Source organism: Streptomyces xanthophaeus (assembly GCF_000725805.1).
In the GTDB taxonomy this organism is placed as follows: domain Bacteria; phylum Actinomycetota; class Actinomycetes; order Streptomycetales; family Streptomycetaceae; genus Streptomyces; species Streptomyces xanthophaeus.
This window is the reverse complement of the sequence record NZ_JOFT01000009.1, coordinates 1-115343: the sequence shown is the minus strand read 5'-3', so window position 1 is coordinate 115343 and position 115343 is coordinate 1. Positions and strand designations below refer to the sequence as shown.

The following is a 115343-nucleotide window of genomic DNA, read 5'->3' as shown; positions in this document are numbered from 1 at the left end:
TGAGCAGCGGTGGCTCCCAGAGGGCGAAGACCACCTCGCCGCGCGGGGAGGCGTCGTCGGTGATCTCCGTCACGGGCACCCCGGTCAGCCGGGACGCGGCCGCCGCCGGGTCGCTGGCGGTGGCGGAGGCCAGCAGGAAGACGGGTTCGGAGCCGTAGCGGGCGCACAGCCGCCGCAGCCGGCGCAGGACCTGCGCCACGTGGGAGCCGAATACTCCCCGGTAGGTGTGGCACTCGTCGATCACCACGTAGCGCAGGGACCGCAGGAAGGAGGACCAGCGCGGGTGGGCCGGCAGGATCCCGCGGTGCAGCATGTCGGGGTTGGTCAGGACGTAATTGGCGTACTGGCGCACCCATTCGCGTTCTTCTACCGGCGTGTCCCCGTCGTAGACCGCGGGGCGGACGGCATTGCCGAGCGGGGCGGCCAGCTCGCGTACGGCGCGCCGCTGGTCGGCGGCCAGGGCCTTGGTGGGGGCCAGGTACAGGGCGGTGGCGCCGCGCCCGTTCGGGGCCTCGGCGCCGTCCGCGAGGGCGGAGAGCAGCGGCGCGAGGTAGGCCAGGGACTTGCCCGAGGCGGTGCCGGTGGCCACGACCACGGACTCGCCGTCCAGGGCGAGCTCGGCGGCCGCGGACTGGTGTTCCCACGGATGGTCGATCCCGGCGTTCTGGATCGCGGCCACGACATCCGTTCGGATGCGGTCGGGCCAGACTGCATGACGACCCGCCCGAGGGGGCAAGTGCTCCGTATGGGTGATGCGCGCAGCCCGGGAAGACCCCCCTGCCAAGCGGTCCAGGACCGTGCCGGGGGTGGGTCTGGCGTCCGCGGGTGCCGTGGGCCGACCGGGGCGGTGAGTATTGGCCATTGGAACCGAGTGTGTCACTGGCGTGCGGGACAATGGTCCCAAGGCGTCGTGCGCGCCTGCCGGTAAGTGATTGAATGCCATCGCGGCAGCCAATCCCTCGCCTACCTTCGGGTGGGGAGGCCCCTGGGGGGCGCCGCTCGATAGCAAGGTGCTGGAGGATCCGTGGACCTGTCCCTGTCGACTCGCACTGTCGGCGACCGTACGGTCGTAGAGGTCGGTGGCGAGATTGATGTGTATACCGCGCCCAAGCTGCGCGAGCAGTTGGTCGAGTTGGTGAACGACGGCAGCTACCACCTGGTTGTCGACATGGAGCGAGTGGACTTCCTCGACTCCACCGGACTCGGTGTGCTCGTGGGAGGCCTCAAGCGCGTCCGCGCGCACGAGGGTTCGCTGCGACTGGTGTGCAACCAGGAGCGCATCCTGAAGATCTTCCGCATCACCGGTCTGACCAAGGTGTTCCCGATCCACACCACCGTGGAAGACGCCGTCAACGCCACCGACTGACGGCTCCAGGCGGCAAGGAGCCGGCAAGCAGAGCGGGGGTACCGGGCCACGGGTGGCCCGGGCCCCTGTCAAGGCACGCCCGTAGTCCGAGGGGGACGCGCATGGCCACCGTTGAACTGCGCTTCAGCGCCCAGCCCGAACACGTCCGGACGGCCCGCCTGGTCGCGGCCGCCGTGGCGCGGCGGGCGGGCGTGGAGGAAGCCGTCCTCGACGAGGTTCGCCTCGCCGTGGGCGAGGCCTGCTCGCGCGCCGTCGGACTCCATCGCAGCAACGGGCTGACCGCGCCGGTCCGGGTCGTGCTGACCGAGGAGGAGAAGGTGTTCTCCATCGAGGTCGGCGACGAGGTCCCCGGACCGGCCGGCGGTCCCGTCGATGCCGTGGCGGGCATCGATGCCGTCCTGGACCCGGACATCGAGGGCGAGGACGAGATGGGCCTCGCCGTGATCAGCGGGCTCGTCGACGACGTCGAGGTGACCGCCGGGGAATCGGGCGGAACCATCCGGATGAGCTGGCCGGTGGCCGGGGCCGCGGATCTTCCGTAGATCCACGGCTCCCGCATTCCGTCGTATCTTCCGATCTTAATCAAGGCCCTGCTGAGCAGGGCCTTTTTCATGCCCCTAGATCAATGATCAGGCGTCAATGCCTTTGCCCCATTACTTCTTTCGAGGGTAATGGAGTGACGCGATCTATTGCTGAGGAGCAAGAGCAGGCCAATTCCGTTTCCCGCCCACTGTTTTGATCAGGGTGCGCTCCCTACAATCCGTCCACATCTTGAGCTCATCACGTCAAGGAGGACGAATGACGGGGCTCTTCACCCCTCTCGCGCCGGATCGCACCACGGATCTGGCAGCCGCAGTACTCACCGATGACAATCGGCTCATCGTGATCGTCATTGCGGCAGTGGCACTTGCCGCACTCGTCGTCGCGCAGATCCTGGTCCGCCAGGTCCTCGCCGCCGACGAGGGAACCGACAGCATGAAGGAGATCGCCGCAGCCGTTCAGGAAGGTGCCAACGCCTACCTCGGCCGGCAGCTGCGCACCCTCGCGGTCTTCGCCGTCGTGGTCTTCTTCCTGCTCTTCCTGCTCCCCGCCGACGACTGGTCGCAGCGGGCGGGACGGTCCGCCTTCTTCCTCGTGGGCGCCCTCTTCTCGGCGGCCACCGGCTACATCGGCATGCGCCTCGCGGTCCGCGCCAACGTCCGCGTCGCCGCCGCCGCGCGCGAGGCCACCCCCGCCGAGGGGGAGCCCGCCAAGGACCTGACCGACGTCTCCCACAAGGCGATGAAGATCGCCTTCCGCACGGGTGGCGTCGTCGGCATGTTCACCGTCGGCCTCGGCCTCCTCGGCGCCTCCTGCGTCGTGCTGGTCTACGCCGCCGACGCCCCCAAGGTCCTGGAGGGCTTCGGCCTCGGGGCCGCGCTGATCGCGATGTTCATGCGTGTCGGAGGCGGCATCTTCACCAAGGCCGCCGACGTCGGCGCCGACCTGGTCGGCAAGGTCGAGCAGGGCATTCCGGAGGACGACCCGCGCAATGCCGCGACCATCGCCGACAACGTGGGCGACAACGTCGGCGACTGCGCGGGAATGGCAGCCGACCTCTTCGAGTCCTACGCCGTCACCCTGGTGGCCGCACTCATCCTCGGCAAGGCCGCCTTCGGCGACCTCGGCCTCGCCTTCCCGCTGATCGTGCCCGCCATCGGCGTGATCACGGCCATGATCGGCATCTTCGCGGTCTCCCCGCGCCGCAGCGACCGCAGCGGGATGACCGCCATCAACCGCGGATTCTTCATCTCCGCCGTGATCTCCCTGGTGCTCGTCGCCATCGCGGTCTACGCGTACCTGCCGGGCACCTACAAGGAGCTCGTCGGCGTCGAGGACGCCGCGATCGCGAACCACCCCGGTGACCCGCGGATCCTGGCCGTCGTCGCCGTCGCCATCGGCATCGTCCTCGCGGCCCTGATCCAGCAGCTGACCGGCTACTTCACCGAGACCAACCGCCGTCCCGTCCGCGACATCGGCAAGTCCTCCCTGACCGGAGCCGCCACCGTCGTCCTCGCCGGGATCTCCGTGGGCCTGGAGTCCGCCGTCTACACGGCGCTGCTCATCGGCCTCGGCGTCTACGGGGCCTTCCTGCTCGGCGGCACGTCGATCATGCTGGCCCTCTTCGCGGTGGCACTGGCCGGCACCGGTCTGCTCACCACGGTCGGCGTCATCGTCGCCATGGACACCTTCGGACCGGTCTCCGACAACGCCCAGGGCATCGCCGAGATGTCCGGCGACGTCGAAGGCGCCGGCGCGCAGGTCCTGACCGACCTGGACGCCGTGGGCAACACCACGAAGGCCATCACGAAGGGCATCGCCATCGCCACGGCCGTGCTCGCCGCGGCCGCGCTCTTCGGCTCGTACAACGACGCCATCGCCACCGCGGTCAAGGAAGTCGGCGCCAAGGCCGGGGAGATGAACCTCAGCCTGGACATCGCACAGCCCAACAACCTGGTCGGGCTGATCCTGGGCGCGGCCGTCGTGTTCCTGTTCTCCGGTCTGGCCATCAACGCGGTCTCCCGCTCCGCGGGCGCCGTGGTCTACGAGGTGCGCCGTCAGTTCCGCGAGCACCCCGGGATCATGGACTACACGGAGAAGCCCGAGTACGGGCGCGTCGTCGACATCTGCACCAAGGACGCGCTGCGCGAGCTCGCCACGCCCGGCCTGCTCGCCGTCCTCACCCCGATCGCGGTGGGCTTCTCGCTCGGTGTCGGCGCCCTCGGCTCCTTCCTGGCCGGGGCCATCGGTACGGGCACCCTGATGGCCGTCTTCCTCGCCAACTCCGGCGGCGCGTGGGACAACGCGAAGAAGCTCGTCGAGGACGGCCACCACGGCGGCAAGGGCAGCGAGGCCCACGCCGCGGTCGTCATCGGGGACACGGTCGGCGACCCGTTCAAGGACACCGCAGGCCCGGCCATCAACCCGCTGCTGAAGGTCATGAACCTGGTGGCGCTGCTGATCGCCCCGGCCGTCGTGCAGTTCAGCTACGGCGACGACACCAGCCCGACCGTACGCGCGGTGGTCGCGGTCCTCGCGATCGGCGTCATCATCGGCGCGGTGTACATCTCCAAGCGCCGCGGCATCGCGGTCGGTGACGAGAGCGAAGGCGGAGCCGCCGAGCGGGTGGCCCAGTCGGCCGACCCCGCGACGGTCTCCTGACCCCGGTCCGACCGGGGCGCGGGGCGGGGCCGGGCAGGGCCGGCCGTACGCCCGAACGGCGGACGGGCGGCGCGTACTGACGCGCCGTCCGTCCGCCTTTGTACGTCGCCGGAGGGCAGGCGTGTATCTTCCGGGCCGAGAGCCTTCGAAGGGACCAATCCGGTGAACAAGAAGCTTGCGGCCGCGTTGTCGGGCGGTGCGGTGCTGATGCTCGTCCTGTCCGGCTGCGGCGGGGACGACGGCGACAAGAAGGCCGACGCCTGGGCCAAGAAGGTCTGCGACCAGTGGCAGCCCGAACTCAAGAAGATCGAAACGGCCAACGGCGAGATCAAGCGCGTGGCGTCGGAGAGCAGCAAGCCCGAGGAGGTCCAGCAGACCGACTCGGCGGCCTTCGGGACCATGTCCGAGTCGTACAAGACGATGGGGACCGCCCTGCAGAGCGCGGGAGTTCCGCCGGTCAAGAACGGCGAGGCGACCCAGGCCGAGGCGGTCAAGGGCTTCGAGGCGACCTCCAAGGGCTACGCCGACCTGAAGACCAAGATGGACGGTCTCGACCCCAAGGACCAGACCAAGTTCGCCGAGGGCCTCAAGGAGGTCGCGGGCGGCCTCGAAGCGGCGTCGGCGGGCGGCAAGCAGGCCCTCGCGCAGCTCAAGGCGGGCGGTCTGGAGTCGGCGATGAACGGCCAGAAGGGCTGCCAGGTGACGGCCGGCTCCGCGTCGCCGAAGTAACCGGGCAACAGGACACGCCGGACAGGGCGGTCGGGGTCCCGCACGGGGCCGCGGCCGCCCTGTGGCGCGCCGGGGCGGCCGCGGCGGCGCCGGGGCGCCTGCGCCGGTGTCCGCGCCGATCTCCGTGCCGGTGCCGCGCGGCGCACGGATCGGCGGCGCCAGCGGACACAATGGACGGGTGAGTACCACCAGCCTTCCCTCGCCCGCCCATGCCGCCGGACTCCGCGAAGCCCTGCTCGCCGCAGGCTTCACCGCAGACGGGCTGCTCGACCTGCTCGGCGCGCCCGCCTACGCCGCCCTGGCCCGCAGCGAGACCGTCCCCGCCCTGCGCGCCACGCGCGGAGACGGCCCGCTCGCGGCCCTGGTCCGGCTGTTCCTGCTCCAGCAGCCCGTGCCGTACGTGCACGCGAAGGCCGCACTGCCCGTCGACGTGGCGCTGGCCGACGGCTGGCTGCGGCGCGAGGGCGACGAGCTGCGCGCCACCGTCGACGTGCGCCCGTACGGCGGTCCCGACGGCGACGACTGGTTCATCGTGTCCGACCTCGGCTGCGCCGTCGGCGGGGCCGGCGGGATCGGCAGCCGTGAGGAGGCCGTGGTCCTCGGGGTCGGCGGGGCGTCCACGACGCTCGCCGGGATCACCGTGCGCATCCCGGTGGACTCCGCCCTCGACGTGGGGGCCGGGTCGGGCATCCAGGCGCTGCACGCGGCCCAGCACGCCACCCGGGTCACCGCCACCGACGTCAACCCGCGGGCCCTGGAGTTCACCCGGCTGACGCTGGCGCTGTCCGGGGCGCCGGAGGCCGAGCTGCTCGTCGGGTCGCTCTTCGAGCCCGTGGGCGAGGCGACGTACGACCTGATCGTGTCGAACCCGCCGTTCGTGATCTCCCCCGGCGCCCGCCTCACGTACCGGGACGGCGGGATGGGCGGCGACGACCTGTGCCGGAGCCTGGTCCAGCAGGCCGGTGCGCGGCTCAACCCGGGCGGGTACGCGCAGTTCCTCGGCAACTGGCAGCACGTGGAGGGCGAGGACTGGCGCGACCGGCTCCGCTCCTGGGTGCCGCGCGGCTGCGACGCGTGGATCGTGCAGCGTGACGTGCAGGACGTGACGCAGTATGCAGAGCTGTGGCTGCGGGACGCGGGCGACCACCGCGCCGACCCCGCCGAGTACGCCCGGCGGTACGAGGACTGGCTGGACGAGTTCGAGGCCAGCGGCACCAAGTCCGTCGGCTTCGGATGGATCACCTTGCGCCGGACGGACGCGGCCGAGCCCTCGATCGTGATCGAGGAATGGCCCCACTCGGTCGAGCAGCCGCTCGGCGAGACGGTCCTGGCGCACTTCGCCCGCCAGGACTACCTGCGCGAACACGATGACGCGGCCCTCCTGGAGGAGTACTTCCTGCTCAGTGCAGAGGTGGTCCAGGAACAGGTCGGCGCGCCCGGTGCGGAGGACCCGGAGCACGTCGTGCTGCGGCAGAACCGCGGGATGCGGCGCGCCACGAAGGTCGACACGGTCGGCGCGGGCTTCGCCGGAGTGTGTGACGGCTCACTCAGTGCGGGCCGGATCCTGGACGCCATCGCACATCTGGTGCAGGAGGATCCGGTCGTTCTGCGCGACCGGACCCCGGAGTCGATCCGGTTGCTGATCGAGCAGGGCTTCCTGGAGCCCGCCACGCCCGCCACGCCCGGGCGGCCGGCCGGTTCGCAGGACGGTCCGCAGGACGGCCGGTAGGCCCGGTCCGGGGGGCGGCCGGGCTTCGCCGCGGAGCCCGGGAGCCTGCCGAATCCATGATGTAACCCCGAGTTCGGCTCGCGTATCCCCACGGCTGGCATGCTCCTGCCCAGCCGGGTCCGGGGGGATCCGGCTGGGCGGCTCAGGGGTAAAGGGGAACGGCATGGAAACGGGCCCGGCGATCTTCTCGGCGACCGTGTTCCTGCTGTTCGGAGCCGCTCTGCTGGCCTGGACGGGGGCGTGCGTCGGCCGCCGCGCGCCGGTGGCCGAGGACGTGCGCCCCGCCGTGGCCGTACCGCTGGCACTGCTGGCCGGCGGCGGCGCGCTGGCCCTCGGCGTGTGGTGCCTCGCACAGCTGTGACGCGCCGGGCCGAAGGGGCCTGGATCCGGCTGGAAACCGCACGTGGGAACGGGTGCGCGGAGGCGGCCGGGGGCGGGGCCAGACGGCCCTTCGGCCACCCTGCCCGGTGATCGGTAACGGTCCGGCGCGGCATCCGGGCGGCAGAAACGGCACTTGTCGGGTTACCGTTCGAGTGGCCGTTGCGGGCTTGTGCCGTTTGACACGGGGGCGGGTTGTACCGTCACACTCCGCAGCGTCGCCGTATCGCGACCGAGTGCCGACCGGAGAGAAGAGCCAAGTTGTCCCCGACTAGCGAGACCGCAAAGGGCGGCCGCCGACTCGTCATCGTCGAGTCCCCTGCCAAGGCGAAGACGATCAAGGGCTACCTCGGCCCCGGATACGTCGTCGAGGCGAGCGTCGGGCACATCCGCGACCTCCCGAACGGCGCGGCCGAGGTCCCCGACAAGTACACCGGCGAGGTCCGCCGTCTCGGCGTGGACGTCGAGCACGACTTCGCGCCGATCTACGTGGTGAACGCTGACAAGAAGGCCCAGGTCCGCAAGCTCAAGGAGCTGCTGGCCGAGTCCGACGAACTCTTCCTCGCCACCGATGAGGACCGCGAGGGCGAAGCCATCGCGTGGCACCTGCAGGAAGTCCTCAAGCCCAAGGTCCCCGTCCACCGGATGGTCTTCCACGAGATCACCAAGGACGCGATCCGCGACGCCGTCGCCAACCCGCGCGAGCTCAACCAGCGCATGGTCGACGCCCAGGAGACCCGCCGCATCCTCGACCGCCTGTACGGCTACGAGGTCTCGCCGGTCCTGTGGAAGAAGGTCATGCCGCGGCTGTCCGCCGGGCGCGTCCAGTCGGTGGCCACCCGCCTCGTCGTCGAGCGGGAGCGCGAGCGCATCGCCTTCCGCAGCGCCGAGTACTGGGACCTGACCGGAACCTTCTCCACCGGCCGCGCCGGTGACGCCTCCGACCCGTCCACGCTGGTCGCCCGCCTGAACACGGTGGACGGCAAGCGCGTCGCACAGGGCCGTGACTTCGGTTCGACCGGGCAGCTCAAGAGCGAGGTGCTGCACCTCGACGAGGCGAACGCCCGGGCCCTGGCCGCCGCGCTCGAAGGCGCGTCCTTCGCGGTCCGGTCGGTCGAGTCCAAGCCGTACCGCCGCTCCCCGTACGCCCCGTTCCGTACGACGACGCTCCAGCAGGAGGCCTCGCGCAAGCTCGGCTTCGGTGCGAAGGCGACCATGCAGGTGGCCCAGAAGCTGTACGAGAACGGCTTCATCACCTATATGCGTACGGACTCCACGACCCTGTCCGAGACCGCCGTGACGGCGGCCCGGGCGCAGGTCACGCAGCTGTACGGCGCCGACTACCTGCCGGAGAAGCCGCGCGTCTACGCGGGCAAGGTCAAGAACGCCCAGGAGGCGCACGAGGCGATCCGCCCCTCGGGTGATCGTTTCCGCACCCCGGCCGAGACCGGGCTGACCGGCGACCAGTTCCGTCTCTACGAGCTGATCTGGAAGCGGACCGTCGCCTCCCAGATGAAGGACGCGGTCGGCAACTCCGTCACCGTGAAGATCGGCGGGCGTGCCGCGGACGGCCGGGACGCGGAATTCTCCGCCTCCGGCAAGACGATCACCTTCCACGGCTTCATGAAGGCCTACGTCGAGGGCGCGGACGACCCGAACGCGGAGCTCGACGACCGCGAGAAGCGCCTGCCGCAGGTCGCGGAGGGCGACGCGCTCGCCGCCGAGGAGATCACGGCGGACGGGCACTCGACCAAGCCGCCGGCCCGTTACACCGAGGCCTCGCTGGTCAAGGAGCTCGAAGAGCGCGAGATCGGCCGCCCGTCGACGTACGCGTCGATCATCGGCACGATCCTCGACCGCGGCTACGTCTTCAAGAAGGGCACGGCGCTCGTGCCGTCCTTCCTGTCGTTCGCCGTGGTCAACCTGCTGGAGACGCACTTCGGCCGGCTCGTCGACTACGACTTCACCGCGAAGATGGAGGACGACCTCGACCGCATCGCGCGGGGCGAGGCCCAGTCCGTGCCGTGGCTGAAGCGCTTCTACTTCGGCTCGGAGGACGCCACCGAGGTCGTACCGGCCGACGGTGACCACCTCGGCGGTCTGAAGGAGCTGGTCACGGACCTGGGCGCGATCGACGCCCGGGAGATCTCCTCCTTCCCGGTCGGCGACGGCGTCGTCCTGCGCGTCGGCCGCTACGGGCCGTACGTGGAGCGCGGCGAGAAGGACTCCGAGGGCCACCAGCGGGCCGACGTGCCCGACGACATGGCTCCGGACGAGCTGACGGTCGCCTACGCGGAGGAACTGTTCGCGAAGCCGAGCGGCGAGTTCGAGCTCGGCAAGGACCCCGTCAGCGGGAACGAGATCGTCGCGAAGGACGGCCGCTACGGCCCCTACGTCACCGAGATCCTCCCCGAGGGCACCCCGAAGACGGGCAAGAACGCGGTCAAGCCGCGGACGGCCTCGCTCTTCCAGTCGATGAGCCTCGACACGGTCACCCTCGACGAAGCGCTCAAGCTGATGTCGCTGCCGCGCGTGGTCGGCGCCGACGCGGAGGGCGTGGAGATCACGGCCCAGAACGGCCGCTACGGCCCGTACCTGAAGAAGGGCACGGACTCGCGGTCCCTGGAGACCGAGGACCAGCTCTTCTCGATCACGCTGGACGAGGCCCTGGCGATCTACGCGCAGCCCAAGCAGCGCGGCCGGGCCGCGGCCAAGCCGCCGCTGAAGGAGCTGGGCACCGACCCGGTCAGCGAGAAGCCGGTGGTGGTCAAGGACGGCCGCTTCGGGCCGTACGTGACGGACGGCGAGACGAACGCGACGCTGCGGCGGGACGACGACGTCGAGACGATCACGCCCGAGCGCGGCTACGAGCTGCTCGCGGAGAAGCGTGCGAAGGGCCCGGCCAAGAAGACGGCGAAGAAGGCCCCCGCCAAGAAGGCCCCGGCGAAGAAGGCGACGGCGACGAAGACCGCCGCCGCGAAGAAGACGACGGCGGCCAAGAAGACGACCGCCAAGAAGACGGTGGCGAAGAAGACCACCGCCAAGAAGGCGGTCGCCGCCCCCGCGGACGAGTAGTCCGGGACCGGTACCCGGGACCGCTCACCGGGACCTGTCCCGGACGTGCAGTCGCTGCGAGAGCCCCGTGCCCTGGCACGGGGCTCTCGTGCGTCCGGCGTCCGGCGGTGTCCGGCGGTCGGTGTCCGGCGCGTCCGGCGTGCGGCGGTCGGCGTGCGGCCGCCTCGGGGGCGGTCGCGCCGGAAGGTGGGTCCGGGGTCACACCGGGCCTTGTCCACAGGCCTCCGCAGCGGCCAGGCGCAGCGGATAGGCTGGGCGGATGACGCGAGCCGAGCAGCCAACGGTCGTGACCGCCCCGGCGAACCCCACCTACGACGAAGCCCTAGCCGCGGATTCCCGCGAGCGTGCGGTGCGCGCACTGCTGCGCACCCCAGGGCTGCGCCGTCTGTGGAGCGCCCAACTGGTGAGCGGCATCGGCGATGCCCTGGCCCTGCTGGTGCTGGTGCTGCTGGCCTACCAGGCGGCCGTGTCCGAAGCGGCCTTCGGCGGCGGCTACCGCGGCGCGGCCTTCGCCGTCGCCGTCGTCTTCGGGGTACGGATCCTCGCCACCCTGGTCTTCGGCGCGGTCCTCCTCGGCCCGCTCGCGGCGCTGCTCGCCCCCGGCGGCAAGCTGGACCGGCGCTGGACGATGGTCGGCGCCGACGGCATCCGCCTCGGCCTGTTCGTCGTCGCCCCGCTCTGGCTCGACTGGATCCCGGACCACGCGCTGACCGCGTTGCTGGCCACCGTCTTCGTCTCCGGCGCCGCCGAACGGCTGTGGAGCCTGGCCAAGGACAGCGCGGCCCCCGCCCTGCTGCCCACCCCGCCGCCGGAAGGGGCGACCGTACGGCCGCTCCCGGACCACCTCGACGCGCTGCGCCGGCTGACCCTGCGGACCTCCTTCGCCGCGCTGCCCGCCGCCGCGGCCGCGCTGCTCGCCGCGACCCTGGTGGGCAAGGCACTCGGCCTCGGCGTCGGCTGGTTCGCCGACAACCAGGCCGCCCTCGGCTCGTACGTCGCAGCCGGACTCTTCGCGGCCTCCGTCTCGCTGCTGCTCCCGCTGGTCCTGCCGGGTACGAAGACCCCGCGCCCGCGTTCCCCGCTGGAGGGCCTGCGGGCACCGAAGGCGGGCGACCGCCCTGACAAGGGCCGGACCGGCGCCGTCCCGCTCTTCGTGCTGACCTGCGCGGCGGTCGCCGGGGCGGTGTCCTGCGCCGCCGCCGTCTGCGTACTGCACGCCTTCGACCTGGGCGGCGGCCCGGCCTCCTTCGCGCTGATGGTGCTCGGGCTGGTCGGCGGCACCGCCGTCGGGATCCGCGCCACCCAGGCCGGCAAGGTGCTGCCCGCGCTGTCGCGGCGCCGCCTGCTGGCCCTGGCCACGGCGGTCACCGGCCTCGCCCTGCTGCTGACCGGGCTGGTCCCCGACACCGCGACCGTGCTGTTCCTGACGCTGCTCGCGGGCACCGCCGCGGGTGTCGCGGCCAACACCGGCCACACCCTGCTGGACCTGGAGACCGAGGAGTTCCGCCGGGCCCGGGTCACCGAGCACCTGCAGGCCGTCGTCCGGGTCGCCGTGGCCGTCGGGGCCGTCGCCGGCCCGGTGCTGGCCGCCCTGATCGGCCCGCACCGGCTGACCGGCGCCGAGGTCGTCTTCTCGCACGGGGGCGCGGCCTTCACGCTGATGCTGGCCGGTGCCCTGCTGCTGCCCGTCGCCGTGGTGGTGCTCGCCAAGGCCGACGACCGCAGCGGCGTACCCCTGCGGCGCGACCTGCGCGAGGCCCTGCGGGGCGGCGAGCCGCTCCAGGCGGCGTCCGCCACCGGCTTCTTCATCGCCCTGGAGGGCGGCGACGGAGCGGGCAAGTCCACCCAGGTGGAGGCGCTGGCCGACTGGATACGGGGCAAGGGCCACGAGGTCGTCGTCACGCGCGAGCCGGGGGCCACCCCGGTGGGCAAGCGGCTGCGCTCGATCCTGCTGGACGTCTCCTCGGCCGGGCTGTCGAACCGCGCCGAGGCCCTGCTGTACGCCGCGGACCGGGCGGAACACGTCGACACGGTGGTCCGGCCCGCCCTGGAGCGCGGCGCCGTGGTCATCTCGGACCGCTACATCGACTCCTCTGTGGCCTACCAGGGCGCCGGGCGCGACCTCTCCCCGACCGAGATCGCCCGGATCTCGCGCTGGGCGACCGACGGGCTCGTCCCGAACCTGACCGTGCTGCTCGACGTCTCGCCGGAGGCGGCGCGGGAGCGGTTCACGGAGGCCCCGGACCGGCTGGAGTCGGAGCCGGCCGAGTTCCACCAGCGGGTGCGGGCCGGATTCCTGACGCTGGCCGCGTCCGACCCCGGCCGCTACCTGGTCGTCGACGCCGGCCAGGACCCGGAATCGGTCACCACCGTCGTCCGCCACCGCCTGGACCGCATGCTCCCGCTCTCCGAGGCCGAGGTCGCCGCGCAGATCGAGGCCCGGCGGATCGCTGAGGAGGAGGCCCGGCTGCGTGCCGAGGCCGAGGCGGCGCGCAAGGCGGAGGAGGCGCGGCTGCGCGCCGAGGAAGAGGCCCGGCTGGCGCGCGAGGCCGAGGAAGCCCGGATCAAGGCCGAGGCGGAGGCCGCGGAGGAGCGGCTGCGCGCCGAGGAGGAGGCCAGGGCCAGGGCCGAGGCCGAGCGGCTGCGTGCCGAGGCCGAGGAACGGGCACGGGCGGCCGAGGCGGAGCGGCTGCGCCGGCAGGCCGAGGAGGAGGCCCGGCTGCGTGCCGAGGCCGAGGAGCGCCGGCTGGAGAAGCAGCGGCGCGCCGAGGAGGCCCTGCTGAAGGCCGAGGAGGCACGGCGGCTCGCCGAGGCCGCCGCGGCCGAGGTGGCGGCGAAGACGGCTGCTGCCGCGGCTGCCGCTGCTGCTGCGGCCCCGGCTCCCGCGGCGGCCCCGGCCCCGGCGGCCCCGGCCCCGGCGACCCCGGCCCCCGAGGCGCCGTCCCGGCCCGAGGTCCGCATGCGCAAGGACCCGCACCCCGACGACGCCGTCACCGTGGAGACCCCGCAGGTCAAGCGGACCGTACGGCCGGACGACGTCACCCAGACGGTCCCGGTGCCCAAGACGCCCCAGGCCTCCGCCGAGGAGACCGCGGTGCTGCCGCCCGTCCGGGACACCGAGCAGACGGCGGTGCTGCCGCCCGTCCGGCCGTCCGCCGCGCCGGACCGGTCCGCCGGCCGGGGACCGGCCTCGGCGACGCGGCCCACGGCCCGGCGCCCCGAGGAGAACCCGGCCGACCGGGTCCCGCCCGGCATCTTCCGGGACACCGACAACGACCGGACCCGCGAACTCCCCGCGCTCGACGAGGAAGGCCGGCCCCGCCGGCCGCGTTCCGACTGGGCCGAGGAGACCCCGCTGGACGATCTGCCGACACTGGCCGACGAACTGCTGGGCCGCCGCCGGGACGACGAGGCCGCAGACGGCGACGGCGACGACGAGGGCCGCGGGCCGCGCCGCCGCTGACCGGCGGGAATTGTCGGTGGCACGCGCCACACTTGAGCAGGACCGGGACAGCGACAGCGGAAGGCGGTGGGCAGGATGCCCGTGTGGGACGACCTGGTGGGCCAGGAGAAGGTCCAGACCCAGCTGGCCGCCGCCGCCCGGGACGCCGACGGACTGGTCACGGCGATCACGGCGGGGACCTCGCCGCCCGCCGCGTCCAAGATGACCCACGCCTGGCTGTTCACCGGACCGCCCGGATCCGGGCGGTCCACCGCCGCGCGCGCCTTCGCGGCCGCCCTGCAGTGCACCAGCCCCGACCGCGCCCTCGGCGGTGAACCGGGCTGCGGATTCTGCGAGGGCTGCCACACCACCTTGATCGGCACCCACTCCGACGTGGAGATCGTCCGCACCGACCTGCTGTCGATCGGTGTGAAGGAGACCCGCGACCTGGTCCGCCGGGCGCAGCTCTCCCCGGCGGTCGGCCGCTGGCAGGTCATCGTCCTGGAGGACGCCGACCGGCTCACCGAAGGCGCCGGGAACGTCCTCCTCAAGGCGGTGGAGGAACCGGCCCCGCGGACGGTGTGGCTGCTGTGCGCGCCCTCCCTGGAGGACGTGCTGCCCACGATCCGCTCCCGCTGCCGGCACCTGACCCTGCGCACCCCGTCCGTCCGGGCCGTCGCCGAGGTGCTGGTCCGCCGGGACGGCATCGAGCCGGCCGTCGCCGAGGCGGCCGCCAGGGCCACCCAGGGGCACATCGGCCGCGCCCGCCGCCTCGCCACCGACGAGGCCGCCCGTTCCCGCCGGGCCTCCGTGCTGAAGCTGCCGCTGCGCGTCGACGACGTGGGCGGCTGCCTCAAGGCCGCGCAGGAGCTGGTCGACGCCGCCGCCGAGGACGCCAAGCAGGTCGCGGAGGAGGTCGACGGCAAGGAGACCGAGGAGCTGAGGGCCGCGCTCGGCGCCGCCGCGGGAACCGGCGGCCGGATGCCGCGCGGCACCGCGGGCGTGATGAAGGAGCTGGAGGACCGGCAGAAGCGCCGCCGCACCAGGACCCAGCGCGACAGCCTCGACCTGGCGCTGACCGATCTCACCGGCTTCTACCGGGACGTGCTGGCCCTCCAGCTCGGTTCGGCGGTGGCCATCGCCAACGAGGAGATGCGCCCGGACCTGGACCGGATCGCCCGTGCCTCGGGCCCCGAGCGGACCCTGCGCCGCATCGAGGCGATCATCGCCTGCCGCCAGGCCCTGGACCGCAACGTTGCGCCCCTCCTCGCGGTCGAGGCCATGACGATGTCGCTGCGCGCGGGCTGACCGCCGGGGGCCGTCCATGCCGGTTGACCGGCTCACCCGTACGGGCGGACCCGCCGCCGGGCCCCGGACGGGGGCCGGGCCGGGCGCGATCCCTGCCCTGCCGGGCCGGACCGTACGCGGCGTGCTGCCGGTCGGCCCGCTTCCCCCGCCGCCGCCGCCCGGGCAGGCCGTAGGCTCGTCGGATGGACACCAGTCGCGTGCTGCGTACCACCGGGACCGTGATCGCAGCCGCAGGGCTGCTGCTCTCCGGGTGCAGTTCGGGCGGTTCCGGCGGCGGGCTCACGGCCGCGGCGTCCTCCCGCGCGCAGGCCGAGCCGAGCGCCGTACCGGAGGCCCTGGAGCCGTACTACGCGCAGAAGCTGAACTGGCGCGACTGCGGTGTCCCCGGCTTCCAGTGCACCACCATGAAGGCCCCGCTGGACTACGCGAACCCGGGTGCGGGCCAGGACGTGGACATCGCGGTGTCCCGCCGCCAGGCCACCGGCCCGGGCAAGAAGCTCGGCTCGCTGCTGGTCAACCCGGGCGGCCCGGGCGGTTCGGGCATCGGGTACCTCCAGGCGTACGCGGGCATCGGCTATCCCGCGCCCGTCCGGGCCCGCTACGACATGGTCTCCTTCGACCCGCGCGGGGTGTCCCGCAGCACCCCCGTCGAGTGTCTGAGCGGCCCGGCCATGGACCGCTACACGCAGGTGGACCAGACGCCTGACGACGCGGCCGAGCGGGCGCTGCTGGTGGCGGCGTTCAAGGAGTTCGCGGCGGCCTGCCAGGCGCACTCCTCGCGGATCCTGCCGCACGTGTCCACCGTCGACGCCGCCCGGGACATGGACATGCTCCGCGCGGTGCTGGGCGACGAGAAGCTCTCCTACGTGGGGGCCTCGTACGGCACGTTCCTCGGGGCGACCTACGCGGACCTCTTCCCGGGCCGGGTCGGGCGGCTGGTCCTGGACGGTGCGATGGACCCCTCCCGTCCGGCGCTCGACCTGAACCGGGACCAGACGGCGGGCTTCGAGACGGCCTTCACCTCCTTCGCCAAGGACTGCGCGAAGCAGGCCGGCTGTCCGCTCGGCAAGGGCAGCCCGAAGGAGGTGGCCGCGCAGCTGAAGGAGTTCTTCCGCAAGGTCGACGCCCAGCCCGTGCCGACCGGCGACCCCGACCGCCCGCTGGGGGAGGCCCTGGCGACGACCGGGGTGATCGCGGCGCTGTACGACGAGAGCGCCTGGCCGCAGCTGCGCGAGGCGCTCACCTCGGCCATGGACGGCGACGGGGCCGGCCTGCTGGGCCTCGCCGACAGCTACTACGAGCGCGAGCCGGACGGCAAGTACGCCAACCTCATGTACGCGAACGCCGCCGTCAACTGCCTGGACCAGCCCCCGGCCTTCAGCGGCCCCGACGCGGTCGACAAGGCCCTGCCGTCCTTCGAGAAGGCCTCCCCGGTCTTCGGCGCGGGCCTCGCCTGGGCCTCGCTGAACTGCGCGTACTGGCCGGTGAAGGCCTCGGGGACGGCGCAGGAGCTGCTCGCGGAGGGCGCCCCGCCGATCGTGGTGGTGGGCACCACGCGCGACCCGGCGACCCCGTACAAGTGGGCGAAGGCCCTGGCCGGGCAGCTCGACTCCGGGGTCCTGCTCACCTACGACGGCGACGGCCACACGGCGTACGGCCGCGGCAGCGACTGCATCGACACCTCGATCAACCGCTACCTGCTGGAGGGCAAGGCTCCGGCGGACGGCAAGAAGTGCTGAGGCCGGGGCCGGTGCGCCCCGGCGGCCCCGCGCCGACAACCCGGTTCGGGGCACCCCTTCGCACCCTGTAGACTTGGCGCCGCTGCTGATGAGCACTCCTCTTCGAGGAAATACTTGTCTGACCAGCGGTGCCGCCTTAGCTCAGTTGGCCAGAGCAACGCACTCGTAATGCGTAGGTCTCGGGTTCGAATCCCGAAGGCGGCTCGGATCAGCCCCAGGACTCACTCGCCGTGACCTGGGGCTTTTTCATGCCCGCGGGGCGGCGGCGGGCTCGTGAGGGTGTTCGTCGAACTGTCGTATCCTTCGGTCACTCTCGGTCGGGCCCATGAAGGAGCGCATGGTGATTCGGGTCGCCGTCGTGGACGACGAGCAACTGGTCCGATCCGGGCTCCAGTTGATCCTTGGGTCCGCCGGGGACATCGAAGTGGTCGTCGGCTGTGGTGGGGGCGAGGCCCTGGAGGCCGTGCGGGTCCACCGTCCCGATGTGCTGCTGCTCGACATCCGGATGCCCGATGTGGATGGTCTGACCGTTCTGCGGCAGGTCGCTGCCCTGCCGTCGGCTCCGGTGGTCGCGATGCTGACCACCTTCGGAGCGGGCGAGTACATGGACGAGACCCTGCGGGCGGGGGCGGCCGGTTTACTCATGAAGAACACCGCGCCCGAGCAGTTGGTCCATGCGGTACGGGTGCTGGCGACGGGCGGAAAGATCCTCGCGCCGGAGGCCGCGGAGGCGGTCATCCGGGGGTACCTCGCCTCCGGCCGGGAAGGTGACGCGGCGCGGCGGGTGGAGTGCCTGACCGAGCGCGAGCGCCAGGTGCTGGCCCTGGTCGGCGAGGGGCTCTCCAACCGGGACATCGCCCGGCGGCTCTCCCTCTCCCACGGGACCGTCAAGGACCACGTCAGCTCGCTGCTGGCGAAGCTCGGCGGGCTCAACCGCGTCCAGGCCGCGGTCGTCGCGGACCGCGCGGGCATGATCGACATCCCGGGGGACCTGCCGTGACCCGTCGGTGCCTGCGGCGGGCCGCGGCCGCCGCGCTGCCCGTGGGCGTCGCCGTCGTCGATGGCATCGTTGTCAACGGGCCGGGGCCGGGGCCCGGCCTGTGGGTCGCGCTCGGGGCGGCCGCCGCGCTGCTCCTGCGTACGCGCCTGCCCGAGCTGGCCCTGGTCGCGGGGCTGCCCGGGCTGTACCTCGGCTACATCGCCTTCGCTCCGCTGATCGCCCTGTACTGCCTCGCGGACCGGCGCCGCAGCTCGGTCGTCGCGGGCGCGGGCGCGGTGGTGGTCGCCCTCGCGCAGTTCCTCCACTACCCGGTCGACGGCGCCACGGAGCTCGCCCTGGACCGCGAGACGCTGCTGGCGGCGCTGGACTCCTGCGTGCTGGGCGCGGGCTCCGTCCTCCTGGGCCGGTCCGCGCGGCTGCGCCGCGACCGGCTGCGGGAGGTCACCGAGAGCCGGGAACGCGAGCACCGGCTGCTCGCCGAGCGGACGCTGGCCACCGAGCGGGCCCGGCTGGCCCGCGAGATGCACGACGTGGTCGCCCACAAGGTCGGCCTGATCGGCCTGCAGGCGGGGGCGCTGGAGGTGAGCGGTCCCGACGCCGCCGCGGTCCGGGAGGGCGCGGGGGTCATCCGCGAGCTCTCGGTGCGGACCATCACCGAGCTCCAGCACATGGTGGGGGTGCTGCGCGCGGCCGGGGGCGCCGGCGCCGAGCTCGCCCCGCAGCCGCGCCTGGCCGACATACCGGCGCTGACCCGGGACAGCGGTCTCCAGGTCAGCCTCGACGCCCCGGGTGCGCCCGGCGGCTGGCCCGAGGCCGTGGAGCGGGCCGCGTACCGCACGGTCCAGGAGGCGCTGACCAACGTCAGCAAGCACGCGCCGGGGGCCGAGGTGCACGTCCGCATCCGGCCCGTCGACGGCAGGTTGCGCGTGGAGATCCGGAATACGGCGTCCGACGGTTCGTGTGTCCCTGTCGATCTGCCCGGAGGCGGGCACGGTCTGGTGGGTCTGCGGGAGCGGGCGCAGCTTCTCGGGGGCACGTTCCGTTCCGGGACCGTGCACGGGGGCGGTTTCCTGGTCCGGGCCGATTTCCCCGTCTGACGGGAATTCGGAAGGTACGGAAAGCGAGATGTTCTCCTCCGACAGGAGGAGATTCCTCCGCTTCGACCCCCGCCGCTCGGCGGGGGTCCTACCCCCACGGATGGCTGGCAGTTACCTGCATTTGCCTTTGAGTGCTCTGTCAGTTGCAGCCGTTAACCTGCGAAAGCTAGGATCGCGACGCGTGTTGAACGGGGCTGCCGCAAGGCTGCACACGGGGGAAGTGGGAAATCGATGGTTCGCCGTCAAATAGTTGAGGAATCAACAGTTCGGGCCGACTGTATAGCCGTCGGACTCATTGTCGCCAGAATGTCCCTGAGGAGACGACTCACCCGGCTTTTCGCCGGGAGCGGCTGGAATGCGGTGGAGGTCGAAGACATCCACGCCATTGCGCCCTGCGACGTCCTGGTCGTGGACATCGACCGGCTCGAAGAGGTACAGGACCCGACGCCCGTTGCCGCACTGACCTACGGCACGGACGTCCGCCACCTGGGAGACGTCAGGGCCGACGTACGGGCGATCGTCGACCTCGACGATCTGGACGAGGCCTTCCTGGAAGCCGTGCAGGAAGTGGCCGCAGGGCATGGCTGGATTTCGCCCACGCTGGTACGGCCCTTGCTGCGGGGCCCGCACGCCGGAGCGGCCGCTCACGCCGGCGCACAGTCCGCTGCGCAGACCACCGCACGGACGGCGGCGCACCCGGCCGCACAGGCGGTGGCGCACACGCCGTTGCGTGTGCGCCACCGCGATCCGGTGCTCACCGCCCGCGAGTCCGAGGTCGTCTCCCTGGTGAGTCAGGGAATGAACAACGGGGAAATCGCCGGAGCTCTCTACATTGCAGAAAGCACGGTGAAATTCCACATGTCGAACATTTTGCAGAAGACCGGGTTCCGGGACCGGAGCCAGCTCGCGGCCCGCATGCCCGGGCGCCTGCCCGCTGCCCGCTGAGAAAGAACAGAAGGAGCCCATGATGGCGAACAAGAAGGAAACCCTGCGCTGGACCCCGGTCGGCATTCTGCTGGTCTTTGCGCTCGTCGCGCCGCTTTTCGGGGACAACCCCACCGGAATCATCATTCCGCTGCTGCTCGCCATGGTTCTGGCGAGCGTCAACCTCATGATGAAGAAGAGCGAGCGGGCCGGCAACGGGGGCTGACCGGCTGCCCCGCGGAGCGCTAAACGGAACGCCGGGCCGCCCCTCCCTTGCACGGCAAGGCGGGGGCGGCCCGGCGTTCCGCTTACGGCCGGATCAAGCCACTTCGTAGCGCGCGAACCGCAGGCCGCCCAGCGCCCCGACGGCCACCGCGTACAGCGCGAGCACCAAGAAGCCCAGTGCCTGCGTCGCGTCCTGCGCATCGGCCGCAGCCGTCATGATCGTGCCGCCGCCGGCGATGTCGCCCGCTCCGCCCGGCAGCAGGTTGCCCAGTCCCGGGTGGCCCATCGCGGAGGACATGATCCGCAGCGTCGGCTCCACGAACTGGGTCATCAGCAGGATGCCGACGATGGCCACGACCTGGTTGCGCACCAGCGCGCCCACGCCGACACCGATCGCGCCCCACAGCGTCATCACGACGACGCTGCCGCCGAGGGCGCCGAGCACCGCGGGGTCCGCGAGGTGCGCCTGCTTGCCGTGGCCCGCCAGCAGGGCGGCCGTGACCAGGGCGCTCGCCGCCACCGCCACGGCCCCGTAGACGAAGGCCGCGGCGAGGCCGATGACGGCCTTGGCGCCGTACACCCGGATCCGGCGGGGCTCGGACAGCAGCGTGGCCGTGATCGTCCGGGAGCTGTACTCCTGGGTGACCATGACGACCCCGATGGCCAGCGGGAAGACGTAGCCGATCGCGACCGAGAGGTTGTACGCGGGGACCACGTCCTGCGCCGAGTCGAAACTCAGCGGGCTCCTGGGGGCGTTCAGGCCACCGAAGACGACCAGGGCCGTGAGGCCCGCGCTGCCCGCGACCATGCACAGGAGCAGGATCCACCACAGCTTGGTGGTGGTGAGCTTGCGCAGCTCCGACCGCAGGTGGGTGGCCATGCCCGTGCTCATACCGTTGCTCCGTTCCTGGCGTGCGTCAGACGCATGAAGGCCGACTCCAGACGTCCGTCCGTCTCCAGCAGTCCGCTCAGCGGCTCGCTGCACAGCAGCCGCCCGTGGTGCATGAGCAGCACGTCGTCGACGGTCTGCTCCATCTCGCCGAGCAGATGGCTGGAGAGCAGCACCGTCCTGCCCGATGCGGCGAAGCCGCGCAGGAACTCCCGCAGCCACAGCATCCCTTCGGGGTCGAGGCCGTTGCTGGGCTCGTCCAGGATCAGCAGCTCCGGGTCGCCGAGGAGCGCCGCGGCGAGGGCGAGCCGCTGCTTCATGCCGGTCGAGTAGCCGCCGACCGGGCGGTCCGCGGCCCCTTCCAGGCCTACGTCCGCCAGCAGCCGGCCGATCCGCCCGGCGTCGCAGCCCGCGGCCTGCGCGTAGCAGCTCAGGTGGTTGCGTCCGGTGCGGCCGCCGACGAACGCCGCGCCGTCCAGGGCGACTCCGACCCTGCGGGTGGGGGCGGACAGTTCCCGGTAGGGGCGTCCCCAGAGGTGCGCCGTGCCCTCGGTGGGGCGGGTCAGCCCGAGCAGCATCCGCAGGGTCGTGGTCTTCCCGGCGCCGTTGGGGCCGAGGAAACCGGTGATCCGCCCGCGCGCCACGTCGAACGAGACGCCGTCCACGGCTCTGGTCCCCCGGAACTCCTTGCGCAGTCCCCGGACCGAGACCACGTACTTCTCTTCCTCCACCTGCTCCTCATCTCCTCGGTGGGACACGGTTCAGACCGCCTTCAGGTCGACCTGCGACCGGATCAGTTCGCGGTAGGGGCCGGGCTCCAGCATCAGTTCCCCGTGGCGTCCGGTCTGGACGACCCGGCCGTGCTCCAGGACGACCACGAGGTCCGCGTTGACGATCGTCGAGAGCCGGTGGGCGATGACGATCCGGGTGCATTCCAGGCGGTCCAGCGCGGCGGCGATCCTGGACTCGGTGACGGTGTCCAGTGCGCTCGTCGCCTCGTCGAGGACGAGCACCCGCGGACGGCGGACCAGGGCCCGGGCCAGGGCGATGCGCTGGCGCTGGCCGCCGGAGAGGCTGCCGCCCATCTCCCGCACCGGTGTGTGGTATCCGAGCGGCATCGCCGCGATGTCCTCGTGGACGTGGGCCTGGTGGGCGGCCTCGGCCACGGCCTCCATGGAGGCGTCGGGGACGCCGAAGCGGATGTTCTCCGCGATGCTGCGGTTGCTCAGCACGATGTCCTGCGGGACGTACGCGGCGCCCCGGTAGAACGTCTCGGCATCGATCTCGCCGAGGGACACGCCGTCGTAGGCCACGTCGCCGGACCCGAGCGGGTAGAGCCCCATGAGGAGCTTGCCGAGCGTGCTCTTGCCGGAGCCCGAACTCCCGACGATCGCGACCCGTTCGCCGGGCCTGACGTCGAAGGAGATGTCCTTGAGCGCGGGCGACTGGGCACCCGGGTAGGAGAACGTCACCTTCCGCAGCGAGACCGCGCCCCGCATCACGGCCGGCCGGTCGCCGAAGGCGCCCTTGGACTCCGGCTGGTGCAGGATGTCGCCGACCCGGGCGACCTGCGCGTTCGCCGTGATCAGCTGGGTGAAGGCGCCGGAGAGCGACATCACCATGCCCAGGCTGGTGGCCGTGAGCGTCTGCGCGGCCACCGCGGAGCCGAGGTCCAGCTTGCCGTGCAGGACCAGCCACAGCCCCACGGCGAGGACCAGCAGCGGCCCGAACACCTGGAACACGGAGTAGCCGCTGCTCGCCGCGCCCTGGAGGACGATCCGGCGCTGGGTCTGCTCCATGCCCGCCGAGTACACCTTCTTCCAGTCCTGGAAGAAGGTGTCCGTCATCCCGGAGACCTTCAGGGTCTCGATGGACGACAGCGCCTCCATCTGGATGGACGAGGACTTGGCGGTCTCGCTGATCTCCCGCTCGGTGATGCGCCGGATCGGACGGTAGGTGGAGACGGCGACCACGAGCATGACCAGGAAGACGGAGAAGGCTGCCGCGCCCAGTGTGAACGAGCGGTAGAACATGTAGCTGAAGATCGCGATCAGGCTGCCCAGGTCGAGGAGCACGACCGACATCTGGCTGGAGATCATGTCCCGTACGGACGCGATGCTGGACAGCCGGTAGTACAGCTCGCCCTGGGACCGGTTGGCGAAGTACTTGTACGGCAGGTCGAGCAGCCTCTTGAACGTCCTGCCCATCATCGCTTCGCCCAGGCCGCGGATCACCGCGGCCAGGCACACCGTCCGCAGCAGGGACAGGACGAAGAAGACCGCCATCGGGACCGTGAAGGCCACGAGGACCAGCGCGATCGGAGCCTTCTCCAGATAGCCCGCGTAGTCGTTGACCGCGTACTGCGTCGCGATCGGCATGAAGATCGTGAACGAGTAGAGCAGCAGCGACATCAAGAACGCCTGGACCAGTGGCCGCCGGGCCCCGCTCAGCGAGCGCAGGAACTCCCGCCACACGCTGGGTTCGCGGTGGCGCACCGGCTGGTGGTCGGCGGTGGGCGTCGCCTCCAGGGCGAGACCCGAGTAGTGCTCCTCGAATTCCGCGATCTCGTACTTGCGCCGCCCGTTGCCGGGGTCGACGACGACGACGTGGCGGTCGGTGACCTCCTCCACGACCACGACGTGGCTGTCGTCCCAGTACGCGATCAGCGGCATGGCCAGCTGGCCGAGGCGGTTCGCACCGGCCTTGAAGGCCCGGACCTGGAAGCCGCGGCCGCGCAGGATCGTCGCGATCTCCTTGATCGTGAGCCCGTCACGGCCCACCTCGTGCTCGCGCCGCAGCGCGGCGACCGAGTCGCGCGAACCGTGTGCGGACAGCACCATCGCGATGCAGCACAGGCCGCATTCGGACTGGGCGAACTGCTGGACCTCCCGGACCCTGCGGGCCCTGCGGGTGCGCATGGCCATCAGCGGCCTCCGAGACTGACGGGAAGGGTGGCTCCGGGGTGGTCCAGCATCAGGCGGGCGTGGTGCCAGCCGGACAGGCCGAGGAAGAAGGAGGGCAGGTGCGGCTCGGTGCCGATGCCGCAGGTCCAGCCGCCGTCCGCGTGGCGGCCGAGGAAGGCGGTGTGGAGGGCGGCCGCCTCGTCGCGCAGCTCCGGCCACGCGAAGCGGTCGGCCAGCGTGCACAGGACGGCGATACGGCCGGCCGCGCCGTGGCAGAAGCTGATGTCGTCGCCGAGGTCCCCGCCGACGACCCGCTCCACCTCGGGGGCGAGGGCGCCGCGGATCCGGGAGGCCGGCTCGCCGAGCGCGGTGAGGAGCTCACCGGCCGCAAGGGCCACGCCCGCGTACCCCTTGCACCAGCCGCTCCCGCTCGCCCGGTCGCGCAGGCTGTCGTCCTGCCAGCGCTGGCGCAGGTAGGCGTCGGCGAACCGCTCCAGGTGCCCGCGGGCTCCGCTGCCGCCGTCGAGTCCCTTGGCGACCATGGCGCTCATGGCGGCGATCCGCCCGAACCGGCCGTGGGACAGGCCCAGTTCGCCGGAGTGGCTTTCGGGGTCGCCGTCCACCGCGACCAGCCGCCGCAGCAGCAGCTCGGGGGCCACGCCCGTCAGCTCGGGGGCGCCGTGCTCCAGGTGGGCGGCGAGGTGGACGAGGTGGCCGCCGTATCCGTTGAGGTAGTCGAAGTCGGCCGCCGTGAGGGCGTCCACGTCGAGCGGCTGCGGTACGGGACGGGGTGCGGGGCCGGCGACGAACGGAGCTGCGGGCGTGCGGATCCGGCGGATCTCCCAGTCCGTGACCAGGTCGGACAGGATCCCGGTGAACGGGGACATCGACAGCGGGGTCCCGTCCGGTGCGATCACGGGATGCATCGCCGCCCGGGAGGCGGCCTCCATGTCCACACCGAGCGGGGAGACCCCGGTCAGTGCCTCCACCTGCGCGAGGTGCAGGAGCAGGCCGCCGCCGTCGTAGAGCGGGGCGTTGACGCCGCCCAGCCGCAGCCCGTCGCCCTGCAGGCGCGGCAGCAGCCAGGTCGGCGCGGACGCCTCGCCGACGACGAGGTCGCGGAGCGAGCGGTGGAAGGCTCCGGCGTCGGCCAGATCGGGGAACGCCGTGCGGTGGGAGGTGCGGCGGACGTCCCAGACGTCGTCCGCGGAGCCGGCCAGCGCGTAGCGCACGTAGGTCAGATCGCGCTCCGGCGGGCGGGCGAAGAAGGAGCGGACCGCGGCGAGCGCGGACTGGCGGGGCGTGGTGCCCGAGGTGGTGCGCATCTCCTCGGCGCCGAAAGCGCCGTTACCCCGCAGCAGGCCGGAGTCGCAGTCCACCGTGAAGAAGGGCACGTCCAGGTCGAGCAGGGCGGCCACCTCCTCCCGGTGCACGGCGTCCGCCGAGTCCGTGGCGGCGCCCCGGTACTGCTTGGGCAGATTGCCGAGGAGCTCGGCCCGGGCCGCGGAGCTCTCCAGGTGCACGGGGTGGGTCGAGGCCTCCAGGAAGCGCGCGTACACGTACGTGGGGCGGACGACCTGGCGGACCGCCCAGTCGTGGGAGTCCCGCACGGCGGCTTCGATGGGCTCCCGGTGGGTCTCCAGCAGGGCGCGGGCCTCCGAGTACCCGGCGGTGATGTCGTCCACCCAGTTGCGGGGGTCCAGGGGCTCGCCGGCGACCGTGGCCATGTTGGAGCCGTGCTCCACGACGACGGGGCTGCGGTCGAAGCGGATGTCGTCCGTGCCCGCGTCCACGATCATGTAGGACTGCAGCTGCTCGGAGGTCCCCGCCTGCACGCAGCCGATCCCCGAGATGTCGACGTCCAGCTTCGCGCCCGCGTAACGGGCCGGGAAGAGAAGGGTGTTGAGCACCGAGTGCTCGACGTCCAGATTGAGCGAGACCTGCGCGGAGGCGCCGTTCTCCGGTATGCCGTTGGGCAGGGAGACGAGGGTCTCGGTGTCGATGACCACGGGCCCGCCGGGCACGGCGATGATGTTCTCGTGGTGCAGATCGGTCGCGCCGATCATGCTGAGCAGCGCGGCGGCCCGGCCGAAACGGCGGAAGTACGCGCCGCCCGCGGCGGTGTCGTCGAGGTCCGTCCGCTCGATGAACTCCTGCCACACGTGCGTGGGCCGGACGATCGACCGCGGGTGCAGCGGGCCGAAGAACTCCCCGTCCGCGTCGAGCATCGCACGCAGCGTGGAGAGCAGCTGCTGGCAGTTGTCCTGCTGCGGCTTGTACACGGCGCGGGTGCCGTCGTCCCAGGTCACCAGGCAGACGGTGCGGCCGCCACGGTGGGAGTCGCCGAGGCCGGGGGTGACGGAGTCGATGCGTCCGCGCATCCCCAGGAGGCGCGTCAGCTCCGGCCGGTCCGCGGCGGCGGCGCTCAGGACCTCGGTGGCGGTCCGTGCCGCGCGGGCGGTGACCAGCTTCAGGAGCCGGTCCAGTTCGGGGAAGCGGGCGAGCACCTCGCCGCGGCCCTGCTCCCCTGCGACCCGGGCGTGGAACGCCTCGTAGCCGCCGCCTTCCGCGTGGAAGGAGGCGATCAGGGTCCGGACCCCGGTCTCGATGCAGCGCCCCATGAGCGAACGCAGCACGGACTCGGCGACGGCCTCGATGTCGACGGCGTCGTGCGGGGCGGCCCCGCCCTCAGCGGCGGCGTCCTGCGCGGCGGTGTCCTGCGCAAACCTGGCGATGTGCTGCGCGCAGTCCCTCAGGTACGGGGTGTAGAAGGCGCCGAATACGTCGGCCCGCTCCTCGGTGATGCGCTTCACCAGCTCTTCGAGGGATGCGTCGCTCAGGTACACGGTCTGCTCTCGGGTCGGGGTGGGTGGTGGGATGCTGAGGGTGGGCGGGCGCCCCGGAAGTACCAGTTCCGGGGCGCCCGTACCGTGCCGGATCAGCCGGTCAGCAGCGCTTGGTGCAACCGCTCGTCGGGCAGCCGCCCTGCAGCGCGGCGCTGCCGCCGACGATGACGGTGGAGATGGCGGTGGCCGGGATGATGGTGGGCGTGAAGCCCGCCGCCAGCGCGTCCGGGGCGTCGGCGAGCTCGATCAGCTCGTCGGCGGAGACGTAACCGGTGGCGTCGTTCATGGCGATGTTGCCCATGACGGTTCCTTTCCTTCGGTGGTGCTCTTCTTGGCAAGGCTCGGACGAGCCTCGATCGGGGTGCGCTACGAGAAGCGCAGGAGGGAGGGGTAGACCTCCGGGTCCAGGTGGTGGAGGACGGACCAGGCGAGTCCGGCTTCACCGACCATGAGGCTGTTGGAGTACGCGTACTTGGTGTCGGACCGCTGCTCGTACCGCTCGACGACCTCGCCGAACAGGCGCGGGTACAGGTCGTCGACGCCTTCGCCGAACAGTCCGGGGAGCTTGCGCTCGCCGAGGGCCACGACCTCCGCGCTGGCGAGGTCGCCGTGGCAGTACGTCGGGTTGTTGCCGAAGCCGCGGCTCAGGGTGAGCTCCGCGAGCCGGGCCATGACGTCCGCGGGCACCGCGCCGGGCGCGTGGTCGGCGACGGTGAGGGCGCCGAGCAGCATCCCGGGCGCGCCGTGGCACCAGCCGTACGAGCGCTCCGGCTCGCCCCACACGCGCGGCCAGTCGCGGTCGCTCGCGTCGTACGCGTCGAGCACCGCGCCGACGATCCGCAGGCCCAGCTCGCGCACCTGGGGATCGGCGAACCGGGTGCCGTAGCCGACCAGTACGGGACCGATGCCCATCGCGCCGTGCGCGTAGCCGGTGTACGGGGTCACGCGGGCGCCGGAGGCGTCGTCCAGGCCGAGGCCGGGGCCGCCGAGCGCCCGTACCTGGGCGGCGGCCACGGTCCGTACGGCCTGGCCGACGGCCGCCTGCTGCGCCGGGTCCGTCGTGCGGTCGAAGAGGGACAGGCAGACGGTCAGGGCGCCGGCCATCCCGCTGAGGTAGTCGGTGCCGACCTCGGCCCCGGAGCAGCGGGCGAGTTCCCGGGCCAGCTCGCCCAGGCGGGCGCCGTCGGGTTCGTCCAGGAGCTCGCGGGCCACGGCGACGGCGTACGCGGTGCCGGCCATGCCGGTCATGCCGCCGACGGAGACGCCCTGTTCGGCGAGGAGCCCCCCGCGCAGCTGCTCCTCGACCGGGTCCAGGACCCGGCGGGCGCCGTCGGCGAAGTCACGCCGTCCGGTCTCGCGCGCCAGGCCGGCCAGGACGAGGGCGGGGCCGGGGCTGCCGCCGTACAGGTCGTAGCCGAGGGTGCCGGGGCTCCACTGGCTCTGCGAGTCGGTGGTGACCTGCGGGGCGATCCAGGTGGCGGGGTGGCGGGGGTCGGTGCTGCGGACGAGGGTCGCCAGCAGCCGGTCGCCGATCCGCTCGGCCTCCCGTACGAGCCGGGCCCGGTCGACGGTCCGGGCGGGCCGGCCGGCGGGGCGGACGGGCACGAAGCCGGTCTTCTCCCGCTCGGTGGGCAGCTTGTTGACGAAGGAGTAGTCGATCAGCCGCAGTTCGCGGGCGATGACGTCCTCGTCGAGGCCGTGGATCCGGGCCCGTACGGTCTCCAGCGGCGGCTCGGCCAGCGCGTCCGCCCGGACCACCCGGCCGTGGGCGTACAGGGCGCACCCCCGTGCCGAGTAGGAGAAGTAGGGGACGTCCCCCTCGGCCATCTGCCGGACTTCCTCGTCGGCGATGTCGGGGCAGTCGTCGGTGCGCAGCACGACGCGGTTCAGCACGGCGGCCCGGACCAGCGGGTCGGCCATGGCGCTCGGGTGGGTCGCCATCCGCAGCAGCTGAGTGTAGAAGATCGTGGCCTGGTTGACGTGCCGGAACTCCACGTCGCCGAGGAACTCCTCGACGGCGCCCATGACCTCGTCCGGGCGGGCCGCCGCGTACTCCAGCACCCGGCGGAACTCGGCCTTGATGACGTCGCGCTGGGCGGTCACCGCCAGCTGGGTGGCGCGCTGCACCGCGAGGTTGGCGTTGGCCGCGGTGGTCTCCGTGGTGACCATGCCGATGAACATGTCGTCGCGGCCGCCGTTCTGGAGGCTGAGCGACTTGTACGGGGCGCGCTGGCCGGTGTCGTAGCCGATCGCGCCGATGTCCATGCCGTGGTCGTCGTCCCCGGCGCGGACGACGAGCGGCAGCAGACCCGAGCCGATGATCGACTCGCGGAGCGCGAGCGCACCGAGGGAGGAGGCGGCGCCGTCGTCGTACGCCTCGGGGGCGCGCAGCCGCGGCGACAGCAGGGTCTCGGTGTCGATGACGACCGGCCCGGCGGCGCAGGACACCACGTTCTCGAAGTGGATGTCGGTGGCCTTGAGCAGGAAGAGGATGCCCGCGACGGTGCCGATGCGGGCGAAGTAGTCCTTCTGCTCCCCGTCGTACTCCTGCGTCGGGATGAACTCGACGAAGCCGCCGTGCGCGGTGGGGACGACGGCGACGGTCGGCAGGTCGGTGCCGAGCCGCTCGTTCATCCAGGAGACGAAGGAGCTGTAGCCCGCCTCGGCGTCGATGGGGTGCGGCTTGTAGAGGACGCGGCTGCCGTCGGTGAAGACGACCTGCGCGACGGACTTGCCGCCGTTGTGGGTGTCGCCCTCGCCGAGGGAGAACCGCTCGACCTCGGGCGCGGGGCCGCCGCCGGGCAGCAGTGCGCTCAACCGGGTGTGGTGGGCGGCGACTTCGCCGAGCAGGCCGAGGACGTACCGTGCGGAGGCCTCCACCCGGCAGTCGACCAGGTGGAAGAGGTGCGGGTAGGCGGCGAGCAGGGCGTCGTGTCCGGCGTCGCTGTTGGTCCAGCGGCGGAAGGCGGCGTACCGCTCCTGCGGGGTGGAGCCGTCGAGGAGGCCGGCGGCGCGGCGCTCGTGGAGCTCCTCGACCAGGGTCCGGATCATCAGCCGCGAGGCGAGGCCCGTCTGGTTGACGACGAAGTCGTCGACGACGGTGTTCGTGGCCGCCAGGACGGGGGACGCCTCGACGGCTTCGCGGACGAGGTCCGCCCAGGGCCGTACGAAGTGCGTGAAGTAGTCGTGGAACAGGCCGGCCGAGTCGAGGGCCGGGTCGTAGTCGGCGGGGCGACCGGGCCGCCGCTTCTCGCCCTGGGCGCCGTCAGCGGCATGGGCGTCGCGCAGCCGGTCGGCGACGCGCTCCATGAGCTCGGGGGAGGTCAGCTCCGGAAGGTACGTCCGCAGCGCGTCGGAGACTGCGTCGGGCGTGCCGTGTGAATCGTCGTGATTCTTCATGAATGCTGGGTCCAGGGCGGGGAGATGAGGTGACGCCGGGAGGTTGGTCCCGGCGCCATTTCGGTCACTTGCAGTTGTTCTGGCACTCAGCGGTGGCAGTGCAGAAGTTGCCGTTGTTCCCCAGGACGTAGCTGGCGCCGTAGCAGCTCAGGGAGGACATGACCGTGCCCCAGCCCTGACCGGCGGCGCTGACGGCGTCGAGGTTCTGGTCGGTGATCTCTTCGAGGATGCCGACGTTCGGGTTCGCCATGTGGCTCACACCTTTCGTGCATGGACGACGGGGCTCGCGCCCTGCCGATCCGTACTGATCTTGACCCCCTGAACGCTAGGGACCGCCGCCCCCGGACACCCCCGCCCAGGGGCGGGTTCCACCCCGCACGGAGAACCTGTCCTCGGGGCGGGGTTGGGGGGGGGCTTCGTGCGGGGCGGGGCGCGCAGAAGAGGACCCCGGTCCGGTGACCTGGGCCCTCCCGACTGCATCGCGGCCCGCGGGCCGCACGGTCAGCCCGAGTGGGCCCGGCGGCGTGCGAGGTGGCTCCGGCAGGCCCAGCGTGCGAGGGCGCCGACGCCGAGGGACACGAGGATCGCGCCCCAGTCGATGACGTGCGGGAGCCCGGGGAAGAAGGCGAAGAAGGCGAACGAGGCGGCGGCGCCGAGGAGGAAGGCGGCGAGGCCTGCGCGACGGATCCGGGCCTGGCGGACGGGGTCTCGGGGAGCGGGCTCGGTGCTCATGCGCGGCTCACTTCGTGATGTGGTGGCACTGGGCGGCCCGGCGGACACCGTTCACGTGGATGTGGGCGCAGGCCTTGCCGTAACGGGGCAGCTTCTGCGGGGCGTTGTCCCGCATCGGGTTGATCTTGCACTCGGTGTGCGTCTTGCCGCGGGAGGTGCGGTAGGTCTTGTTGTCGGTGTCCGCATAGGTGAAGTCGATGCGCCAGTTGCAGAAGCCGGCGTTGAGCGCTCCGACGAATCCGCAGTCCACGCCTGCGTTCTGGTAGGTGATGGTCTTGCCTCCGCCCCGGATGACATGAGTGAACATGCAGCCCGTCGGGACCTTCATCGTGACGCCTCCGACCTGGTAGTCGAAGGTGGCCACGGGCGTCGAGCCGATGGCGGTGGCATGCGCCTGCGGGGGCGATAAGACGCTCAGACCGGCCGTCGCGGCGAGAGCGGTGATGATCCTGGCTGGGCGGAGCTTGCCCATGGGTGACCCTTTCCGGCGGAGTGTGTCTGCTGTCCGATGACCGGAACTCCTGCTCGTCGGTGCGGGGTGCTGTGCCGGACGCCGGTCCACTACGAAGAGTGATCAACGGATTGGCATGCTGACTGCCCGTAACCACAATCCGCGGGCGTCCCGGCCAGGGGCGGGCCTGGAGGGGTACGGGCCTTGCGGTCGCTGGGGGGTGGGGGTGGGGCTACGTTGGGATGAGGTTCCGGCGGTGTGACGCGGTAGGAGGCCGGCCATGTCGACACGCTTGCGCAGGGCGGCGGTGGGGGCGGTCGTCGCGGGGCTGGTGATGGTGCCGCTGGGCGGCGTCGCGCCCGGGGCCCCCGCCGGGGAAGGGGCACTCAACGTGGCCGTCGCGGCACCGAAGGTGACGCCGACGCCGGGCGACGGGGAGTTCGCGCGGCTGACGCCCGAGGTGGCACGGCAGTTGGACGCGGCCGTGCAGAAGGTCATGACCGAGGCGAAGGTGCCCGGGGTGATGGTGTCCGTGTCGGCGCCGGGCCGGGGCGAGTACGAGCGCAGCTTCGGCGTGGCGGACGTGGCGACCGGCGCCCGCATGGAGCCCGACCTGTTCATGCGGATCGGCAGCGAGACGAAGACCTTCACCGTGACGGCCGTGCTGGAGCTCGTCGACGACGGCAAGCTGGGCCTGGACGACACGATCGGCACGTACGTCGCCGGAGTCCCCAACGGGGACAAGATCACCCTGCGCGAGCTCGCCGGGATGCGCAGCGGGCTGTTCAACTACTCCCAGGACGAGGACTTCTTCAAGGCGCTGACCAGCGACCCCCGCCGCCAGTTCACTCCGCAGCAACTGCTCGGTTACTCGTTCAAGCACCCGGTGAACTTCGCGCCCGGCGCGCAGTTCGAGTACTGCAACACCAACCTGATCCTGCTCGGCCTCGTCGTGGAGAAGGTGAGCGGCGTGCCGCTGGCCGAATTCATCGGCCGGGAGGTCGTCAAACCCGCCGGGCTGCGCAACACCGTCTTCCCCCTAGGCGCGGAGTTCCCCAGCCCGCACGCGCACGGCTACACGAACCAGACCGCCACCGGGAAGACCGAGGACGCCACCGACTGGAACCCGTCCTGGGGCTGGGCCGCAGGCGCGATGATCTCCGACCTCGCCGACCTGAGGACCTGGGCGAAGGTCCTCGCCACCGGCGAGCTCCTGACCCCGGCCACCCAGGCCCAGCGGCTGAAGACCACCCCGGCCGGCGATCTCCCCGACACCGGCTACGGCCTCGGCATCTTCGACGTCGACGGCTGGATCGGGCACAACGGCTCGCTGCCCGGCTACCAGTCGCTGACCGTGTACCTGCCCGGCTCGCAGGCCACGATGGTGGTCCTGCTCAACACCGACATCGCCTACAAGGGCGCCGAGCCCAGCTCGTTGTTCGGCGAGGCGATCACCAAGATCGTGAGCCCGGACCACATCTTCCGGCTGCCCGCCCAGCCCGTCACCGGCAGCCACTGACCCCCGGCCCCGCTCCTGTCGGCCCCGATCCTCCCCGCCCCCGCCCCCGGACCGCACAATGGTCCCGGCCCCCACGGGCGGACACGAGGAGAGACGCATGAACGGTCGGACGGCAGCGCAGGACGCGGGTACGGCGGCGGACCCCGGCTCCCCCGGGGTCGTGGTGCGCGTCGCAGGCGAGGCGGACGTCGAGACGGCGGCCGGGCTGTTCACCGGCTACCTCGGCTTCTACGGCGTGGACGTCGCCCCGGACCCGGACCGTCCGCGCGCCTTCCTCGCGGAGCGGATCGCGAAGGACGAGTCCCTGGTCCTGCTCGCCGACGTCCCGGAGGCGGGAACCGTCGGCTTCGCGCAGGTCTACCGCACCTTCTCCTCCCTCTCGATGCGGCCGATCTGGGTCCTGGGCGACCTGTACGTGGCCCCTGCCGGCCGCCGCACCGGCGCGGGCCGGGCGCTGCTGCGCGAGGTGCTGGACCGGGCCCGGGCGGCCGGAGTGGCCGGCGTACAGCTGGAGACGGCGTACGACAACGAGATCGCGCAGGGCCTGTACGAGGCGGAGGGCTTCGTCCGCGAAGGGTTCCACCTGTACTTCCACGAACTGGGCTGAGCAGCTTCGTCGGACGGGTGAAACATTCCCGTGCAGCCGTCGCGTCAATGGGGTGAGACGGACGCGAGGGGGAGCAGATGCGGCAGGGTCGCAGAGACGGGTACCGGGAGTTCGCGGCGGGACGGTCGGGGCACCTGTACCGGTCGGCCTGCCTGTTGGCGAGCGGGGACACCCACCTCGCGGAGGACCTGGTGCAGGAGACCCTGGGCCGGATGTACCTCGTCTGGGGCCGGATATCGCGCATCGACAATCCGGCGGCGTACGCGCAGACGGTGCTCGTACGCGCCTTCCTCACCCACCAGCGCCGCCGGTCCGCGGGGGAGCGCCCGGTCGGGGAGTTCCCCGACACGGGCGCGGCGGCCGGCGGCGCCGATCCGGCGCTGCGCCTGACGCTGATCGAGGCGTTGGGGCGGCTGGCGCCGAAGGACCGTGCGGTGCTGGTGCTGCGCTACTGGGAGGACCGCAGCGTCGAGGAGACCGCCGACGCGATGAACGTCAGCTCGGCGGCGGTCCGTACCCGCACGTCGCGGGCGCTCGCCCGGCTGCGCGAACAACTCGGCGGGAGCCTCGCCGAGTTCGCGGAGCTGTGAGTCAGCCCTCCGCGCCGCTCCGCGCCCCTGCGCTCCTCTGCGCCTGTTCCCGGTCCTCCGCTTCCGCCGTGTTGCCCGGTCCCTCTCCTCACCTCTGAACGGAAGGTCTGGTTCCCCATGCCCTTTGAAGATGAACTCGGCGAAGCCCTCCGGCGTGCGGGGGACGGTTTCACGGCCGACCGGCACGCCCTCGTGGACGCGGGCGAACGGCGCGGGCGCCGGCTGGTGGCCCGCCGCCGGGCCTCTGTGATCGGCGGATCGGTGCTCGCCCTGGCCGTGATCGGTACGGCCGGTGCCTGGACCACGGGGCTGCTCGGCGGCTCCGGACGGGCCGAAGTGGCGGCCCCGTCCGGCCTGTCGACGGCGCAGCCGGGCGGTGGGGCGTCCCGTGTCGGGACCGGGGCCGTCACCGCCGAGCAGCTGATCGCCGTCCTCAAGGAGCTGACGCCGGGCGGCCGGCTGACGACCGTCGAGGCGCGCGGAACCGGCGACGAACGCGGCCCGCACGTCGGCGGGGTCTTCGACGACGGCAAGGGGAAGGCGGCCATCGGGGTCAGCCTCACCCGGATCGACCCCGCCGGCCAGATGGCCACCGAGATGACGAAGTGCCCCGACGGCAAGCAGGTGGACCACGACGGCTGCACGTCCGAGGTCCTCGCGGACGGTTCCCGGCTGCTGCTCATCCAGGGCTACGAGTACCCCGACCGCCGGGAGCCCACCAAGGCCTGGCGGGCCACGCTGGCGACCCCGCACGGCTTCCTCGTGGACGCGTCCGAATGGAACGCACCGGCCGAGAAGGGCGCGCAGGTCAGCAGGACCGACCCGCCGCTGAGCATGGACCGGATGAAGGCGCTCGTCACCTCCGAGAAGTGGCGCCCCGCCCTGGACGACCTGCCGCCCGCCCCGACGGAGAACCAGCCCGGGACCCCGGAGCCCGGTTTCGACGCCAAGTCCGGGCTGGAGATCCTGGTGCGCAAGTACGGGGTCCCGACCGCGGACTCGGGCGGCGAGGGCGGCGACGCCCACGTCGTGCTCGACGACGGCAAGGGCGCCTCCCGGATCGAGCTGCGGATCCGGCAGTACGGCCCGGGCGAATCCCCCGGCAGCGAATTCGCCTCCGGGACCACCTCCGAGCCGAACGGGGTCATGGCGAAGGTGACCCAGGGGCCCGCCGACGCCAAGGGCGTGGTCGCCTGGCGCATCGACACCGTGCGGTCCAACGGCGTACGCATCACGGTGACGGGCTACAACTCCCTGGAGCGGGGCGGCCCGGCGACGCGTACGGCGCCGGTGCTGACCGTGCAGCAGCTCAAGGAGATCGCCCTGAGCCCGCGCTGGAAGGACAAGATGGGCCGCTGAGCCACAGTCATGTGTTTATTTCGCGTCCGCGTAGCACTCCACGACCGCCGTGCTGAACGGGAACCGGACCGGGGTGTCGCCGAAGGCGATCCGGCCGGCCCGGTCACCGGCGGCGCGGATCGCCTCGGCGACGGCCTCGGCCTCCTCGGCGGGGCAGTGCACGATCACCTCGTCGTGCTGGAAGAAGACCAGCTCGGCCCGCATTCCGGCGGTGGCCTGACGCAGGGCGGCGAGCAGCAGCAGCGTCCAGTCGGCGGCGCTCCCCTGGACGACGAAGTTGCGGGTGAACCGGCCGCGGGCCCGGGTGTCGGTCGAGGCGTAGCCCGGCGTCCAGGCCTCGTCCCGGTCCTGCGGGACACCGGCCTCGCCCCCGTCCTCGTCCTCGCCGCCGGCCCGGGCCGGCGGCGGGCAGGTGCGCCCCAGCCAGGTCCGTACGAGCCGCCCCTCCTCCCCGGCCCTGGCCGCCTCGTCCACGTACGCGACGGCGCGGGGGAAGCGGCGGCGCAGCGCGGCGAGGTTCTTCAGGCCGTCCCCGGAGGTCTGGCCGTAGACGGCGCCGAGCACGGCGATCTTGGCCTTCTCCCGGTCGCCGGAGAAGCCCTCGCGGGAGACGGCGGTGTAGAGGTCCCCGGGCCGCCCGGCCACCTCCATGAAGGCCGGGTCGCGGGAGATCGCGGCGAGCACGCGGGGCTCCATCTGGTCGGCGTCGGCGACGACGAGCCGCCAGCCCGGATCGGCGACGACGGCCCGGCGGATCACCTTGGGGATCTGCAGGGCCCCGCCGCCGTTGGTGACCCAGCGGCCGGTGAGGGTGCCGCCGGGGATGAACTCCGGGCGGAACCGGCCCTCGTGGACCCAGTCGGCGAGCCAGCTCCAGCCGTGGGCGGTGTAGATGCGGTAGAGCTTCTTGTACTCGATCAGGGGCTCGACGGCGGGGTGGTCGAGCTCCTGGATCTCCCAGCGCCGGGTGGACCTGAGCTTGATCCCCGCCTCGGCGAAGGCCTTGACGACATCGGCGGGCAGGTCGGGCCGCACCCGGCGCCCGAACGCGGCCGAGATCCGGTCCGCGAGCTCGGCCAGCCTGCGCGGCTCCCCGCCCCCGGCGTAGCGCTCGCCGAGCAGTTCGGTCAGCAGGGCGCGGTGCACGTCGGCCCGCCAGGGCAGGCCCGCACGGTTCATCTCCGCGGCCACCAGGAAGGCCGCGGACTCCGCGGCCATGAGCAGCCGCATCCGGTCGGGGTGGGCGGTGGCGTCGATCCGGCGCGTCTGGGCGGCGTGGACCGCGAGCAGCGCGTCCAGCGGGACCGGGGCGGGCTGCGGGTCGAACAGCGAGGACTGGGTGCCGGGCGAGGCCGCCCGCTGCGGCGGATCGGGCGGTACGGGGTCCCCGTTGAGCCGCGCCCACGCGGCCGCGGCGGACCGGGGCTCCCCGGAGCGGCCCTCGTGGGCGAGGAGCAGCAGCTCGGCGTCCTCGATGTCGTGGCACCGCTCGATCCGCACCCCGGCGGCCAGCAGCCGCGGGTACACGGCGGCGGTGGACCGCCACACCCACCGGGCTCCGGCGGGGGCGGCGCGCACCGCCTCGGCGGGGTCGCGCGCGAGCGTGCGCACCCCGTCCGCGGGGTCCACGGGCGCGGCGTGCCAGCGGCCGTCGCCGTCCTCGGCGAGGGCCCACCGGGGCGTGCGGTCGCTCATGGGTGCGAGTGTCCCACCGAGGTCTGACAGCACCGCTCCGCCGGGCCGTGGCACCGGTCCGTGGTGCCGGGCCGGGCCGGGCCGTGCCGTGGCGGCGGCCGCCGGTGCGCCGCCCGTTCAGGCCGGGAGGGCGGCCAGGTAGGCGGCGAGGGCGGGGCGGGGGGCGCGGCCCAGGAGACGCCGCAGGGTGCCGGCGTCCGGGGCGGCGAGGAAGCCCGCCGCGACGGCCGAGTACGTGGTGACCAGCATCGGGACCTGGTAGCCCACCGACCCCGGTCCCGACAGCCCGGCGCGGGTCCCGGCCAGCGAGCCCGGCGCGTACCGGGCGCCGGTGGCTGCGGCCAGCTCCGCCCCGCCCAGCGGTTCCTCGCCCACCAGCTCGTAGACCTGCCCGGCGTGCTCGTGCGGCGCGAGCACGACCCGTACGGCCACCTCGGCCAGGTCCTCCCGGGCCACCGCCGCGAGCCTGCCCCCGCCCAGCGGGGCGGTGATCAGCCCGTCCGGCCCGGGCGCGGCCAGCGCGGCGAGCAGTTCCGCGTACAGGCCGTTGCGCAGGACGGTCCAGGCCAGGGAGGACTCGCGCAGGCGGCGCTCGGTCCAGCGGTGCGCCAGCGCGTACGGCAGGTGGTCGCCCGCCGCCGAGAGGCTGGTGTAGACGACGTGCCCCACCCCGCCCCGTTCGGCGGCGGTGACCGCGGCACCGTGCCGGGCGATGACCTCGTCGTCCTCGCCGTATCCGGCGGAGACGAGCAGGAGCGTGTCCACTCCGGTGAAGTCGAGGGAGTCCGGATCGTCGAAGTCGACCCGGACCTGCCCGGGTCCGTCCGGGTCGCGGGTGCCGAAGCGCACGTCCGGCCGGTCCGCGAGCCGCTGCGCGATCAGGGAGCCGAGCGCGCCCGAGGTGCCGGTGATCAGGAGCATGGGAGGTCCTCCGTACGGTCGGGAAGGCCGGGACGACCGGCGGCGACAAGTGGTCGGTCCTCGTGGTCGTGCAGCTCGCCGCCGGGACGCACCGGTTCAGGGAGCTCCAGCGCGCCGTCGACGGGATCTCGCAGCGGATGCTCACCCTCACGGTCCGACGCCTGGAGCGGGACGGGCTGATCACCCGGACCGTGTACCCGACGGTCCCTCCGCAGGTCGAGTACGCGCTGACCGGCCTCGGCCACAGCCTGACGCTGCTGGTGCGGGGCCTCGCGGACTGGTCCCTCGCACACTGCCCCGAGATCGAGGCCGCCCGCCAGGAATGGGACGCGAAGGCGGACATGCCAAGCTGAGGGGTGTGAGAGACCTTGCCGAAACCGTCGACCGAGCCTTCGCCGCCGCCCTCTACGCCCAGGACGACACCGGGCTGGACACCGGGGCCTCGCTCCTCGCCGCCGAGCCCGCGCAGTGGGCCGGTGTGGGGCAGGAGCTGCTGGCCCGCGGGGCCGGGTACGCGCGGCAGGGCTGGGAGCGGGGCTGGCAGCCGGCCGACGTGCTGCGGCTGGTCCGCCGGGACCTGGGCGGGGCCTCCGCGGCGGGCGGCGCCGGTGGTTCCGGCGCCGAACGGCACCTGCGCATCACCGCGGACCTGATCGCGGCCGAGGGGCGCCGCTACGCCCGGCTCCCGGAGCGGTGGACGGACGCCGAGGTCTGGTGGGGCGCGGACACCGCGTACGCCGACCGGCTCGCGCAGCGCGAACGAACGGACCGGTTCACGCTGGCCACCGCCTTCCTGGAGGTGTTCCGGCTGCTGATCCGGCTGCCCTCGATCGAACCGGTCGGCCCGCTTCCGGGGGACCCCGCCGACCCGCTCGAACACGCCCACATCGAGCCGCGCATGCTGGGCCGCATCCGCGCCCTCCTCGCGAAGGCCGAGGCGACGACCTTCCCGGAGGAGGCGGAGGCGCTCAGCGCCAAGGCACAGGAACTGATGGCCCGGCACACCGTGGACGAGGCCCTGCTGGCCGTACGCGGAGGCGGCCCGGCCCGGGTGCCGGGGGCCTGCCGGATCGGCGTCGAGCCGCCGTACGAGGAGGCGAAGGCGGTGCTGCTGGACGCGGTGGCCACCGCCAACCGCTGCCGGGCGGTGTGGAACAGCGGCTTCGAGTTCTCCACGGTGGTCGGCTTCGAGAGCGACCTGGAGGCGGTGGAGCTGCTGTACACCTCGCTGCTCGTCCAGGGCACGGCGGCGATGACCCGCGCGGAGGCCGCGCAGCGCTCCGGCGGGCGCAAGCGGACCAAGACCTTCCGGCAGTCCTTCCTGCTGGCCTACGCCAGCCGCCTGGGGCACCGGCTCGCCGAGACGGCCGAGCACACGGCCACCGAGGCCCCCGACAACCTGCCCGCCCTGGTGGCCCGCGACGTCGCGGTCACCTCCCGGGCCGAGGAGATGTTCCCCAGGACCACGACCACCCGGCTGCGCGGCGCCACCGACCACGCGGGCTGGGAGGACGGCACGGCCGCCGCCGACCGCGCCCACATGGGCGGCCGCCGCAACTCCCTGCCGGGCTAGGCCGCCTCCCTGCCGGTCTAGGGGGTGTCGCGGGCGTCCTCGCTGCGCAGGGCCCGGGTCTCCGACTTCAGGATGCGCATCGAGCGGCCCAGCGAGCGGGCCATGTCGGGCAGCTTCTTCGAGCCGAAGACCAGCAGGCAGACGACCAGCAGGATGAGCAGGTGCCAGGGCTGGACGGCGTTGCGGAGCATGGGCGTTCCACCTTTCGGATGATGATCCGGCTTATGGAACAGCCGCGGGCGGGTGCAGGACAAATCTGAAGAAGTCCTGAAAACGGCTACGCTCGGCGCCATGAGCTGGCTCCGGGCGCTGAAGGACACCGCCCGATCGGGCATGAAGGTCGAGCGCACCCGTCCGGAATTCCTCGTCGCGCTGCGCGCCACGGCCGGTCTCGCCCTCGCCCTCTTCGGCGGACTCGCCCTGCTGGGGCCCGGGTCGGCGGCCAGCTGCGCCTTCGGCGCCTTCATGGCCGCCATCGCCACCTTCCAGCAGAGCTGGCGCCCGCGCCCCGTCCTCGCCCTCGCCTCCGGCCTGACCCTGGCCCTGTCCACCTTCGTCGGCTACCTCGTGGGCTCCTCCCACACGGTGCTGTTCCTGGCCCTGCTCGCCGTGTGGACCTTCGCCGCCGGCCTGCTGTGGGCGGCCGGCCCCACTGCGGGGATCATCGCCGCGAGCAACGTCGCGATCATGCTGGTCACCGTCACCCTGCCCACCTCCGTGGCCCAGGCCGCCGGGCACGCCGCGATGATCGCCGCGGGCGGGGTGCTCCAGGCGCTGCTCGTCGTACTGTTCCCCGTCCGCCGCTGGGGGGCCCAGCGCGACGCGCTGGCCGACGCCCTCGCCGCGGAGGCCGACTACGCCCGGCGGCTGCGCCACGACCACCTCGCGCCCTTCGACCCGCAGCCCCTGATGAAGGCCCGGGCCGCCGCCACCGTCACCCCGCGCCAGGCCCGGCGGCGGCCCGCCGAACTGCACGGGGCGCGGGGGCTGGCCGAGCGGATCAGGCCGGTGCTGGCCTCGCTCGCCGATCCGGCCGTGGGGGCGCCCGCCGAGGGCCCCGGCCGGGACCGTGTGCGGGAGGTGCTCGCCGCCGCGGCCTCGGTGCTGGACGCCGCCGCGCGGGCGATCCGGCACGGGCAGCCCGTACGCCTGCCCGCGCCGGAGCTGGCGGTCCTCAAGTCCCCCGACACGGCCGACCTGCTGACCGGTGCGCCGCTGCGGGCCGCGCGCCGGCTCGCCGCCCTGCTGGACGACGTACTGGAGACGGCCGAGCCCCGGTCGGGCCGCACCGCAGACCCGGGCGAATCGATGCTGCGGCCCACCCTGCCGGGGATGGTGCCGCTGGTCCTGAGGTCCGTACGGGCCGAACTGCACCCCGGGTCACCGGTGCTGCGGCACGCCGTGCGGCTCACCGTCGTGGCCTGTGCCGGTTACGTCATCGGCCACGCGCTGCCGTTCGGGCACGCCTACTGGGCCCCGATGGCATCGGTCATGATCATGCGCCCGGACTTCTCGCAGACCTACGCCCGGGCCGTCGCCCGGTTCGCCGGCACCCTCGTCGGCGTCGCCGTGGCCACCGCCGTCGTCCAGCTCGCCCAGCCCGGCACGTACCTGTCGGGCGTCCTCGCGGTCGTCAGCGCGGGCCTGATGTACCTGCTGATGCGCACCGGGTATGCCGTCGTACAGGGATGCGTCTCCGCCTACGTGGTCTTCCTGCTCGGCATGGGCGGGGTCCGCTGGGACCAGAGCGTGCCCGACCGGGTCGCCCTCACCCTGGTCGGCGGGGCGCTCGCGATGATCGCGTACGCCGTCTACCCGGCCTGGGAGACCCCGCGGCTGCGCACCCGCCTGGCCGACCTGGTCGCCGCCGACGGGCGGTACGCGGCCGCCGTGCTCGGCCAGTACGCCGATCCGGCCGGGGCCCGCCGGGCCGACGTGCGGGAGGCGCTGCTGGCCGCCCGCGACGCCCGGATCGCCTGGCAGGACGCACTCGGCCGGGCCGAGGGGGAACCGGTGCGCCACCGCGGGCTGTCCCACACTGCGGCGGAGGACGCCGGGGACGCGCTGCGCGCGCTGGCCCGGGCCGCCATGCTCCTGGAGGCGCACCTCCCGGAGCGGGACCGGCCCCCGGCCCCGGGGGCCGCCGGGCTCGCGCGGGCACTGGGCGCCGCGGCCGAGGAGGGGGCCAGGGAAGTGCGTGAGCGCCGGGTGCCGCAGTGGGACGAGGTCAGGGCCCTGCTGGCGGACGGGGAGGCCCTGGGGCCGGGTGTCCTGCGGGGGGCCGCGGAGCAGATTCTGGGTGCGCTGGACGAGGTGTCCGAGGCCCTTCGCCCCTGAGCGTGATCAGGGGGACACCCCGCGTGCACGTGCATCTGCCCATGCAGGCGCTTAGGAACACAGCTATGATCCGGTGCAGTTGACATCTGCACTATCGGGGGCTTCCTGTGGACCACGCGTACAACGGGATGGCAGCTGCAGAACTCGCTTCCTTGTATGGGCTGACCTGGCAGAAGAGCAGACACAGCAACTCGCAAGGCTCGTGTGTGGAGTTCGCCAAACTGCCGGGGGGCGACGTAGCCGTGCGCAACTCGCGGCACCCGGACGGCCCGGCGCTCGTCTACACGCCTGCCGAGATAGAGGCCATGCTGCTGGGCATCAAGGACGGCGAGTTCGATCACTTGATCGCCTGACGGAGCATCCGGAACGCCTGACGGAACAGCGCATCGGATCGAGCCATGCACGTGCACCGGCCGGGAATGATCCAAGAGATCATTCCCGGCCGGTGCGGTGCTTTCTGGCCTCCGGTCAGTCCTGGAGCAGGAAGAGCGCCCAGACAACCTTGCCGGTCAGCCGGCCCGCGAGCGGGTGCCAGCCCCAGCTGTCGCTGTACGAGTCGACCAGGAACAGCCCGCGGCCGGACTCCAGGTCGAAGTTCTCCTCCGTGCGCTCCGGCGAGAACGCCCCGCCGGGCCGGTCCTCACTGGGGTCGCGCACCGCGCACACCAGCCGGGTGCTCCACCGCATCAGGTGCAGCCGCACCGGCGGCTCCGCCTCCCCGCCCGCCCCCCGCGCGTCCTCGGGCAGGGCATGGCGGAGCGCATTGGTGACGAGCTCGGAGACGACCAGGGCCACATCGTCGAAACGGTCGTCCAGACCCCACTGGGACAGCGTCGACCTGCAGAAAGAGCGGGCGCCCCGCACCGCCTCGAACCGGGCGGGCAGAGCGCATGAGGCGGACCCGGAGACAGCCGTGGGGTCGACCGGGGGAAGCCCCTGCCGTAACGGCTCGAGCATGGTCGATCCATTCGTCCCCATGCGAGGCACTCCCGGGATTCGCGGACGAAGCGGCGGCTCCGGCCAAAGAGAACTGCGGGGTGGGTCCGGCTCCGGCGCGAAGAGCACGCAGGTGCGCGGCACCATCGTTCCGAATGCCGGAGCCGGATGCAAGGGCAGATGCACGTGCACGCGCCTGACGTGTCCACTCCCGTGATGGTTCTTGCTCATTTCTTCCTACGCATGCTGACGGACTTCTTTTCCCGGAGACGGGATTCCGTTACAGAACGAGTACGGGCCGATGCGTTTTGGTGGCAGACTCTGGCCCCTGGGGTACGGGGGCCCCGCGACGCGCACACCATTGCGATGGGGAGGGCAGTACTAGTGACCGCAGAAGCCAGCGGTTCTGTGGTGCGCCGCATCCTCCTGGGCTCACAGCTCAGGCGACTCCGAGAATCCCGCGGCATCACCCGTGAGGCGGCCGGCTACTCGATCCGCGCATCCGAATCGAAGATCAGCCGCTTGGAGTTGGGAAGGGTGAGCTTCAAGGCCAGAGACGTCGAGGACCTCCTCACGCTCTACGGGGTCACGGACACCTCCGAGCGCGAGTCCCTGCTGGGACTGGTGCGCGAGGCCAACGCGACCGGCTGGTGGCACAGTTACGGAGACGTGCTGCCCGGGTGGTTCCAGACGTACATCGGCCTTGAGGGCGCCGCCTCACTGATCCGGATCTACGAAGTCCAGTTCGTCCACGGCCTGTTGCAGACCGAGGCCTACGCCCACGCCGTCGTCAGCCGCGGCATGCCCGGCGCCACCGCGGCCGAGATCGACCGCCGGGTCGCGCTGCGCCTGGAGCGCCAGAAGGTCCTCGTCTCCGAGAGTGCCCCGGTCTTCCACGCCGTCCTCGACGAGGCTGCACTGCGCCGCCCTTACGGCGACCGGGACGTGATGCGGGGTCAGCTGGAACACCTCATCGAGGTCTCGCAGCGGCCCAACGTGCAGCTCCAGGTGATGCCCTTCTCCTTCGGCGGCCACGCGGGCGAGAGCGGAGCCTTCACCCTGCTGCGCTTCCCCGAGTCGGACCTCCAGGACATCGTCTATCTGGAACAGCTCACCAGTGCCCTCTACCTGGACAAGGACGAGGAAGTGGGGCAGTACGGCCGGGCCATGGAACGGCTCCAGGCGGACTGCCCCGACCCCGACCGGACCCGGGATCTTCTGCGGGGACTGCTCCAACTGTCTTGATTCGCACGTAGTATGACGTCTGATCAGTGCATGACGACCGATCGGTCTCCGGTGCAGCGCACGGGTGCGCGCTCGCAGTAAGGGATGGCATGTCCATATTCACCGACCTGGCTCACCAGTACATCGACGGCGAATGGCTGGCCGGCACCGGTTCGTGGGACATCATCGACGTCAACCCCTACAACGGGGAGAAGCTCGCCGCCATCACCGTGGCCACCGTCGAGCAGGTGGACCAGGCCTACCGCGCGGCCGAGCGGGCCCAGCGCGCATGGGCCGCCACCAGCCCGTACGTGAGACGCGCGGTCCTGGAACGCGCCCTGCGCCTCACCGAGGAGCGCGAGAAGGAGATCATCGAGGCGATGATCGACGAGCTCGGCGGGACCCGTCCCAAGGCCGAGTACGAGGTCCACCTCGCCCAGGAGTTCATCCGCGAGGCCATGCAGCTGGCGGTCCGCCCCGAAGGCCGGATCCTGGCCTCGCCCGTCGAGGGCAAGGAGAACCGGGTCCAGCGCCTCCCCGTCGGCGTGGTCACCGTGATCAGCCCCTTCAACTTCCCCCTCCTCGTCACCCTGAAGTCCGTCGCCCCCGCCCTGGCCCTCGGCAACGCCGTTGTGATCAAGCCGAACCAGAACGCCCCGGTCGTCGGCGGCGGCGTCATCGCCAAGGTCTTCGAGGACGCGGGTCTGCCGGCCGGCCTGCTGAACGTCCTGGTCACCGACATCGCCGAGATCGGCGACGCCCTCCTGACCCACCCCGTCCCCAAGGTGATCTCCTTCGCGGGCTCCGACCGCGTCGGCCGCCACGTGGGCGCGGTCGCCGCCCGCCACTTCAAGCGGACCGTCCTGGAGCTCAGCGGCAACAGCGCCCTGGTCGTCCTCGACGACGCCGACCTCGACTACGCGGTGGACGCGGCCGTCTTCAGCCGCTTCGTCTACCAGGGCCAGGTCTGCATGGCCGCCAACCGCATCCTGGTCGACGCCTCGGTCGCCGAGGAGTTCACCGAGAAGTTCACCGCCCGCGTGCGCGCCCTGAAGACCGGCGACCCGCACGACGCGAGCACGCACATCGGCCCGCTGATCAACTCCTTCCAGGCCGACGCGCTGACCGCGCTCGTGGACCGGGCCGTGGAGGAGGGCGCCCAGGCGCTCGTGAGGGGTTCTACGCGCGGCAACCTCGTCGAGCCGACCGTCCTGGCCGGCCTTCCCGAGGACTCCCCGCTGCTGGGCCAGGAGATCTTCGGTCCGGTGGCCCTGCTGGTGGTCTTCGACGGCGAGGACGAGGCCGTACGGCTGACCAACGCCACCCCCTACGGGCTCAGCGGGGCCGTGCACACCCGCGACGTGGAGCGCGGCGTCCGCTTCGCCCAGCGGATCGAGACGGGAATGATCCACGTCAACGACTCCACCATCGGCGACGAGCCGCTGGCTGCCTTCGGTGGCGAGAAGGCCTCGGGCCTGGGCCGGCTGAACGGCGAGGCCACGGTGGAAGCCTTCACCACCCAGAAGTGGATCTCCGTACAGCACGGGCGGTCGCGCTTCCCGTTCTAGGGGGTTCCCGTTCCGGGCGCTTCCTTTTCCGGGTCCGGGCCGTTCTAGACTCGGGCGGGCGTACGCGGCAGCCGCCCGGGGGAGAAGCAAGTTGAGCAACATACCGGAGACCGGCCGGACCCCTCGGGTCCAGAACCGGCTCGTCGTCATCCAGGTCGTCGTCTTCTCGCTGCTCCTGACCCTCGGCGGACGGCTCTGGTACCTACAGGTACGAAACGGCGAGGAATACACGGACGAGGCGAAGAACAACCACGTCCAGCAGGTGGTCCAGCCCGCGGTGCGCGGCTCGATCCTGGACGCGCGCGGGGTCCCGCTCGCCGACAACGCCACCCACCTCGTGGTCTCCGCGAGCCGCACCGAGCTGCTCACCATGAAGGACAAGGGCAAGTCCGTCCTCACCCGCCTCGCCGGGGTCCTGGGCATGGACCCCCAGGAGGTCGTCGACAAGGTGCGGCTCTGCGACGCGAAGACCCCGCAGCCGTGCTGGAACGGGTCCCCGTACCAGCCCATCCCGGTCAGCGACGAGGCCACCACCGAGCAGGCCCTGCACATCCGCGAGCACCCCGCCGACTTCCCGGGCATCACCGCGGAACCGACCGCCCTGCGGCGCTACGCGGGGCCCGACGGCGCCAACACCTCCCAGGTGCTCGGCTACCTCTCGCCGGTCACCGACGAGGAGATCGCCAAGGCCAAGAAGTCCGACTCCCCCTACCTGCGCTCCGACCAGGTGGGCCGCTCCGGCCTGGAGCGGACGTACGACAAGGAGCTGCGCGGCAAGGCGGGCATCACCCGCTACGAGGTGGACAACCTCGGACGCGTCACCGGTCAGGCCGAGAGCGACCGGTCGCAGCCCGGCTCGAACATCGTGACCTCGATCGACTCCCGCGTGCAGGCGGTCGCGGAGCGCGAGCTGAACGAGGCGATGATCGAGGCCCGCAAGGGGTACGACAAGAACACCCACCGGAACTACGAGGCCGACTCGGGCGCCGTCGTCGTCATGGAGTCCAAGACGGGCCGCATCGTGGCCATGGCCTCGAATCCGACCTACGACCCGAACGCCTGGGTGGGCGGCATCTCCGCCAAGGACTACGCCTCCCTCACCGACAAGGCGTCGAACTATCCGCTCCTGAACCGGGCGATCCAGGGCCAGGCGGCGCCGGGCTCGGTCTTCAAGGTGGTCTCCTCGACCGCCGCGGTCAATGCCGGGTACCCCTTCGACCGCCGCTACCCCTGCCCCAGCGCCTACTCGGTCGGCAACCAGACCTTCACGAACTTCGAGTCGCAGGGCTACGGGGACATCACCATCGGCCGGGCTCTTGAAGTCTCCTGCGACACGGTCTACTACGCCATCGCCGACCAGGAGTGGAAGAAGGACGGCGGCATCCACCCCAAGAAGAACCCGGGCGACTGGTTCCTCAAGACCGCCCACGAGTTCGGCCTGGGCAAGCGGACCGGCATCGACCTGCCCAACGAGGTGCCCGGCCGGGTCCCCGACCGGCAGTGGAAGCAGGACTTCTTCGAGGCGAACAAGGACGCCTGGTGCCGCGACGGCAAGAAGAACGGCACCTTCGCCGAGAAGATCGCCTACGAGAACTGCCGCCAGGGCAACCAGATGCGCGAGGGCGACGCCATCAACTACTCGATCGGACAGGGCGACACGCTGGTGACGCCGATCCAGATGGCCTCCGTCTACGCGGCCATCGCCAACGGCGGAACCCTCCACCAGCCCAGCGTCGGCAAGGCGGTCGTCAGCGCCGACGGCACCTCGGTCCAGGAGATCGCGCCGAAGGAGCAGGGCAAGCTGCCGATGGACGCCGAGCTGCGCGACGACATCGACGGGGCCCTCGCCTCGGTGGCCACCACCGGCAGCGCCGCCTGGCGGTTCGGCGGCTGGCCGCAGAAGCAGATCCCGATGCACGCCAAGACCGGCACCGCCGAGGTCCAGGGCAAGCAGACGACCTCGTGGTTCGCCTCGTACACCGAGGACTACGCGATCGTGATGACGATCTCCCAGGGCGGCACCGGCTCCGGGGCCTCGGGCCCCGCGGTGCGCAAGATCTACGAGGCCATGTACGGGCTCGACCCGACGGGCAAGCAGGACCTCTCCAAGGCGCTGCTGCCCGAGCCGGCGACCGCCCTGCCGGTGATCCGGCCGGACGAGGAGAACACGGCCCCGTCAGGGCAATGAGGACAGAAGCTGACCGCATTGATCCGTAGCGTGGTTCTTGTCAGGGAGAAGAACCACGGAAGAAGGCGGTCGGTCATGGCTCAGGTTTCCACAGAGGTCCCCGGTGACGAGCGCGGCACGCTCCTTGCCTTCGTCGAGGCCCAGCGCGCCGCCCTGCGCGAGGCGGCGCAGGGCCTGACGGAGGAGCAGGCGGCGAGCCGCCCCAGCGTCAGCGAGCTGTCCCTGTCCGGGCTGCTCAAGCACGCTGCGGAGTGCGAGCTCAACTGGCTTCGGCTGGCCCAGGAGAAGCCGAACGAGCGCATGCGGGACGAGGGGAGCTGGGCGGAGGCCTTCCGCCTGGTCGAGGGCGAGTCCGTACCCGGCGTCCTGGCCTTCTGGGACGTGGTCGCGCGGGAGACGGAGGCCTTCATCACCGCCGTCCCCAGCCTCGACGACAGCTTCCCGCTGCCCCCGGCGCCGTGGTTCCCGGCGGACACCAAGGTCTCGATGCGCTGGCTGCTGCTGCACCTGGTGGAGGAGTTCGCCCGGCACGCGGGCCACGCGGACATCATCCGCGAGTCCGTCGACGGCACCCGCGCCATGGGGTGAGGGCCCGGCGACTAGCCTGGCCGCATGTCAGCGATCAGGCTTCTCGTCCTCGGCGCCGTCCGCCAGCACGGGCGGGCGCACGGGTACCAGGTGCGCAACGACCTGGAGTACTGGGGCGCCCACGAGTGGTCCAACACCAAGCCCGGTTCGATCTACCACGCGCTCAAGCAGATGGCGAAGCAGGGCGTGCTGCTGGCCCACGAGGTGGCGCCGAGCGCGGCGGGCGGTCCGCCGCGCACCGAGTACGAGGTGACGGACGCCGGCCGCGCGGAGTACTTCAAGCTGCTGCGCGAGGCGCTGGCGGCGTACGACCAGAAGGCGGACCTGCTCTCCGCGGCCATCGGGTTCATGGTCGACCTGCCGCGGGCCGAGGTGCTGGAGCTGCTGCGGGAGCGGCTGGCGAAACTCGCGGACTGGCGCGGGTCGGTGACGGACTACTACACGCCGGAGGGCGGTCCCGGGCAGCTGGGCCACATCGGCGAGATCATGCACCGGTGGGTCCACTCCGCGGACGCCGAGGCGGAGTGGACCCGGGGGCTGATCGGCCGGATCGAGGGCGGCGCGTACTCCTTCGCCGGTGAGGGCGGGGACCCCTTCGTGGGAGTGCTGGCGGACGGCCAGGAGAACCCCTTCGCCTAATCAAGTTTGACTAGCTCGTATCCGGGCATTACCTTGGCGCAGCCCGCTATTCAAGTTTGACTACTGAGCTGGATGAGGAGTCCCGTTGGCGATCTTCGTCGAAGGTGTCCACAAGCGGTACGCGGACAAGCACGCGCTGACCGGGCTCGACCTGGAGGTGGCCCCCGGCACGGTCCACGCCGTGCTCGGCCCCAACGGGGCGGGCAAGACCACGGCCGTCCGCATCATGAGCACCCTGCTGCGGCCCGACAGGGGCCTCGTCCGCGTCGCGGGCCACGACGTCCGCAAGGACCCGGCGGCCGTCCGCGCCCGCATCGGGCTGCTGGGCCAGCACGCGGCGCTCGACGAGCAGCTGGGCGGCCGGCAGAACCTGGAGATGTTCGGCCGCCTCCACCACCTGGGAGCCCGGCGCGCCGGGCAGCGGGCGGACGAGCTGCTGGAGCGGTTCGGCCTCGCCGGCACCGGCGGCAGGCCCGTGCAGCAGTACAGCGGCGGCATGCGCCGCCGGCTCGACCTCGCGGCCTCGCTGATCACTGACCCCGAGGTGCTCTTCCTGGACGAGCCGACCACCGGACTCGACCCGCGCGGCCGCGCCGAGGTGTGGAGCTCGGTCCGTTCCCTGGTCGGCGGCGGCACGACCGTCCTGCTGACCACCCAGTACCTGGAGGAGGCGGACCAGCTGGCCGACCGGATCGCGCTCATGGACGGCGGACGGGTGGCGCGGGAGGGCACCGCGGACGAGCTGAAGGCGCTGGTCGGGGCGGACCGGATCGTCGTCGTCCTGCGGGACGCCGCCCGCCTCGCCGACGCGGCGGCCCTGCTGCCGGACCCCGCGGTGGACGAGGGCGCACTCACCCTCAGCTTCCCCGTGGAGGACCGGATGGCGGGCCTGGCCCAGACCCTGCGGGCCCTGGAGGGCGCCCGCATCGAGGCCGTCGACCTCTCGGTCCGACGGCCCACCCTGGACGAGGCGTTCCTGCACCTCACCGGCCGCGAAGACGCCGCGGAGGTGGCCGCATGAGCACGGCATGGGTGGTCGCGGACTCCTGGACGATGACCCGGCGGGAGCTGGCGCACTGGGCGCGCCAGCCGGTGCAGGTCGTCGTCGGGCTGGTCTTCCCGGTGATGCTGCTCCTCATGTTCGGCTTCCTGGTCGGCGGCGGACGCGGGATCGACGGCGAGTACGTCGAGTTCCTGGTGCCCGGCATGCTCGCGCTGACCATGGCCTTCGGGCTGGAGGCCACCATGACGGCGGTCACCCGGGACCTGGAGAAGGGGGTGATCGACCGCTTCCGGTCGCTGCCGATGTCCTCGTCCGCGGTCCTCGTCGGACGCAGCGCCGCGGACATGCTCCAGTCCGCAGTGGGCCTCGTGGTCCTCGCGGGCGTCGGCCTGCTCCTCGGCTGGCGCTGGCACGGTTCCGCGGCGGCCGCCCTCGCGGCCTTCGGACTGCTCCTGCTGCTGCGCTTCGCGATGCTGTGGATCGGGATCCACCTGGGGATGGTGGCGGGCCGCCCGGAGCTGGTGCAGGCCGTGCAGATCCTGGTGTGGCCGGTGGGCTTCCTCTCCAACGCCTTCGCGACGCCGGAGTCGATGCCCGGCTGGCTGGGCACCGTGGTCGAATGGAACCCGATGTCGGCGACGGCGACGGCCGTGCGCGACCTCTTCGGCAACCCGGCGGCGGCGCCGCCCTCCTGGGCCTCCGACCACGCCGCCCTGCTGGCCGTGGGCTGGCCGCTCCTGCTGCTGGCCGTCTTCGTCCCGCTGGCGGTGGGCCGCTTCCGCGGCCTGAGCAAGTGACCCGGCGGAGCGGACTTGCACCTCACGCCACGTGAGGGACCACAGTGAAGGGCGTACCCAACCAGAGGAGCGGAAGGCGATGAGCTACTCCGTGGGCCAGGTCGCCGGTTTCGCCGGGACCACGGTGCGCACCCTGCACCACTACGACGAGATCGGGCTGCTCTCCCCGAGCGGCCGCAGCCACGCGGGACACCGGCGGTACGACGACGCCGACCTCGACCGGCTGCAGCGGATCCTGTTCTACCGGGAGCTCGGCTTCCCCCTCGAAGAGGTCGCGGCCCTGCTGGACGACCCCGGAACGGACCCGCAGGAGCACCTGCGACGGCAGCACGCCCTGCTGTCCGACCGGATCGCGCGGCTCCAGCAGATGGCCGAGGCCGTCGAGCACGCCATGGAGGCGAACAAGATGGGAATCAACCTCACGCCCGAGGAGAGGTTCGAGGTCTTCGGGGACCACGACCCGGAGCAGTACGCGCAGGAGGCCGAGGAGCGCTGGGGCGGCACGGCGCAGTACGCCGAGTCGCAGCGGCGGGCCGCCTCGTACACCAAGGACGACTGGAAGCGGATCCAGGACGAGGCCGACGGCATCAACCGCAGGCTCGTCGCCCTGATGGAGGCGGGGGAGTCCGCCGAGTCCGAGGCGGCCATGGACCTGGCCGAGGAGCACCGCGGCTGGATCAGCGGGAACCACTACGCCTGCTCGTACGAGATGCACACCTGCCTCGGTGAGATGTACGTCGCGGACGAGCGGTTCACCGCCCACTACGACGCCCTGCGGCCGGGCCTTGCAGCGTTCCTGCGGGACGCGATCACGGCCAATGCGGTGCGCCGCGTGTAGACGAATGGTCACGGTTACGGCCCCCGCCGGTTCCTGGAACCCGGCGGGGGTCGTGTGCGTTGATAATTGAGACCGCCCGCACCCGCCTGCCCTCGCCGGCACCCCCCCCGATCCAGGAGAGTCCGGAACCCGTGTACACGTTTGCGCTCGGCCCTGAGTGGCTGTCCCCGGACTATCTGATCTCGCACTTCGGTCTGATCGGCATCCTGATCATCGTCTTCGCGGAGTCGGGACTCTTCGCGTTCCTGCCGGGCGACTCGCTGCTGTTCACGGCGGGTCTGCTGGTCGCGGACGGCCAGTACATCAAGCAGCCGCTCTGGCTGGTGTGCACGCTGATCGTGGCCGCCGCGATCATCGGCGACCAGGTCGGCTACATGATCGGCAAGTTCTTCGGGCCGAAGATCTTCAACCGGCCGAAGTCCAAGCTCTTCAAGCGGGAGAACCTCGACAAGGCGCACGAGTTCATGGACCGCCACGGTCCGAAGGCCATCGTGCTCGCCCGCTTCGTGCCGATCATCCGCACCTTCGCCCCGATGGTCGCCGGCGCCGGCTCGATGAAGTACCGCACCTTCCTGACGTACAACATCATCGGCGGCATCGGCTGGGGCGCCGGTGTCACGGTCGCCGGGTACTGGCTCGGCCAGATCGAGTTCATCAAGACCAACGTCGAGCCGATCCTCGTGGGCATCGTCCTGATCTCGGTGATCCCGGTCGTCTTCGAGGTGCTCAAGGCGCGCAAGGAGAGCAAGGAGAAGGCCGCCGAGGCGCCGGCCGGCTCCGCCCCGGTCGAGGGCTCCGGCCCGCAGGCGCCAGGCCAGCGCGGCCGCCACGCCAAGCGCTGAGCCGGTCCCGTACCGCTCGTACGGCCCGCACCACTGCCCGCACCACTGCCCGTACCGCCCCGGAGGCCCGCCAGAGGCCCCGGGGCGTACGTGTCCCTAGAAGCCCCTGGTGCGCTTGGCGGCCCGGCGCTTGGCGGCGCTCGTGGCCCCGGGGATCCGCATGAACAGCCGCGAGGCCTCCGAGCCGAGGTTGACCCCTATCGCGATGGCCAGGGCGATGGCGGCGGCGTTGGTGAGCGAGCCCAGGCCTTCGTTCAGCCGGTTCTCGGCGATCAGCAGCAGCCCGTAGTACGTCGCGGAACCGGGCAGCAGCGGGCCGATGGCGGCCGTCACGTACGGCAGGGCGGACGCGAAGCGGTAGCGGGAGAAGAGCTGCCCGAAGAGGCCGACCAGCCCGGCCGCGATGGCCGTGGAGGGCACGGGCGGGATGCCCCCCGCGTAGTGCAGGGCCCCGAAGGTCACCCAGGCGACCGCGCCGTTCAGCGTCACGATCCACACGGTGGAACGTTCCTGCTGGAGCAGGATCGCGAACGTGAACACCAGCACCATCGAGGCTGCGATCTGGATCAGCGGCCGCTGCTGGATCTCCAGGACCTCCTCCGGCCGCGGGGAGGCGTTGAACTGGAGCCCGACGAACAGCACGACCAGGACGCCCATGATGATGCCGATGAAGAGGTACATGACCTCCAGCAGGCGGGCGGAAGCGGTGATGTAGTAGCCGGTCAGCCCGTCCTGCACGGCCGCGACCAGGGCCCGTCCGGGAAGCAGCGCGAAGAGCCCGCCGGTGATCACGGCGGAGGCCTTGACGTCGATCCCCGTCATGTTCAGCGCCACCCCGATGGCGGCGGGAGGCATGGCGGCGACCACGAACTGGTAGAACTCGGGCAGCCCGCGGCCGGCGCACAGCCACGCCAGACGGTCGCCGAGGATCGCGCCGATCGCTGCCGCGAAGAAGACGAGCACCCCACCGCCGACCAGCGTGGAAGCGGCCCCGGCGAGCAGCCCGGCGGAGGCGGTGAGCATCCAGCCGGGGTACGGGTGCCGGTTGCGGCGGATCTCGGCGAGACGCCGGTAGGCCTCCTCCAGCGAGACGTCGATCTCGTGGGCGCTGATGTCGTCCACGAGCCGGAACACGGCGGCGAGCCGGTTGTAGTCGGTGCCGCGGCGGCGCACGGTCCGGTTCGCCGAGACCGGGTCGTCCACCAGCGAGGGCTGGTGGGTGATCGACAGCATGGTGAAGGTGACGGTGGGCTCGCAGCGGTCCAGCCCGTAGGAGCGGGCCACGGCGAACATGGCGGCCTCCACGTCCTCGGCGCCCTCGCCGCCCGCGAGCAGCAGTTCGCCGATGCGCAGTGTCAGGTCGAGCACGCGGCCCACGGCGGGACCGGTCTCGCTCTGGCGCTGGACGAGCTCGGGGACGGGTCGCACGTCGACCGGCATGCGCAGCATCGTGCGCATCCGGTCCTGCCAGGGGGACTCCTTCAGCCGGGCCACCGGGAACCCCTGGCCGGGGGTGTAGGCCGGCGGGGAGTGCTGGGCGCTGTAGACGCTCGGGGTGGCGAAGGCGGACCGCTCCGGTTCCGGCACCTGCGGCTCGGCGCCGGGCGGAATCGCGAACTCCGAGGTCGGCTGATCCTCCTCCGGAGCGCCGGGCGCCGTCCCGGGCGGCGGTGTGAAGGCGCTGTGCGCCTCGTCGGACGTGGGCTTCTTGTCCTCTGCCCCGTCGGCTTCCGCCACGCGTCCTCCAGTCCGTGATCACCCGGCGGTATCAGTATGCGGAACCCTTCCATCCCCGTCGAAACGGCCGCCGGCTGCGCCGCGGGCGCCTGGACGGCACCCCTCCGGCCCGCGCGTGCCCTACGAGCGGCCCGACATGCCCATGGCCGCTGGGCTGCGGCGGGGCCTTCCGGGGCGGAGCCCCGTGCAGTCGACGCCGCGGACGACGACGGGCGGCACCCCCCGTCCAGGGGATGCCGCCCGTTCATGTCACGCGGGGCGCGGGGGAGTGCCCCGGCCCTTCACAGCCTTACCGCCGAGCGCGAAGCTCAGTGGTGGCCGCCCTGCGCCTCAAGGCGCTTGTACGAGGCCTCGATCTCGGCCTCGGCCTCGGTGCGGCCGACCCAGTTCGCGCCCTCGACCGACTTGCCCGGCTCCAGGTCCTTGTAGACCTCGAAGAAGTGCTGGATCTCGAGGCGGTCGAACTCCGAGACGTGGTGGATGTCGCGCAGGTGCTCGACGCGCGGGTCCGAGGCGGGCACGCACAGGAGCTTGTCGTCGCCGCCGGCCTCGTCCGTCATGCGGAACATGCCGATGGCGCGGCACTTGATCAGGCAACCCGGGAAGGTCGGCTCGTCAAGGATGACCAGCGCGTCCAGCGGGTCGCCGTCCTCGCCGAGGGTGTTCTCGACGAAGCCGTAGTCGGCCGGGTAGCTGGTCGAGGTGAAGAGGCGACGGTCCAGACGGATCCGGCCGGTCTCGTGGTCCACCTCGTACTTGTTCCGCGAACCCTTGGGGATCTCGATGGTGACGTCGAACTCCACGTCCTGCTCCTCCATGATCAGCTTCATTGCTTCGAGCCTGCGTTGATCCAAAAACATCGCGTCCGGCCCAGCCCTGCCGGGTGGGGTGCCATGCTCGCGGCAAGACGCAGTGGTTAAGTGTCCCTCACGCATATGTGTGATCGCGAAAGGGGCTGGTCCGAGGTGCCATCGATCAAAACGTGGCAGCTCATCGCGGGGTCGGCCGTGGCCGGCCTCGCCCTGTCGGTGGCGACGGTGGCCGCCGCCGGTCCGTGGGACTCCGGCCAGCGTAAGGCCGAGCGGGACAGGGCCGCCTCCTGGGGCCGTACGGGTGTCGCAGATCACGCCGACGGGCCCCTGCCCGACGCCGCTCCCAGCGCCCCCGGCGTGCTCGGAGCCGTCGGACCCGGCGCCCTGCGCCAGGAGACCGCCGTCGGCGCCGCGGACGGCGGCGGGCTGGCCGCCGCCCTCAAGCCGCTGCTCGCCGACCCGGCGCTCGGCTCGGTCCGTACCGCCTCCGTGGTCGACACCGCCACCGGGCAGGTGCTGTACGAGTCCGGGGCGCGGGACGCGATGACCCCCGCCTCCACGATCAAGATCGTCACCGCCACGGCCGCGCTGGCCGCCCTCGGGCCCGAACACCGCATCCGCACCACCGTGGTCCCCGGCGCGGCCCCCGGCCAGATCCTGCTCGTCGGCGGCGGCGACCCCTCCCTGACCGCCAAGAAGAAGAGCCCCGCCGGATCCGGCGGCAGCCTCGTGGCCCTCGCCGCCGACACCGCCCAGGCGCTCAAGGCCGCGGGCACCGCCAGCGTGACCCTCGGGTACGACGACAGTCTCTTCACCGGCACCGCCCGCCACCCGATCGGCGTCAACCCCAACATCGCGCTCGTGACGGCCCTGACGGCCGACGAGGGCCGCCCCGACGAGTCCACCTCCGGGCCCGTCGCCCGCGCCGAGGACCCCTCCAAGGACGCCGCCCGCGCCTTCGCCGCCCTGCTGGCCGACCGGGGCATCGAGGTCACCGGCGAACCCGCCCGGGCCAAGGCCGCCGTAGGGGCCCAGCCGCTGGCCACGACCCTGTCGACCCCCATGGCCGGGCTCGTCGAGCGGATGCTGACCAACAGCGACAACGACATCGCCGAGGCCCTGGCCCGGCAGACCGCCCTCGCCTCCGGGCAGCCCGGCAGCTTCGAAGGCGCCGAGAAGGCCGTCACCGACCGGCTCACCGCCCTCGGCATCGACGTGAACGGCTCCCGCTTCGCGGACGGCAGCGGCCTGGGCCGGGCCGACAAGGTCAGCGCGGGCCTGCTGACCGCCGTACTGGCCAAGGCCGCCGACCCGCAGCGCCCGGAGCTGCGGCCGGTCCTCACCGGGCTGCCCGTCGCCGGATTCACCGGCACCCTGCGGGCCCGCAACTCCGGCAGTTCCCCGGCCGCCGGCCTGCTCCGGGCCAAGACGGGCACGCTCAGCGGCGTGAACTCCCTCGCGGGCACCGTCGTCGACCCCTCCGGCAGGCTCCTGGCCTTCGCCTTCCTCACGGCCAACAGCGCCGACGGCCCGGTCGCCGAGAAGGGCCTCGACAAGCTGGCCGCGGCGGTGGCGACCGCTCCGTAGGGGGTCCGCGGAAGGGCCGGTCCACGTACGGTTGACGCATGACGAGCATCAGTGGTGCGGAGATGGTCGACTGGAACCTCGCGGTGGCGACCGCGACCCGGCTCGTGCGGCCCGGCCCGGAGGTCAGCCGGGACGAGGCGCGGGCCGTGGTGGCGGAGCTGCGCGAGCATGCCAGGACCTCGGAACGGCACGTGCGGGAGTTCACCCGGATGATCGAGGAGGGTGCGGCCGTCCACGACACGCCCGTCCTCGTCGTCGACAGGGCCGGCTGGGTCAAGGCGAACGTGGCCGGCTTCCGGGAGCTGCTCCAGCCGCTCCTCGGCAAGATGCAGGACCGCCGCGCGGGCGCCCCCGGCGGAGCGGTGCTGGGCGCGGTCGGCGGCAAGGTCACCGGGGTCGAGCTGGGGATGCTGCTGAGCTTCCTCGCCTCCCGGGTGCTCGGACAGTACGAGACGTTCGCGCCGGTCTCCCGCGACCTGCCGGGCTCCGCGGGCGGCGGCAGGCTGCTGCTCGTCGCCCCCAACATCGTGCACGTCGAGCGGGAGCTGGAGGTGAACCCGCACGACTTCCGGCTGTGGGTCTGCCTGCACGAGGAGACGCACCGTACCCAGTTCACGGCCGTCCCGTGGCTCCGCGACCATCTGGAGGGCGAAATCCAGACGTTCCTCGGGGCCACCGAAGTGGACCCGATGACCGTCCTGGAGCGGATCCGGGAGGCCGCCCAGTCCTTCGCCGGAGCCCGTCCCGACGCCGAGCGGGGCGACGAGGGCCGCTCGTTCGTCGAGCTCGTGCAGACTCCCGAGCAGCGTGAGGTGCTGGGCCGCCTCACCGCCGTCATGTCCCTCCTGGAGGGACACGCCGACTTCGTCATGGACGGCGTCGGGCCCCAGGTCGTGCCCTCGGTCGCCGAGATCCGGGAGAAGTTCCAGCAGCGCAGGGCCAGTGGGGCGGGCCGCCTGGACGCCGCCCTGCGCAAGCTGCTGGGCCTGGACGCCAAGCTGCGCCAGTACCGCGACGGCGAGCGGTTCGTGCGCGCCGTCGTCGGCCAGGTCGGCATGGACGGCTTCAACCGGGTGTGGACCTCCCCGAACACGCTGCCGACCAAGGCGGAGATCGCCCAGCCCGCCGACTGGGTCGCCCGCGTCCACCGCAAGGGGAGCGAAGAGAGCGAAGAGAGGTGACTCAGGGGGCGTAAACATGTCTCACTGGGGGAAGCAGCGTCACCCGTCCGAGGGACCGTGGGCCGTGGAAGGGCGTGCGATGCTCGGGGAACGGCTCGGCTCTGTCACCATCGACGCACTCTGAGTGACAACGCGCGTCCCGCGGGGACTCCCCGCAGGGGCCGCGCGGGACACCGGGCAGCAGAACCGAACAGCACCCCAGCACACGACAGACCCCGGCGGCGCCAGGCGGCGCCGGCCGGGGGAGCCTCCGAGGCATCCGAACTCCACCGAAGGGCACCGGACATGGGTCCCCATCCTGCGGTCGCGGCGATACGCCTGGCGGTCCGCCGCGTACTCCACGACGTCCTCACCGACCTCACCGACGTCCCCCGGACCCCGTCCGGCGGGATCCCCGGCGCCACCCGCGCCCGGGGAACCGTCCCGGCACCGGCCTCGTCCGGCAGCCGGCCCCTGGTCCTCGTCGCCTGCTCCGGCGGGGCCGACTCCATGGCCCTCGCCTCGGCCCTCGCCTTCGAGGCCCCCAAACTCGGTATCCGGGCCGGCGGCATCACCGTCGACCACGGACTCCAGGACGGCTCCGACCTGCGCGCCGCCGAGGTCGTCTCCCGCATGACCGCGCTCCGCCTCGACCCGGTGGAGTCCGTCGCCGTGCGCGTCGGCCGTGACGGCGGGCCCGAGGCCGCCGCCCGCGACGCCCGCTACGGCGCCCTGGACGAGGCCGCCGACCGGCTGGGCGCCGCCGCCGTGCTGCTCGGCCACACCCGGGACGATCAAGCCGAAACCGTCCTGCTGGGCCTCGCCCGCGGGTCCGGCATCCGCTCGCTCTCCGGCATGCCCGAGGTGTCCGGCGGCCCGGGGGCCTCCGGCAGGCGCCACCGCTACCGCCGCCCCTTCCTCCAGGTCGACCGCCAGACCGCCCGCAAGGCCTGCATGGTCCAGTCCCTCGCCGTCTGGGACGACCCGCACAACATCGACCCGGCCTACACCCGCTCCCGGCTCCGCCACGAGGGACTGCCCGCCCTGGAGAAGGCGCTGGGCAAGGGGGTCGTCGAGGCACTGGCCCGGACCGCCCAGCTCTCCCGCGACGACGCCGACGCCCTGGACGCCTGGGCGGCCGAGGCCGAGACCGGCGTACGGGACGCGGACGGCCGCCTGGAGTGCGCCAAGCTGTACGCCCTGCCCCCGGCCGTCCGCCGCCGGGTGCTGCGCAGGGCCGTCGTCGCCGCCGGTTCTCCCGCGGGTTCCCTCTTCGCCCGTCACATCGAGGAAGTCGACCGTCTCATCACCGGATGGCGCGGCCAGGGCGCCATCAACCTGCCCGGCCGGGTCGAGGCCCAGCGGCAGGGTGGCAGACTTGTCATCCGGCAGGGCTGATTGGTGCTGAAACACGGCTGAGTCCTCCGGGGGCACACCCCGGAGCCCCGGCCGACAACGAAAGTGATGCGGGTGGACGAGAAGGACATGGGCAGCGACCTCCAGTCGGTGCTCATCACCAAGGAAGAGATCGACGCGAAGCTGGCCGAGCTGGCGGCGAAGATCGACGCGGAGTACGCGGGCAAGGACCTGCTCATCGTCGGTGTGCTCAAGGGCGCCGTGATGGTGATGGCGGACCTGGCGCGTGCCTTGTCCACCCCGCTCACCATGGACTGGATGGCGGTGTCCTCGTACGGCGCCGGGACCCAGTCCTCGGGCGTGGTCCGGATCCTCAAGGACCTGGACACCGACATCAAGGACAAGCACGTCCTGATCGTCGAGGACATCATCGACTCGGGTCTGACGCTGTCCTGGCTGCTGTCGAACCTCGGCTCCCGCCAGCCGGCCTCCCTGGAGGTCGTCACGCTGCTGCGCAAGCCCGAGGCCGCGAAGGTCGCGATCGACGTGAAGTGGGTCGGCTTCGACATCCCGAACGAGTTCGTCGTGGGCTACGGCCTCGACTACGCGGAGAAGTACCGCAACCTGCCGTTCGTCGGCACGCTCGCCCCGCACGTCTACGGCGGCTGAAGCATCGCCTGAGTCGGGGAACCCTGGAACGATTCCCGCCGTTGGAGCAGGGGAAGGCGGGTCTGTCAGCCGTCCCACGAGGCCGCGGGTGACAATTCAGGGGTACATTCCGAAGAACAGTCTTTACTCACAGCAGCATTTACCTACGGGCAGGAGGGACGGGGTGCCTGGCGCCCCGTATGGATGGACGTGAAGCGATACTTCCGTGGGCCGGTCATGTGGATCGTGCTGGCCGTCCTCGCCGTGGTCGTGTTGATGAATGTCGTCGGCTCCGGCGGCGGCTACAAGACGGTGGACACCAGCGAGGTCATCAAGGCGATCAACAGCGGCCAGGTGGAGAGCGCAGAGCTCACCACAGGCGACAGCCAGATGATCAAGGTCGAGCTGAAGAAGGACCAGAAGCTCGGCGACAACTCCGGCACCAAGTTCCAGGCCAACTACATCGGGGACCAGGGCGTCCAGCTCGCCCAGAACCTCCAGACCAAGTACGAAGCCGGTCAGATCCCTGACGGCTACAAGGTCGCGCCGGACAAGACCAGCCCGTTCCTGAGCGTGCTGCTCTCGCTCCTGCCCTTCGTCCTGATCGTCCTTGTCTTCCTGTTCCTGATGAACCAGATGCAGGGCGGCGGCTCCCGGGTCATGAACTTCGGGAAGTCCAAGGCCAAGCTCATCACCAAGGACACCCCGAAGACGACGTTCGCCGATGTCGCGGGCTCGGACGAGGCCGTCGAGGAACTCCACGAGATCAAGGAGTTCCTGCAGGAGCCGGCGAAGTTCCAGGCCGTCGGCGCCAAGATCCCCAAGGGCGTGCTGCTCTACGGCCCGCCCGGCACCGGCAAGACCCTGCTGGCGCGTGCCGTCGCGGGCGAGGCCGGCGTCCCGTTCTACTCGATCTCCGGTTCCGACTTCGTCGAGATGTTCGTCGGTGTCGGTGCCTCGCGTGTCCGTGACCTGTTCGAGCAGGCCAAGGCCAACGCGCCGGCGATCGTCTTCGTCGACGAGATCGACGCCGTCGGCCGGCACCGCGGTGCGGGCCTCGGCGGCGGTCACGACGAGCGCGAGCAGACCCTCAACCAGCTGCTGGTCGAGATGGACGGCTTCGACGTGAAGGGCGGGGTCATCCTGATCGCCGCCACGAACCGTCCGGACATCCTCGACCCGGCGCTGCTGCGCCCGGGCCGCTTCGACCGGCAGATCGCGGTCGACCGCCCGGACATGCAGGGCCGTCTGGAGATCCTCAAGGTCCACCAGAAGGGCAAGCCGGTCGCCCCGGACGTCGACCTGGGTGCGGTTGCCCGGCGTACGCCCGGCTTCACCGGTGCCGATCTCGCCAACGTCCTGAACGAGGCCGCGCTGCTCACGGCCCGCTCGGACAAGAAGCTGATCGACAACCACTCGCTGGACGAGGCGATCGACCGCGTCGTGGCGGGTCCGCAGAAGCGGACCCGGATCATGTCGGACCGGGAAAAGAAGATCACCGCGTACCACGAGGGCGGTCACGCCCTGGTCGCGGCGGCTTCCCCGAACTCCGACCCGGTCCACAAGATCACGATCCTGTCCCGTGGCCGGGCCCTGGGTTACACCATGGTCCTGCCCGACGAGGACAAGTACTCGACCACGCGCAACGAGATGCTCGACCAGCTGGCGTACATGCTGGGCGGGCGCGCGGCCGAGGAGCTGGTCTTCCACGACCCGACCACGGGCGCGGCGAACGACATCGAGAAGGCCACCGCCACGGCGCGGGCCATGGTCACGCAGTACGGCATGACCGAGCGTCTCGGTGCGATCAAGTTCGGCGGCGACAACACCGAGCCGTTCCTGGGGCGCGAGATGGCGCACCCGCGGGACTACTCGGAAGAGGTCGCGGCGCTGGTCGACGAAGAGGTCAAGAAGCTCATCGAGACCGCGCACAACGAGGCCTGGGAGATCCTGGTCGAGAACCGCGACGTCCTCGACAACCTCGTCCTCGCGCTGCTGGAGAAGGAGACGCTGAACAAGGAGCAGATCGCCGAGGTCTTCTCGACGATCGTGAAGCGTCCGGCCCGCCCCGCGTGGACCGGCTCCTCCCGCCGCACCCCCTCCACCCGTCCGCCGGTGCTCTCTCCCAAGGAGCTCCAGCTGACGAACTCGGCGAACGGCACGTCCGCTGCCACGCCGGTCTCCACGGAGAAGGGCATCGAGGTGGCCCCGGAGGACACCCCCGAGGCCTGATCCACCCGGAATGGAAGCCGCGCCCCCCAGGTTCTAGCCTGGGGGGCGCGGCACTTTCACGTGCCCGCGAGTGCACACAGGAACGAGGAAGAGATGACCGACCCAGTGACCCTGACCGGTGGCGAGGGCACGATCGGCGAGTTCGACGAGAAGCGCGCCGAGGCGGCGGTCCGCGAACTCCTGATCGCGGTCGGCGAGGACCCCGACCGCGAGGGCCTCCTGGCCACCCCGGGCCGCGTCGCGCGGGCGTACAAGGAGATATTCGCCGGTCTGCGGCAGCGCCCGGAAGACGTCCTGACGACGACGTTCGACCTGGGGCACGACGAGATGGTCCTGGTGAAGGACATCGAGGTCATGAGTACATGTGAACATCATCTGGTCCCGTTCCACGGCGTGGCGCACGTCGGCTACATCCCGTCCGTCGAGGGGAAGATCACGGGGCTGTCGAAGCTGGCCCGGCTGGTGGACGTGTTCGCGCGCCGACCGCAGGTGCAGGAGCGCCTGACCACCCAGATCGCCGAGTCGGTCATGGAGATCCTGGACCCGCGCGGGGTCATCGTGGTCGTCGAGTGCGAGCACATGTGCATGACCATGCGCGGCGTCCGCAAGCCCGGAGCGAAGACCATCACCTCGGCGGTCCGCGGCCAGCTGCGCGACCCGGCGACCCGCAACGAGGCCATGAGCCTCATCATGGCCCGCTAGCGGGCCGTGGGGCGGCCCCAGGCCGCCCCACGCCGGTTCAGGCGGTGGCGGGGGCCTTGCCGGGGTCGTCGTCGTCCTCGGGGAGTTTGAGGACGTGTTCCAGGAACAGGGCCGCCGCGATGACCGCTGCGCCCGCCAGGACCGAGAAACCGGCGTACCAGGCCTGGTCGCGGCGGGCGGGGACCTCCAGGGCCTCGGTCAGCAGGAAGACGCCCACGCCGCCGTACATGCCCGCGACGAGGGCCGCCACCAGGGCGCTGGCCTGTCCGAAGACCACGGCGCGGGCGGCCATCAGCGGCTCCACGCCCTTGGCGCCCGGGCGCCGCTCGCGCTGGGCCTTGAGGCGGGACCTCAGCGACAGGGCGGTGGCCAGCAGCACCACGGCGATGATGCCGAGGACGATCGGCGCGGCCAGCGGTACGCCCGGCAGGCCGCCGTACGCGTTGAGCAGCCGGGCGCCCGCCCAGGACAGGACCCCGGCGACGGCGAAGATGCCTGCCAGGACCGCCGGCCTCAGTTGCTTCACTTGCCTGTTCCCCACTCTCAGCGACTCCCAGTGAACAGGCTACTAACGACTACTCGGGGAGGCGGAGTTCCAGGTCCGAGCGGGGCGCCACGCCGGTCATGCCGATTCCGGTCAGCAGGGAGGCGACGGCGCCGTGGCCGGGGAGCTGGGCCTCGGGGTCGATGTCGTGCCACGGGGCCAGGACGAAGGCCCGCTGGTGGGCGCGCGGGTGCGGCAGGGTGAGGACGGGGTCGTCGGAGACCACGTCGGCGTACGCGACGATGTCGACGTCGATCGTGCGCGGGCCCCAGCGCTCCTCGCGGACGCGGTCGAAGGCTTCCTCGATGGCGTGCCCGCGCTCCAGCAGGGAGGACGGCGGCAGGGTGGTCTTCACCGAGATGACCGCGTTGAAGTACGCGGGCTGCGATCCGGGCTCCACGCCCCACGGTTCGGTCTCGTAGACCGGGGAGACGGCCTTGACCCGCAGGCCCGGGGTGTCGCCGAGGGCGTCGATGGCGCCCTGGAGGGTCTCCAGCCGGTTGCCGAGGTTCGCGCCGAGCGCGATCACGGCCCATTTCGGGTTGGACAGCGTCACGTCCGCCGCGTCGACCGCCTCGACGACGGAGGCGGGTACCGGCTGCACGGTGGGGTCGCTCTGGGCGTTCAGTCCGTTGTTCATGCGCGGCTCCGGGTGATCGTGATGGTCACGTCGTCGAAGGGGACGGTGATGGGCGCGTCCGGCTTGTGGACGACGACTTCCACCTGTGCCACCGCTTCGTGCTTGAGGCACTGCTGGGCGATCCGCTCGGCGAGGGTCTCGATCAGGTCGACGGGCTCTCCCTGGACCACGTCGACGACCTCCTCGGCGACGACCCCGTAGTGCACGGTCTTCGCCAGGTCGTCTCCGGCCGCCGCGGGGCGGGTGTCGAGGTGCAGCACGAGGTCGACGATGAAGGTCTGGCCTTCCTCGCGTTCCCGGGGGAAGACGCCGTGGTGCCCGCGAGCCTTGAGGCCGCGCAGCGCGACACGATCCACGCGAATCACTCCTGCTTTCGTAAGTCTTCCGGTCCGGGGACTCCCCGGGCCCATGGGCCTACGCCGAGTGCGGTCGGCGTCGTCCGTCTTCGAATTTACCTGCGAAATACCTCGGCCCCCGCCGGAGGGGTCAGGAGGCGTCGTCCTCGTCGTCCTCGTCGGACTCCGTGAGGACGGGAGAACCGTGGTGGGACCAGAGGAGCCACCCCTCGGATGTGCGTCGGAACACATTCGTGGCGACGACCAGCTGACCGACCAGCGGGCCGAGTTCCCCGCCGTCCTCGGCGGGTCCGCCGCTGAGGATGTTCTCCGTGCACGTCACCAAGGCGGTGTCACCTATGACGGCCACCTTGGTGTCGGTGAGGAAGAACTGGATGTAGTCGGTGTGGGACATGATCAGCGCGTACGAGCGCAGCACCTCGCCGCGGCCCGAGAGCACCGGCCAGCCGGGGTGCACGCAGGAGATCTCGTCGTCGAGCCAGAGCGCCGACAGTGCGTCGAAGTCCCCCTGCTCCATGGCCTCGTAGAAGGCCGTGTTGACCTCTTCGACCGCTTCGATGTCGGTTCTGCTCACAGGGCTCCTTCTCGGTCGGTGGTCACAGCGCTCCTTCCACGGCACGGGCCACCCGAACCGCGTCCGCGGTCGCCCGTACCTCATGGACCCGTACGGCCCATGCGCCCTGGTGGGCGGCGATCGCCGAGACGGCCGCGGTGGCGGCGTCGCGCTCGCGGGCGGGCGGCGGCGCGGCGCCCTCCCCGCCGGCCAGCACCCGGCCGAGGAAACGCTTCCGCGAGGCGGCGACCAGCAGGGGGAAGCCGAGGGCGCGCAGTTCGGGCAGGTGGGCGACGAGGGCCAGGTCGTGGTCGGCGTTCTTGGCGAAGCCGAGGCCGGGGTCGACGAGGAGCCGTTCGGGGGCGATCCCGCCGGCGACCACGGCGTCGATCCGGGTCCGGAGCTCGGCGGTGACCTCGGCGACCACGTCCTCGTACACGGCGAGGCTGTTCATCCCGGCGCTGAAGCCGCGCCAGTGCATGACCACGAAGGGGACCTCGGCGGCGGCGACGGCCGCGATCATCTGCGGGTCGGCGAGTCCGCCGCTGACGTCGTTGACCAGGACCGCACCGGCCTCGACGGCCCGGGCGGCGACGGCCGCGCGCATGGTGTCGACGGACACGGCGACGCCCTCGGAGGCCAGGCCGCGCACCACGGGGACGACGCGGCGCAGCTCCTCCTCCTCGTCGACGCGGGAGGCACCGGGGCGGGTGGACTCGCCGCCGACGTCGACGAGGTCGGCCCCCTGGACGACGAGGTCGAGGCCGCGCTTGACGGCAGCGGTGGTGTCGAACCAGCGGCCGCCGTCGGAGAAGGAGTCGGGCGTGACGTTGACGACGCCCATGACTCCGCAGCGGTCCCAGTCCGGCAGACCTGCGACCCGGCCCCTGCCGGTGGCTCCGCGCTTCGTGTTCATAGGTCCAAGGGTAGGGCTGACCTGGATACGGCAGGGCCCCGGAGCCTGTCGGCTGCCGGGGCCCTAGTGCTTACGACGTGGCCTCAGGCGGCCTGGACCTCGCGCTCCGCCTGCTTGGGGACCATCGTCACCGAGTGGTGCGCGCAGGTGCGGACCGGCTTGGGACGGCGGCGGCTGGCGAACAGCCGGGGCAGGGCCAGTGTCACGAAGCCCTCGGCCTGCATCGCGGCGAAGCCGATGCGGGGCAGGTCGCGGGTGGTGCGGAAGACGACGAAGCGGGGCTCCCAGCGGGGGCGGAACTTCGCGTTGAACTTGTACAGCGACTCGATCTGGAACCAGCGGGAGAGGAAGACCAGCAGGCCGCGCCACATCCGCAGCACCGGGCCGGCGCCGATCTTCTCGCCGCGGGCCAGGGCCGAGCGGAACATCGCGAAGTTCAGGGAGACCTTCTCGATCTTCAGCGCGGGGGCGGCTTCCAGGGAGGCCACGATCAGCAGCTCGTTCATGCCGGGGTCGGCGGCGCGGTCGCGGCGCATCAGCTCCAGCGACATGCCGTCCTTGCCCCACGGGACGAAGTGCAGGACGGCCTTCAGGTCGCCGAAGGGGCTGGTGTCGCCCTCCTCCACCCGGTGGGCGGTGGCGATGAAGCAGTCCCCGTCGCCCGGGTCGCCGACGCGGCCCAGCGCCATGGAGAAGCCGCGCTCGGTGTCGGTGCCGCGCCAGGCGTCGGCTGCGCCGCGGACCTGGTCCAGCTCCTTCTCGGTGAGCTCGCTGACCCGGCGGACCTTGGTGGTGTAGCCGTTGCGCTCGATGCGCTTCACCATCTGGCGGACGTTGCGCATGGCGCGGCCCGAGAGGGAGAAGTCTTTGACATCGACAATCGCCTCGTCACCCAGTTCCAGGGCGTCCAGCCCGGTCTCGCGGGTCCACACCTCGCCGCCGGTCTCGCTGCAGCCCATGACGGCCGGAGTCCAGGAGTGGGCCTTGGCCTCCTCCATGAACCGCTCGATCGCGCCGGGCCAGGCCTCGACGTCACCGATGGGGTCGCCGGACGCCAGCATCACGCCGGAGACGACCCGGTAGGTGACGGCGGCCTTGCCGCTGGGGGAGAAGACGACGGCCTTGTCGCGGCGGAGCGCGAAGTGGCCGAGCGAGTCGCGGCCGCCGTGCTTGGCGAGGAGCTCGCGCAGCTTGCCCTCGTCGTCCGCGGTGAGCCGGGCGGCCGGGTGCTCGGGGCGGAAGGCCAGGTAGATGGTGGTGAGCGCGGTCAGCATGCCGAGCGCGCCGAGGGAGTACCCGACGGTCCAGGAGACCCGGCCGGCGTAGTCGACGGGGCCCTCGAAGCCGAAGAGGCCGTAGATCACGTGCGTGATCTGCTCGTACAGGCTCGGGTTGCCGACGACCTTGTTCGGGTGGACGTTGACGATGACCAGGCCGAGCCCGATGGAGCCGGCGCTCATCAGGACGAAGTTCGCGAGCGCCTTCCAGCGGCTGCGCGGGTCGGGCAGCGCCTTGAATTCACCCTGATGGCGCAGCAGCAGGGCGAGCAGCACCGCCGCGATGACCACGCCGATGATCGAGTGCCGGTACGAGAACTGCGCCACGGCGCCCGCCGGGAGCAGCACGACGGCGGCCCGCCAGGCCCTGCGCTTGTGTCGCTTGAGGCCGTGCGCGAGCAGCAGCAGCAGAACGCCCGCGCTGATGGACAAGGCCGCTGCGAACGGGCCCAGGGAGCCCGGCAGCACCTCGGTGACCGTGTGGATCCGGCTGTGGCGGAATCGCGGGAACACCCCGGCCGCGATGTCCAGAAGGCCGACGATCATGACGGCCGTACCTACCAGGCCGGGCACCGACTCCGGCTTGGGCCCGCTGAGGATTCGGCGGACCCCGCTCGGAACCTGTCCCGACTTATCGCCATCTATCCTGCTAGACATCGCTTCCCGTTGCTCCGCGAGAGATCAAGTGGCCGAAGGCCGCGACGGCCGCCTCCGGAGTGTGGTGCGTCCAGTAGGACGACATCGACGAGGAGCGGGTTCACTCTTCCGCCGGAAAAATCCAGTCCTGCCATCAGAAAGTCGACTGACTGCTCATGGGTCTCACCAGTTATACGGTCCTGGCGCTGGCCATTCTCGCCGGTGTGCTGCTGTTCGCGGCCACCGTGTGGTTCTGGCCGAAGCTCTCGGGCCGCACCTGGCGCGCGTACGCCGGACGGATCGGACTGCTGCTGGCGACCCAGCTGGCGCTGTTCTCGGCAGTGGGTCTCGCGGCCAACAAGTCGTTCCTGTTCTACAGCACCTGGGCGGACCTGTTCGGCCAGCAGACGGCGATCGGCAAGGTCGTCGACCACTCGATGAGCAGCAAGGACATCAAGGTCGTCGACAAGCAGAAGCTGGACGTGCCGGGCGGGGCCAGGCCCCAGGTCGGCGGTCAGATCCTGAAGATTGCCATAACCGGGCAGAAGTCGAAGATAACGAGCCCCGGCTACGTGTGGCTGCCGCCGGAGTACTTCCAGCCGCAGCACAAGGACCAGAACTTTCCGGCCTCCATCGTCCTGACGGGCTACCCGGGTACCGCCGAGAACCTGATCAAAGGGCTCGACTACCCCATGAAGGCCTTCAGTTTGTCCAAGGCCGGCAAGATGAAGCCGATGATCCTGGTCATGCTCCGCCCCACCGTCGCGCCCCCGCGTGACACCGAGTGCGTGGACATACCCGGTGGCCCGCAGACCGAGACCTTCTTCGGTGTGGACCTGCCGCAGGCCATCCAGGACACCTTCCGGGTCGGCAAGGAACCCAAGAACATGGGCTTCATCGGCAATTCGACCGGCGGTTACTGCGCCCTGAAGATCGCCACGCACTACCCGCAGACCTTCGGCGCGGCCGCGGGCCTGTCGGCGTACTACGAGGCCCCGGACGACCCGACGACCGGTGACCTCTTCCACGGGGACGACAAGCTGAAGAAGCGTGCGGACGTCCTGCACAGCCTGGAGAACAAGAAGCCGACGGGTACGTCCTTCCTGGTCACCAGCAGCGAGACCGGCGAGACGAACCTCGGTGACACCAAGAAGTTCATCAAGCTGGTCAAGGGCCCGGACCGGGTCTCGTCGATCATCCTCGACAGCGGCGGCCACAACTTCAACACCTGGCGCCGCGAGATCCCGCCCATGCTGCAGTGGATGAGCGGCCGGATCGAGGCCTGAGCACCCGCCCGCCGCGGTCCGGCGGCTGCGGACCACCGGTGACCGGCCCCCCTCGGGGGCCGGTCACCGTCGTATTGGCCCTCAGACCTCTTGGAGTTGGGCCCGGCGCAGCGCGCGGTGCACGCCCTCCGGGGTCAGTACGCCGACCAGTGCGCCCGATCCCGGGTCCGTGACCCCGATGCGGCCCGAGTCCTCCTGGAGCAGGGCGGCGAGGGCCTCGCGCAGGCTCGCGCCCAGTTCCACCGCGGCGTCCGGGGTCTCCTTCCCCTGCGGCGCCGCCAGGTCGGCCTTCTCCACGGGGGTGACGGCGAGCCGCTTGAGCCCCCGGTCGGCGCCGACGAAGGAGGCCACGTACGGGGTGGCGGGGGCGCCCAGGACCGCGGCGGGGCGGGCGAACTGCTCGATGGTGCCCGCTCCGTAGACCGCGATGCGGTCGCCGAGCCTGATCGCCTCCTCCAGGTCGTGGGTGACCAGCAGGATCGTCTTGCGCACGGTCTTCTGCAGCGTCAGGAACTCGTTCTGCAGGCGTTCGCGCACCACCGGGTCCACCGCGCCGAAGGGCTCGTCCATCAGCAGCACCGGCGGATCGGCGGCGAGCGCCCGGGCCACGCCGACGCGCTGGCGCTGCCCGCCGGAGAGCTGCTCCGGGTAGCGGCCCCCGTACACGGCCGGGTCCAGGCCGACCAGTTCGAGGAGTTCGGCCGCCCGGGCGCGGGCCTTGGCCTTCGGGGTGCCGGTCAGCTGCGGCACGGTCGCCGTGTTCTCCAGCACCGTCTTGTGGGGGAAGAGGCCGACCTGCTGGATCACGTATCCGATGCGGCGCCGCAGTTCGACCGGATCGGCGGCGGAGATGTCCTCGCCGCCGAGCAGGATCCGGCCGGAGGTCGGCTCGATGAGCCGGTTGACCATCTTCATCGTGGTCGTCTTGCCGCAGCCGGACGGGCCGACGAGCGTGACCAGTTCGCCCTCGGCCACCTCGAAGGACAGGTCCTCGACGGCCGTCGTCCCGTCGGGGTAGCGCTTGGTCACGTGCTCGAATCGGATCACGGATCCATCCTTCCCTACCGGGCGTCAGGTTTTGGCGAAGACTTTGTTAGGGGAGTGTTGCCTGACTGCGAAGGAATCCGGCCATCGTCCCTGCCTGGGGTTATGGTCGCTCGTGAACACGGGTTCGATGACGGGGGGTGAGGACATGGCCGGGCAGAACTGCCTGGTGGCGAACGACTGGATCTGCTGGGACTACGTCACCTCCCGCTCCCAGGAACTCACCGACGCCACCGTCGAGCACATATGGATCACGGGCGTCTCGGTGGTCATCGGCCTCGCCGTCGCCGTCCCGCTGGCCCTGCTCGCCCGCCGCGGCCGCCGCTGGGCGGCACCCGTCCTCGGGCTGACCACCTTGCTCTACACGATCCCCTCCCTGGCCATGTTCTCCCTCCTGCTGCCGCTGTTCGGGCTGTCGGCGGCCCTGGTGGTGACCGGGCTGGTGCTGTACTCGCTGACCATCCTGGTGCGCAACGTGCTCGCCGGCCTGGAGGCCGTCCCCGAGGACGTGAAGGAAGCCGCGCGCGGCATGGGCTACGGCCCCGGGCGGATGCTGTGGCAGGTCGAACTGCCCCTGGCGCTGCCCGCCCTGCTCGCCGGGGTGCGGATCGCCACCGTCTCGACGGTCGCCCTGACCACGGTCGGCTCCATCGTCGGCAAGGGCGGACTCGGCAACCTGATCGCCCCGGCCGTGGGCAGTTCCTTCAAGGCCCAGGTGCTCACCGCGTCCGTGCTGTGCGTCCTGCTCGCGCTCGTGGCGGACCTGCTGCTGATCGCAGCGCAGCGGCTGCTGACGCCGTGGACGCGCGCCGCCCGGCCGGGCAAGGGGGCCTGAGGTCATGGGAGTGCTGGAAGGGGCCTGGGACTGGCTGGCGGACGGCGCCAACTGGTCGGGCGAGAGCGGGGTCTGGCACCGGCTCGGCGAACACGTCTACGTGAGCGGGGTCGCCCTCGCGATTGCCTGCGCCGTGGCGCTGCCCGTCGGCCTGTACCTCGGTCACCTCGGCAAGGGCGGCGCCCTCGCGGTGAACGTCTCCAACATCGGCCGGGCCGTGCCCGTCTTCGCGGTCCTCGCCCTGTTCATGGTCTCCCCGCTGCGCAACGCGGGGTACCTGCCCACCATCGCCGCCCTCGTGCTGTTCGCCGTCCCGCCGCTGCTCACCAATGCCTACGTCGGCATGCGCGAGGTCGACCGGTCCGTCGTGGAGGCCGCCCGGGGCATGGGCATGTCCGGCGGCCAGCTCTTCTGGCGGGTCGAACTCCCCCTCGCGCGGGACCTGGTCATGACCGGGCTGCGGTCGGGCGCCGTGCAGGTCGTCGCCACGGCCACGATCGCGGCCATGGTCGGCCAGGGCGGCCTCGGGCGGATCATCACCGCCGGCTTCAACACGTACAACACCGCGCAGGTCGTCGCGGGCGCCCTGCTGGTCGCGGCGCTGGCCCTGCTGGTGGAGGGCGCCCTGGTGGCGGCGGAGCGGCTGCTGCCGCGCCCGGCCGCGCGCCGGGCGGCCTCCTGACCCCCTCCCGTCCTTCCCGCCCTTCCCACTCCCTGGAGGAGAGATCATGAGCAAGTCCACGCGCGTCCTCGGCGCGGCACTGGGTGCGGTGGCCCTGACCGTCTCGCTCACCGCGTGCGGCGGCGACAGCCTGGAGAAGAGCAAGGACGGCGGCTCCGCGGCCGGCTCCTCCCCGTCCGCGGAGGGCGGCAAGGGCAGCCTGGTGATCGGTGCGGCGGGGTTCACCGAGTCCAACGTGCTGGCGGAGCTGTACTCCCAGCTCCTCAAGGACGCCGGGTACACCACCTCCATCAAGACGGTCAGCAACCGCGAGCTGTACGAGCCCTCCCTGGAGAAGGGCGAGATCGACGTCGTCCCCGAGTACGCGGCCACGCTCGCCGAGTTCCTCAACGCCAAGGTGAACGGCCCGAAGGCGCCCGAGGAGAAGCCCGTCGCGTCGAGCGACGTCGCGGCGACCGTCGCGGCGCTGGAGAAGCTGGCCGGCCCGCTCGGTCTCAAGGCGCTGCCCGCCGGTGCGGCGGTCGACCAGAACGCCTTCGCCGTATCCAAGGAATTCGCCGCGAAGAACAATCTGAAGACCCTTTCCGATCTTGGAAAGTCCGGACTGAAGGTGAAGATCGCGGCGGGCGACGAATGCGCCGTACGGCCCTTCTGCGCACCGGGGTTGAAGAAGACCTACGGAATCGATGTTTCCGGTATCGACCCGAAGGGGGTCGGCACCCCGCAGTCCAAGCAGGCGGTCAAGGACGGCACCGACCAGCTGGCGCTGACCACGACCACGGACGCCACCCTCGACAGCTTCGGCCTGGTCCTCCTCGACGACGACCAGAAGCTCCAGAACGCCGACAACGTGCTGCCCGTGGTCAACGCCAAGGACGCGGGCGCGCCCGAGGTCGCGGCCGCGCTCGACAAGCTGACCAAGGTCCTCACCACGGCCGACCTCGTCGACCTGAACCGCAAGGTGGACTCCGAGCGGGCCAAGCCGGCCGACGTCGCGAAGGCCTATCTGGAGTCCAAGGGCCTGCTGAAGAAGTAGCAGTTACACGGTTGATGGAGAAATGTGGGGTAACTGCCCGGCAAGAGATTGGCGGGCGGGTATCCCGCACGACCCCTACGCCCTGTAAATTTCGGGCCATGCCCCGTGGACGCCACCGCAATCCAGAACCCCTGCACCGGCTGCTCACGCCGACGACCGTCGCCGGTGTGTCCGTCGCGAGCGCCGGAGCGGCCTGGCTGCTCGCGGGACCCGACGACGGCACCGCGCTACGGCTGCTCGTGGCCCTCGCCGCGGCCGCCGGCGTCGCCGGAGCCGTGGTGATGCGCGCCTGGGACCGCTCGGCGGGCCGCCGGGTCGCGGAGCTCGCGCGCGAGCGGGTCAAGGACGAGTGGAAGACCGAAGAGCGGATAGCCGAGCTCGAATCCGATCTGGAGGAGGCCCGCGTCCTGCGCGGCAGGCTCGACGCCAAGCTGCGCGCCAAGCGGGTCGAACTCGCGGGCCTGCGCGGTGAGCACGCGGCGCTGCTGCGCCGGTACGCGACGGCCGAGACCGAGCGCGCCAGCGCGCTGGAGGGCCGCCGTCTGCTGGCCATCGAGGCCGCGGCCGCCCCGGCCGCCGCGCCCAGGGAGCTTCCGGCGGTCTCCGAGGAACGCACCTCGGCGGGCGCGCCCACCTCGGTCGGTTACGCCCGGGCCCACGCGGCCCTGGGCGCGCTGGCCGCCAAGCGCCGGTCCCGCGAACTGCCCGCCGCTCCCCCCGCCCCTGCTGCGCCGGCGGCCCCGGCCCCAGCCCCGGTGCCCGCCCAGGCTCCGGTTCCGGTCCCGGCCGCCGCGAAGGCCGCCCCGGCCGCACCTGCTGCGGTGCCCGCGCGCCGCCCGGCGGCCGCGGTGGCCCCGTACGCGGCGCAGCGCCGGAGCACCTCCCGCGTCGAGGGCGGCTTCGACTTCTTCGGCACCAAGAACGCGGCGCAGGCCCGGGCGGTGATCGAGGCGGTCCAGAACGAGGACCTGGCCGACGTGGTCGGCGCCGAGGCCCTCGCGGTCCACCAGGCGGAGTCGGCGCAGAGCGCCGCCGAGCCGGCCTCGGGCAAGGGCGCGGTCAAGGCCGCCACCGCCCAGACGCGTGCGGTGGGCCAGGTCATCGACCTGACGGCCCACGACGAGACCGAGCCGATCGACGTGGCGCGCCTGCGCACCGCGATCTCCTAGCCCGACAGCATCCCGCCGCAGGCCCCGTCCGCTCCCGGACGGGGCCTGCGGCGTTCGCGGGGCCGCGTACCTCACGGGCGGGGCCGACGTGCCGCCGTCCGGCATCCGGCTGAGAACCCGACGGGCTGTCCACAGCCTGTGGACAGCGTTCCGGGTGCGGGCCGCCTCAGAACAGCGGCAGCTGCCCCGGATGTTCGGACAGCACGAACCCGTCCAGCGTCGGGGCCGAGGCGCCGAGCATCACCCGGGCCCGGGAGCCGGGGCAGGACACCAGGTCGCCGCGGCCCCGTCCGGCAGGAGGGTCGTGGCGGGCGATCCGGCCGGCGGTGACGGCGCAGTCGCGGCCGCAGGCGGGGCAGGCCCGGCGGGGGGAGTGGGACATGCACCCAGTCTGCCCTGCCGCACCGGCACCGGCCGGCCCGGGAGTGCGCAACCCGCCCGGGCCCGCGGCTACTTGTCGATGTCGCCGACGACGAAGAACAGCGAGCCCAGGATCGACACCATGTCCGCGACCAGCTGCCCCGGGAGCAGCACCGCCAGCGCCTGGATGTTGTTGTACGAGGCGCTGCGCAGCTTGAGCCGGTACGGGGTCTTCTCGCCCTTGGAGACCAGGTAGTAGCCGTTGATGCCGAGGGGGTTCTCGGTCCAGGCGTACGTGTGCCCCTCGGGCGCCTTCAGCACCTTGGGCAGCCGCTGGTTGACGGGCCCGGGCGGGAGTTCGGCCATCCGGTCCAGGCAGGCCACTGCGAGGTCGAGGGCGTTGTGCGTCTGGTCCAGCAGGACCTCGAAGCGGGCCAGGCAGTCGCCCTCGGTGCGGGTGACCACCTTCAGGACGTCCTGGAGCTCGCCGTAGGCCAGGTAGGGCTCGTCGCGGCGCAGGTCGAAGTCGACGCCGGAGGCACGGGCGATCGGACCGGAGACCCCGTACGCGTGCACCGCCTCGGCGGAGAGCACGCCGACGCCGCGGGTGCGGGCGCGGAAGATCTCGTTCCCGCGGACCAGCTTGTCGTAGACGTCCATACGGGTGCGGACGTCGGCGATCGCCGTGCGGGCCCGGCCGAGCCAGCCGGCCGGCAGGTCCTCCTTGAGGCCGCCGACGCGGTTGAACATGTAGTGCATCCGGCCGCCGGAGATCTCCTCCATGACGGCCTGGAGCTCCTCGCGTTCGCGGAACGCGTGGAAGATCGGGGTGATCCCGCCCAGTTCTAGGGGGTACGACCCGAGGAACATCAGGTGGTTCAGGACCCGGTTCAGCTCGGCCAGCAGCGTCCGCATCCACACGGCCCGCTCGGGGACCTCCATGCCGAGCATCCGCTCGACGGCCATGACCACGCCGAGCTCGTTGGAGAACGCGGACAGCCAGTCGTGCCGGTTCGCGAGCATCACGATCTGGCGGTAGTCGCGGGCCTCGAAGAGCTTCTCGGCGCCGCGGTGCATGTAGCCGACCACCGGATCCGCACTGAGGATGCGCTCCCCGTCCAGGACGAGGCGCAGGCGCAGCACGCCGTGCGTGGAAGGGTGCTGGGGGCCGATGTTGAGCACCATGTCGGTGCTCTCCGCCGCTCCGCCGATGCCGACCGTGGTCTCCGTCATGGCGGCATTGTCTCAGCCATACGCTTGGGGCATGGAAACGGGGACGACGAGTGAGACGGGCAGTCCCGAGTGGGTGGGGCTGCCGGGCGGGCTGCTCACCCTGCGGCGGCTGCTGCTGGTGATCTGGATGACCTTGTTCACCGTGGTCACCGCCGTGGTGCTGGGGCTGACGGCAGGCCCCGTCTGGGCGGCCTGCGGGGCGGTGTGGCTCGCGGTCCTGGTCTGGGGCTGGGTGCTGCTCGGCCGCAACTGGCGGTCCTGGCGCTACGCCGAACGCGCGGACGACCTGCTGATCAGCAGGGGCGTGCTGTGGCGGGAGGAGACCGTGGTCCCGTACGGGCGGATGCAGCTGGTCGAGGTGGCCTCGGGCCCCCTGGAGCGCCGCTTCGGCCTGGCCTCCCTGCAACTGCACACGGCCGCCGCCGCCACCGACGCCAAGATCCCGGGGCTGGTCCCGGCCGAGGCGGAACGCCTGCGCGACCGGCTGACCGAGCTCGGCGAGGCAAGGTCGGCGGGCCTGTGACCCCCGCACCGGTGGACGGGCAGACACCGGTCCCCGCGCCGCAGCCGGCCGAGGGCCGGCGCCTGCACCCCTTCACCCCGCTGCGCCGAGCCTGGGTCCCGATCGCCGCCACGACCGGTGTGATCGTCCAGCAGGGCGACCGGGCCGGGGAGTGGCTCGCGGACCTGTCCGCCCTGCTGCGGGTGGCGGCGCTCGCCGCCCTGGTCCTCGTCTTCGGCCTGTACGGCTTCCTCAGCTGGTGGTTCACCTACTACGCCGTCACCGACACCGAGCTGCGCATCCGCACCGGGCTCTTCTTCCGGCGCACCGCGCACATCCGCCTGGACCGGATCCAGGCCGTGGACGTCACCCGGCCGCTGCTGGCCCGCGTCGTGGGGGTGGCCCAGCTGCGCCTCGACGTCATAGGCACCGAGGACCGGGACGAGCTGGCCTTCCTCTCCGAGAAGGAGGCCGTGGCGCTGCGCGCCGAACTCCTCGCCCGGGCCGCGGGCTTCGCCCCCGCCGAGGCCGTGCAGCTCGGTGAGGCACCGGAACGGGAGCTGCTGCGCGTCAGGCCGCGCGACCTCGTCGTGTCGCTGCTGCTGAGCCTGGGGGTCTGGGCGGCGCTGGCCGCCGGGATCGCGGCGCCGTTCGTCGTGTGGTGGCTCGACTGGAGCCCCTGGGCGGCCGTCGTCACCCTGCTCCCGCTGCTCGGCGCGGTGTGGGCGGGCAGCGCGGGACGGTTCCTGGCCGAGTACGACTGGACGGTCGCGGAGTCCCCCGACGGGCTGCGGCTGGACCACGGACTGCTGGACCGGGCCCACGAGACCGTGCCGCCGGGCCGGGTGCAGACCGTGCGGATCGTGGAGCCGCTGCTGTGGCGGCGGCGCGGCTGGGTCCGGGTGGAGCTGGCGGTGGCGGGTTCGAAGAACGAGGTGCTGGTCCCGGTGGCCGCGCGGGCGGACGCGTACGCGGTCGTCGCCCGGGTCCTGCCGGGCGTGGACCTGGCCGGCCTGGTCTTCGATCCGTCCCCGCGGGCCGGGTCGCGCTGGGTGGTCCCGGTGTGGTGGAAGGGCTACGGGCTGGCCGTCTCCCCGGAGGTCTTCGCGGCCCGCCGCGGGCGCCTGTGCCGCCGTACGGAGATCGTCCCGCACGCCAAGGTGCAGAGCGTCCGCCTCACCCAGGGCCCCTGGGAACGGGCCCGGGGCCTGGCCGACGTCCAGGTCGACACCGGCGCGAACGGCACGGTCACGGCCCGGCTGCGCGCAGCGGCCGAGGCCGCGACGCTCCTGGCCGAACAGGCGTCCCGCTCCCGCACCTCCCGGGCCACGGCCCGCCCGGACCGCTGGATGACCCACCCGGACCCCACGGCCTGACGCCGGGCCGGGGCCGGGCCCGTACGACCCGGACCCGGCCCCGGCCCGCGGTGTTACGCGGAGCCGCCGCCCGCGCGGACCAGGCCCGTCTCGTAGGCGAGGACGACCACCTGGACGCGGTCGCGCAGGCCCAGCTTCGTCAGGATGCGGCCCACGTGGGTCTTCACGGTGGCCTCCGACAGGACCAGTCGGGCCGCGATCTCGCCGTTCGACAGGCCCTGGGCGACCAGCAGCATGACCTCGCGCTCGCGGTCGGTGAGCCGCTCGATCTCCTTGTTCTGCGGCTCCTGCGTGCTCGACGGCAGCATCGGGGCGAAGCGGTCCAGCAGCCGCCGCGTCGTGGAGGGGGCGACGACCGCGTCCCCGCTGTGCACGGAGCGGATCGCCGCGAGCAGTTCGCCCGGCGGCACGTCCTTCAGCATGAACCCGCTCGCGCCCGCCTTCAGGCCCGAGAAGGCGTACTCGTCCAGGTCGAAGGTGGTCAGGATGATCACCTTGGGGTGTACCTCGGGCTCGCAGATCCGCCGGGTCGCCTCGACCCCGTCGAGCCTCGGCATGCGGACGTCCATCAGCACCACGTCCACCTTGGTGGCCCGCAGCACCTCCAGCGCCTCCAGGCCGTCTCCCGCCTCGGCCACGACGTCCATGTCCGGCTGGGCGGCGAGCACCATGCGGAAGCCGGTGCGCAGCAGCACCTGGTCGTCGACGAGCATCACTCGGATGGACATCAGTTACCTCGTCCTCGTCATTTCTTCTTCAGGGGGAGCAGTGCGCTGATCCGGAAGCCGCCGCCCGGCCGCGGCCCCGTGTCCAGGGTTCCGCCGACCATGCCGATCCGCTCCCGCATGCCGATCAGGCCGTGTCCGGCGCCGTCGGCGCCGCCGTCCTCGTACAGCTCGTGGGCCGCGCCCCGCCCGTCGTCCTCGATGAGCAGGCCGAGACCGTCGTCGAAGTAGATCAGCCGGACGGCGGCCTTCGCATCGGGGCCGCCGTGCTTGCGCGTATTGGTGAGCGCTTCCTGCACGATCCGGTACGCCGTCAGTTCGACGCCGCTGGGCAGTTGCCGCGGTGCGCCCTCGACCTCGAAGTCCACTTCGAGGCCGGCCGCCCGCACCTGCTCGACCAGGACCTCGATCTGTTCGACGTCCGGCTGCGGCACGTAGTCCTCGGACTCCTGCGGTTCGCCGGTGCGCAGCACCCCGAGCAGCCGGCGCATCTCGGCGAGGGCCTGGCGGCCCGTGCCGGAGATGGTCTGGAGGGCTTCCTTGGCCTGCTCGGGGGCCACGTCCATGACGTACGCGGCCCCGTCGGCCTGGACCACCATCACCGAGACGTTGTGCGCGACGACGTCGTGCAGCTCGCGGGCGATCCGGGCGCGCTCGGCGGCGACGGCCACCTTGGCCTGGGCCTCGCGCTGGTTCTCCAGGCGCTGGTTGCGCTCGATGAGCTGGGCGTAATAGGCCCGGCGGGTGCGCAGGGAGTCGCCCATGACCCAGGCCAGGACGAACGGGATGATCATGAAAACGGCGAAGAGGACGTTGTCGACGTCGCTGGTGCCCTTGTCCACGCCGTGGCGCAGGAAGTAGAGCGGGGCCGCGGCCACCCCCCAGCCCAGCGCGGTGCGCGAGACCCAGCGCGGGACCTCGCTCGCGGCGACGGTGAAGAGGATCACGAACATGGCGAGGTCGTACGTCCCCGCGACGATCCCCAGGGCCAGCTGGTAGATCCCGGCCGCGAGGGTGAGCCAGAACATCGCCCGGGTCCGCTTGCGCCGCAGGGCCACGGCGGTGCTCATGGCGAACACCACGGGGAGGGCGGCGACCTTCAGGCGGGTGTCGAGCGCGTTGTCCTCGGAGACGTTCAGCATCGAGAACCCGAAGAGGAGGACAGCCCAGAAGCTGTCGACGCCCGTCGGGTGTCTGCGGAGGAAGTCGTAGAGGCGCTGCACGTCACCCAGCGTAGGGAGTGGAGATAGGTGCTGGAGTCAACCACAGGTCCGAACCTGGCACCGGGGGCGTACTCCGCAAGGTGGAGGCGAGCTTAACCTGGGGGCGATGAGCAGCCAGGATGAACGCATTGCTCCGGTTCGGTGGCGCACGGCGATGGAAGCCGCGCTGTACGGGCCCGGCGGCTTCTACGTGCGCCCCGGCGGGCCGGGTCCCGCCGGACACTTCCGCACCTCCGTGCACGCCTCCCCGCTGTACGCGGGAGCCGTGGCCAGGCTCCTGCTGTGGCTGGACGCCGAACTGGGCCACCCGGCCGGACTGGACCTGGTGGACATGGGGGCCGGCCGCGGCGAGCTGGTGGCCGGTGTGCTCGCCGCCCTGCCGCCGGAGGTGGCCGCGCGCGTGCGGCCGTACGCCGTGGAGCGGGCGGAGCGGCCGGGCGGGCTCGACCCGCGGATCCGCTGGACCGCCGAGCCGCCCGCGGGGACCACGGGGCTGCTCTTCGCCAACGAGTGGCTGGACAACGTCCCGCTGGAGATCGCCGAGGACGGGCACTACGTCCTGGTCGCGCCCGACGGTACGGAGAGCCGGGGCGGCCCCCTGGACGAGGCGGACCGGGCCTGGCTGGAGCGGTGGTGGCCGGAGCCGGGCCGCGCGGAGATCGGCCGGGCCCGCGACGAGGCCTGGGCGGCGGCCGTGGCGACGCTGGACCGCGGCCTGGCCGTGGCGGTGGACTACGCCCACACCCGGGACGCACGGCCCCCCTTCGGCACCCTGACCGGCTTCCGCGCGGGCCGCGAGGCGGCGCCCGTCCCCGACGGCAGCTGTGATGTCACCGCGCATGTGGCACTGGACGCCTGTGCGGGACCGGGCGCGACGCTGCTCACCCAGCGCGAGGCGCTGGGCGCCCTCGGGGTCTCGGGGGCCCGGCCCCCGCTGGCCCTGGCCGGTACGGACCCGGCGGGCTACGTCCGGGCCCTGGCGGCGGCGGGCGAGGCGGCGGAACTCACCGCCCGCGGCGGCCTGGGCGCCTTCGGCTGGCTGGTCCAGCCCGTGGGCACCGCCCCGTGGCCGGGCGCGGCGCGGACCTGACACGCCGGCGGGGCCGGCTCCCGAAGGAACCGGCCCCGCCGAAAGGTACTGCTTTAGCTGCTACTGCGTGACCTCGTGGCCGTGGCCCTCGTGCAGGCCGCCGCCGCTGCCCGTACCCGGGGTGGACGGCTGTGGGACGACCGGCTTCGTCAGCGGGGCCAGGTCGTGGGCGTAGTGGCCGACCGCGTCCGCGATGACGTCGACGTTGATGTCGAGCGCCTTCTGGTCGATGTTGGTGATGTCGTCACCCTTGCCGTGGTAGTTCACGTCGTACGCGACGCCCGCCTGGCCGCCGAACTTGGCCGCCTGGGCATCGGTCTTGATGCCCTCGGCGCCGGTGAAGGTGCCGCCGGAGGGGATGCCCACCTCGATGAACGGGCCGTAGTCGGAGCGGCCGGAGAAGTCGGTGCCCTCGTGCGGGATGTTCTTCGAGTCGAGGAAGCCGGTGATGCCCCGCTCGATCTGCGCGGAGCCCTCGGGGCCGGGACCGGCGCCCGTGGCGTCCGAGTCGTCGCCGTCGTAGACGAAGTAGGCGGCGTTCGGCGAGGCGATCATGTCGAAGTTCAGGTAGAGCTTGATCTTCTTCTTCTCGGCGTCCGTCAGCCCGGCGACGTACGCCTCGGAGCCGAGCAGGCCGAACTCCTCCGCCGACCACCAGGCGAACTTGACCTTGTTCTTGATCTTCGACTGGCTGCTCGCGAGGCGCTGCGCGACCTGGAGGATGCCGGCCGAGCCGGATCCGTTGTCGTTGATGCCCGGGCCCGCCGCGACCGAGTCGAGGTGGGCGCCGAGGAACACGGTGTTGTTCTCGTCGCCGCCGCGGGTCTCGGCGACCACGTTGAAGGTCTTGCGGTTCTCGCGCAGCTCGCGGATGTCGAGGGTGACCTCGACCGGACCCGCTGCCGCCTCGGCGGCCAGCTTCTCGCCCTCCGCCTGGGTGACGCCGCCGGTCGGGACCTTGCCCACGGCCGGGTCGCCGAGGGTGCCGTTCAGCGCGCCGTCGGTGTTGTTGTAGATGACCGCGCCGACCGCGCCGGCCGCGGCCGCGTTCTGCTGCTTCACCGCGAAGGCGCAGCCGCCGCGCTTGACCAGGGCGATCTTGCCCGTGAAGGCGCCCGCGGCGAAGTCGCCGGGCTCGCAGCCGTTGGTGCCGTCCGCGTCGACCGGGGCGACCGCGACCTGCGCGGTGACACCGCCCTCGGGGCCGCTCGCGGTGTACGTCATCAGGTGGATCGGGACGTCGCGTCCGGCCGGACCGTTCACGGTGAGCTTCTCGGCGAGGGCCTCGACGTAGACGAAGTCGAACTCGTTGCGGGTCACCTTGTACCCGGCCGCGCGCATCACGGCCTCGATGTACTGGGCGGACTGCACGTGGCCCTTGGAACCGGCCACGCGGGTGCCGTTGTTGTAGTCGGCGATCGACTGGAACACCTTGAGGTGGTTGTTGGCGCCCTTGCCGGTCGCTTCCTTGACCAGCTTCTTGGCCAGTGCGTCGCCCCGGGCGGCATCGCTCTGCGGGCTCCCGGTGGCACCGGCGGGGCCGGCGAGGAGCAGCGGGGAGACAAGGGCCGCAGCTGCCAGTGCGGCAGTTGCTGCGGCTATACGACGAGAGGGCATGAAGGTCCTTCCACGACAACAAGGCGAGCAGAAGCGGTGCACGCGGTACGCGGGGGGAGCGGTTGACGCACGTTAAACAAGAAGTGGCCACTCTGACCAGAGTTTTCGCCGATTCCGGTTTATGAATTCCGTATATCGGTGACTCTGCGCCGTCAGGAACCGGTCATTCCGCCTAGCGGAGCAGTCCCTCTATGAGGTCCGACCCCAGCCGTGCGACGACGGACAGGTCCAACTGGTGCTGGACGTAGCGGCCCTGACGCCGGGTGTGCATCAGCCCGGCCTTCTTCAGGACCGCGAGGTGCCGTGACACCTCGGGCGCGGTGATCCCGTGGACGGTCGCCAGCTCGCTCGTCGTGTACGGGGCCCGGGCGAGGCTGCGGCACAGGGTCATCCGCATCGGGTGCGCCAGCGCCTCCATCCGCCGCTGGAGCAGCTCCACCGGCCCGGGCGCCGAGGCCAGCTGGGGGGAGCCGAGCGGGTAGTGGACCACGGGACGCCAGCCCGGTGCGTGCAGCACGAGCAGGTGCGGCCAGCCGAAGTTGGTCGGTATGAAGACCAGCCCGGGCCCCATCCGGGGATCGGTGGCGGTGGTCGACCCGTTGACCATCTTGTCGGCGGTGATCGTCGTCAGGCCCCCGTCCACGCTCAGCGCGGAGGAGACCTCCTTCAGCGCGGCGGGCAGCCCCTTGCGCCGCAGCACCTCGGTCTTGTGCCGGGCGTCCGCGCTCTGCCCGGGCTCGATGCGCTTCCAGGTCTCGGCGAAGAAGGCCTCGTCGCAGTCCTCCAGGAGCCGGCGCATCCACACCCGTACGGAGCCCGGGTCGTCCAGCAGCCGGACGGAGAAGTCCAGCTGGCGCGGGCCGCGGGCGGCGGCCGTCTCCAGGGCCTTGGCCCGGGCCCCCGCATCCGTCAGCGGGGAGGGCCAGCCGCCCTCGTTGTACAGCGCGATCCAGCAGTGCTCCAGGGCAGCCGTCACGAACTGCTCGTCGTCCAGCCGGTCGAGCACGTCGAGTTCCCCGGCCAGGGTCGCGGCGGGACGCCCGGTCCCGCCGGGGGTGCCCGCGAAGGGCATGAAGATGTCGGAGAACGAACTGCGCCACATGAAGTCGCCCTCCAGCAGCCGGTCGGCCAGGCAGGGGTCGAGCGTGGCGGCGGTGGCGGTGGTCCAGGAGGCGAGCCCGGGGTGATGGGCGGGCTGGGAGAGCGCGTGCAGCGCCATGCAGAGCTCCGCGAGCGGCGAGGGCGTGAAGGAGATCCGCTCGGCGGGGAGCCCGGCGATGTCGATGGTGACGCTCATCGCCCCATTCTGCCGGTGCGCCTGCCGCCCGGGGCGCCGGGCCGCAGCCCGGGCGGGGCCGGACGGGGGACCGCGGACCCCGCGGCGGGCGGGGCCGGACGGGTGGCCCGCACCGGGGCCGGGCCCCTGGTCACAGGGCTCGGAGGGGGGATGATTGACGCGTGACGTCAATCGGCGCGCGGTGCGCTGCCGACGGGGTGAGGGTGGAGGCATGAGCGCGATCGAGCAGTACCTCATCGACACCTACCGGGCGTCGCAGCACGGCGACCCGATGCCCCCGCCGCCGGGCCGGGACGACCTCGCCGTGCTCCGCGAAGCCAGGAACTACGAACAGCTCCGGGCGGTCCTCGACGGCCGCCCGGCCCGGCATCCCTGGAGGGCCGCTCTGCACCGCCTGCTGACCCGCCCGCACGCCTGCTGACCAGCGCCGGACCGCCGCAGGCCCGGCCGCCTGCCCGGCCGGGCCCGCCGAAGGCCCGGCCCGGCTACTGGCTGAACTTGGGCGCGTTGCGCTCGTAGACCAGTCGCAGACCGATCAGGGTCAGCCACGGCTCGTGGTCGTCGATCACCGAGGACTCCCCGAGGACCATCGGGGCCAGGCCGCCGGTCGCGATGACACGGACGTCGTCCGGGGCGCCGCCCGGACCCGCGAGCTCCTTGGCCATCCGCGTGACGACCCCGTCGACCTGCCCCGCGAACCCGTAGACCACACCCGACTGCATCGCCTCGACCGTGGACTTGCCGATCACGTTGCGCGGGCGGGCCAGCTCGATCTTGCGGAGCTGGGCGCCCCGTACGCCGAGCGCCTCCATCGAGATCTCGATGCCCGGGGCGATCACCCCGCCCACGTACTCGCCCTTCGCGGACACCGCGTCGAAGGTGGTCGCCGTACCGAAGTCGACCACGATCGCCGGACCCCCGAAGAGCTCGACGGCCGCGACCGCGTTGATGATGCGGTCCGCGCCGACCTCCTTCGGGTTGTCCATGAGGATCGGCACGCCCGTCTTGATGCCGGGCTCCACCAGCACCGCCGGGACGTCCCCGTAGTAGCGACGGGTGACCTCGCGCAGCTCGTGCAGCACCGAGGGCACCGTCGAGCAGATCGCGATGCCGTGGATCCCGTCGCCCAGCTCGCTGCCGAGCATCGGGTGCATGCCCATCAGGCCCTGGAGCAGCACGGCCATCTCGTCGGCCGTGCGCCGCGGGTCGGTCGAGATGCGCCAGTGCTCGACGATCTCGTCACCGTCGAACAGGCCCAGGACCGTATGGGTGTTGCCCACGTCGATGGTGAGGAGCACGGGTTACACCGCCTCGCGCAGATCGAGGCCGATGTCCAGGATCGGGGAGGAGTGCGTCAGCGCGCCCACGGCCAGGTAGTCCACGCCGGTCAGGGCGTAGTCGCGGGCGGAGTCGAGGGTCAGGCGGCCGGAGGACTCCAGGGTGGCGCGCCCGGCCACCAGGGCCACGGCCTCGGCGGTCTGCGTCACGGTGAAGTTGTCCAGCAGGATCAGGTCGGCGCCCGCCTCCAGGACCTCGCCGACCTGCTCCAGGGTGTCGACCTCGACCTCGATCGGCACCTCCGGGAAGGCCTCGCGGACGGCCTTGAAGGCCTGCGCGACCCCGCCCGCCGCGATCACGTGGTTGTCCTTCACCAGCGCGGCGTCCGACAGCGACATCCGGTGGTTGACGCCGCCGCCGCAGCGGACCGCGTACTTCTCCAGCGAGCGCAGGCCCGGGGTGGTCTTGCGGGTGTCGCGGACCTTGGCCGTGGTGCCGTCCAGGACGTCCGCCCAGCGGCGGGTGGCCGTGGCGATGCCCGACAGCCGGCACATGATGTTCAGCGCGCTGCGCTCACCGGTCAGCAGGTCACGGGTGCGCGAGCGCACGGAGAGCAGCAGCTGGCCGGCCTCGACGCGGTCGCCGTCCTCGGCGTGCCGCTCCACCTCGAAGGTGTCGGTGCACACCACGGAGAACACGGCCTCCGCGATCCGCAGGCCCGCGACGACGCCGCCCTCGCGGGCGACGAAGTCGGCGATCGCCTCGGCGTCCTCGGGGACGGTGGCGACGGTGGTCACGTCCTCACCGCCGTCCAGGTCCTCGGACAGCGCCATGTGCGCGATGTCCTCGACCTCGATCGGGTCCAGGCCCGCGTCCGCGAGCAGCTGGGCGAGCGCCGGGTCGAGGCCGCTCTCCTCGCCGTCGCCGCAGGCGCAGTCGTCGCCGCAGCCGCCGTCGTTGTCGGCGGGCTGCTCGATCAGGGGGAGTTCGGGGGTGCTCACGGTCACTTCTCCAGGCTGGGGGGATTCGGGGAGGTCAGGGGGACGCGTACGGACGGGAAGTCCGCGGAGTCGGTCGGGGTGACGACCAGGGCGCGCCGCTCGGTCGCGGAGAGCCGGACGACGAGGTGGCGGCGCCAGTCGGCGTCGTCCCGGTCCGGGTGGTCCTCGCGCCAGTGGCAGCCGCGGGTCTCCACGCGCCGTTCGGCGGCGGCGACCAGGACGCGGGCCACGCACAGCAGGTTCGTGGCCTCCCAGGTCTCCACCCCCGGTTCGGCGGTCTTGCCGTGGGCTTCCAGCTCGTTCAGGGCCGTCGCGTACAGCCCTTCGAGGGCCTCGGCGGCCCGGTGCAGGGACCCGGCGGAGCGGAGCACGCCCGCGCCGTCCGTCATGATCCGCTGGATCTCGTAGCGCGCCTCGGCGGGCTGCAGCGGGCCGGTCGCGGGCACCGGGATGCCCGGGCCGCTGCCGGTGCGGGCCTGCGTGACGATGTCGTCGGCGATCCGCTCGGCGAAGACCAGGCCCTCCAGCAGGGAGTTGGAGGCCAGCCGGTTCGCGCCGTGCACACCGGTGCAGGCGACCTCGCCGCAGGCGTACAGCCCGGGGACCGTGGTGCGGCCGTGCAGGTCCGTCCGTACGCCGCCGGACGCGTAGTGCGCGGCGGGCGCCACCGGGATCGGCTCGGTCACCGGGTCGATGCCGTGGGAGCGGCAGGCGGCCAGGATCGTCGGGAAGCGCTGCTCCCACATCTCGGCGCCGAAGTGCCGGGCGTCCAGGTACATGTGCCGGGCGCCCTGCTCCTGCATGCGGCGCATGATGCCCTTGGCGACGATGTCCCGCGGGGCCAGCTCGGCGAGCTCGTGCTGGCCGGTCATGAAGCGGACGCCGTCCGCGTCGACGAGGTACGCGCCCTCGCCGCGGACCGCCTCGGACACCAGGGGCTGCTGCCCCTCGGCGTCCGGGCCGAGGAAGAGCACCGTCGGGTGGAACTGCACGAATTCCAGGTCGGACACCTCGGCCCCGGCGCGCAGGGCGAGGGCCACGCCGTCGCCGGTGGACACCGAGGGATTGGTGGTGGCGGAGAAGACCTGGCCCATGCCGCCGGTCGCCAGGATCACGGCGGGCGCGTGGACGGCGCCCACCCCGTCGTGCTGGCCCTCGCCCATGACGTGCAGGGTCACGCCCGCCGTACGGCCTTCGGCGTCCTGGAGGAGGTCCAGGACCAGCGCGTTCTCCACCGTCTCGATGCCGGCGGCCTGCACGGCCTCGACGAGCGCCCGGGAGATCTCGGCGCCGGTGGCGTCGCCGCCGGCGTGCGCGATCCGCCGCCGGTGGTGGCCGCCCTCGCGGGTCAGCTCTATCTCACCGGTCGCGGCGGAGGTGTCGAAGACGGCGCCCGCCGCGATGAGCCGGCGCACGGCGTCCGGGCCCTCGGTGACCAGCAGCCGTACGGCGGCCTCGTCGCACAGGCCCGCACCCGCGACCAGGGTGTCGTCCAGGTGCTGCTCGGGGGTGTCGCCCTCACCGAGCGCCGCGGCGATGCCGCCCTGCGCCCAGCGGGTGGAGCCGTCGTCGAGGCGGGCCTTGGTGACCACGACCGTACGGCGGCCCCCGGCGGCGCACCGCAGTGCGGCCGTCAGGCCCGCGACGCCCGAACCGACGACCACGACGTCGGCTTCGAGGGACCAGCCGGGAGCCGGGGCGTGCAGCCGTATGCCGGTGCCGCCCGGCTGGGTGCCTCTGCCTGCGCTGTTCACGAGTGTGCTCCGAACTCCAATGGGATGTTGTCGATCAGCCGGGTCGTGCCCACCTTCGCGGCGACGGCCAGCACGGCCTGCCCGGTGAAGCCGGGGCCGGCCTCGGAGAAGTCCTGCGGGTCGACCAGCGCCAGGTAGTCCAGGACCAGCGGCGGGTCCTGGCGGCCCGCCTCCTCCAGGACGTGGCGCGCGGCGGCCCGTACGGCGTCCGGCAGCCCGCTGCCCGAGGCCGAGACGGCGTGCGCGTCGGCCGAGGCCCGGATCTCGCCGAGCCGGGCCAGGGCGGTCGCCCGCCCGTCGCTGGCCGGCGAGGCCTCGGCGCGGGCGCGCAGCGCCGCCTGCGCGGCGAGCCGGTCGCGCCCGGCGAACAGGGCCCGGGACAGCGCCAGCGCGGTGCGCCGCTCGGCGGGCGAGAGGTAGCGGTTGCGGGAGGACAGCGCCAGCCCGTCCTCCTCGCGGACGGTCGGTACGCCGACCACCTCGACGGGGAAGTTCAGGTCGGTCACCATGCGCCGGATCAGCGCCAGCTGCTGGGCGTCCTTCTGACCGAAGAGGGCCAGGTCGGGACGGGTGAGGTGGAGCAGTTTGGCGACGACGGTCAGCATCCCGTCGAAGTGGCCGGGGCGGGTGGACCCCTCCAGGCGCTCCCCCATGGGCCCGGCGCTGATCCGCACCTGCGGATCGCCCCCCGGGTAGACCTCGTCCACGGCCGGGGCGAACACGGCGTCCGCTCCGGCCTCCCGGGCGATGCGCAGGTCGGCGTCCAGGGTGCGCGGGTAGCGGTCGAGGTCCTCGCCCGCCCCGAACTGCAGGGGGTTCACGAAGACGGTGACCACGACCTGGCCCGCGGGGCCGGCCAGCTCGCGGGCGGTGCGCACGAGGGTGGCGTGCCCCTCGTGCAGGGCGCCCATGGTCATCACCACGGCCCGGCGGCCGGTGCGCGGGAGCTTCTGCAGCTCCTCGGAAGTGTCGAGCAGGATCCCGCTCACAGGTCGTCGCCCCCGCTGTGGTCGGTGTCGTCGGCGAGCACGCCGAGCAGGTCCTCGGCGAGTTCGGGCTTGAGCAGCCCGTGCGCCAGGGCCCGGTCGGCGGTGGTGCGCGCCATGGCCAGGTACCCGGCGACCGTGCCCGGGGCGTGCTTGCGCAGCTCCGAGACGTGCGCGGCGACCGTACCGGCGTCGCCGCGGGCCACCGGCCCGGTCAGGGCGGCGTCCCCGGAGCGCAGGGCGTTGTCCAGGGCCGCGCCGAGCAGCGGGCCGAGCATCCGGTCGGGGTGCTCGACCCCGGCCTTGCGCAGCAGCTCCATCGACTGGGCCACGAGGGTGACCAGGTGGTTCGCGCCGAGGGCCAGGGCCGCGTGGTACAGCGGGCGGGCCTCCTCGGCGATCCACTCGGGCTCCCCGCCCATCTCGATGACCAGGGCCTCGGCGGCGAGCCGCAGCTCCTCGGGGGCGGTGACGCCGAAGGAGCAGCCGGCCAGCCGCTGCACGTCGACCTCGGTGCCCGTGAAGGTCATCGCCGGGTGCAGGGCCAGCGGCAGGGCGCCCGCGCGCCGCGCGGGGTCCAGCACGGCGGTCCCGTACCGCCCGGAGGTGTGGACGAGGAGCTGGCCGGGACGGACCGCGCCGGTCTCGGCGAGCCCTTCGACCAGGGACGGCAGGGCGTCGTCCGGGACGGTCAGGAGCACCAGGTCGGCGTGTTCCAGCACCTGGGCGGGCGGGACCACCGGCACGTCGGGCAGCATGCGCGCGGCGCGCCGCAGGGACGCGTCGGAGACCCCGGACACGGCGACGGGCCGGTGTCCGGCCTGCTGGAGGGCGCGGGCCAGTGCGGGACCGACCCGGCCGGCTCCGACGACGCCGACGGCGAGCCGGGCAGGGCGCGGCTGCTGTGATGAGTTCACGCGGGGAGGGCCTTCCGTTCCAGTCCGCGGGGGGTACCGGACGATACGCCGCCATGCTAGGCCCTGGCCGCGTCATCCACGCAGACGAGCCCGGTCCGCCCGCCTCACCGGGTCGGCGATGATCGGGGCATGAGCGACGACACGGAGCGTACGAAGCGACTGGTGGCGGCCTGGCGCGGGGCGGAGCGGGTGCTGTCCCGCAGCCTGCTGGAGCCGACGGTCGGGGAGTTGCTGGAGGCGCTCGCGGGGGCCCCGTACGACACGGACGAACCGGCCGACGTCTACGGCGACGGGGTCGTCGCCGCCCTGGAGCGGCGGGTCGCGGAGCTGCTGGGCACCGAGGACGCGGCCTTCTTCCCGTCCGGGACGATGGCCCAGCAGGTCGCCCTGCGGTGCTGGGCGGGGCGTACGGGCAGTCCGGTCGTGGCCCTGCACCCGATGAGCCACCCCGAGCGGTGGGAGGAGGCCGCGCTGCCGGTCGTCGCCGGCCTGCGGACGGTGCACCCGACGACGGAGGCCCGCCAGCCGGAGCCGGCGGAGGTCCGCGACCTCCCGGAGCCGTTCGGCACGCTGATGCTGGAACTGCCGCTGCGGGACGCGGGTTTCCTGCTGCCGTCGTGGGAGGAGCTGACGGAGCTGGTCGACGCCGCCCGCGAGCGGGACGCGGTGGTCCACTTCGACGGGGCCCGGCTGTGGGAGTCCACGGTGCACTTCGGCCGCCCGCTGCCGGAGATCGCCGCCCTGGCCGACTCGGTCTACGTCTCCTTCTACAAGTCCCTCGGCGGGCTCAGCGGCGCCGCCCTCGCCGGGTCCGCCGCCTTCGTGGAGGAGACCCGGGTCTGGCGCCACCGGTACGGGGGCCGCGTCTTCCGCCAGTTCCCGCAGGCGCTGGCGGCGCTGGCCGGGCTGGAGCGGGAGCTGCCCCGGCTGCCGCAGTACGTGGCGCAGGCGCGGGTGGTGGCCGGGGCGCTCCGGGAGGCCTTCGCGCAGGCGCCGGTGCCCTGGTTCCGGGTCCACCCGCAGGAGCCGCACACCCACCAGTTCCAGGTGTGGCTCCCGTACGAGGCGGACCGCCTGACGGACGCGGGGCTGCGGCTGGCCGAGGAGACGGGCACGGTCCTGTTCCGCCGGTGGTCCCCGGACGGACCGCCGGGGCTGGCGGTGACCGAGCTGGAGATCACGCAGCCGGGCCTGGAGTGGACGGCCGCGGACGTCCGGGAGGCGGTCGCGGCGTTCGTTTCCCGGCTGTAGCGGTGCGACCCGGTATGACCCTCTATGACCAGGTGCGACCTGGTACGAATCGCCGAATTCCGCGGAAGTCATCGGTTCGGCTCCGGCGTGGCGCTAACGTCCCTCCACGGAAAAGACCGGCGGAGGCCGTGACCGGAGGAGACACCATGACTGCTCAGCCCATGTGGCGGAAGTCCTCGTTCTGCGGTGAGGGGGACGCCTGCGTCTACGTGGCGACCGCACCCGGGTCCCTGGTGCGCGTGGCCGACCGGGCCGACCCGGCCCACCTCGTCCTGGCGACGACCCAGGCGGCCTGGTCCGACTTCCTGCGGGCGGTCAAGACCACCGGCTGAGGCCCTCCGGCAGCGGGACCGGCGCGCCGAGAACGGCCACCCTGAGGGGATTTTGTCCGATTAGCGCGTATCTTCGGCCCATGCCCACGCCCTACGGATCCCGCGGCGGCATGGCGTTCAGCGCTGCCGAGCTGCACGTGCTCATGCGCTCACTCGCCCACGCCCTTCAGTCCTCCTCGGCCCCCCTGGCGGCCGAGGAGGTCCAGGACTGCCTGCGCCTCGCGCAGTCGGTGGACGACGCGGTCCAGGAGGCCGACCGGCTCAGAGCCTTCCTCCTGGAGGATCTGGGCCGCTACCGGGGCGCCCTGCCCGGCAGCCTCTCCGGGTACCTGGAGCTGCTCCAGGACGCGCTCGCCGCCGGGTACGAGCCGCTCCCCGACGACCTCGCCGCCCTGCGGGCCCTGCGCGCCAACCCGGTCGCGGCGGCCCTGCTCGACCGGGCCCGGACCGTGGCGGAGCGCTCCGTACGCAGACGGCTCTCGACCGCCCCCGCGCCCCGTACGCGGCTGCTGGCGCTGGCCGGCGGGCAGCCGCCCCGGCCGGGGCCCTCCCCGCAGCCCAAGCAGCCGCCCGGGGAGGAGCCCCGCCCGGAGCGGCCGATCCCGACCCCGGGCGAGGTGTTCCCGCCGCGCCGCAAGCCCGTCCCGCCCCCGGCGGCCGGACGCGCCGCGGGGTAGCTACGCTGTGGGGCATGGACTACGTCTCCGCGCTCCTGCCCCCCATCGTGATGGCCGCGTTCTTCATCGCCCTCGTCGTGACGATCGTGAAGACCCAGGGCGGGGCGAACAAGGCCAAGGAAGACGCCGCGGTCGACGCCGTGATCGCCCGGGCCGAGGCCGCCCAGCAGTCCCAGAAGTAGGACCGGCCGTCCCGCCGGGCACAAGGCCCCTCCCGCGTGACGGGGCCTGCCCGGCCGTACCGGCTTTCGCCCGATTTAGTTGCGCGTTGTCGGCCCAATAGCCGGGCAATTCCCCACAACCCGCACTATCGTGCTGCTGTGCCTCGCCCCTTGGGAGAACTCGAAGACGCAGTCATGACGCGGGTGTGGCAGTGGAACCGCCCGGTCACCGTTCGAGAAGTACTGGAAGACCTCCAGCAGGAACGGTCCATCGCCTACACCACGGTGATGACCGTTATGGACAATCTTCATCAGAAGGGCTGGGTCCGCCGGGAAGCCGAAGGCCGCGCCTATCGATATACGGCGGTCTCCACCCGTGCCGCCTACTCGGCCGCACTGATGAACGAAGCCTGGTCGACGAGCGACAACCCCGCGGCCGCTCTCGTCGCCTTCTTCGGGATGATGTCCGCGGAACAGCGCGAAGCCCTCCGTGACGCCGTACGGATCGTCCAGCCCGCCGAACCGGCCGCCGAACCGGCCGCGGAAACCGCTGCCGGACCGGCCGCCGAGCCCGCCGCAGAAGCACCCGCAGCGCCCGAGGCACCCGCGCCACCTGCGCCGGAAGGGGACTCCGCCGCGCCGCAGGACGGCCCGGGGCGATAACGTCCGGGGCCATGGGAGAGTTTTCCGCTGCACATGCAGAAACAGTGACGATCCGCCGCGCCCGCACCGGTGACGTTCCCGCGCTGCGCCGCCTGCTGGACCAGTACGTGCAGCAGCGGATCCTGCTCGACAAAGCCCCCGTCGTCCTTTACGAGGACATCCAGGAGTTCTGGGTCGCGGAACGCTCCTTGGACGGCCAGGTGGTGGGCTGCGGGGCTCTCCACGTCATGTGGGAAGACCTCGCCGAAGTCCGAACTCTCGCCGTCGACCGGGAGTTGAAGGGCGGTGGCGTCGGCCATCGGGTGCTGGAGCAGTTGTTGCGCACCGCCCGCGATCTGGGGGTCAGCCGCGTTTTCTGCCTGACCTTCGAAGTGGACTTCTTCGCGAAGCACGGCTTCGTCGAGATCGGCGAGACCCCCGTCGAGACCGATGTGTACATGGAGCTCCTGCGTTCCTATGACGAGGGCGTCGCCGAGTTCCTCGGTCTCGAACGAGTGAAGCCGAACACCTTGGGCAACAGTCGGATGCTTCTGCACCTCTGATCGATCACCCCGGCTATTCCGGTGGCGGAGGGGCCTGTGGCCTATGTCCGAATCGCGCACGTTTCCCGCCCCGATGCGGTCTCGAACCTCTCCCGGGGGTTTGTGTTTTCCAGGCAAAAGCGGTTTCCTTTCCGCGTACTGCTTTTCGATGAAAGGAAATCCCGGTGGCACAGAAGGTTCAGGTCCTTCTTGTCGACGACCTCGACGGCGGCGAGGCGGACGAGACGGTGACGTTCGCTCTGGACGGCAAGACCTACGAGATCGACCTCACCACCGCCAACGCTGAAAAGCTCCGCGGTCTGCTCGACCCGTTCACCAAGGGCGGCCGCCGCACCGGTGGCCGTGCGACCTCCGCCCGCGCCAAGGGCGGCCGCGCCTCCGCGACGACCGGTAACCCGGACACCGCCGAGATCCGCGCGTGGGCCAAGGAGAACGGTTACAACGTGAACGACCGCGGCCGTGTGCCGGCCGAGATCCGCGAGGCCTACGAGAAGGCCAAGGGCTGATCCACGGTTCCCCGCACCGGTGTGCGGGCCGTGCGCCGCAGGCGCGCGCGGTGGCATTCCGTCGCCGCCGCCGCGACCAGCTGTACGAGATCGGGCCCGCGGGCGGGTCCGGCGCCCTGCCCGGGACCGGGCAGGGACGGCAGGAACGCCTCGCATCCCTGCTCGGGGGGCCGCAGCCACACGGCGGCCTCCCGGGGACTCTCCCCGGCGCGGGGAGCAGGGGGAGCCGGGGCGGTGATCCGGCCACCCGCACCCAGGGCGGTCAGATCGAGGGCGACCGAGCCCCACTCGAGCCAGTCGAGCAGCCCGTCGAGCTCTTCTGCGCTCCCCGCGGCCACCAGGAACCGCATCCGGCGCCCCATGAGGGCCACCGGACCCGTGCCGACGCGCCTGCGCAACAGCGCCGCCCCCGCATCGGACGGCACCTCCAGCACGTCGAACCGGGTCCCGGTGACGAGCTGGGCGGGCGGACCGCCCGCGAGGGTCCAGCCGAGGACCCGCTCGTACCAGGAGACGTACGCGTCCTCCTCGGGCACGACGCGGGAGCCGGGAACGCTGACGGCACTGACGGCACTGACGGGGCTGACGGCCATGTCCGGAGCAACTCCCGAAACGGCGGCGGGTTACGGCCGGGGGTGACACACCGCGCCCGGATCAATGCGGAACGTAAACCTCCGCGACGTCCGCGTCCCGCATTTGAGACGGAATCGTGTTCGCCCGTAGCGGAGGGAACCGCTGCCACCGGCATGGAGTGTCAGTCCTTACGGGTAAGACATTCCTAGTGGATCGGGGCGACACGCTGATTTGACCGGCTTCCGTTCGCCATCGGCGTACACGTGTGACGGGTATCTGCCTGGCCTGCGGGAACATCGTCTCGCACCATCGGGTTGGAGCAGTTGTCGGCTCTTCAAGCCGGTTTTCCTCACCGACGTGGGGGTGAGCCGCGGACGGATGTCGGCAGTTGGAATGAGCTGTCCCGCCCCGCGGGACTAGCATGCGGAAGGACAGGGCGGGGACCGACCCCGAACTGCCCGACCGCTCTGAGGAGCGATAAACGATGTTCGAGAGGTTCACCGACCGCGCGCGGCGGGTTGTCGTCCTGGCTCAGGAAGAAGCCCGGATGCTCAACCACAACTACATCGGCACCGAGCACATCCTCCTGGGCTTGATCCACGAGGGTGAGGGTGTCGCCGCTAAGGCCCTGGAGAGCCTCGGGATTTCGCTCGAGGCTGTTCGTCAGCAGGTTGAGGAGATCATCGGTCAGGGCCAGCAGGCCCCGTCCGGGCACATCCCCTTCACCCCGCGGGCGAAGAAGGTCCTGGAGCTGTCGCTCCGAGAGGCCCTCCAGCTCGGCCACAACTACATCGGCACCGAGCACATCCTGCTCGGCCTGATCCGCGAGGGCGAGGGCGTCGCCGCCCAGGTCCTCGTGAAGCTGGGCGCCGATCTCAACCGGGTCAGGCAGCAGGTCATCCAGCTGCTCTCCGGTTACTCCGGGGGCGGCAAGGAGTCGGCCACGGCCGGCGGCCCGGCCGAGGGCACGCCCTCGACCTCGCTCGTCCTGGACCAGTTCGGCCGCAATCTCACCCAGGCCGCCCGTGAATCCAAGCTCGACCCGGTCATCGGGCGCGAGAAGGAGATCGAGCGGGTCATGCAGGTCCTGTCCCGCCGGACCAAGAACAACCCGGTCCTCATCGGCGAGCCCGGCGTCGGCAAGACCGCCGTCGTCGAGGGCCTGGCCCAGGCGATCGTCAAGGGCGAGGTCCCCGAGACCCTCAAGGACAAGCACCTCTACACGCTTGACCTCGGTGCCCTGGTCGCCGGTTCCCGCTACCGCGGTGACTTCGAAGAGCGCCTGAAGAAGGTCCTCAAGGAGATCCGCACCCGCGGCGACATCATCCTGTTCATCGACGAGCTCCACACCCTCGTGGGTGCGGGCGCCGCCGAGGGCGCGATCGACGCCGCCAGCATCCTGAAGCCCATGCTGGCCCGTGGTGAGCTCCAGACCATCGGTGCCACGACGCTGGACGAGTACCGCAAGCACCTTGAGAAGGACGCGGCGCTGGAGCGCCGTTTCCAGCCGATCCAGGTGGCGGAGCCTTCCCTCCCCCACACGATCGAGATCCTCAAGGGGCTGCGCGACCGCTACGAGGCCCACCACCGCGTCTCCATCACGGACGAGGCCCTCGTCCAGGCGGCGACGCTGGCGGACCGGTACATCTCGGACCGCTTCCTCCCGGACAAGGCGATCGACCTGATCGACGAGGCCGGCTCCCGGATGCGCATCCGCCGGATGACCGCACCGCCGGACCTCCGCGAGTTCGACGAGAAGATCGCGGGCGTGCGCCGCGACAAGGAGTCGGCCATCGACTCCCAGGACTTCGAGAAGGCGGCGTCTCTCCGCGACAAGGAGAAGCAGCTGCTGGCGGCGAAGGCCAAGCGCGAGAAGGAATGGAAGGCCGGCGACATGGACGTCGTCGCCGAGGTCGACGGTGAGCTCATCGCCGAAGTCCTCGCGACCGCGACCGGCATTCCCGTCTTCAAGCTCACCGAGGAGGAGTCCTCGCGTCTGCTCCGCATGGAGGACGAGCTCCACCGCCGGGTCATCGGCCAGAAGGACGCCATCAAGGCGCTCTCGCAGGCGATCCGTCGTACCCGTGCGGGTCTGAAGGACCCGAAGCGCCCGGGTGGCTCGTTCATCTTCGCCGGTCCGTCCGGTGTCGGTAAGACCGAGCTCTCCAAGACGCTCGCCGAATTCCTCTTCGGCGACGAGGACGCGCTGATCTCCCTCGACATGTCGGAGTTCAGCGAGAAGCACACGGTTTCCCGCCTCTTCGGTTCGCCCCCCGGCTACGTGGGCTACGAAGAGGGCGGCCAGCTCACCGAGAAGGTGCGCCGCAAGCCGTTCTCCGTCGTCCTCTTCGACGAGGTCGAGAAGGCCCACCCGGATATCTTCAATTCCCTTCTCCAGATCCTGGAAGACGGTCGCCTGACCGACTCCCAGGGCCGGGTCGTGGACTTCAAGAACACGGTCATCATCATGACGACCAACCTGGGTACGCGGGACATCTCGAAGGGGTTCAACCTGGGCTTCGCGGCCCAGGGCGACACCAAGACCGGCTACGACCGGATGAAGGCGAAGGTCAACGAAGAGCTCAAGCAGCACTTCCGGCCCGAGTTCCTCAACCGTGTCGACGACACGGTCGTCTTCCACCAGCTCACCGAGGAAGACATCATCCAGATCGTCGACCTGATGATCGCCAAGGTCGACGAGCGCCTGAAGGACCGCGACATGGGCATCGAGCTGAGCGGTGACGCGAAGCTCCTGCTCGCCAAGCGCGGCTACGACCCGATCATGGGCGCCCGCCCGCTGCGCCGGACCATCCAGCGCGAGATCGAGGACCTGCTGTCGGAGAAGATCCTCTTCGGCGAGCTGCGTCCCGGTCAGATCGTGGTCGTCGGCAAGGAGGGTGAGGGCGACGACGCCAAGTTCACCTTCCGCGGCGAGGAGAAGTCGGCTCTGCCGGACCTCCCCCCGATCGAGGCCACGGGCTCCGGCCCGGACCTGTCGAAGGGCGCGTAGTACCGCACAGCGGTAGCAGTACGAAGGGGCGGCCCCGGAACCTGTCGGTTCCGGGGCCGCCCCTTCGTGCCGTCAGCCGGCCGGGGTGGTCTGCGCCTCGGGGAAGTGGTGGCGCACCCGCTGCTCGGCCTGAGCCCCGGCCTCCCCGGGGATCCCGTACAGCCGCACGGTGCGGATCAGCGGCAGCCGCAGGGTGCCCGGCAGGTGCGCGAGGGCCTGCGGCGGGACGGTCAGCTCCCGCAGCTTGCGCAGCGAGGCGATGGCCTGCCAGTCCGAGGGCCCGGCGGGGACCCAGGACTCGGGCAGCCGCAGGATGCGCAGGTCCTCGTGGCGGGCCAGACCGGCCAGGGAGCCGGGGTCCTGGCCGAGGCCGAGGGCCCGCAGGGAGGCCTGCGGGGAGAGGTCGCTCAGCGACCAGGGCGCGTGCGGCCCGGCCAGGGTGAGCTGGCGCAGCGCTCCCCAGCCCGCGGTGACGGCCGCGACGTCCACGGGGCCGCTCAGGTGGAGCTGGGCGCGCTCGACGGGCATTGCGGCCAGGGCACCGAGGTCGGTCAGCGCCGGGCAGTCGCGGATGGTCACCGTCCGCAGGGAGGTCTCGCCGCGCAGGAAGCCCAGCCCGGTCAGCCGTGCGTCGTCGCGGATGCTCAGCGAGGTGATGCGGGTGCGGCGCCGGTAGGCCGCCAGGGCCTCGTAGGACACGGGGCCCGCCACGTTCAGGCGTTCCTGCGGGGCGAACTCGCCGAGCGCCTCCAGCGCGGCGTCGGAGTGCACGGCGAGGGTCTCCGGGATGCGCGGCAGCCGGGCGATGACCTCCTGCGCGTACTGCCTGCTGTCGAACCGGGGCCAGAACTCGGCCAGCCTGCTCTGCACCAGCGCGGAGTCGTCCCGGGCGTAGCGGGCCAGCAGCGGGATGGCGAGGTCGGAGCCGACCGAGCCCGCCGCCACGACCGTGTAGTAGCCGAGGCCCTCCGCTGAAGCCGTGTCCGGGCCGGGGAGCAGGTCCAGCACCAGGGGGCCGACCCGGCCCAGGGCGTAGGCGGCCTGGAGGCTCTTCGGCGGGATGAGGGCCGCGGCCGCGGTCTCGACCTCGCGGCGCAGCCCGGGGTCGAGCTCGGCGGCGTACTGCAGGGAGGCGAAGGCGAGCAGGACGGAGCGGGCCGAGGGCGCGGTGAGCAGCCCGCGGATCAGTTCCTCGCGCTCGCGGGGGCGGCCCTGGGCGACCGCCATGCGGATGACGTCTTCCCACTGGTCGGCCTCGGCGTGGGCGGCCAGCTCCCCGAGGCCGCCCTCGTCCAGGGCCGCGCGGGCGCCGAGGAAGTCCTGGAAGGTGCGGTGCACGAACTCGACGGTGTCCTCGGTGGGGGAGCGCAGCAGCCCGGTCCGCTCCAGCAGGTGCCGCAGTACGGCCGGAGCCGGGCCCAGGATCCGCGCGGCCTCCGGTACGGCCGGCAGCGCGTCGGCGATGAGGGCCTCGGCGCGGCTGCGGTCCAGTTCGGTGCGGCCGTTGCGGATCAGCCAGTACGCCAGCCGCTGGAGCAGCTGGAGCTGGGGCTCCTCCGTCGGATCGGGCAGCGGGACCCCCCGCTCGATGTCCCGCCGGTACAGCAGCATCGACAGGGCCGCCGTGTAGAGCTCCTTGCGGCCCGAGGGCAGGAATCCCCGGCGCTCGCGGTGCAGGGCGCAGATGAGCCCGCACAGCAGCGGGTTCGTCGCCAGGCGGCCCAGGTCCGGTTTGGCGCGCAGGGAGTGCAGCAGCTGGGCCCGGAGCTCCGACGGCGGTGTGTACAGGGCGGGGTCCCCCGCGGGGACGGCGGCGTGCCAGCGGTCGACGAAGGCCCGGACGTGGTCGGGGGTCATCGGGGTCAGGAGCACCTCGTCGAAGCGCTCGGCGGCCAGCCAGTCCTGGCGCACGGCCGAGGGGCGGGAGGTGACCAGCCAGTGGTTGTGCGGGTAGGCGGTGATCAGGTCCGCAAGCCATTCCCGGGCCCGGGGGCGTTCGGTTTCGGGGATCTCGTCGATGCCGTCCACGAGGAGGAGGGCGCGCCCGTCGCGCAGGACCCGGTTCTCCCAGCCCTGCGGTACCTCCCCGGCCAGGGAGGAGCCGGCGAGGAACCCGCGGGGGTCGGGCAGCGGTGCGCCGTTGCGGGTGAGGCTGCGCAGGGGGAGGACGAAGGGGATGCGGCCGTGCCCGCCCTCCTGCCGGTCCCGGACGGCCCGGACGGCGAGCCACTGGCACAGGGTGGTCTTCCCGGATCCGGCCTCGCCGCGGAGCAGGACCCGGCGGTGCGCGGTGAAGAGCTGGTCGGCGGGGAGGTGGGAGCGGCCGGAGCCCGCCTCGGGCGCGGCTCCCGGGGCGGGCTCGGGCCCGGTGGCGGCCTCCAGGCTCACGTACGCGGCGTCCAGCGGCCAGCGCGAGGCGTCGGGGGCCAGGTCCAGGCCGAAGATGGTCAGGGCGCCGTGGCGCAGGGCCAGATAGGCCAGATACCGCTCCTCGAAGGCCGCATCCCGGGCATCCGGGGGGCCCACCCGCCTCAGGATCTCGTCCACCTTGTCGATGGTCTCGGCGTGCAGGCGGCACTGGTGCACGAGGGTCGCGGCCACGAAGTGGGAGCGCTGGGCGAAGAAGTTCAGGATGTGCAGGCAGGCCAGGTCGACCAGCCGGTCGTGGAAGAGCCCGGCGTCCCGGGAGAGCCCCGTGGGCGGGGCGGCGGCCCGCAGTTTCCGGGCGAACTCCGCGGGCCCGAGGCGTACGGCCTCCAGGTCGGAGAGGGTCAGGCTGCCCAGGGAGCGCAGGGTCGCGGCGAGGGCGGCGGCCACGCCGGCCTCCTCGCCGCGGGGCAGGGGCCGCTCGCCGGGGGCCCGTAACGCGGCCTCCACCAGCTTCTCGGCGAGCCGGCGCAGGTCGGCGCCGCCCAGGCCGCGCTTCTCGCGCCAGGCGACGTAGGAGGAGATCCGCACGGGGCGGTCCACCAGCCCCGCCCCCGCGCCCTCTGCCTGGAAGAGCCTCATCACGAGGGGGGTCACGACCCCCGAGGCCAGCCGTATCCCCGCCACCGATGCGTCCATGACGCTGGAGCGTAGTGACGGCTGCCCGGACAAGGTCCTGGACCGGCCAGTCGAAAGCCCTGAGCCGGTGACAAGCCGCACAGGGCAAATCGGACGTACTAGGCGGATTCGTAGATCGAATGAGGCTCGGAACGGGACCTTTGCCCCAGCCGGGAGCCGGTCAACCGGGCGGAGCGCCCGAGCCGACCTACGAGCGCCGGTAGTAACGGGGACGTTTGGGGAAGTCGCGGGGTGCGGGTTACCAAGGTTGAGCCAGCCCGGCACACGGCTCAGCGTGCCGGGTCACTTCATGCCCGAACAGGGCGTGATCCAGTCCTTGTCCCCGGCCCCGGAGGTCTCCTTCATGTCCGCGAAGCGCGTCAACACCACCCGTACCCGCATTGCCGTCGGCGTAACCGCTTTCGGTGCCGTCCTCGCTCTCGGTGCCGGAACGACCGCAGCTTTCGCAGACACCGCGCAGACCGCCCTGACCGGGACCGCCGAGCTCGTCGCCGAGCAGGCGACCGCCCAGGCCGCCCAGGCGGCGAAGGCCGCCAAGCCCGCCGCGAAGAAGTCCCTGTGGATCAAGCCGCTGGACAGGTACACGCTGTCCGCGACCTTCGGCAAGGGCGGCAACATGTGGTCCCACAAGCACTCCGGCCAGGACTTCGCCGTCCCGGTCGGCACCCCGGTCAAGGCCGCGGCCGCCGGCACCGTCGTCAAGGCCGGCCCCAACGGCGGCGGCGACGGCCCGGCCTACGGCAACGCCATCGTGATCAAGCACGCGAACAACACGTACTCGCAGTACGCGCACCTCTCGAAGCTCCAGGTCAAGGTCGGCCAGAAGGTCAACATGAACCAGCGGATCGCGCTGTCCGGCAACACCGGCAACTCCAGCGGCCCGCACCTGCACTTCGAGATCCGCACCACGCCGAACTACGGCTCCGCCGTGAACCCGGTCGCCTTCCTGCGCAACGCCGGCGTCAGCATCTGACCCCTCAGGTGAGCAGCCAGGAGTGCGCCGGCTTCACCGCCGCACCCAGCTTGCCCTCCTTGTACGCGGCCGCCTGCTCCGCAGTGAGGGCCGCGTCGTAGATCCGGATGTTGTGCAGGGCGCCCTGCCAGGCCCCGGTCCAGATGTTGTGGTGCTTGGACCGGCCCAGCTGCAGCGGGCCCTGCGCCTGCCAGATCGGCGGCACCGGGGTCTCCCCGGCCTTCTTCCCGTCGACGTAGAGGGCGATGACCTTCTTCTCGGCGTCGTACGTCGCCATCAGCAGCGTCGCATTCTTGACGATGCTGAGCCCCTCGGCGGCCACCGTCCGCGTGGTCGCCGCCTCGCCCTTGTCACCGGTCTGCACCCGGAAGATCCAGGCCTGCTTGCCGTTGACCTCGTTCACGCCCAGCTCGAACGAGAACGACTCCCCGTCGCCCTGGCTCACCGCGATGCGCGAGCCCTTGGCCGCGGAGCTGTAGACGCGGGCCGTGACGGTGAAGCTCTTGGTCACGTCCACGACCGGCTCCGCCGACTGCGCGTACGAGTTCGCGTTCCCCTTGCCCACGATCTGGAAGCGCGAGCCCAGCGGGCCCAGCTTCATGTCGGGCCCCAGCCGGATGCCGGTCTTGCCGCTGCTGTCGCGCAGCAGGGTCGCGTCGCCCTCGACGGTGGCGCTGTACGCCGGAGCCTTCGACGAGCCGGACTCCTCCGGGGTGGGCGATGAGGACGCCGAGGGCTGGCTGTCGGCCTCGCTCGGCCCGTCGCCGTCGCTGCCGAGCAGGAAGAACGTTCCGCCGCCGGCGAGCAGGGCCAGTACGGTCACCCCGCCGCCCAGCATCCACAGCCGCTTCCTGCGCCGCTCCGACTCCGACCGTTCGGCCATCGCCTCCCAGTCCGGCTGCTCCGATGCCGGGGCCGGGGAGAACAGCTGGCCCTGCGGCTCGGGCAGGTCCTGCTGCTGCGGGGGCCACTGCCCGCCGCCCGCGTCCGGAGCCGAGGGTTCCTGCTGGTACGGGTTGGGCTGCCCCTGCTGGGGGAAGCCGTAGCCGCCGCCGGATATCGGGGGCTGGCCGGAGGGGGAGCCGTAGCCGCCCTGCGCGGACGGGCCGGGCGGGTAGCCGTAGCCGTAGCCGCCGGACGCGGGCGGCCCCGGCGGGAACCCGTACCCGCCGCCCCCCGGGGAGGGCTCGGGCTGCGGATTGCTCGGGGGAATCGCGTCGCTCATGCCACGGATGCTAAGTCACGGACCCGCCGGGGTGACCGGCCGGTACCGATCCCGTGGCGACCCCGGACGGCCTGGGAGACGACCTAGCCCTGTGGCAGCTGCACGACCGGGAAACTGCCCGTCGCCGTCGGTGCGTGCTCCGGCAGCCACAGCACCGCCACCGCACCGGCCGCCGTGCCCTCGCGGTCGGACCCGCCGGGAGCGGCCACGTTGCGGAAGGTCAGCCGGGCGCCCAGCACGCGTGCCTGGCCCTCCGCGATGGTCAGCCCCAGCCCGTGGCCCACGCCCGCCCGGTCCGTCGACCCGGTGCGGAAGCGGCTCGGCCCCTCCCGCAGCAGCGCCTCCGGGAAGCCCGGACCGTGGTCCCGTACCCGTACGACCCGGCCCTCGACGTCCACCTGGACCGGCGGCTGCCCGTACCGCGCCGCGTTGGCCAGCAGGTTCCCCAGGATCCGCTCCAGGCGCCGCGGGTCGGTGCTGACGATCTCGTCCGCGACGATCCGGATCGACGCCTCCGGCATCAGCGCCTTCACCCGGCGGCTCACGAACTCGCCCAGCGCCACGTCCTGGAGCTCCGCCCGCTCGGACGCACTGTCCAGGCGGGCCACTTCCAGCACGTCCTCGACCAGCGCGCGCATCGCCTGGGCCCGGTCCCGCACCAGCTCGGTCGGCCGTCCCGGGGGCAGCAGTTCCGCCGCCGTCAGCAGGCCCGTCACCGGGGTCCGCAGCTCGTGCGCGATGTCCGCGGTCACCCGGCGCTCGGCCTCCAGCCGCTGCTGGAGGGCGTCGGCCATGGCGTCCACCGCCCGCGCGAGGTCGTCGGTCTCGTCCCGTACGACACCGCCGACCGCGTCCCGGACCCGTACCTCGGGATCCCCGTGGGCCACCCGCTGCGCGGCGGCCGCCGCCTTGCGCAGCCGGCGCGAGATCTGCCCGCCGATGAGCACGCCGAGCGCCGAGCCGCCGATCACCACGGCGAGGGAGCCGACGACCAGGGCCCGGTCGAGGTCGCGCACCATGTTGGCGCTCTCGCGGAACTGCGTGTGCAGCGACAGGGCCTGCCCGTTGCCGAGCGGCACGGCGGCCCAGACCTCCTGGGGGCCGCCCGGGTTCTCCTGGACGAACGTGCCGCGCCGCCCCGACTGGACCTTCTGCCGCAGCTGGGCGGGCAGGTCCGGGTCGTTGATCTTGAAGCCGAGGGGTGGCTTGCGCCCGGCGTCGACGTTGCGGGACATGAACTGCACGCGGTCCAGCTGCACTTCGCGGGCGCTCTCCAGCATCGACACCCGGGCAGCACTGTGCACCACCAGACTCAGCGCGACCGCGGTGAGCGCGCCCACGGCGGCGATGGCGAGTGTGATCTTCCAGCGGATCCCGGTGCGGAGGGTGAAGCGCCTCATGCCTTGAGCTTGTATCCGAAGCCCCGGACCGTCTCGATCCGGTCCTGTCCGATCTTGGTGCGCAGCCGCTGGACGTGGACGTCGACGGCACGGGTGTCGCCGCCCCAGTCGTAGTCCCAGACCCGCTCCAGCAGGCGGTCGCGGGACAGGACGGTGCCGGGCGCCGAGGAGAACTCCAGCAGCAGCCGCATCTCCGTCGGGGTCAGGGCCACGGCCGCACCCGCCTTGCGCACCTCCATGCCCTCGGTGTCGACCTGGAGGTCACCGAAGCTGAGCACCCCGCGCTCGCCGGCCGGGCCCTCGTCGCCGTTCGCGCCGCCGTTCTGCGGGCCGCCCGCGTGGCCGAAGCGGCGCAGCACCGCACGGATGCGGGCGACGAGCACCGAGCCGTCGAAGGGCTTGGTGACGTAGTCGTCGGCGCCCGCCTCCAGGCCCAGCACCACGTCGATGGAGTCGGCGCGCGCCGACAGCATGATCACCGGGACGGTGGACTCGTCGCGGATGCGGCGGCACAGGCTCACGCCGTCCATACCGGGGACCATCACGTCGAGCAGCGCGATGTCGGGGCGGTCGGCGCGGAAGGACTCCAGGCCGGACAGCCCGTCGGGCATGGCGGTGACCACGAACCCGTCGCGCTCCAGCGCCAGGGTCGTGGCCTCACGGATGACGTCGTCGTCCTCAACGAACAGGACATGGGTCTCGGCCATACGGAAGACTCGCCTCGGTTCTTCTGTTCTGCGGTTCTCGGTTCTCAGTTCTTCTGGCTCGTGGCCGGGGCGGGCTGGCCACCGCCGTCGACCACGTTGCTGTACTCCGAGTGCACTCGGTCCTGCTCGGTGAACTTCTCCCCGTCCCAGCGGTACGTGATCACGTCCTCGCCCGAGGGGTAGGAGAGCGCCTCGCCCTTCCCGTAGACGGGCTTGGTGACCACCAGGTCGCCCCGGTCGATCTCCGCGTAGACGGGTGGCTGTTCGTCCGAGAACACATTCTCGTACTTCCCGCCGTCCGCGCGGTACACGTACGAGCCCTGGCCCACCGCGTCCGCGCAGGACAGGACGTTCACCACGATGTCGACGACGCTGTTCCCGGTGACCTTCCCGTAGCTGACGTCCACCGGGTACTCCTTGCCCGTGCAGGGCTTGAGTTCCCGTTTGACCTCGGCGCTGACCTTGGGATCGGCCTTCAGCAGCGCGACCGGGTCGACCTTCTTCGCGGGCCGGGCGGCGGAGGCGGAGGCCTCGGCGGAGGCTTCCGCGGAAGGGTCGGAGAGCCCGGAGGGCGCCGTGGACTGCACGGCCTTCGACATGGCGTCGGTGCGGGCGGGACCCCCGTCGCGCAGCCCGGTCCCGCCCGTGGCGCAGCCCACGGCCAACAGCGCCGAGCCGACGAGGACTACCGTCCCCGCCGACATCAGCGCAAGTGAACCCCTGTCCGTCAGACCTTGGCCATTCAGGCCGCGCACCGCTCACGCCCCTCGTACCGGATGGTGTGGTCACCGCGTTCCAGCGCGCGCATGTCCAGGTCCCGGCTCTCCAGTTCCTGCCGGAGGCGGGCCAGTGCGCGGTGCAGGGTGCTCTTCACGGTTCCCGCCGACATTCCGAGCGCCGCGGCCGTCTCCTCGGTGCTCATCTGCTCCCAGTGTCGCAGCACGACGACACTGCGCTGCTTGGGCGCGAGCACCTTGAGGATGTCCATCAGCAGGGCGCGGTCGGCGCGCTGGTCCGAGCCGTCCTCGACGGAGGCGTCGGGAAGCTGCTCGGTGGGGACCTCTTCGAGCTTGCGGGCGCGCCACCACTCGGTCCGGGTGTTGATCATGACGCGGCGGAGGTAGGCGTCGGCCAGGGACTTGTCGGCGATGCCGTCCCAGCGGCCGTAGGTGCGCACCAGGGCGGTCTGCAGGAGGTCCTGGGCGTCGGTGGGGTCCGGGACCAGGCGCCGGGCACTGCGCAGCAGGGCGTCCTGCCGCGTGCGGACGTACTCTTCGAATTCGAGTACCTCGCTGTGCGCCATCTCAGACCGCCTCCGTTCCGTTCAACCGCTCGACCGCTGCTTACGGATCCGAAGGTACGGAGGGGTTGTCACGGGCCTGTGCGGGCCAGCCTTCGGTGGACGCACGGACACCCATAGATTGTGTAACAGCGCCCTTGAGCTGCGGTTTCGCGAAAAGAAACGGAATCCTTGAGTCAGCTTCGACTCGGCTCCGAGTCGGATCCGCGCCGGAGAGTGACGCCGCCGGGACCCCTGCCGATCACGCCCCGGCGGAGCCCGGCGCGCGCGGCGCCACCGACTGCGGGAGCCGGTACATGCCCTGCGCGAGCGGCTCCACCAGCCCGTCGGACACCAGCCCGTCCAGAGCCCGCGCGCGCTGCACCGGCTCGTCCCAGACGGTGTCCAGCACGGCCTGCGGAACCGCCCCGACCGCCTCCCTGAGCACGGCCAGCAGCTTGCCGCGCACCTGACGGTCCGTCCCCGCGTACGTCTGCCCGCGCCGCGGCGGCCCGTCGTGCGCGGGCTTCCCGGCGAGGCGCCACGCGCACAGCCCGGCCACCGGGCAGCGGACGCAGTCGGGGCTCTTGGCCGTGCACACCAGCGCGCCCAGCTCCATCGATGCCGCCGCCCACCGTGCCGCGACGCCCTCGTCCTCGGGCAGCAGGGCCCGCGCCAGACGCCGTTCGGAGGCCGTGGTGGCGTTCGGCGGGTACTCCACGCCGGTGGTGGTCCGGGCGAACACCCGCCGGACGTTGGTGTCGAGGACGGCGTGCCGCTGCCCGTACGCGAACGAGGCCACGGCCGCGGCCGTGTACTCGCCGATACCGGGCAGCGCGAGCAGCTGTGCGTGCTCCCGCGGTACGTCGCCCCCGTGCCGCTCCGTTATGGCCAGCGCCGCGCCGTGCAGCCGCAGCGCCCGGCGCGGGTAACCGAGCCGCCCCCAGGCCCGGACGGCCTCGCCGGGGGCCTCGGCGGCCAGGTCCGCAGGCCGCGGCCAGCGGGCGAGCCACTGCTCGTAGACCGGCAGGACCCGGTTCACGGGCGTCTGCTGGAGCATGAACTCGCTGACCATGACCCCCCAGGGGCCGGCCTCGGGGCGGCGCCAGGGCAGGTCGCGGGCGTGCTCGTCGAACCACGCGATGACGGGGGAGTGCAGTGCGTGGGAGACCTCGGGGGCGTCGGTGAGGCCGACGCCGGCGGGGACATCGCGGGAGGAAGTGGGGGATGCAGTCATGGCAGACGGCATCCTGGCACGTTTCACCCCTGGCGTGCCGGGCCGGGACCGGTGAACCAGACAGCGGCGCGCATCCCGCTCGCCCGCATGGCGGCGGTGATCGTACTGATCGGACCGGTGAGCGCGAGGACGACGAGCGCGGCCACCGCACCGCCCAGCAGCAGGCCCACGCCCACGTCGTGCGGGTAGTGCACGCCGACGAAGACCCGGGAGAAGGCCATGAGCAGGGCGAGCGGCACGGCCAGCAGGGCGAGACCGCGCACCGCCAGGGCCAGCGCGACGGCGGCGGCGCCGGCGATGGCCGAGTGGTTGCTGGGGAAGGACCAGTCACCGGTGGCCGGGCAGGCGATGAGCGGGGCCGCGGCCCCGGCCACGGCGCGGCAGGGCCGCTCCTCGTCCACGACGGACTTCAGCGACTCCGAGACCACGTACCCGACGGCGGTGGCCAGGGGTGCGAGCACGGCCAGTGCCATCACGCGCGGGCTGCGTCTCGTCCGGGCGCGCCACCACACGGATATGAAGAGGGCGCCGAAGAGCAGGAGTCCGTACTCCGTCCACACCTCGAAGGCCGACTGCACCCAAGGGGGCGCCGTGTGGGCGAAGTCGGTGATGTCGCGGTAGAGGCCGGAGCTGTTCATGGTCACTGACGGTACTCAAACCTCCATACCGTCCGCATCAGACTCTTGGCCGGATCTTTACGCTCCGGATTGCGCCCGCAGGATGATCATCGGCAAATCGAGGCCGTCGCGCGGCATGTGGGGCACTGATCGGGTCCCGGACTCTCGTAAGGTTCCGTCCGTGGGATCTCTGCGCAATCCGGTCGGGCCGCTCCCCTCCTCCATCTACTGGCGACGGAGGGCTGTGCTGGCGTCCGTCGTCGCGCTCCTGTCCGTCCTCGCCCTATGGGTCGTCACCTCGGGCGGAGGGAAGACGAGTACGAACGGGAAGGGCGAGGGCCGCCCCGATCCCGTCTCCTCGATCACCCCGGGCCCGGCCGGCACCGGGCCGGCGATCAGTCAGGCCCCGGGCGGGCGCACGGAGTCGGGCGGCGACGGCACGGGGTCCGAGGGCGGCGGTTCCGCGGGCACCGGCAAGAACGGGGAACCGGGCAGCGGTTCGGCTTCCGGTTCCGGCTCCGGCCAGGGCTCCGCGTCCGGCGGCGCGGGCGGCGGCCCGGACCAGGTCCCGGCGGACTCGCCCCTGCCCACCTGCGCGCCGAGCGCGGTGCAGTGGGAGGTCAAGAGCGCGAAGAACGAGTACGAGGCGAACGAGAAGCCCCGTCTCGAACTGACCGCCCGCAACACCTCCGGCACCACCTGCAAGGTCGATCTCGGCCCGAAGCAAGCGGTCCTGACCATCCTTCAGGCTTCGAGCACCAAGGCCGTCTGGTCCTCCGCCGACTGCCCGGCGGGCGCGGGCAACGTCTTCTTCCGGATCCCCGCGCAGGGCGAGTCGAAGCAGTCGCTGGACTGGGACCGCAAGTTCAGCGCGGCCGGCCAGTGCGATGCGCCTCCGGCGGGGGCGGCCGTCCCGGACACCTACGTGGTCGAGGTCAAGGCCCCGGGCATGCCGGTCGCCCGGACCTCGTTCGTCCTGAAGCAGGACTAGCAGGACTAGCAGGACCAGCGGGCCAGCAGGACCAGCAGGAGACGCGAAGGACCCCCGGCCCGTGGGGCCGGGGGTCCTTCGCGTACCGGCTAGACGTACCGTTCGAGGATCGAGGACTCGGCGAGGCGGGACAGGCCCTCGCGGACGCTGCGCGCCCGGGCCTCGCCCACGCCGTCCACCGTCTGCAGGTCGTCCACGCTCGCGGCGAGCAGCTTCTGCAGGCCGCCGAAGTGCTCCACGAGCCGCTCGATGATCGCGCCCGGCAGCCGCGGGATCTTCGCCAGCAGCCGGTATCCGCGCGGCGACACCGCCGAGTCCAGGGTCTCCGGCGAGCCCGTGTACCCCAGCGCCTTCGCGACGATGGCCAGCTCCAGCAGCTCCGGGTGCGTCAGCGCATCCAGCTCGGCCAGTGCCTCGTCCACCGTGCGGGAACGCTTCGCCGTGGGCTCCGGGACGTAGTCGCGGATCACCAGCTCCCGCTCCTGCTCGATGCCGACCGTCAGCTCGTCCAGCTGGAGCGACAGCAGTCGCCCGTCCGTGCCGAGTTCGACCACGTACTCGGCGATCTCCGTCGCGATGCGCCGGACCATTTCCAGCCGCTGCGCGACCGCCGTCACATCGCGGACCGTGACCAGGTCCTCGATCTCCAGCGCCGACAGCGTCCCCGCGACCTCGTCGAGCCGCAGCTTGTACCGCTCCAGCGTCGCCAGCGCCTGGTTCGCCCGCGACAGGATCGCCCCGGACTCCTCCAGGACGCGGCGCTCGCCGTCCACGTACAGGGCGATCAGCCGCATCGACTGCGACACGGACACCACGGGGAAGCCGCACTGCTTGGAGACCCGGTCGGCGGTGCGGTGCCGGGTGCCGGTCTCCTCGGTCGGGATCGACGCGTCCGGCACCAGCTGCACACCGGCCCGCAGGATCTTGGTGATGTCCTTGTCGAGGATGAGCGCACCGTCGAGCTTGCACAGCTCGCGCAGCCGGGTCGCGGTGAACTCCACGTCCAGCACGAAGCCGCCCGTGCACATCGCCTCGACGCTCTTGTCCATCCCGAGGACGAGGAGGCCACCGGTGTTGCCGCGGACGATCCGTTCCAGGCCGTCACGCAACGGCTGACCAGGTGCGACCGCGCTCAGCGAGGCCCGCATCATGGCCTCCTGCCTGGAGCTCGCGCCCGACTTGGCGGATGCTGCTGCCCCGTCCTTGGCTGCCACTGCACTCCTCCGGTCGCGGGTTGCGCCGCCCAGCGCCGCGGGCACGAAGACGTGCGTACGGCCGGGCGGACCAGCACAAAGTCTACCGGCGCACGCTGTGGCCCCGCCGTGGCTTGGCCAGGTCCGGCCTCCGGGGACCCCGTGCGAGCCCCTGACCAGCACACGTCCGGCCCACGGGCCCCCTTGCGGAGGCTGCCCGCCGCCTACTCGGACCCGGCCCGCTCCTTGGCTGGCGTACGGGACCGGCCGCGCGGCAGGACCCGTAGGGCATCGCCCATGTCGGCCACCTCGATGACCTTCATCCCGGCCGGCACCTTGCCCGGATCGGCCGGCACCAGGGCGTGCGTGAACCCCAGCCGGTGCGCCTCCGCGAGCCGGCGCTGCACGCCGGTCACCCGCCGCACCTCACCGGCCAGCCCCACCTCCCCGATCGCGACCAGGTTCTTCGGCAGCGGTACGTCACTGGCCGCCGAGGCCAGCGCGAGGGCGATCGCCAGGTCGGCGGCGGGCTCGGTGAGCTTCACCCCGCCCACCGTGGCGCTGTAGATGTCCCGCTTGCCGAGCGCGGTGATCCGGCCGCGCTGCTCCAGCACCGCCAGCATCATCGAGACGCGGGAGGTCTCCAGGCCCGAGGTGGTCCGCCGGGGGGAGGGGATCTGCGAGTCGACGGTCAGCGCCTGCACCTCGGCGACCAGCGGACGCTTGCCCTCCAGGGTCACGGTCAGGCAGGTGCCGGGCACCGCCTCGGCCCGCCGGGTCAGGAACAGCCCGCTCGGGTCGGCCAGCCCGGTGATGCCCTCGTCGTGCAGTTCGAAGCAGCCCACCTCGTCGGTGGCCCCGTAACGGTTCTTGATGCCGCGCACGAGCCGCAGCCGGGCGTGCCGGTCCCCCTCGAAGCTCAGCACCACGTCGACCAGGTGCTCCAGGAGCCGGGGGCCGGCGATGGCCCCGTCCTTCGTCACGTGGCCCACGAGAAGGGTGGACATCCCGCGCTCCTTGGACGCCCGGATCAGCGCCCCCGCCACCTCGCGGACCTGGGCCATGCCGCCGGGCGCGCCGTCGATCTCGGGGGAGGCGACCGTCTGTACGGAGTCCAGGATGAGGAGGGACGGCTTCACGGCGTCGAGGTGCCCCAGCACCGCCGAGAGGTCGGTCTCGGCGGCGAGGTACAGGTGGTCGCTCAGCGCGTTGATCCGGTCGGCCCGCAGCCGCACCTGGCTCGCGCTCTCCTCGCCCGTCACGTAGAGGGTGCGGTGCTGGTCGCTGGCCGCCTTCGCCGCCACGTCCAGCAGCAGCGTCGACTTGCCCACGCCGGGCTCCCCGGCGAGCAGCACCACGGCACCGGGCACGAGCCCGCCGCCGAGGACGCGGTCCAGCTCGTCCACGCCGGTGCTGCGCGCGGTCGCCGTGCGCCCGTCGACCTGCGCGATCGGCACGGCGGCGGTGGAGACCCGGCCCGCGGCGGTGGTCCGCACGGCGGGTGCGCCCATCTCCTCGACGGTGCCCCACGCCTGGCACTCGGGGCACCGCCCGAGCCACTTCGCGGTGGTCCAGCCGCACTCGGTACAGCGGTAGGACGGCCGGTCCTTGGCGGATGAACGAGCAGTGCGGGCAGCCATGGCGCCCACCGTAGCCGCCCGCACCGACAGAGCCCGCCGGGAGCCGTGCCGCCCGCCGCCCACCCCGCCCCGGCAGGCGGGCGTCGGTGCCGCCGCAGGGCAGTCGTCAGGGCAGGTGTCAGCGCACCACCGATCTGTTCACCCGTAAGGACTAAAAGTGCTGAAGGCTTCCGAGGGTCCACCGGCGTGCCGCCTACGGTCGCCAGGTGAACAGCAGCAACCAGGCACACTCCTCATCGCGCACCGGCGCACACCGGGCGCAGGGGCGCACGCCCCACGAAGGGGAGCGGCCGCCCCCCTTCCGGCACGAGCCCTACCTCGACGGCCTGTTCACGTACTGCCTGTCGGTCCTGTGCGATCACGACACCGCCACCGACGTGCTGGGCGAAGTCCTCGCGGTGGCGGAACGTCACCCCGGCCGCTGCCCCGACGAAGGCGACCGGCGGGCCTGGCTCTACGCGCTGGCCCGCTGGGGCTGCCTGCGACGGCTGGCGGAACAGCGGCGCACCCGGCAGGGAGCGCATTGCGCCGGGCGCGCGCCGGAGCGCATGGATTCAGAGCGTGCGCCGGGTGGTGCCACCGGAACCGACGGGGTGCCCGGCGCCCGCCGGACCCTTGACGTGAGCGCGTACCGCCGCACCGAGCTGGCCCGGCTCGCCTGGCCCGAGGCCGCGGGGACCACGCCCGAGCAGCGCGAAGCCCTCGAACTCGCCGTCCGCCACCGCCTCGGCGTCCCCGAACTCGCCGCCGTCCTCGGCACCGCCCCCACCAACGCCCGCGAGCTGCTGTCCGGCGCCGCCTGCGAGGTCGAGCGCACCCGCGCCGCCCTCGCCGTGGTCGAGACCGGCAGCTGTCCCGCCGTCTCCCGCCTCACCGGCGACGCGGACGGCGGGGGCGTGCTGCTGTCCACCACCCTGCGCGCCGAGCTCGTCCGCCACGTCGACGACTGCCCGCGCTGCCGCCGCGTCGCCGAACGCCTCGGCGCCGCGGCCCCCTGGCCCGGCACCGGCGGCATCGACGCCGCCGCCCTCCCCCTGGTACCGGCCCCGCGCACCGCCGTCCACGCAGCGATGCTCCGCTCCGGCGGACGCCGCCGCAGGCCCGGCCCGCGCTTCGACCGCACCGGCTTCCCCATGGACCCCAAGGACCGTGCGGCCCGCCGCGACCGGCTGCGCGCCCGGGCCGTGACCACCACCGTGGTCGCCACCGTCGTCGCCGCACCGGTGCTGGCCCTGTGGGCCGCCTACCGGGGCGCCCCCAGCACCGGCGAACCCGTAGGCGGCGGAGCCGCGCGGATCTCCGCCAGCGAGTCCGAGATCCCGCAGCCCCTCGCGGACGGCCGGCCCCTGACGGCGTACGAGAACGCGGGCAACGCCACCACCACCGGCGGCCCCGGCTTCGCCCCCGGCAGCGCCGCCCCCGACGTCTCCGTCGAGGTGATCAGCACGGGCCCCCCGGCCACCCCCGACCAGCCCGGCGGCCCCGGCCGCCTCTACGTCACGGCGTCCTCCGAAGGAGCCGTCACCCTGCTCACCCTCACCGCCTCGGGCGGCGCCCCCGTGGACTGGCGGCTCTGGTCCGACGCCCCCTGGCTCCGGGCCGACCGCACCGCGGGCACGCTGGCCCCCGGAGAATCGGTCACCCTGCGCATCGTGGTGGACCCCGAAGCCCAGCCCGTGGGGGCCTGGAGCGCCAGGGTCGGGGTGGATCCCGGCGGTGCGGTGGTCTCCGTACGGGGCCGCGGCCGCCCGGCCCCGACGCCGCCCCGGCCCGAGACCCCGCCGCCGTCACCGGACCCGACGCAGCCGCCGAGCCCCACCCCCACACCGACCCCGACGGAGCCGACGCAGCCCCCGACGCCCACGCCGACCCCGACGGAGGGATCAGGCGGAACGGTTTCCCCGTCACCCGAGCCGAGCGCTTCCACCGGGCCCGAGGGGCCGTAGGGCCGTAGGGAGTCCTCGGGCCCGGCCCTCGTGGGCCTCAGCCCTCCTGGGCCGGCGGGACCGGGTCGGCCGGGTGCGGAGCCATCGGCAGCAGCGAGGCCAGCCGCGCCTCGCACAGCTTCACCAGCGCCTCGTAGCCCTCCTTGCCCATCAGCTCCGTCAGCTCGGGCCGGTACGACACGTACACCGGGTCCCCGGCGCCGTGCGCGGAGGTCGCCGAGGTGCACCACCAGTGCAGGTCGTGGCCGCCCGGGCCCCAGCCGCGGCGGTCGTACTCGCCGATCGACACCTGGAGCACCCGGGTGTCGTCGGGCCGGTCGATCCAGTCGTAGGTCCGGCGGATCGGCAGCTGCCAGCACACGTCCGGCTTGGTCTCCAGCGGTTCGAGGCCCTCTTGCACCGCCAGGATGTGGAGGGAGCAGCCGGCCCCGGCCGGGAACCCCGGCCGGTTCAGGAAGATGCACGCGCCGTCCCAGCGGCGGGTCTGCTTCTCCCCGTCGTCGTCGTGCTGCGTCCACCCGGTCTCGCTGCCGACGTCGTGGAACTGCCACAGCTCCGGCGTCAGCCGCGCCACGTGCTGCGCGACGCGCTTCTCGTCGTCGTCGTCGGAGAAGTGCGCGCCGAGGGTGCAACAGCCGTCGTCCGCCCGCCCGACCTGGATCCCCTGGCAGCCGCTGCCGAAGATGCAGGTCCAGCGGGAGGTCAGCCAGGTCAGGTCGCAGCGGAAGACCTGCTCGTCGTCGCCGGGGTCGGGGAACTCCACCCAGGCGCGGGGGAAGTCGAGGCCCTTCTCGTCCGGCACGACCACGCTCTTGGCCTTGGCCTTGCCGGCCTTGGGCCTGGCCTTGTCCTTCGACTTGTCCTTCGCCTTGGACTCGGGCTTGGACCTGGGCTTGGACTGCGGCTGGGACTGCGGCTGGGGTTCGGTTTCGGCCGCGTCCGCCGCCGGGGTCTCGCCCGGGTTCTTCTGCGACCGGGTCTTGTTGGCCTTCTTCGTATTTGGCACAAACCCAAGCCTATGCGCCCCTTACTCAACCCCCACGCGTTCCTCCCAGTAGCGTTTCCCCCTATGAGACTCGGTGTCCTTGATGTGGGTTCGAACACGATCCATCTGCTGGTGGTGGACGCGCACCCTGGTGCCCGCCCGCAGCCCGCGCACTCGCACAAGGTGGAAATGAGGCTGGCGGAGCTGCTCGACGAGCAGGGAGCCGTCACTCCCGAGGGCGTGGAACGGCTGGTTTCGGTCATCGGCGAGGCCGTCCAGGCAGCCGAGGACAAGGGCTGCGAGGACGTCCTCCCCTTCGCGACCAGCGCGGTGCGCGAGGCCACCAACGCGGACGAGGTCCTGGCCCGGGTGAAGCAGGAGACCGGCATCGAGCTGCCGGTCCTCAGCGGTGAGGACGAAGCCCGGCTGACGTTCCTGGCGGTCCGCCGCTGGTTCGGCTGGTCGGCCGGGAAGCTGCTCGTCCTCGACATCGGCGGCGGCTCGCTGGAGATCGCGTACGGCATCGACGAGGACCCGGACACGGCCGTCTCCCTGCCGCTGGGCGCGGGGCGCCTCACGGCGGGCTGGCTCCCGGGCGACCCGCCGGCCGCGGCCGACATCCGGGTGCTGCGCCGTCACGTGCGGGCCCAGATCGCCCGTACGGTCGCCGGGTTCAGCCGCTTCGGTGCGCCGGACCACGTGGTCGCGACGTCGAAGACCTTCAAGCAGCTGGCCCGCATCGCGGGCGCGGCCCGCTCGGGGGACGGCCTGTACGTCCAGCGGGACCTGACCCGCAAGTCCCTGGAGGAGTGGGTCCCGCGCCTGGCGGCGATGACCACGGCCCAGCGGGCGGCCCTGCCGGGCGTCTCGGAGGGCCGCGCGAACCAGCTCCTGGCGGGCGCCCTGGTCGCGGAGGGCGCGATGGACCTGCTGGGGGTCGACGAACTGGAAATCTGCCCCTGGGCCCTGCGCGAGGGAGTCATCCTCCGCCGCCTGGACCACCTTCCGACGTCAACGGAGGCGTGAGGGGCTGAGGGGGCGGGGGCGGGGGCGGGGGGCTGAGGGGGGCTTCGCGGGGCTTGTACGGGCTGGGCGGTATCAGGGATGTCTTGGGGGATTCCCGTCAGTCCCAGGGTCCTTCCGTG

At 72.2% G+C, this 115343-nt stretch carries 102 protein-coding genes, 1 tRNA gene and 2 pseudogenes (1 of these 105 running past the window's edge); 59 read left to right on the top strand and 46 right to left on the bottom strand.

Translation table 11 applies throughout. The features are described from left to right. Positions 1-943, bottom strand: the 5' end (the start) of a protein-coding gene (locus tag IO30_RS0101765) for a DEAD/DEAH box helicase (protein WP_031138490.1). Its footprint begins 1529 nt before the window's first position; 943 of the gene's 2472 nt are visible here — the first part of the coding sequence; the start codon lies at positions 941-943; its stop codon lies off the left edge, out of view. An 81-nt stretch (positions 944-1024) separates the two neighbouring features. On the opposite strand from IO30_RS0101765, the gene bldG reads away from it, so the two are divergent. The 15 genes from bldG to IO30_RS0101690 all read left to right on the top strand — a co-directional run bounded on the left by bldG (position 1025) and on the right by IO30_RS0101690 (position 20214). After that, entirely contained in the window at positions 1025-1366 is a 342-nt protein-coding gene (gene bldG, locus IO30_RS0101760; protein ID WP_008743037.1) for an anti-sigma factor antagonist BldG, read from the top strand. A 101-nt stretch (positions 1367-1467) separates the two neighbouring features. Next, on the top strand, positions 1468-1908 hold the full coding sequence (locus tag IO30_RS0101755; protein ID WP_031138487.1) for an ATP-binding protein: 441 nt from the start codon (positions 1468-1470) through the stop codon (positions 1906-1908). Positions 1909-2164: 256 nt separating this feature from the next. Then, positions 2165-4567 (top strand): sodium-translocating pyrophosphatase, encoded by a 2403-nt coding sequence (locus IO30_RS0101750; protein WP_031138485.1) that lies wholly within the window; start codon positions 2165-2167, stop codon positions 4565-4567. Positions 4568-4729: 162 nt separating this feature from the next. Further along, positions 4730-5296: a hypothetical protein gene (locus IO30_RS0101745; protein ID WP_031138483.1), complete on the top strand. Its 567-nt coding sequence runs from the start codon at positions 4730-4732 to the stop codon at positions 5294-5296. 178 nt (positions 5297-5474) lie between these two features. After that, positions 5475-7025 carry a DUF7059 domain-containing protein gene (locus IO30_RS0101740; protein ID WP_051901782.1) on the top strand — a complete coding sequence of 517 codons (1551 nt, stop codon included), beginning with the start codon at positions 5475-5477 and terminating at the stop codon, positions 7023-7025. A gap of 163 nt (positions 7026-7188) precedes the next feature. Next, positions 7189-7386 (top strand): hypothetical protein, encoded by a 198-nt coding sequence (locus IO30_RS0101735; protein ID WP_031138479.1) that lies wholly within the window; start codon positions 7189-7191, stop codon positions 7384-7386. A gap of 278 nt (positions 7387-7664) precedes the next feature. After that, positions 7665-10478, top strand: coding sequence for a type I DNA topoisomerase (gene topA, locus IO30_RS0101730; RefSeq protein ID WP_031138477.1), 2814 nt, complete (start codon positions 7665-7667; stop codon positions 10476-10478). A 259-nt stretch (positions 10479-10737) separates the two neighbouring features. After that, positions 10738-13941: a dTMP kinase gene (gene tmk / locus IO30_RS0101725; RefSeq protein ID WP_031138475.1), complete on the top strand. Its 3204-nt coding sequence runs from the start codon at positions 10738-10740 to the stop codon at positions 13939-13941. 75 nt (positions 13942-14016) lie between these two features. Then, the gene (locus IO30_RS0101720) at positions 14017-15228 is read left to right on the top strand and encodes a DNA polymerase III subunit delta' (RefSeq protein WP_031138473.1); all 1212 of its coding nucleotides are present in this window, start codon (positions 14017-14019) and stop codon (positions 15226-15228) included. 182 nt (positions 15229-15410) lie between these two features. Further along, on the top strand, positions 15411-16967 hold the full coding sequence (locus IO30_RS0101715; RefSeq protein WP_031138471.1) for an alpha/beta hydrolase: 1557 nt from the start codon (positions 15411-15413) through the stop codon (positions 16965-16967). Positions 16968-17097: 130 nt separating this feature from the next. Further along, positions 17098-17171, top strand: a tRNA-Thr gene (locus IO30_RS0101710). A gap of 136 nt (positions 17172-17307) precedes the next feature. Then, entirely contained in the window at positions 17308-17967 is a 660-nt protein-coding gene (locus tag IO30_RS41605; RefSeq protein ID WP_031138469.1) for a response regulator, read from the top strand. Beyond that, positions 17964-19064: a sensor histidine kinase gene (locus IO30_RS0101700; RefSeq protein ID WP_051901780.1), complete on the top strand. Its 1101-nt coding sequence runs from the start codon at positions 17964-17966 to the stop codon at positions 19062-19064. The genes IO30_RS41605 and IO30_RS0101700 overlap by 4 nt, the downstream gene beginning before the upstream one ends. A gap of 360 nt (positions 19065-19424) precedes the next feature. Further along, on the top strand, positions 19425-20009 hold the full coding sequence (locus IO30_RS0101695; RefSeq protein WP_031138465.1) for a helix-turn-helix transcriptional regulator: 585 nt from the start codon (positions 19425-19427) through the stop codon (positions 20007-20009). A gap of 22 nt (positions 20010-20031) precedes the next feature. After that, on the top strand, positions 20032-20214 hold the full coding sequence (locus tag IO30_RS0101690) for a hypothetical protein (RefSeq protein WP_234321528.1): 183 nt from the start codon (positions 20032-20034) through the stop codon (positions 20212-20214). A gap of 93 nt (positions 20215-20307) precedes the next feature. Here the strand turns inward: IO30_RS0101690 and IO30_RS0101685 are convergent, their stop codons facing one another. The 9 genes and pseudogenes from IO30_RS0101685 to IO30_RS0101645 form a co-directional block, all read right to left on the bottom strand. Further along, positions 20308-21105, bottom strand: coding sequence for an ABC transporter permease (locus IO30_RS0101685; RefSeq protein WP_031138461.1), 798 nt, complete (start codon positions 21103-21105; stop codon positions 20308-20310). After that, entirely contained in the window at positions 21102-21833 is a 732-nt protein-coding gene (locus IO30_RS0101680) for an ABC transporter ATP-binding protein (protein ID WP_234321527.1), read from the bottom strand. Before IO30_RS0101680 ends, IO30_RS0101685 begins: the two co-directional genes overlap by 4 nt. A 30-nt stretch (positions 21834-21863) precedes the next feature. Beyond that, positions 21864-24026 (bottom strand): peptidase domain-containing ABC transporter, encoded by a 2163-nt coding sequence (locus IO30_RS0101675; RefSeq protein ID WP_199920974.1) that lies wholly within the window; start codon positions 24024-24026, stop codon positions 21864-21866. Continuing rightward, entirely contained in the window at positions 24026-26851 is a 2826-nt protein-coding gene (gene lanM, locus IO30_RS0101670; RefSeq protein ID WP_031138455.1) for a type 2 lanthipeptide synthetase LanM, read from the bottom strand. The genes IO30_RS0101675 and lanM (IO30_RS0101670) overlap by 1 nt, the downstream gene beginning before the upstream one ends. A gap of 100 nt (positions 26852-26951) precedes the next feature. Beyond that, positions 26952-27152: a class II lanthipeptide, LchA2/BrtA2 family gene (locus IO30_RS0101665; RefSeq protein ID WP_031138453.1), complete on the bottom strand. Its 201-nt coding sequence runs from the start codon at positions 27150-27152 to the stop codon at positions 26952-26954. A 65-nt stretch (positions 27153-27217) separates the two neighbouring features. Further along, positions 27218-30250, bottom strand: a complete 3033-nt coding sequence (gene lanM / locus IO30_RS0101660) for a type 2 lanthipeptide synthetase LanM (RefSeq protein WP_031138452.1) — start codon at positions 30248-30250, stop codon at positions 27218-27220. Positions 30251-30314: 64 nt separating this feature from the next. Next, a pseudogene (locus IO30_RS0101655) lies at positions 30315-30512 on the bottom strand (plantaricin C family lantibiotic); the annotation flags it as partial. A 239-nt stretch (positions 30513-30751) separates the two neighbouring features. Further along, complete coding sequence (locus tag IO30_RS0101650; protein WP_031138448.1) at positions 30752-30982, bottom strand: hypothetical protein; 231 nt, start codon at positions 30980-30982, stop codon at positions 30752-30754. Between the two features lie 7 nt (positions 30983-30989). Next, positions 30990-31454, bottom strand: a complete 465-nt coding sequence (locus IO30_RS0101645) for a hypothetical protein (protein WP_031138446.1) — start codon at positions 31452-31454, stop codon at positions 30990-30992. Between the two features lie 259 nt (positions 31455-31713). Here IO30_RS0101645 and IO30_RS0101640 point away from each other — a divergent pair, with 259 nt between their 5' ends. The 4 genes from IO30_RS0101640 (at position 31714) to IO30_RS0101625 (ending at position 35508) form a co-directional block, all read left to right on the top strand. Further along, a complete protein-coding gene (locus IO30_RS0101640) occupies positions 31714-32952 on the top strand; it encodes a serine hydrolase domain-containing protein (RefSeq protein ID WP_031138444.1) in 1239 nt (412 codons plus the stop codon). Positions 32953-33049: 97 nt separating this feature from the next. Beyond that, complete coding sequence (locus IO30_RS0101635) at positions 33050-33559, top strand: GNAT family N-acetyltransferase (RefSeq protein WP_051901778.1); 510 nt, start codon at positions 33050-33052, stop codon at positions 33557-33559. Positions 33560-33636: 77 nt separating this feature from the next. Next, positions 33637-34149, top strand: a complete 513-nt coding sequence (locus IO30_RS0101630) for a SigE family RNA polymerase sigma factor (RefSeq protein WP_031138441.1) — start codon at positions 33637-33639, stop codon at positions 34147-34149. A gap of 117 nt (positions 34150-34266) precedes the next feature. Next, entirely contained in the window at positions 34267-35508 is a 1242-nt protein-coding gene (locus IO30_RS0101625) for a hypothetical protein (protein ID WP_031138439.1), read from the top strand. Between the two features lie 15 nt (positions 35509-35523). On the opposite strand, the gene IO30_RS0101620 is transcribed toward IO30_RS0101625, so the two are convergent. Next, the gene (locus IO30_RS0101620) at positions 35524-37203 is read right to left on the bottom strand and encodes a bifunctional 3'-5' exonuclease/DNA polymerase (RefSeq protein ID WP_031138437.1); all 1680 of its coding nucleotides are present in this window, start codon (positions 37201-37203) and stop codon (positions 35524-35526) included. Positions 37204-37320: 117 nt separating this feature from the next. Beyond that, positions 37321-38124 (bottom strand): NAD(P)H-binding protein, encoded by an 804-nt coding sequence (locus IO30_RS0101615; protein WP_031138435.1) that lies wholly within the window; start codon positions 38122-38124, stop codon positions 37321-37323. A gap of 41 nt (positions 38125-38165) precedes the next feature. Here IO30_RS0101615 and IO30_RS0101610 point away from each other — a divergent pair. Both IO30_RS0101610 and IO30_RS0101605 read left to right on the top strand, forming a co-directional pair. Next, positions 38166-38477: pseudogene (locus IO30_RS0101610) on the top strand (winged helix-turn-helix transcriptional regulator); the annotation flags it as partial. Positions 38478-38482: 5 nt separating this feature from the next. Beyond that, positions 38483-39697: a DUF2786 domain-containing protein gene (locus tag IO30_RS0101605; protein ID WP_031138430.1), complete on the top strand. Its 1215-nt coding sequence runs from the start codon at positions 38483-38485 to the stop codon at positions 39695-39697. Between the two features lie 17 nt (positions 39698-39714). Here IO30_RS0101605 and tatA read toward each other — a convergent pair whose 3' ends face one another. Beyond that, positions 39715-39888, bottom strand: a complete 174-nt coding sequence (tatA, locus tag IO30_RS0101600) for a Sec-independent protein translocase subunit TatA (protein ID WP_031138428.1) — start codon at positions 39886-39888, stop codon at positions 39715-39717. A 100-nt stretch (positions 39889-39988) separates the two neighbouring features. Here tatA and IO30_RS0101595 point away from each other — a divergent pair, with 100 nt between their 5' ends. Both IO30_RS0101595 and IO30_RS0101590 read left to right on the top strand, forming a co-directional pair. Further along, positions 39989-42034 (top strand): FUSC family protein, encoded by a 2046-nt coding sequence (locus tag IO30_RS0101595; protein WP_031138426.1) that lies wholly within the window; start codon positions 39989-39991, stop codon positions 42032-42034. Between the two features lie 107 nt (positions 42035-42141). Further along, positions 42142-42387, top strand: a complete 246-nt coding sequence (locus IO30_RS0101590; protein WP_031138424.1) for a DUF397 domain-containing protein — start codon at positions 42142-42144, stop codon at positions 42385-42387. A 115-nt stretch (positions 42388-42502) separates the two neighbouring features. Here the strand turns inward: IO30_RS0101590 and IO30_RS0101585 are convergent, their stop codons facing one another. Then, the gene (locus tag IO30_RS0101585; protein WP_031138422.1) at positions 42503-43012 is read right to left on the bottom strand and encodes an ATP-binding protein; all 510 of its coding nucleotides are present in this window, start codon (positions 43010-43012) and stop codon (positions 42503-42505) included. A 324-nt stretch (positions 43013-43336) separates the two neighbouring features. On the opposite strand from IO30_RS0101585, the gene IO30_RS0101580 reads away from it, so the two are divergent. From IO30_RS0101580 to IO30_RS0101540, 9 genes are all read left to right on the top strand, one after another. Further along, on the top strand, positions 43337-44215 hold the full coding sequence (locus IO30_RS0101580; RefSeq protein ID WP_051858932.1) for a helix-turn-helix domain-containing protein: 879 nt from the start codon (positions 43337-43339) through the stop codon (positions 44213-44215). 89 nt (positions 44216-44304) lie between these two features. After that, entirely contained in the window at positions 44305-45762 is a 1458-nt protein-coding gene (locus IO30_RS0101575) for an aldehyde dehydrogenase family protein (protein WP_031138418.1), read from the top strand. 91 nt (positions 45763-45853) lie between these two features. Further along, positions 45854-47950: a penicillin-binding protein 2 gene (gene mrdA, locus IO30_RS0101570; protein WP_031138416.1), complete on the top strand. Its 2097-nt coding sequence runs from the start codon at positions 45854-45856 to the stop codon at positions 47948-47950. Between the two features lie 75 nt (positions 47951-48025). After that, positions 48026-48538, top strand: a complete 513-nt coding sequence (locus IO30_RS0101565) for a DinB family protein (protein WP_031138415.1) — start codon at positions 48026-48028, stop codon at positions 48536-48538. A gap of 24 nt (positions 48539-48562) precedes the next feature. Next, entirely contained in the window at positions 48563-49177 is a 615-nt protein-coding gene (locus IO30_RS0101560; protein ID WP_031138414.1) for a PadR family transcriptional regulator, read from the top strand. Between the two features lie 85 nt (positions 49178-49262). Further along, on the top strand, positions 49263-50198 hold the full coding sequence (locus tag IO30_RS0101555) for a daunorubicin resistance protein DrrA family ABC transporter ATP-binding protein (protein WP_031138413.1): 936 nt from the start codon (positions 49263-49265) through the stop codon (positions 50196-50198). Beyond that, positions 50195-50977 carry an ABC transporter permease gene (locus tag IO30_RS0101550; protein WP_031138412.1) on the top strand — a complete coding sequence of 261 codons (783 nt, stop codon included), beginning with the start codon at positions 50195-50197 and terminating at the stop codon, positions 50975-50977. The genes IO30_RS0101555 and IO30_RS0101550 overlap by 4 nt, the downstream gene beginning before the upstream one ends. Positions 50978-51056: 79 nt before the next feature. Then, positions 51057-51815 (top strand): MerR family transcriptional regulator, encoded by a 759-nt coding sequence (locus tag IO30_RS0101545; protein ID WP_031138411.1) that lies wholly within the window; start codon positions 51057-51059, stop codon positions 51813-51815. A gap of 131 nt (positions 51816-51946) precedes the next feature. Continuing rightward, the gene (locus tag IO30_RS0101540; RefSeq protein WP_037892759.1) at positions 51947-52657 is read left to right on the top strand and encodes a DedA family protein; all 711 of its coding nucleotides are present in this window, start codon (positions 51947-51949) and stop codon (positions 52655-52657) included. 96 nt (positions 52658-52753) lie between these two features. Here IO30_RS0101540 and IO30_RS0101535 read toward each other — a convergent pair whose 3' ends face one another. Together IO30_RS0101535 and IO30_RS0101530 are read right to left on the bottom strand one after the other, a co-directional pair. Then, positions 52754-54394 carry a threonine/serine exporter family protein gene (locus IO30_RS0101535; protein WP_031138409.1) on the bottom strand — a complete coding sequence of 547 codons (1641 nt, stop codon included), beginning with the start codon at positions 54392-54394 and terminating at the stop codon, positions 52754-52756. Between the two features lie 308 nt (positions 54395-54702). Next, complete coding sequence (locus IO30_RS0101530) at positions 54703-55197, bottom strand: inorganic diphosphatase (RefSeq protein ID WP_008742522.1); 495 nt, start codon at positions 55195-55197, stop codon at positions 54703-54705. Positions 55198-55359: 162 nt separating this feature from the next. Between IO30_RS0101530 and dacB the strand changes: the two genes are divergently transcribed. The 6 genes from dacB to folE all read left to right on the top strand — a co-directional run bounded on the left by dacB (position 55360) and on the right by folE (position 62891). Beyond that, entirely contained in the window at positions 55360-56793 is a 1434-nt protein-coding gene (gene dacB / locus IO30_RS0101525; protein WP_237403442.1) for a D-alanyl-D-alanine carboxypeptidase/D-alanyl-D-alanine endopeptidase, read from the top strand. A 38-nt stretch (positions 56794-56831) separates the two neighbouring features. Further along, on the top strand, positions 56832-57974 hold the full coding sequence (locus IO30_RS0101520) for a zinc-dependent metalloprotease (protein WP_031138407.1): 1143 nt from the start codon (positions 56832-56834) through the stop codon (positions 57972-57974). A gap of 285 nt (positions 57975-58259) precedes the next feature. Beyond that, positions 58260-59351, top strand: coding sequence for a tRNA lysidine(34) synthetase TilS (tilS, locus tag IO30_RS0101515; protein ID WP_031138406.1), 1092 nt, complete (start codon positions 58260-58262; stop codon positions 59349-59351). A gap of 66 nt (positions 59352-59417) precedes the next feature. Further along, positions 59418-59978 carry a hypoxanthine phosphoribosyltransferase gene (gene hpt / locus IO30_RS0101510; RefSeq protein ID WP_030228417.1) on the top strand — a complete coding sequence of 187 codons (561 nt, stop codon included), beginning with the start codon at positions 59418-59420 and terminating at the stop codon, positions 59976-59978. A 183-nt stretch (positions 59979-60161) separates the two neighbouring features. After that, positions 60162-62189 (top strand): ATP-dependent zinc metalloprotease FtsH, encoded by a 2028-nt coding sequence (gene ftsH / locus IO30_RS0101505; RefSeq protein WP_031138405.1) that lies wholly within the window; start codon positions 60162-60164, stop codon positions 62187-62189. A gap of 93 nt (positions 62190-62282) precedes the next feature. After that, the gene (folE, locus tag IO30_RS0101500) at positions 62283-62891 is read left to right on the top strand and encodes a GTP cyclohydrolase I FolE (protein ID WP_031138403.1); all 609 of its coding nucleotides are present in this window, start codon (positions 62283-62285) and stop codon (positions 62889-62891) included. Between the two features lie 37 nt (positions 62892-62928). Here the strand turns inward: folE and IO30_RS0101495 are convergent, their stop codons facing one another. The 6 genes from IO30_RS0101495 to IO30_RS0101470 all read right to left on the bottom strand — a co-directional run bounded on the left by IO30_RS0101495 (position 62929) and on the right by IO30_RS0101470 (position 67834). Next, positions 62929-63417 (bottom strand): DUF3180 domain-containing protein, encoded by a 489-nt coding sequence (locus IO30_RS0101495; protein WP_031138401.1) that lies wholly within the window; start codon positions 63415-63417, stop codon positions 62929-62931. Between the two features lie 49 nt (positions 63418-63466). After that, positions 63467-64075 carry a 2-amino-4-hydroxy-6-hydroxymethyldihydropteridine diphosphokinase gene (gene folK, locus IO30_RS0101490; protein WP_031138399.1) on the bottom strand — a complete coding sequence of 203 codons (609 nt, stop codon included), beginning with the start codon at positions 64073-64075 and terminating at the stop codon, positions 63467-63469. Then, positions 64072-64431, bottom strand: coding sequence for a dihydroneopterin aldolase (gene folB / locus IO30_RS0101485; RefSeq protein ID WP_030010912.1), 360 nt, complete (start codon positions 64429-64431; stop codon positions 64072-64074). The genes folK and folB overlap by 4 nt, the downstream gene beginning before the upstream one ends. A 130-nt stretch (positions 64432-64561) precedes the next feature. Then, positions 64562-65005 carry a nuclear transport factor 2 family protein gene (locus tag IO30_RS0101480; RefSeq protein ID WP_031138396.1) on the bottom strand — a complete coding sequence of 148 codons (444 nt, stop codon included), beginning with the start codon at positions 65003-65005 and terminating at the stop codon, positions 64562-64564. A 22-nt stretch (positions 65006-65027) separates the two neighbouring features. After that, entirely contained in the window at positions 65028-65900 is an 873-nt protein-coding gene (folP, locus tag IO30_RS0101475; protein WP_031138394.1) for a dihydropteroate synthase, read from the bottom strand. A gap of 83 nt (positions 65901-65983) precedes the next feature. After that, the gene (locus IO30_RS0101470) at positions 65984-67834 is read right to left on the bottom strand and encodes a phosphatidylglycerol lysyltransferase domain-containing protein (protein WP_031138392.1); all 1851 of its coding nucleotides are present in this window, start codon (positions 67832-67834) and stop codon (positions 65984-65986) included. A 155-nt stretch (positions 67835-67989) separates the two neighbouring features. On the opposite strand from IO30_RS0101470, the gene IO30_RS0101465 reads away from it, so the two are divergent. Beyond that, positions 67990-69099 (top strand): alpha/beta hydrolase, encoded by a 1110-nt coding sequence (locus tag IO30_RS0101465; RefSeq protein WP_031138390.1) that lies wholly within the window; start codon positions 67990-67992, stop codon positions 69097-69099. A gap of 81 nt (positions 69100-69180) precedes the next feature. Here the strand turns inward: IO30_RS0101465 and IO30_RS0101460 are convergent, their stop codons facing one another. Beyond that, on the bottom strand, positions 69181-70146 hold the full coding sequence (locus IO30_RS0101460; protein ID WP_031138388.1) for an ABC transporter ATP-binding protein: 966 nt from the start codon (positions 70144-70146) through the stop codon (positions 69181-69183). Between the two features lie 145 nt (positions 70147-70291). Between IO30_RS0101460 and IO30_RS0101455 the strand changes: the two genes are divergently transcribed. From IO30_RS0101455 to IO30_RS0101440, 4 genes are all read left to right on the top strand, one after another. Next, a complete protein-coding gene (locus tag IO30_RS0101455; RefSeq protein WP_031138387.1) occupies positions 70292-70978 on the top strand; it encodes an ABC transporter permease in 687 nt (228 codons plus the stop codon). A 4-nt stretch (positions 70979-70982) separates the two neighbouring features. Beyond that, the gene (locus IO30_RS0101450; protein ID WP_031138386.1) at positions 70983-71660 is read left to right on the top strand and encodes an ABC transporter permease; all 678 of its coding nucleotides are present in this window, start codon (positions 70983-70985) and stop codon (positions 71658-71660) included. Positions 71661-71706: 46 nt separating this feature from the next. Then, on the top strand, positions 71707-72696 hold the full coding sequence (locus IO30_RS0101445) for an ABC transporter substrate-binding protein (protein ID WP_031138384.1): 990 nt from the start codon (positions 71707-71709) through the stop codon (positions 72694-72696). A gap of 98 nt (positions 72697-72794) precedes the next feature. Continuing rightward, positions 72795-73865, top strand: coding sequence for a hypothetical protein (locus IO30_RS0101440; protein ID WP_031138382.1), 1071 nt, complete (start codon positions 72795-72797; stop codon positions 73863-73865). Positions 73866-74031: 166 nt separating this feature from the next. Here IO30_RS0101440 and IO30_RS0101435 read toward each other — a convergent pair whose 3' ends face one another. Continuing rightward, complete coding sequence (locus IO30_RS0101435) at positions 74032-74247, bottom strand: hypothetical protein (protein ID WP_031138380.1); 216 nt, start codon at positions 74245-74247, stop codon at positions 74032-74034. Between the two features lie 68 nt (positions 74248-74315). Continuing rightward, complete coding sequence (locus IO30_RS0101430) at positions 74316-75458, bottom strand: NADH-quinone oxidoreductase subunit D (protein ID WP_031138378.1); 1143 nt, start codon at positions 75456-75458, stop codon at positions 74316-74318. Between the two features lie 31 nt (positions 75459-75489). Here IO30_RS0101430 and IO30_RS0101425 point away from each other — a divergent pair, with 31 nt between their 5' ends. Both IO30_RS0101425 and IO30_RS0101420 read left to right on the top strand, forming a co-directional pair. Next, on the top strand, positions 75490-75981 hold the full coding sequence (locus IO30_RS0101425; RefSeq protein ID WP_031138376.1) for a PH domain-containing protein: 492 nt from the start codon (positions 75490-75492) through the stop codon (positions 75979-75981). Beyond that, entirely contained in the window at positions 75978-77336 is a 1359-nt protein-coding gene (locus IO30_RS0101420) for a PH domain-containing protein (protein WP_051858911.1), read from the top strand. The genes IO30_RS0101425 and IO30_RS0101420 overlap by 4 nt, the downstream gene beginning before the upstream one ends. 53 nt (positions 77337-77389) lie before the next feature. On the opposite strand, the gene IO30_RS0101415 is transcribed toward IO30_RS0101420, so the two are convergent. Further along, on the bottom strand, positions 77390-78064 hold the full coding sequence (locus IO30_RS0101415) for a response regulator (protein ID WP_031138372.1): 675 nt from the start codon (positions 78062-78064) through the stop codon (positions 77390-77392). Positions 78065-78081: 17 nt separating this feature from the next. Next, positions 78082-79284, bottom strand: a complete 1203-nt coding sequence (locus IO30_RS0101410; protein WP_031138370.1) for a sensor histidine kinase — start codon at positions 79282-79284, stop codon at positions 78082-78084. Positions 79285-79390: 106 nt separating this feature from the next. Between IO30_RS0101410 and IO30_RS0101405 the strand changes: the two genes are divergently transcribed. Then, entirely contained in the window at positions 79391-80374 is a 984-nt protein-coding gene (locus IO30_RS0101405; RefSeq protein ID WP_051858910.1) for an SAM-dependent methyltransferase, read from the top strand. A 60-nt stretch (positions 80375-80434) separates the two neighbouring features. Here the strand turns inward: IO30_RS0101405 and IO30_RS0101400 are convergent, their stop codons facing one another. Both IO30_RS0101400 and IO30_RS0101395 read right to left on the bottom strand, forming a co-directional pair. Beyond that, positions 80435-81991: a M28 family metallopeptidase gene (locus IO30_RS0101400; protein WP_031138366.1), complete on the bottom strand. Its 1557-nt coding sequence runs from the start codon at positions 81989-81991 to the stop codon at positions 80435-80437. A 172-nt stretch (positions 81992-82163) separates the two neighbouring features. After that, complete coding sequence (locus tag IO30_RS0101395; protein WP_031138364.1) at positions 82164-83288, bottom strand: DUF5937 family protein; 1125 nt, start codon at positions 83286-83288, stop codon at positions 82164-82166. Between the two features lie 211 nt (positions 83289-83499). On the opposite strand from IO30_RS0101395, the gene IO30_RS0101390 reads away from it, so the two are divergent. After that, on the top strand, positions 83500-83709 hold the full coding sequence (locus tag IO30_RS0101390; RefSeq protein WP_031138362.1) for a hypothetical protein: 210 nt from the start codon (positions 83500-83502) through the stop codon (positions 83707-83709). A gap of 64 nt (positions 83710-83773) precedes the next feature. On the opposite strand, the gene IO30_RS0101385 is transcribed toward IO30_RS0101390, so the two are convergent. Genes IO30_RS0101385 through IO30_RS0101365 form a run of 5 tightly spaced genes read right to left on the bottom strand, consistent with a single transcriptional unit; the run spans position 83774 to position 89224 of the window. Further along, positions 83774-84586 (bottom strand): type III pantothenate kinase, encoded by an 813-nt coding sequence (locus IO30_RS0101385; protein ID WP_031138360.1) that lies wholly within the window; start codon positions 84584-84586, stop codon positions 83774-83776. A 3-nt stretch (positions 84587-84589) separates the two neighbouring features. Continuing rightward, on the bottom strand, positions 84590-85567 hold the full coding sequence (nadC, locus tag IO30_RS0101380; protein ID WP_031138358.1) for a carboxylating nicotinate-nucleotide diphosphorylase: 978 nt from the start codon (positions 85565-85567) through the stop codon (positions 84590-84592). A gap of 2 nt (positions 85568-85569) precedes the next feature. Next, positions 85570-87321, bottom strand: a complete 1752-nt coding sequence (locus tag IO30_RS0101375; protein ID WP_031138356.1) for an L-aspartate oxidase — start codon at positions 87319-87321, stop codon at positions 85570-85572. Continuing rightward, positions 87318-88310 carry a pantoate--beta-alanine ligase gene (gene panC / locus IO30_RS0101370; protein ID WP_031138354.1) on the bottom strand — a complete coding sequence of 331 codons (993 nt, stop codon included), beginning with the start codon at positions 88308-88310 and terminating at the stop codon, positions 87318-87320. Before panC ends, IO30_RS0101375 begins: the two co-directional genes overlap by 4 nt. Next, positions 88307-89224 (bottom strand): Rossmann-like and DUF2520 domain-containing protein, encoded by a 918-nt coding sequence (locus IO30_RS0101365; protein ID WP_031138352.1) that lies wholly within the window; start codon positions 89222-89224, stop codon positions 88307-88309. Before IO30_RS0101365 ends, panC begins: the two co-directional genes overlap by 4 nt. A gap of 129 nt (positions 89225-89353) precedes the next feature. Here IO30_RS0101365 and IO30_RS0101360 point away from each other — a divergent pair, with 129 nt between their 5' ends. The 7 genes from IO30_RS0101360 to IO30_RS0101330 all read left to right on the top strand — a co-directional run bounded on the left by IO30_RS0101360 (position 89354) and on the right by IO30_RS0101330 (position 93356). After that, positions 89354-90475, top strand: coding sequence for a threonine aldolase family protein (locus IO30_RS0101360; protein WP_031138350.1), 1122 nt, complete (start codon positions 89354-89356; stop codon positions 90473-90475). Positions 90476-90621: 146 nt separating this feature from the next. Continuing rightward, a complete protein-coding gene (locus tag IO30_RS0101355; RefSeq protein WP_031138348.1) occupies positions 90622-90807 on the top strand; it encodes a DUF397 domain-containing protein in 186 nt (61 codons plus the stop codon). An 80-nt stretch (positions 90808-90887) separates the two neighbouring features. Beyond that, positions 90888-91484, top strand: coding sequence for a hypothetical protein (locus IO30_RS0101350; protein WP_031138346.1), 597 nt, complete (start codon positions 90888-90890; stop codon positions 91482-91484). 14 nt (positions 91485-91498) lie between these two features. Beyond that, positions 91499-91666: a hypothetical protein gene (locus IO30_RS45830; RefSeq protein WP_031138345.1), complete on the top strand. Its 168-nt coding sequence runs from the start codon at positions 91499-91501 to the stop codon at positions 91664-91666. A gap of 138 nt (positions 91667-91804) precedes the next feature. Beyond that, the gene (locus tag IO30_RS0101340; protein ID WP_078903726.1) at positions 91805-92308 is read left to right on the top strand and encodes a BlaI/MecI/CopY family transcriptional regulator; all 504 of its coding nucleotides are present in this window, start codon (positions 91805-91807) and stop codon (positions 92306-92308) included. A gap of 11 nt (positions 92309-92319) precedes the next feature. Continuing rightward, positions 92320-92850 (top strand): amino-acid N-acetyltransferase, encoded by a 531-nt coding sequence (locus IO30_RS0101335; protein ID WP_031138341.1) that lies wholly within the window; start codon positions 92320-92322, stop codon positions 92848-92850. Between the two features lie 164 nt (positions 92851-93014). Next, entirely contained in the window at positions 93015-93356 is a 342-nt protein-coding gene (locus IO30_RS0101330) for a histone-like nucleoid-structuring protein Lsr2 (RefSeq protein ID WP_031138339.1), read from the top strand. On the opposite strand, the gene IO30_RS0101325 is transcribed toward IO30_RS0101330, so the two are convergent. Next, positions 93335-93949: an SCO3374 family protein gene (locus IO30_RS0101325; protein ID WP_051901777.1), complete on the bottom strand. Its 615-nt coding sequence runs from the start codon at positions 93947-93949 to the stop codon at positions 93335-93337. The genes IO30_RS0101330 and IO30_RS0101325 overlap by 22 nt on opposite strands. Positions 93950-94413: 464 nt before the next feature. Between IO30_RS0101325 and IO30_RS0101320 the strand changes: the two genes are divergently transcribed. Then, entirely contained in the window at positions 94414-96939 is a 2526-nt protein-coding gene (locus IO30_RS0101320) for an ATP-dependent Clp protease ATP-binding subunit (RefSeq protein WP_031138335.1), read from the top strand. A gap of 72 nt (positions 96940-97011) precedes the next feature. On the opposite strand, the gene IO30_RS0101315 is transcribed toward IO30_RS0101320, so the two are convergent. Continuing rightward, the gene (locus tag IO30_RS0101315; protein ID WP_051901775.1) at positions 97012-100005 is read right to left on the bottom strand and encodes an NACHT domain-containing protein; all 2994 of its coding nucleotides are present in this window, start codon (positions 100003-100005) and stop codon (positions 97012-97014) included. A gap of 343 nt (positions 100006-100348) precedes the next feature. Here IO30_RS0101315 and IO30_RS0101310 point away from each other — a divergent pair, with 343 nt between their 5' ends. Then, positions 100349-100978, top strand: a complete 630-nt coding sequence (locus IO30_RS0101310; protein ID WP_031138331.1) for a M23 family metallopeptidase — start codon at positions 100349-100351, stop codon at positions 100976-100978. A 4-nt stretch (positions 100979-100982) separates the two neighbouring features. Here IO30_RS0101310 and IO30_RS0101305 read toward each other — a convergent pair whose 3' ends face one another. The 7 genes from IO30_RS0101305 to IO30_RS0101275 all read right to left on the bottom strand — a co-directional run bounded on the left by IO30_RS0101305 (position 100983) and on the right by IO30_RS0101275 (position 107464). Continuing rightward, positions 100983-102203: a LamG-like jellyroll fold domain-containing protein gene (locus IO30_RS0101305; protein WP_031138329.1), complete on the bottom strand. Its 1221-nt coding sequence runs from the start codon at positions 102201-102203 to the stop codon at positions 100983-100985. Positions 102204-102286: 83 nt separating this feature from the next. Then, positions 102287-103603 (bottom strand): two-component system sensor histidine kinase CseC, encoded by a 1317-nt coding sequence (gene cseC / locus IO30_RS0101300; protein WP_031138327.1) that lies wholly within the window; start codon positions 103601-103603, stop codon positions 102287-102289. After that, complete coding sequence (gene cseB, locus IO30_RS0101295; RefSeq protein ID WP_031138325.1) at positions 103600-104310, bottom strand: two-component system response regulator CseB; 711 nt, start codon at positions 104308-104310, stop codon at positions 103600-103602. The genes cseC and cseB overlap by 4 nt, the downstream gene beginning before the upstream one ends. A 44-nt stretch (positions 104311-104354) precedes the next feature. Next, on the bottom strand, positions 104355-105014 hold the full coding sequence (locus IO30_RS0101290) for a hypothetical protein (RefSeq protein WP_031138324.1): 660 nt from the start codon (positions 105012-105014) through the stop codon (positions 104355-104357). Positions 105015-105052: 38 nt separating this feature from the next. Further along, on the bottom strand, positions 105053-105613 hold the full coding sequence (locus IO30_RS0101285; protein ID WP_031138322.1) for a SigE family RNA polymerase sigma factor: 561 nt from the start codon (positions 105611-105613) through the stop codon (positions 105053-105055). Positions 105614-105851: 238 nt separating this feature from the next. Further along, positions 105852-106826: an HhH-GPD family protein gene (locus tag IO30_RS0101280; RefSeq protein WP_051901772.1), complete on the bottom strand. Its 975-nt coding sequence runs from the start codon at positions 106824-106826 to the stop codon at positions 105852-105854. Between the two features lie 23 nt (positions 106827-106849). Then, the gene (locus IO30_RS0101275; RefSeq protein ID WP_031138318.1) at positions 106850-107464 is read right to left on the bottom strand and encodes a phosphatase PAP2 family protein; all 615 of its coding nucleotides are present in this window, start codon (positions 107462-107464) and stop codon (positions 106850-106852) included. 160 nt (positions 107465-107624) lie between these two features. On the opposite strand from IO30_RS0101275, the gene IO30_RS0101270 reads away from it, so the two are divergent. Further along, entirely contained in the window at positions 107625-108434 is an 810-nt protein-coding gene (locus IO30_RS0101270; RefSeq protein WP_031138316.1) for a hypothetical protein, read from the top strand. Between the two features lie 89 nt (positions 108435-108523). Here IO30_RS0101270 and disA read toward each other — a convergent pair whose 3' ends face one another. Beyond that, positions 108524-109648, bottom strand: coding sequence for a DNA integrity scanning diadenylate cyclase DisA (gene disA / locus IO30_RS0101265; RefSeq protein WP_031138314.1), 1125 nt, complete (start codon positions 109646-109648; stop codon positions 108524-108526). A gap of 203 nt (positions 109649-109851) precedes the next feature. After that, positions 109852-111267: a DNA repair protein RadA gene (gene radA, locus IO30_RS0101260; protein WP_031138312.1), complete on the bottom strand. Its 1416-nt coding sequence runs from the start codon at positions 111265-111267 to the stop codon at positions 109852-109854. A gap of 206 nt (positions 111268-111473) precedes the next feature. Between radA and IO30_RS0101255 the strand changes: the two genes are divergently transcribed. Further along, positions 111474-113213: a sigma-70 family RNA polymerase sigma factor gene (locus tag IO30_RS0101255; protein WP_031138310.1), complete on the top strand. Its 1740-nt coding sequence runs from the start codon at positions 111474-111476 to the stop codon at positions 113211-113213. Between the two features lie 37 nt (positions 113214-113250). Here the strand turns inward: IO30_RS0101255 and IO30_RS0101250 are convergent, their stop codons facing one another. Further along, on the bottom strand, positions 113251-114219 hold the full coding sequence (locus IO30_RS0101250) for a DUF3109 family protein (protein WP_078903723.1): 969 nt from the start codon (positions 114217-114219) through the stop codon (positions 113251-113253). 63 nt (positions 114220-114282) lie between these two features. On the opposite strand from IO30_RS0101250, the gene IO30_RS0101245 reads away from it, so the two are divergent. Beyond that, positions 114283-115224, top strand: coding sequence for a Ppx/GppA family phosphatase (locus IO30_RS0101245; protein WP_031138306.1), 942 nt, complete (start codon positions 114283-114285; stop codon positions 115222-115224). Positions 115225-115343 lie beyond the last annotated feature (119 nt).

Coding starts and splice junctions, on each gene's coding strand:
- IO30_RS0101755 (WP_031138487.1), top strand. CDS start 1,468: ATGGCCACCGTTGAACTGCGCTTCAGCGCCCAGCCCGAACACGTCCGG.
- IO30_RS0101750 (WP_031138485.1), top strand. CDS start 2,165: ATGACGGGGCTCTTCACCCCTCTCGCGCCGGATCGCACCACGGATCTG.
- IO30_RS0101735 (WP_031138479.1), top strand. CDS start 7,189: ATGGAAACGGGCCCGGCGATCTTCTCGGCGACCGTGTTCCTGCTGTTC.
- tmk (WP_031138475.1), top strand. CDS start 10,738: ATGACGCGAGCCGAGCAGCCAACGGTCGTGACCGCCCCGGCGAACCCC.
- IO30_RS0101720 (WP_031138473.1), top strand. CDS start 14,017: ATGCCCGTGTGGGACGACCTGGTGGGCCAGGAGAAGGTCCAGACCCAG.
- IO30_RS0101715 (WP_031138471.1), top strand. CDS start 15,411: ATGGACACCAGTCGCGTGCTGCGTACCACCGGGACCGTGATCGCAGCC.
- IO30_RS0101690 (WP_234321528.1), top strand. CDS start 20,032: ATGGCGAACAAGAAGGAAACCCTGCGCTGGACCCCGGTCGGCATTCTG.
- IO30_RS0101685 (WP_031138461.1), bottom strand. CDS start 21,105: ATGAGCACGGGCATGGCCACCCACCTGCGGTCGGAGCTGCGCAAGCTC.
- IO30_RS0101675 (WP_199920974.1), bottom strand. CDS start 24,026: ATGGCCATGCGCACCCGCAGGGCCCGCAGGGTCCGGGAGGTCCAGCAG.
- IO30_RS0101665 (WP_031138453.1), bottom strand. CDS start 27,152: ATGGGCAACATCGCCATGAACGACGCCACCGGTTACGTCTCCGCCGAC.
- lanM (WP_031138452.1), bottom strand. CDS start 30,250: ATGAAGAATCACGACGATTCACACGGCACGCCCGACGCAGTCTCCGAC.
- IO30_RS0101650 (WP_031138448.1), bottom strand. CDS start 30,982: ATGAGCACCGAGCCCGCTCCCCGAGACCCCGTCCGCCAGGCCCGGATC.
- IO30_RS0101645 (WP_031138446.1), bottom strand. CDS start 31,454: ATGGGCAAGCTCCGCCCAGCCAGGATCATCACCGCTCTCGCCGCGACG.
- IO30_RS0101640 (WP_031138444.1), top strand. CDS start 31,714: ATGTCGACACGCTTGCGCAGGGCGGCGGTGGGGGCGGTCGTCGCGGGG.
- IO30_RS0101635 (WP_051901778.1), top strand. CDS start 33,050: ATGAACGGTCGGACGGCAGCGCAGGACGCGGGTACGGCGGCGGACCCC.
- IO30_RS0101630 (WP_031138441.1), top strand. CDS start 33,637: ATGCGGCAGGGTCGCAGAGACGGGTACCGGGAGTTCGCGGCGGGACGG.
- IO30_RS0101625 (WP_031138439.1), top strand. CDS start 34,267: ATGCCCTTTGAAGATGAACTCGGCGAAGCCCTCCGGCGTGCGGGGGAC.
- IO30_RS0101620 (WP_031138437.1), bottom strand. CDS start 37,203: ATGAGCGACCGCACGCCCCGGTGGGCCCTCGCCGAGGACGGCGACGGC.
- IO30_RS0101615 (WP_031138435.1), bottom strand. CDS start 38,124: ATGCTCCTGATCACCGGCACCTCGGGCGCGCTCGGCTCCCTGATCGCG.
- tatA (WP_031138428.1), bottom strand. CDS start 39,888: ATGCTCCGCAACGCCGTCCAGCCCTGGCACCTGCTCATCCTGCTGGTC.
- IO30_RS0101595 (WP_031138426.1), top strand. CDS start 39,989: ATGAGCTGGCTCCGGGCGCTGAAGGACACCGCCCGATCGGGCATGAAG.
- IO30_RS0101585 (WP_031138422.1), bottom strand. CDS start 43,012: ATGGGGACGAATGGATCGACCATGCTCGAGCCGTTACGGCAGGGGCTT.
- IO30_RS0101580 (WP_051858932.1), top strand. CDS start 43,337: ATGGGGAGGGCAGTACTAGTGACCGCAGAAGCCAGCGGTTCTGTGGTG.
- IO30_RS0101575 (WP_031138418.1), top strand. CDS start 44,305: ATGTCCATATTCACCGACCTGGCTCACCAGTACATCGACGGCGAATGG.
- IO30_RS0101565 (WP_031138415.1), top strand. CDS start 48,026: ATGGCTCAGGTTTCCACAGAGGTCCCCGGTGACGAGCGCGGCACGCTC.
- IO30_RS0101560 (WP_031138414.1), top strand. CDS start 48,563: ATGTCAGCGATCAGGCTTCTCGTCCTCGGCGCCGTCCGCCAGCACGGG.
- IO30_RS0101550 (WP_031138412.1), top strand. CDS start 50,195: ATGAGCACGGCATGGGTGGTCGCGGACTCCTGGACGATGACCCGGCGG.
- IO30_RS0101545 (WP_031138411.1), top strand. CDS start 51,057: ATGAGCTACTCCGTGGGCCAGGTCGCCGGTTTCGCCGGGACCACGGTG.
- IO30_RS0101520 (WP_031138407.1), top strand. CDS start 56,832: ATGACGAGCATCAGTGGTGCGGAGATGGTCGACTGGAACCTCGCGGTG.
- tilS (WP_031138406.1), top strand. CDS start 58,260: ATGGGTCCCCATCCTGCGGTCGCGGCGATACGCCTGGCGGTCCGCCGC.
- hpt (WP_030228417.1), top strand. CDS start 59,418: ATGCGGGTGGACGAGAAGGACATGGGCAGCGACCTCCAGTCGGTGCTC.
- ftsH (WP_031138405.1), top strand. CDS start 60,162: ATGGACGTGAAGCGATACTTCCGTGGGCCGGTCATGTGGATCGTGCTG.
- folE (WP_031138403.1), top strand. CDS start 62,283: ATGACCGACCCAGTGACCCTGACCGGTGGCGAGGGCACGATCGGCGAG.
- folK (WP_031138399.1), bottom strand. CDS start 64,075: ATGAACAACGGACTGAACGCCCAGAGCGACCCCACCGTGCAGCCGGTA.
- folP (WP_031138394.1), bottom strand. CDS start 65,900: ATGAACACGAAGCGCGGAGCCACCGGCAGGGGCCGGGTCGCAGGTCTG.
- IO30_RS0101470 (WP_031138392.1), bottom strand. CDS start 67,834: ATGTCTAGCAGGATAGATGGCGATAAGTCGGGACAGGTTCCGAGCGGG.
- IO30_RS0101465 (WP_031138390.1), top strand. CDS start 67,990: ATGGGTCTCACCAGTTATACGGTCCTGGCGCTGGCCATTCTCGCCGGT.
- IO30_RS0101455 (WP_031138387.1), top strand. CDS start 70,292: ATGGCCGGGCAGAACTGCCTGGTGGCGAACGACTGGATCTGCTGGGAC.
- IO30_RS0101450 (WP_031138386.1), top strand. CDS start 70,983: ATGGGAGTGCTGGAAGGGGCCTGGGACTGGCTGGCGGACGGCGCCAAC.
- IO30_RS0101445 (WP_031138384.1), top strand. CDS start 71,707: ATGAGCAAGTCCACGCGCGTCCTCGGCGCGGCACTGGGTGCGGTGGCC.
- IO30_RS0101440 (WP_031138382.1), top strand. CDS start 72,795: ATGCCCCGTGGACGCCACCGCAATCCAGAACCCCTGCACCGGCTGCTC.
- IO30_RS0101435 (WP_031138380.1), bottom strand. CDS start 74,247: ATGTCCCACTCCCCCCGCCGGGCCTGCCCCGCCTGCGGCCGCGACTGC.
- IO30_RS0101430 (WP_031138378.1), bottom strand. CDS start 75,458: ATGACGGAGACCACGGTCGGCATCGGCGGAGCGGCGGAGAGCACCGAC.
- IO30_RS0101425 (WP_031138376.1), top strand. CDS start 75,490: ATGGAAACGGGGACGACGAGTGAGACGGGCAGTCCCGAGTGGGTGGGG.
- IO30_RS0101415 (WP_031138372.1), bottom strand. CDS start 78,064: ATGTCCATCCGAGTGATGCTCGTCGACGACCAGGTGCTGCTGCGCACC.
- IO30_RS0101405 (WP_051858910.1), top strand. CDS start 79,391: ATGAGCAGCCAGGATGAACGCATTGCTCCGGTTCGGTGGCGCACGGCG.
- IO30_RS0101400 (WP_031138366.1), bottom strand. CDS start 81,991: ATGCCCTCTCGTCGTATAGCCGCAGCAACTGCCGCACTGGCAGCTGCG.
- IO30_RS0101395 (WP_031138364.1), bottom strand. CDS start 83,288: ATGAGCGTCACCATCGACATCGCCGGGCTCCCCGCCGAGCGGATCTCC.
- IO30_RS0101390 (WP_031138362.1), top strand. CDS start 83,500: ATGAGCGCGATCGAGCAGTACCTCATCGACACCTACCGGGCGTCGCAG.
- IO30_RS0101360 (WP_031138350.1), top strand. CDS start 89,354: ATGAGCGACGACACGGAGCGTACGAAGCGACTGGTGGCGGCCTGGCGC.
- IO30_RS0101355 (WP_031138348.1), top strand. CDS start 90,622: ATGACTGCTCAGCCCATGTGGCGGAAGTCCTCGTTCTGCGGTGAGGGG.
- IO30_RS0101350 (WP_031138346.1), top strand. CDS start 90,888: ATGCCCACGCCCTACGGATCCCGCGGCGGCATGGCGTTCAGCGCTGCC.
- IO30_RS45830 (WP_031138345.1), top strand. CDS start 91,499: ATGGACTACGTCTCCGCGCTCCTGCCCCCCATCGTGATGGCCGCGTTC.
- IO30_RS0101335 (WP_031138341.1), top strand. CDS start 92,320: ATGGGAGAGTTTTCCGCTGCACATGCAGAAACAGTGACGATCCGCCGC.
- IO30_RS0101325 (WP_051901777.1), bottom strand. CDS start 93,949: ATGGCCGTCAGCCCCGTCAGTGCCGTCAGTGCCGTCAGCGTTCCCGGC.
- IO30_RS0101320 (WP_031138335.1), top strand. CDS start 94,414: ATGTTCGAGAGGTTCACCGACCGCGCGCGGCGGGTTGTCGTCCTGGCT.
- IO30_RS0101315 (WP_051901775.1), bottom strand. CDS start 100,005: ATGGACGCATCGGTGGCGGGGATACGGCTGGCCTCGGGGGTCGTGACC.
- IO30_RS0101310 (WP_031138331.1), top strand. CDS start 100,349: ATGTCCGCGAAGCGCGTCAACACCACCCGTACCCGCATTGCCGTCGGC.
- IO30_RS0101305 (WP_031138329.1), bottom strand. CDS start 102,203: ATGAGCGACGCGATTCCCCCGAGCAATCCGCAGCCCGAGCCCTCCCCG.
- cseC (WP_031138327.1), bottom strand. CDS start 103,603: ATGAGGCGCTTCACCCTCCGCACCGGGATCCGCTGGAAGATCACACTC.
- cseB (WP_031138325.1), bottom strand. CDS start 104,310: ATGGCCGAGACCCATGTCCTGTTCGTTGAGGACGACGACGTCATCCGT.
- IO30_RS0101290 (WP_031138324.1), bottom strand. CDS start 105,014: ATGTCGGCGGGGACGGTAGTCCTCGTCGGCTCGGCGCTGTTGGCCGTG.
- IO30_RS0101285 (WP_031138322.1), bottom strand. CDS start 105,613: ATGGCGCACAGCGAGGTACTCGAATTCGAAGAGTACGTCCGCACGCGG.
- IO30_RS0101280 (WP_051901772.1), bottom strand. CDS start 106,826: ATGACTGCATCCCCCACTTCCTCCCGCGATGTCCCCGCCGGCGTCGGC.
- IO30_RS0101275 (WP_031138318.1), bottom strand. CDS start 107,464: ATGAACAGCTCCGGCCTCTACCGCGACATCACCGACTTCGCCCACACG.
- radA (WP_031138312.1), bottom strand. CDS start 111,267: ATGGCTGCCCGCACTGCTCGTTCATCCGCCAAGGACCGGCCGTCCTAC.
- IO30_RS0101245 (WP_031138306.1), top strand. CDS start 114,283: ATGAGACTCGGTGTCCTTGATGTGGGTTCGAACACGATCCATCTGCTG.